The sequence below is a fragment of the Luteolibacter sp. Y139 genome (genome assembly GCF_038066715.1).
GTDB classification, from domain to species: Bacteria; Verrucomicrobiota; Verrucomicrobiia; order Verrucomicrobiales; family Akkermansiaceae; genus Haloferula; species Haloferula soli.
The window spans coordinates 230,687-320,550 of record NZ_JBBUKT010000009.1 but is presented as its reverse complement, the minus strand read 5'-3'; the positions used below and the strand labels follow the sequence as shown (position 1 = coordinate 320,550).

Sequence of the window (89,864 nt, the reverse complement as noted above, 5' to 3'; positions counted from 1 at the left end):
CGCCGTTCGCTTCCGACCAAAGTCGGATGCGGCGCGCGCGGCCCCCGCTTCCGATTGCACCGAAAGTCCCATTCACGGATTCCCATTCGTTGAATAGAAAAAGGACGAAGCAAAGGTTCCTCCCTCATTCATCAAACCCCTCGATCGCCAAGGGTCATGAAATCGAAGCAAAAGAATTTCGCCGGCATCAGCATCGATCACGTGTTGATCGCCCTGCTCGTTGCCCTGCTCATCTCGATGATTGTGCGAGCACATTCACAGGCTAACGCCGAACAAGAAACCGGTCTGCACGTGTTCGACAGCTACGCGAAGGCTGCGCTCTGATAGGGCCCTAAGGAGCGTGGGCGTTCCGTCCACGAATCACAAGGACCGCGGCCTCGTCATCTCGAACAAATCCGCTGTGTGGCAGTACCAGTCCGGCACCGCCATCCGGCCAATGGGATGATACACCTCCTGCCGAATCCGGAGCTTCTCCGCATCGATCAGCTCGTTCCTCACGTGAACCCGATGGACAATTCCAAGCACCAACCGGTTCGAGCCGATCTCCTGAATCGAGTGAACCTTGCACTCCAGTGAAGCCGGAGCCGCAGCAATGCGCGGCACAGCCACTACCGAGGAAGCCACCAGCGTCAGCCCCTCATGCTCCGCTTCACTCACACCGGCAGGATGCGGCGCGGACGTGCGGTTCATCACCTCGGCAAGGCTTTCATCCACCAGGTGCACCACGAACTCCCCCGTCCGCTTCGCATTCCGGGCGCTGTCCTTCGGCGTGCCATCCTCTCGATCACCCGGCGCGAAAATCACCAGCGGCGGATCATCGCCGAAGACGTTGAAGAACGAAAACGGCGCCACATTGACGGTCCCGTTCTCATGCAGCGTCGTAACCCAAGCAATCGGCCGCGGCACCACCAGCCCGGCGAGAATCGGATAAGCGCGGTCTGCGTGGGTGCCTAGCAAGTCTAGTTCCATGGCTTCCGATGTCGTCCATTCGCGGCAGTGTGCAAGCCGATAGTGAGGATCATCCATCGAGCTGCCCACCCGAGGCCAGCAAATCGAGTTCTCTGGAGATGTTTTCGCGCGCTTTTTCCTCGCGAGGAATAAAGTGAGGCGTGCGGTAGATGGGCTTCTCCAAAAAGGACGCCATTACCTTCGCACGTCCGGCGCGAAACGCCTCGTCCGGCACATGCGCGTACTCACGTCGCACGGCCCTACGATAGGCATCGTAGACCACCCAGTCCGCCGAAAGGATGGCGAGGTCGATGTCCGCCATCAGCGCCTCACCTTCATTATCTGAACGCGGCAAACGGAAGTCGGTGGCGGAGATCAATCGGAAAATGGGGCTCCTTTCCTCTGATGCCAGCCACTCCGCAGTGGCCTCGTCGAACCAGACGATACTGGCTTCCTCGTTGTCCGATCGCGTCGGGTCATAGATCACGTCGTGAAACCAAATCGCGCCTTCCAGCGCGGAAGCCCCCTCTTCCGTGGCATCGAGTTCCGCCAGCGACGCGGCGATGTGGGTCAGGTTGTGATAGTGGCGGTGAGGCTCCTGATAGAGCGCTGAAAGAGCCGACCAAAGCTCTTCCGCTTCAGACTCCGATGCACCGCCTTTGCGACACCATCGAATGAAGCGGCCGGCGAGATCAGACTGGTCGAGTTCCATGAAGCCAGACGATGGGAGCGATTGAAATGCGTGTGATCAAGTGGAGATCCTCCACGACCTCAATCCAGCACCACCACCCGGTAGAACTGCTTGGCCCCCGACGCTCCCGTATGGGTCACCTGGAGCATGCCCCCTGTTCCCGGAACATTCGCGCCCACCGCTTGCCACGCACTGAGATCACCGCTCCGTTCCACGCGGTAATTGTGGCCGCTCACGCTTGGGAATGAGACACGGATGTCGCCGCCCACGCGCGTCACGGTCACTGGCAAGGTCACCTCGACCTTCACCGCGTCATAAGCCGGGGTGTGAACGCCATCCTTCGCGCTCAGCATGAGCGTGTAGGTGCCGGGCACGGGAAAGGTCGCTGTCGTGATCGCCTGGCTCGCGTTTCCAAAGGTGACCGTGGCAGGCCCGGAGTAGAGCTTCCACTGCACCGTCGACACCAAGGTGCTGGTGACTACGCCACTAAGGTTGGCATTGCTCCCCGTTGTCACGCTGACGTCGGGACCGGCATTCGCGGTAAGCGTCCCGGCCGAGCGAGGACCTTCGGTGGCACCGGTCGTCTGGATCACCTCGAAGTTGGTGACCAAGAGAGTCTTCAAATGGTTGAAGCAGCCCGAGGGATAGCGATCGTCCGGCGTGATCGAGATCGAAAAGAAACCGCCATTGTCCGCCACAAAGGCACCGTATTTCTTCAGCCCGAGCGCCACTGCTTTCTCTTGGATCGTCCAGCTCGTGGGGATCACGAAGTCCGCCTTCAAACGCAGCCGCTGGCCCATCGCGGGTGTGTTGGCGTCGGTCGTGTCTGGTTTGGAAGCGTGATGGGTCGCAGGATAAATATAGGCACGCCGGGTGTGCGCCACCACGATCCGCATGGCGTGCTCGACCATCCCGCGCTGGCACTCGTCGTAGCGCACCAGCGCCGGAAACATCGGCAAGCCCGCCGCATCACCAGAGGTCCAACCGGCGGGTCGAAGGGCATTCGAATTCAGGGAAAATTTCGCGCCGTTCGCCGCTTCCCATGAAGTCCCGATCCGCTTGGTCATCCACGTCTCCCAGATGAACCCGGAGCCCGGCTTCACGGTGATGGAATGGCGGTCGCTATCATCATCATCCGCCTGCCAATCCTCCAGCGTCATGCTGCCGGTCCCCGTCGGCCAGGTTTCCACCGGCAGGTTCGTGGGAATCGGATAGAGCCCGACCGGAATAGTGCCGCCGTCGAGATCCGACTCATCGTCATACTCGAAAAAGGAAATCGGGATCTTCGGCTGCGACTCGGGAACCAGCACGTAGTTCATCTCCTCGAACAGGCGCAAATTCTGCCGGTCCGAGGCCAACTCGCTGCCGATCTTCGTGATCATCTGCGGACTATTCGAAAGCACCGGCCGAGTGGAGATATCCTCATTCCAAGGATTGTCCCGCGGCATGATCTGCATCGCGGACACCACGGCGTCCGCCTGCGGGGTATTGAAGAGCACGGATTGAGTCACCGTGGGGACGTCGCCAAGGATGCGCCCCTCCTGATTGATCCGCTCCGCGCAGACCAATCCCGGTATCAGCAGCAGTCCCAATACTCGGCGCATGCTGACATTTTGCCCCACGGAAGAATCGGAGGCAAACCCTCGTTCCGGCCCCCTTGTGGCGGCCGTCTGCGACACGAAAAAAGCGCGCTCCCCGCGAGGAGAGCGCGCTTTGATCAAAAACAGGCCGGATTACAGCGCCTTCGCCGCGGCGACGACGTGGTCCTTGGTCATGCCAAGTTCCTTCATCACCGTATTGCCCGGGGCGCTGATGCCGAAGCGGTCGATGCCGAGCACCTTGCCGCCGAGGCCGACATACTTCCACCACAGGTCGGAGACACCGGCTTCGATGGCGATGCGCTTGGTGACCGCGGCGGGAAGCACGCTTTCCTTGTAGTCGGCACCCTGGCGGTCGAAGCGCTCGAAGCACGGGACGGAAACGACGCGGACGCCGTCCCCGAGTTCAGCCGCGGCAGCGATCGCGTGCTGCAGCTCGGAGCCGGAGCCCATGAGGATGAGCTTCAGGTCGCCGGTTTCCTTCTTCGCGATGTAGGCACCCTTGAGCACGCCTTCGCGACGCTCTTCGACGGACAGCTCGTTCATGAGCGGCACCGCTTGGCGGGTCAGGCTGAGCATCGTAGGGCCATCGTTGCGGAGCTGCGAGGCGACGAACGCACCGGCGGTCTCCTCGGCATCGGCCGGGCGGATCACGTCGAGATTCGGGATCACGCGCAGGCCGCTGACGGTTTCCACCGGCTGGTGGGTCGGGCCGTCTTCGCCGACACCCACGGAGTCGTGGGTGAAGATGTAGGTCACCGGCAGCTTCGAAAGCGCGGCAAGGCGGATCGACGGGCGGACGTAGTCGGCGAAGACCATGAAGGTCGCGCCGGACGCACGGAAGAGGCCGTCATAAGCGATGCCATTGCAGATGGCGCCCATCGCGTGCTCGCGGATGCCGAACCAAATATTGCGGCCGCCGGGGTTCTCAGCGGAGAAGTCGCCGCCATCCTTGATGTAGTTCTTGGTCGAGCCGTAAAGGTCAGCCGAACCGGTGATGAACTGCGGCACGGCCTTGGCCAGCGCCTGCACCACCACGCCACCCGCGCCGCGGGTCGCGTCCTTGTAGTCGGCGGCGAAGGCCGGGATCTTCGAGGAAAGATCGCTCGGCACGGAGCCATTCAGCTCGGCGGCGAGTTCCGGGTTCGCGGCAGTCCACGCGTCGAAGGTAGCCTTCCACGCATCGTAACCCTTCTTCGACTCGGCCTTCACGGCGGCGAAGTGGGCGTAGACTTCGTAGGAGACGTAGAAGTGCTGGTCAGCTGGCAGGCCGAGGGTCGCGCGGGCTTCATCGATGAACTTCGCGCCGCCTTCACCGTGCGCCGCGGCAGTGCCGGCGACCTGCGGGATGCCCTTTCCGATCAGGGTCTTGGCGATGATGACCTTCGGGCGGCCGTTCTTGTCGATCTTCGCCTTCTCGATCGCGGCGGCGATGGAGGCGAAGTCGTGGCCGTCGATGGTCACGGCATCCCACTGCTGGGACTTGAAATAAGCCTCCGCATCCTCGCCCTGGGTCTTCACGGCCATGGCGTCGAGGGTGACGTCATTGGAATCGTAAATGAGGATCAGGTTATCGAGGCCCACGTGGCCGGCGAAGGCGATCGCTTCCTTCGCGACGCCTTCCTGAAGGCAGCCGTCGCCGTGCAGGGCGAAGACGTGCTGGTCGAAGATGACGTGGTCGGCGGTGTTGAACTTCGCCGCGGCGCGCTTGCCGGAAAGGGCGAAGCCGACCGCATTGCCGATGCCCTGGCCGAGCGGGCCCGTGGTTGCTTCAACACCGACGGTTTCGAAGGACTCCGGGTGACCCGGGGTGTGGGAGCCGAGCTGGCGGAAGCGCTTCAGCTCATCCAGCGGTAGTGCGTAGCCGGAGAGGTGGAGCCACGTGTAGAGGAACATCGAGCCGTGGCCGGCGGAGAGGATGAAACGGTCGCGGTTGAGCCATTTCGGAGCGTCCGGATTCTGGCGGAGTGCGCCGCTGTAAAGGACGGCACCGATCTCCGCGCAGCCGAGCGGCAGGCCCAGGTGGCCGGAGTTGCAAGCATGGACGGCGTCCATGGCGAGGCCGCGGGCTTGGGTCGCGGCTTGGGAGAGGATGGCGGTATTCATTGGCGTTCTAGGATGTCGGACAGGGGGCGCAGGGTAGGGCGCGAAACCCCTCTGGCAAGCCGCAAGCGGGGCAGTATCCCGTGACAAATTCATGGTAGAAATGCGACACGCGCATTTCTGACCACCTCACGGGACAAACCTGTTCCAGCGGCTTCCAGATAGACCTCCAGACACAAAGAGGCCGGGATCCATCGACCCCGGCCTGAGGATTCAAAGCATTCTCCTGCCTTGGCTCAGAGCTTCTTCAACTTCGTCACCCGGCCACTGACATTCCAATCCTGCACGTAGAGATTGCCGTCCTTGTCGAACGTCAGGCCGTGCGGGGCGCTGAAAATGCCCGGCTTCAGTTGGTCGAACGGGACTTGGTTGGTCGCCCACTGCTTCTTGTCCGGATTGTCACCGAGGAAGGCGACCGGCGTGCCGGTCTTGTCGAGAATGGTCACCCGCGCTTCCAGCTCGGCCACCGCGCAGAAGTCACCGAGGATGGAAACAGTGCACGGCCGTCGCAGGTTCGTCGCGTAGACGCCGATCCATTTCCCATCGAGGTCGAAATGGACAATCCGGCGGTTTTCACGGTCGCAGACCAGCAACCGCGGTTCACCGAAGCGGGTGTCGATCGCCATCCCGTGGCTGCAGCTCGTCTGCCCGTCGCCATTCCCCTTCCCGCCGAAGGTTTTGATGCGCTTCCCCTTGGCATCGAACTTGTGGATGAACTGCGCGCCGTAGCCCATCGAGCAGAAGATATCGCCGTCTGGCGCCACGGTCACCGCGGTCAGACCATTCCAACCGCCCTGCACGTCACCGGCGGTCTCCTTGGAAATCTCGAGCAGGATCTTGCCCTCGGTATCGATCTTGCACACGCGCAGCGGCTTCGGACCGGTAAGCTGGGCACCGTAGATCACGGTCTTGCCACCTTCCTCACGCACCGCCATCGCATGGAAACCCGAGCACTCCGGTGCTATGGTCTTCTCCAGCTTCCCGTCCGGCTGATACACGAGAATGCCGTGCGGGGCATCGGTGGAAACGTAAATGAGCCCGGTCTTCGGATCGATCACTACGCCGCCATGAAGCGGCCCCAGGTTCTTGCCATCCGGCAGCTCGCCCCAATGCGGAATGGCCTCATACGACCACGCGCCATTGCCAGTGTGCACGGGAGCATCGACCTCCTTGCCCGGCTCAGTGCCATGATCAGGATGGGCGAAGGCCAGAGCAGGGAGAAGAAAAAGAAGAGCGACGGGTTTCATCGGATGCGAGTGAAGCGAATGGAGATTTTTTGGCAATGCCGCGATGGGGTGATGGCTTGCACCCATGACAGCGGGATGCATTTTACTCATCGGGATGGAGAATCTTGCGGGCAAAGCGAGGTTTTCGGCTATGGATTTGCATAGGGACTCGACTGACGATGAAAGAAGGTACGAACAACGGATGCAGCATTCAGAAACAGGCGATTGTGAGCGTCTTGATTGTCTGCGTCATCGCGGTATCGGCTATCGTCTTCGTGGCATCAAGGATACCTCGAATCGATCCTACCCTCACCGATCTCCCAGTTCTCGCTCAGGCGATCGAACGCTTCGAAAGCGAATATGGAAGACTCCCCAAGGCCTCCGCGTTGGATTTCGAAATGGAAGGCCCGGAAGCCGTCAAATTGATCACTGTCCTCTTGGGCAAAGAGCAAGGGGCACAGAGTGATATGCAAAACCCGCGCCAGATCGTTTTCCTTACCGGGCGAAATACCAAACACAAGGAGCAAGGGGGGATCGTTTACTCCTCCGGGAACAAAGCCGAGGGAATTTATGATGCCTGGGGCAATCCAGTGCGAGTCATCCTCCGACCACCTGGAAAGACAGCGATCACACTCTCATTTCGCGGGAAGCAGGTGGACTTCGATAGATCGGCCATCGCCTTATCCAGGGGCCCTGACCAGAAATGGGGAACTGAGGACGACTTGATGTCCGACAATGAGGCTCAGTGACGAATTCGCCGAGACAGGCCTGTTCGTTTATTGGGATTTCCCAAGAAGCTTCGACAGAAGCTCCGGCTCTCTGCCGAACTTGCTACGATACTCCTCGTAGGTCGGCAGCAGCCTCACCTTCACTTTCGCCTCATGATTGAGCGCGATGGCCGAGAGCTTGTGTTCCAGGAAGGGATTGCGGAAGCGATCCAGCGTCGCGCGCCCGAAGCCGATCGGATCATCCACCCGCCCCTCCAAAACCGGGACGATCTCTTCCACGAGCAATCGCTCCAACCACGGCCCCACCTCTGGATGCTCCACCGCCTCGCGAACCGTCTCGATGCCCATCGGCATCGCATGGCAGACCAGCGCGGAGTGCAGCCCATTCAGGATGCGGACCTTTCTCAAGTAATACGGCGTGATGTCCGGCGCGGTGACGATCGCCGGGTGCTTCAACGGAAACTCCCCCGCCGTCTCAATCGCCCAGAACGCAAACGGCTCGGCGGACAACAGCAGCGGATCCTTTCCTAACAACGGATGCTCCTTCGGCGCCCCCGGCACGATGCGATCGACGAGATTGTTCACCCACGAGCATCCATCCTTCAACCACGCCACGGCCTCCTGTGACACCTGCCAGCGAGCCGCCTGTTCTAGCACCAGTTCACGCAGCCGGTCGCCATTGTGCTCGATGAGTTCGCACGGCAGCACCATCACCCCGGGCAAACCAGCCGCATGCCGTGAAAGCAATACCGCCAAGAGCTTGGCCGGAAACGACCGCGGCACGCTCTCATTCGCCAAATCCGAATCATCCAGGGCGAAGCCTGCCTCGGTCGTATTGGAGACAATCCAGCGCAACTCCGGATCGCGCGCCGCATCAAGAACATGGTCCCACTGCGTGCCAGCATGGAGCGCCTCGCGGATCGAAATGACCTCCTCGGTCTCATCAATCACCCGGCCGCCAGCGAATCCTTGGATCGCCACGTGATACTTCCCATCCGCGCGATTCAACGCCTCGGCCCGCTCAATGCCGGTGGATTGAACGACGACGATGCGATCAAAGCCCGTCTGCGAAACGAACAGATCGACAAACGCGCGGAGAAAATTGCCGGCACCGAATTGGAGAATCATGGAGGAGAGACAGAAGATCGGGATTTCACAGCGTCACCCCTTGTTTCCAAATGGTGATCTCGCGGAAGCCATTGCGTTCATTCTTCGCCTCCTTGCCGGAAGCGACATCAAGGATGAGCGCCATCAAATCATCGGAAACCTGATCGGCCGAAGCGTCCGGCTCCAACAAACGCCCCGCATCAAAGTCGATCCACCCCGGCTTGCGCTCCGCAAGCGAATGATTCGAAGCAATCTTGAGCGTCGGCACCGGCACCCCCAGCGGCGTCCCCCGGCCAGTCGTGAAGAGAATCGCATGCGCTCCCGCGGCAGCCAAAGCGGTGCAGGAAACACCGTCATTGCCGGGCGCTTCCACGAGACACAACCCACCCAGCCCCTGCTTCGCCGCTTCGCCATAGCCCACCACCTGCTTTACCGGAGCGCGGCCGCCCTTCTGGATGCAACCCAGCGACTTCTCCTCCAGCGTGGTAATACCACCTTCTTTGTTCCCGGGCGAAGGATTCTCATGCACCGCCTCCCCATGCCGGCGGAAGTATTCCTTGAACTCATTCACCATCCCGAGCGCATCGTTGAAGGTCGCCTCGCTATCGCAGCGGCTGAAAAGCGGAGCCTCGGCGCCGAACATCTCCGGCACCTCTGTTAGAATGGCCGTGCCACCCCATGCCGAGATCCTCTCCGAAATCCGCCCTACCAATGGATTCGCCGTGATCCCGCTGAATCCATCGCTACCTCCACACTTCATCCCCAGCACCAGCTCACTCGCGGAAATCGGCTCACGCTTGAACTGCGAGGCGTAAGCAACCAACTCACGCACCGCAGTCAGCCCGTGCTCGATTTCATCCTGCACCTCCTGTGCATTGAAAAACTTCACCCGCTGCGGATCAAGCGTGCCAGCTTCAGCCAGGAAGGACTTCAGCGTGTTGTTCTCACACCCGAGGCCAAGAATCAGCACCGCCGCGGCATTCGGATGTCTCACCAATCCCGCGAGGATCTTGCGTGTGTGGCCCAAGTCGTCGCCGAGCTGCGAACAACCATAGGGATGGGTGAAGGCATGAATCCCATCAATCGCACCTCCGGCCGTCACAAACTCACGCGCGGCCAGATCAGCGATACGCTGGCTCGGCACATTCACGCAAGCCACCGTATTGACGATCCAGATCTCATTGCGCGTGGCAGCCCTGCCATCAGGCCGTCGATACCCCATGAAAGTCGGCACGTTGCCCGCTGAGGAAATCGAACTACTGGAACTCTCGTATCTCAGCTCCGTATCCTCCGCGAGCCCGGTGCGGACGTTGTGGACATGGACATGCTCACCCGCCGCAATCTCCTCGGTCGCCAGACCAATCGGAAACCCATACTTGATCACCGGCTCACCCGCATGAATCGCCCGCAGCGCCGCCTTGTGTCCCGCGGGAATGTCGGCGAACTCAAGCTGGCCATCGCACGTTCCCGCCGCGATCGCTTGTGGTGCCACCGCGACATTGTCGTCCGGATGAATGTGAACCAGAAGTTTCATGGATTCTTAAAGAGCACCGCCCGGCACGGCGAACCGGAAAACCCCGGCAACAACAGCGGCAGCGACATGAAGCTAGCCCCATCGGCAAACTCCTGCCACCCCTCGCGAAAGCACAGCTCCTCGATCACCCACACGCCATTCCCGAGAAGGATCTCATGCGTCGGCGTATTGTACGGCCCGGTGCCACCGATGGAGAAGTGATCGATACCCACCGCCGGAATCCCGCGATCCACAATCCACTGCGCCCCATCCGGCGCAAGGTAAGGCGAACCATGGATCCACTCATCCGTCTTCGCCCGCTTGTGACCCCAGCCGGTATTCAGCAGCAGGATCTTCCCCGCCTCTGCCCCGCGCAAATCATCCGGCCCGATCGGATGCCCGGCTGAAAGATGCGTGAGATCAAGAATGCAGCATTCGCCACAAAACGCCTCCAGCGGAAGCGCATCAATCGACGCTCCACCCGCGATCTTATGCAGCGGCGCATCCAGATGCGTGCCGGTATGCGACGCCATGTGAAACTCCTCCATCCGCCATCCATCAGCCGGATGATCCGCCGTCACGGGCAAGCTCACCGGCGGATGCACATGACAATTCGGGCATCCATCGAAGAGCGGTTGAGAGAGATCGAAGAAGCGCATGGGACTCTTTCCTGAAAACTAGCAAACTTATCCGAGAATCACATCCCGATGCTGCGGCAGCCCGCGGGTCCAATTGAAATTGTGGATCGGCTCAAGGATCTCCATCACCTCCGCCAGCAGCTGCGGATCACGCGGTGCTTCCAGATGCTCGATGTTCGCCCGGATGTTCTCCGGATTCGCAGATCCCACCAGCGTGCACGCGATCCGCTCGTCATCACAAGCGAACTGGATCGCTAGCCGCACAATATCCACGCCCTTCGCCCGGCAATGCTCCATCGCCTTCCGGCAACCTTCTTGGATCGCCGGTGTCGACGGATGCCATGAAGGCGCGCCGCGCTGCGTCAGCAGACCCATGCCCGTCGGCGAGGCATTGATGACCCCCACGCCCTTCTCCTGCAAATACGGAATCAAGTCGCCGAGCGAGGTATCGTTCAGCTCATAGTGACAGAAGGAGAGAATGGTCTCCACCACCCCCGGCTCCACCCGATCGAGGATAGGCGCGAAGATCTTCAGCGGCAGCCCGGTGATCCCGATGTGCCGCACGTATCCCTGCTTCTTCAGCTCCAGCAGCGTCGGTAGCGTCTCGTTCACGATCACATCGTGGTCCGCGAATTCGATGTCGTGGCACTGGATCAAATCCACATAATCCACACCCAGCCGCTTCAGGCTGTGCTCCACACTCCGCTCCGTGCTCGCCTTTGAGAAATCATAGTCACCGCGCGGCTCGGAGTAGCTGCCGATCTTCGTTGCCAGCAGATACGACTCCCTCGGCACCCCTTCCAGCGCCCGGCCCAGCCGCAGCTCCGCCAGAGTCTCGCCATACGACGGCGAGACATCGATGAAATTCATCCCGCCCTCCAGCGCCGCCTGAACCGTGGCCACACAATCAGCCAGCGAGACTTCACGGAAGACAGACCCCAGCGACGACGCGCCGAAGCCGAGGACGGGAACTTGGAGGCCGGTGGAACCGAGCGGACGGGTTTTCATCGATAAAGGGTCAGACGCACAGCATGGGTCCGCCCGCGGCGGCGTGGCCATGGCGGATCTTGATCAATCCATGACGATCCTTGACCCGAAAATCAGGCAAAGCATCTTGAAAATCGTGAATCGGACTGCCGCTGAACCACCATCCTTTGTCTCCCGGCAAGTCACGGAAGCACGCCGCTTCTACCTGAATCTCAATCCGCCCCCCGGGCCGAAGCTCACCGTCGTCTGCGGCGGCTGGGAAGCATGCGCCCCGGATTTCCGCGTCGAGCGCACCGACTTTCCCTTCTTTTGCCTCGAGTTCGTCACCGGTGGCACGGGAACGCTGACACTTGCCGGAAAGCAATGGCCGCTGGCCCGCGGCGCTGTCTTCTCCTACGGCCCCGGCCGCGCCCACCGCATCGAAAGCAATCCCGCCGATCCCCTGCGGAAGTACTTCCTCGACTTCACCGGCCGTGAAGGCATCGGCCTGCTGCGTGCCGCCAGCCTCGCGCCCGGCGCTTGCCGCCTCGCGGGAAATCCCGAGGAGGTCGAACAAGCCTTCGAGTCGCTTCTCGAAACCGGCCGCCGCGCCGGTCCGCAGGCCGCACGCATCGCCGCCCTGCAAGCGGAAGTCCTGCTACTGACTCTGGGCGAATCCGTCGTCACAGACAGTAGCCACGAGCAATCCTTCCAGACCTACCTGAAATGCCGCGCCTGCATTGAAGAACGCTTCCTGGAATTCACCACCGCCGCCCAAGTCGCCGCCGCCTGCCATCTCTCGCCTGCTTACCTCTCCCGACTCTTCGCCCGCCACGGTCACGAATCGCCCTACCACGCCCTGCTCCGCTGCCGCATGCGCCACGCCGCCGCCCTGCTCGATGCCGGACAGATGATCGTCCGCGAAGTCGCCGAAGCCCTCGGCCTCGATCCCTTCCACTTCTCTCGCGTCTTCAAGCGCGTCCACGGCGTGTCGCCTGCGGAGTTTCTGAAGCGGAGAGCATGAATAAAAAAGCACCGGCCCTCGCGGACCGGTGCCCTTTCTCCAGGACGAAAGAACCCACTAAACGTCTTGCTGAAATCAGACCTCAATCCTCCACCGCGCTGACCCGCACGAACTTCCGCGGCCCGGCGATCGGCACCGTGGCTTCCATGCGATCATAGCTGGACGGGACACCGCTTTGATCGCCGGCGACCGCGGGAACGACCCCGCTCACCGTCCATGGATTCACCATCGTGGTGCTCTCCTGCAGCTGATAGACACCGCCGCTTTCCAGCTGGTTCCACCGCACGATGAGATTCGATCCCACCACCGTGCTGTGCACCAACGCGCCATCACCGGTGATCGGCGAGGTGCCGAAGAGATATTCCAGGTCATTGGTAAAACCGTCGCCATCCGGATCATCCGCACGGTCTCGGTCAGCCGGATTCGCAATCTGGCTGGCCCAAGTATCATAAGGATCGGCACCTCCAGGTCCGGTCAGCACATTGAGACGACCCGTCCCCGTGATCCGCGGACTGGTATTCGGTGCTCCGGACCCCACCGAGCCCCACACACCGATGGAAGCGGGCACTCCACCGAGAGTGAGAGCGGCCACCGTGTCCGTCGCACCATGGACCAGATTCAGCGTGGCACCCGCGGCGATGCTCACCCCGGAGCCATCCGGCAAGCTGGCAGCACCGAGCATCAGCTCACCTTCGAGAATCGTAGTACTACCGGTATAGGAGTGGGTGGCATCCAGGAACAGGGTTCCCGCGCCCCTCTTGGTCAAGCCGCCGTCGACCGCAGGCTCGGTAGCCGTGTGCGCCACCGTCGCGGCGGCACCCGTGCCACCGCCACCGCTGAAGACAAGCGTCGGCGCGCTGTTGTAGTTCTGCACGCCGCCCAGGGTCACGCCAGTCACCGCCCCGCCGGAAATCGTGGCGACGGCATTTGCGCCGAAGCCTCCACCACCCACGACCGTGACCGTGGGCGCGGTGGTGTAGCCGGTGCCGCCATTGGTCAAGGTGACCGCGAGCGTTCCATTGGTCGAGTGAACGAGAGGCTGGCCGGAGGTGATGCCGTGGCCATTGGTATCGATGGTGACCCCTCCGCTGCGGATCTCCGCGCGACTGAGGCTTTCGATCCATTGTCCGCTGTCAGCCCCGGCTTTCATCGTGGTGCCATCGAAGCTGAGGATGCTCAGGTTCGCAGCGTTCGCGGTATCTCCCGCGATCCCCCGGCCGGTGGTGGTGATGGTCAAGGTGCCGCCACCCAGGTTGAGGCAGGCAGAGGCTTTGGTCGTGCCGCTGGCACCGCCGCTTGCCATCAGCACCGCGGTGCCATTGTCCGTGCTGGTGATCGTGCTGCTACCCGCATTGCCGATCGTCACGAACCCGTAAGCTTGACCGCTGGTATTTCCCGCATAGCGGGAGATCACCACCGGTGTGCCCGCGCCCTCGATGTCGAGATGATTGGACGAGCTGGTCCCCAGGGTCAGCGTGCCGAACACGGAGGTGGAAGCGCTGCTCGCATTGATGTCGCCCACGATCAGGCTGCTCAGCGCACCGGTGAAAGTTCCCGGCGCGAAGTTTGCGGTGCCGCTCCAGCTGCCACTGCCGCCTGCAACGGGGGTGTTCCCCACCTGCATCGCCGTGCGCCCGCCGTCCGGCCCCGCGAGATCGATGGTGGAACCTGCCCCCGCCGTCAGGAAGCCGCGGCCCTTGCCGTGACCCACTTGGAGCACCGGCGTGCGCACCGTGGCCGTGCCACCCGCACCTGTGGTAATCGTCGAGTTGACGTTATTGAAGGTGTTGTTGCTGTCCGCGATGACAATGTCCGTGTGTGCGAGGATCGAGGAATTCGCCGGCAGCGAGAGGTTTCCTCCAGCAGTGCCAGCACCAATGGTGGTGCCCAAACGCAAGGTGGACACCTCCATCGCGAAACTGTCCGCCGCCGAGGCATCAAACGTGCCGAGCGAATTCGTCGCGCCGGTGCAGACCCCGAGATTCACCGCGCCAAGGCCATTCAAATCGGACAGCGACAGGCTGAAATCCTTGCCCGCGCCGATCACCAGCGTGCCGCCGCTGTTGTTGAGACCCACATCGAGTGAACCTTTCAAGTCCACGTCGTTCCCCAGCGTCAGCTTGTTCGCCCCGCGTTTCGCGAAGGCACCCATCTGCGTCAGCGAACTCGTATAGGTCTGATCCGCGCCGGCATTCGCGGTATCGAGAATGAGCGGATGATAGGTCCCCAGAAACGTGCCATTCGTGCGATACGTCTCAAGCTGGGCCAGCGTAAACTCACCCGCGCCGCCGACATTCATGCCAAGCCCGCCGAACTCACCCACCGAAAGCCGCCCCGGTGTCGCGAAGCCCGGCAGCGACGCCGTCTTGCTGAAGAAAATCGTGCCGCCGAGAACCTTCGTGTTCCCCGTATAGCTATTCGTGGAAGTCAGCGTCAGGATGCCGGGATAGTCCTTCGTCAGGCCACCATCAGTAGCCGCACCGGCAGGATCATGGGTCAGGCCTTGGGGGACGGTGATGTTGGAATTGTTGCCCGTCGCGATGGTTAGCCCGCCATCGGAGATCCGCGCATTCGTGAGGTTCTGGATGAAGCCCGCGCTCGATGCACCTGAGATCAGCGTCGTGCCATTGAACTTCACCGTGCTGCTATTGAGCGGGTTCGGCGAGAGGTCGCCCGAGATCCCGGCGCCGGTGGTATTCAGCGTGAGGCTGCCCGGACCCAGGTTCAGGGTGCCCACTGCCCGCTGCGCGGTGATCGCGGAGCCGACGCTGGTGCCGATCAGGATCGCCGCGCTGTTGTTCGTCGAAGTGATCGAGCTGGAGAAGCCGAGATGACCGATCGTCAACGTGCCGGTGCCCACCCCAGTCGTACCTGCATCATACCGGCCGACTACCAGCGGGCTGCCCGAGGCGCTGAGATTGAAATCATTCTGGTCGCTATTGCCAAAGGTCACCGCACCAGTGGCATTGCCGCTGGAGTTTGCAGCCTTGCGACCGATCGACATCGCGGTGAGGTAGCCGTGGAAAGTGCCGCTGCCGAAGTCCGCCGTGCTGCTCCACGCGCCCGAGCCGGTCTGGTCATTGTGACCCACCCAGAATTCCGCACGCCCTCCGCTGACACCCGCCAGGTCGAAGGTCGAGCCGTTGCCCACCGTGAATGAGGCATTCGCCTTTCCCTGGCCGATGTGCATCAGCGGTGTATTGATCGCGGTGGTGCTGTTCGCAGGGATCGTGGCCGTCGCGATCGGCGTGTTAAAATTCCCCGCGCTGCGACCTACGGCAAACGTCGTAGTTGCCGTGATCGTGTTGCTTGCGGAGAGGTTCAGCGTGCCATCCCCCGAACTCGCGGAGCCGCCGTAGTTCACGCCCACGAAGAACTCGGTCACGTTGGCATTGAAACTCGATGCCGCGGAAAGATCGACCGCACCCACCGCGGTCGGACCGAGAACCGAACTATTGATCGATCCGATTCGGACCGCGCCGGTGCCGGTCCCCACGCTCAGGAAACTCCCTGCCTCGCCGGTGATCTTTCCACCCGCACCACCGCTTCCGGCGCTGCCATTGTTGAAGCCGACCAAAAGCGACTCCAGCGAAGTCGATCCCCCGATCGACATCTGGCTGGCACCCGTCTTCGTCAGCGTTCGGCCCGCGCCATTCACGCCGCCGGAAAACTTGAACGCGGCCGTGCCCGCGCCAGTGAAGGTCGCATCACTAGCCAGCGTGAGGATGGGATTCACCTGATAGGTCAGGCTCGATCCTCCCGAAAGCGCATTGAGATTCACGATCGGCGTCGCAACATCCGTCGCCAGCGTGAGCCCCGTCGCAGATCCCCCGGCATTCACCGTGATCGTGCCACCGCCCGTGGCCGGCCCGGTGCCTTGCAGATCCAGGATGTTCAGCAGGAACTCGCCGGAAACATCATCCGTGTTCGCATTCACCAGCGAATTGCCGAGCACGGTCGTATTGTCGCCGACAAAGGTCAGCCGCGTGGTCGCAGCACTGGCTGGCGCAACATCCCAATGAGTCCCAGCCGACCAAAGGTCAGCGGTTCCAGAAGCAGGCGTGTAAATGGAGGTCGCAGCAAAAGCCGGTGCAATCGTCGCGAACGTGGCAAGAGCCGCAAGCTGGAGAGCAAGACGGCGGGAAGAGCTAGAGCTCGGGTATTGGGTCGGGTACGACATGGGTTTTGGAGGGCTGAGTTGGCTTCTTCGGGAGCGAGCAGCCGGACTTGCGACGGGCACTTCGCAAGAGGGTATCCGGCAGGAAGACGGGCTTACCCGCATCAGTCCCAAGCCAATTCCATCCGCAGGATTTCCACTATCCCTCCCCGGAGGGATTATTCGCCTCGTCTCTTCGTAGGCGCGGTGGTGAGAACGCGAGAAGCAAGGGTAACGTCCGCCTCTCCGGTAGCTTCACGCGGTGTCACCACCGCGCCCACGAAGACATCACCTCCCCTTCTCCACCGTGATAATCCCCATCTCGTACGCCCGCGAAACCGCCTCTGCCTGACCCGCCACACCGAGCTTCTGGAAGATCGCCTTCAGGTGACTCTTCACCGTGTGCTTGCTGATCCCCAGCACCACACCCAGCTCTTCCGCCGAAAGACTCCGCCCCAGCTGCCGCAACACCTCCAGCTCCCGCGCGGACAAGGTCACATCCCCCTCATCCGGCACCGCATCATCTTCGAAATACAAGCCGCCCCGAATCACCGTATCGATCGCCTTCAGCAGCGCATCCCGCTTCGCCGTCTTGCAAATGTACCCGCGCGCTCCGGTCCGCCGCGCCAAATAGATCTCCGGCCCCGTCGCCCCTGCCGATAGAATCAAGACCCGCATCTCCGGCCAACGCGCCAGCACTGTATCCAGCACATTGAAGCCATCAAACCCCGGCATCCGCAGGTCTAACAAAATCAAATGCGGCCGCGACTCCTCCAGCACCTGCATCGTCTCATCCCGCGACGCCGCTGTTAGAATGCTTTCGAAACGCGGGTCCACCGAGAGCATCGCCTCGAGGCCCTCCCTCACCATCGCGTGATCATCCACGATCAGCAGCCGGATCTTTCCGTCCATGCCAAGGCCTGACCTCCCGCGCCCGGGACGTCCATCCCTCCCGCGGGTAGTTTTTCGCTCGTTTTCGTCCCCTGCCATATCGCTCGCCCCCTTCGCTCAAGCTCCCGTTTCCCCCGCCCCAGGATGCCCGCCCTTCCCCGTATTCGTCAGCAGCGCCTCCGCCGCCGTCCGGCTCACCTGGCAAACAATGAGAGTCCCATTCCCCGGATGGCTCGTCACCTTCAGCTGACCGCCCAGCCACTTCATCCTGAGCCGCATCGATTCCAGCCCGTGGTGCCCCTGCCGCGTCCCCGGTGCCTGCTCCGGATCGAAGCCCCGCCCGTTGTCGCGGATCGCCATCTCGAATCGCTCCGGGAAATAGTGCAGCGTCACCTTCACCGCAGACGCCTTCCCGTGCTTGCACGCATTCCCCACCGCCTCCTGCATCAGCATGAGGAGACTCCCCATCACCTGCCGCGAGAGACTGTAAGGCTCGCCCTCCACCTCCACCGTCACCAGCCCCTTCGGCCAATGCTCCACCGTGCCCGCCGCATGCCTTAGCAAGGCCGCGAAGTCATCCTCCTCCGCATCGTCCACCTGCTTCAGCCCCCAGATGCACTCGCGCAATCCCGATTGCGCCCGCGTCAGCGCCCCGTGCGCCGCCGTCAATTGATCCTTCGCGCTCGCCGGCCCCTCGCCCATCCGCGCCGCCGCCGCTTCCATCCGATACGCCGCACTCACCAGCAGCTGCTGAAGGCCATCGTGCATGTCCGCCGCCAGCCGATGCCGCTCTTCCCGCGCCGCATGAAACTCCAGCTCGGAATCCCGGTGCAGCCGCATCACCTCCTCCAACCGCCGCGTCCTCCGTTTCAAGACACGCCGCAGCGCGATGTTCGACGCCACCGCTAGCGCAAGTACGAGACCCACCGTAATTAAGACCGCCTGCAATCGCCCCGCCGTCCACCACGGCGGCGACTTCAGCACCACCATGTCCTCCGGCGAACGCAGCCACAGCCGGAATCCCGTGATCCCGATCAAATCCAGCTTCGGCGTCTTCTCCGCGAAGGTCAGGTCGCACAAGCCCGTGAAACGCACCTCCGCCCCCGGCACCAGCTTCTCCCGGAGCGCCGTCGGCACCGCCGCGCCGCTCGATGCCAGCACCGCCGCGAACGCCTGCCCGTCCGACTCCGCGATCACCCCCAGCCCGCCCTTTTCATCCAACGCCTCCACCCGCCTCACGTGCGTCACCAGGCTCACCAGCCGCCCATCGTAATCCGCCAACGCCACCCGCCGCGAGGAATCGCGGAACTGCGGCTGCAGGATCCCCGTCGCCTCGATCGTCTCCGGCGGCGGCACCTCCGCCCGGCCCGTCTTCTTCACCACCGCGCCATTCAGCGCCGCCAGCGTCCGCGTCGTATCCACGAAGGCCGCCACCTCCACCACATCCCCCACGGCCACCTCCGCCTCCAGCGAATTCACCCGCACCCCCGTCGCCCCGTCCTGCAGGAAAAAGAACTCCCCCGGCATCGCGAACGTCACCACCCCGCCCGTCACCACCCGGTGATACGGATTCGCATCCGGTGAGAACTTCCGCAGGTTCCCCAGCGGCACCCGCGTCGATTGGAAGGGATCCGCAGGCGCCGGCCGCATCACCTGGAAATCGTCCCGCCCGTTCGTGCTCAGCTTCAGCGCCGTCAATTGCGACCGCAGGTTGAAGAGCGGCGTCAACGCCCCGCGCACCCGCACCCGCGCATCGATCAGCTGCTCGCGATCCAGCTCCGTCCCCCGCTCCACATCCACCCGGCACACATGCCCTCCCGTCACCATCATCGCCGAGGCCACCCCCGCGCCATCCGGCTTCGTCACCTCCTGCACCACCCCCTCCACCTCCACCGGCTGCGCATCCCTGCTCCCCGAAAGCAACTCCTCCACCGGCAATCTCAACGGCTCCGGCAACGGCGCCGTCCCCAATGGCTCCAACGCCTCCGCTACCACCACCGGCGCATACCCGCCCGGCCCCGTCTTCCCCTTCACCCTCACCAAGGTCCCCGGCTCACACACCGGCGGCTCCGGCGCCAAACCCCGCTCCCACAGCGAACTCATCCCCAGCAACGTCACCCAAACCGCCGTCTCCCCATCATGAACGATGATCGCATGATTCCGCCGCGCACTCCGCCAAGTCACCACCCCCTTCAAGTCCACCGCCCGGCCCTCCGCTGCTTTCTCCGAGGGCAAAGAACGAATCGCTGCCGCCCTCGTCAGGACTACGGGTTCAGAGTTAGCACCCGCCGGCTGCGCACCAACATCCTGCGCCACACCCATCCGAGCCGCCGCCAGCAATACCATCGCTGCGAAGAACAAACGCATCGCTATGGTCATTTCACTGCTACCTCTCGGTGCGATCAATCGGCAAATTCAGTTCCCTTTGCAAGGGTCAACCTTTTGCGGCCTCATCTTATCAACGCTCCAATTTAGAAGCATACCTCCAATTAGATTTTCTCGGGGGAAAGACAATCTCCGAAGGGCTAGAAGCCACGATGCCCTGAAGCAAGTTTCAATGACAGCGTGAATCGATTGGCCTCGCTAGCGGCAACGCCCTAAGATAGACGTAGTCCATGGCTTCGTTTTCCCGCCTTACATTAGACGAGATGATTGCTCGGGTGTGTCGTGTCTTACGCGAAAAGAATGCACCGACGACTCCTCCTTACAGTCTCATTCTCGGCGCTGGAGCTAGTGCTGGCGTAGCACCAATGACAAGAGAGCTGGTTAACGAATGTATCCCCGATTGGCTTCTCCACCTAGATGCAGATGATTTACCCGAGCAATTTCATTCTGAACTGTATCCCACCGAGGATAAATCACTGCTGAAAGCTCGCGCGAAGCATTTTTGGAACGATTTTTATTTCAGAAACAAAGATCGCAAAGATTCACTCAAGGAACCGCTCATCAACTTCATATTGAATCAAGAGGGGCTACCCGATGACTGTGGCTCGGCGTACCGAGCGGTGTTTAATCGCGAAGCGCTCGGCGGTTTCGAAGACATCGCTAGAATGCGCCGATTTTTCCGTGAGCTGACAATGGGAACCGATGGAAAAGTAAAACTGAATGGAACGCACTTTTATTTAGCTTCGCTTTTGGCGCTTCAACCTCGGGGCAACACGAATCCCGAACCAACCGCACGCTACAGAGCGAGACGACCATTCGCCCGAACAATTTTAACAACCAATTTCGACCCCTTGCTACAAGTCAGCTTACAACTCGTCAGCATGCTATACTACGCAATCGATCAGCCCGATCTTCTTCAGTTAGATCTCACAGGAGAATCCGATCATACAGCAATTCAACTTGTTCATGTTCATGGCAGCATACATCGGCCCTTTCTCGCAAATACCAAGGCCGAACTTGATTCCATGCGCGAACGACATTCGGCAAGCCTAGCAGGTTATTTAGGTCAGCATGGTGTCATAGTTCTCGGTTCTGGCGGATGGGAGGATTGCCTTACCGACGCTCTAAGACGATGCCAACACTTTCCTCATGGTCTTTATTGGCTCGGGCGCAATGAATCATCGCTCCCACCGGAAATCGCTAACTTTCTTGAGCAGCATGCTGGGGACGCCTTCTTTGTAAAAATAGACGATGCAAGCGATTTCATGGCCCGTCTCTATACAGCACTTGCTCCTAGCCTGCATCTTCCTGAGCTCTTGGTGGAACCTCTGATGCTTTTGAGCCGAGAAATGGAAAAAATAGACCTGAGCAGTGCCCTTCCCTTGCCTAGGCTGAGCGATGAAGTGGACCCACCAAATGCCTTTTCTGGTGCCGAAATCACCCCAGCAGAAGTCTTGCTAAAAAACCTTAATTTACTCAAGGAGGCGCATGAGCGCTATTTCGCTCGCAAAAGCGATCCTGATTTGCGAGCGCAATCTTCGGCTGCAGAGGCCGCAGCGTCTACCGAAGGAGGTGTGGATTCTGAGGCTACAGCCCAACTCCTGCGTCAAGCCGATCTTCGCTATTGGGAAAGCAACTATGCATTAGCATTGGGCGTTTACGATACGCTTATTGAGAACCATGCTCTGCACGGAGCCGACTTAGCCCTCGGTCGTTTTCGCCGAGGAGTCTGTTTTTGGAGAACTGGAAATCCGGAAAAAGCACTTGCCGATTATAGTGCTGTTATCGAGTCAACTTTTTCTCCGCCGGATCTCCGGGCCAAAACCCATTTCAATCGGGCTCTAATATACTCCAGCAAAAATGAAGTAGCGAACTCAATCAACGACTACACTGCCGCAGTTAGTATTCCCGACGCTTCCAATGCAATCCGAGCCAACGCTTTCATTAATCGAGCGCTGTGCCATGCGAAAGCAGGAGAACCAGAGAAGGCAATTGTTGATCACACATCGGCCATCGAAATATCCCAAGACCGACCTGATGCGGTCTCAAAAGCCTACTACAATCGAGCTCAAATCCATCAAAAAAGGAAGAACTACAACAAAGCCATTTCAGATTACACCTCGATCATAAACATGCCCGACGCGCCTAACCAAAGGAAAACAAATGCTCTTTGGGGCCGAGCTTACTGCTATGGAGAAAAACGAAACCGCCAGAAGTCGATAATAGACTATACAACTGTGATTGAAACACCCACGGCTTCAACCGACCGCAGAATATTAGCCTTATTTAACCGTGGCATAATGTTTCAGAATGAAGGCCAACTAGAACTTGCTCACAATGATTTTGCAACTGTAATTGCATCACCAGACGCGAGGAAAGAGATCATTAAAAAATCTCGGATACAGTTGGGTACGACACGTAGACTCAAAGAGTCTTCTCCGAGCCCAGAAAGCGGCACCGAAACCAAGGCGAGTGCCCAAAATGAGCGGAGCTCGAATGATGGAAAGCCTCGAAGAATAGCCAGGAAAAAAAGCTCAAATCCCAACAAAGGCGACGGCCCATGAGCCAATTGCCTTTCTATCTGCTAATGTTGTAGATAGGTGATAGGAATGTAGTATCCCCTCCTTGGCTGTAGCCCAAAAGCACCGATTACTTTAGAAAGCCATGTGCAACCTCACCGCATGCCGGAACGCCCGGCCCACGGGAATCTCCTCCGGATGCCCTTGCAGCTTCAACGTCCACCGCGGTCCCCGGTCGAGCCGCTCGATCCGCGCGCCATTCACCAGGTAGCTCTGGTGCACCCGCAGGAACCGCTCGCGCGGAAGTTGCCCGATCCAGTTCTTCAGGCTCCGCCGCTCGAAGTAGCTGCCGCCATCGGTGAGGTGGACGCGGCTGTAGTCGCCATCGGCCCGGATGAAGAGCACGGCATCGCTGGACAGCGCCTTCATCCCGCTGTGCTCGGTGACGAAGATCGACCGCTGCGGCGGCGGAGGCAGGTCGGCGGGCAGCGCGAGATACAAGTGGCGGTGCAACAGCCGCGCGAGGTAGCTGCCAAGCGCGGGCAGCCGGTCGATGTCCGCCTTGCTCCAGTTCGCCAGTTCCCACACGTGATCGAAGCCGTAGAAGCCGGTCAGCTTCCCCTCCCGCACCAGCGGGAAGGCCACGGTCGAGCGCACGCTTTCCCGGCGCAGCTCCGCCTGCAGGCCGCGGAGTTGGCGGGGCATCCGCTCGACATCGGGAATGATCACCGGCTCATGGCGGAGGAACTTCCGGTGCGCCTCGCCGATGAGATCCACCGGCACGCCTTGGATCTCGTGCATGTGCGAGGCGATGTCGGGCCCGAGCCATTCGCTGCAGCCCCAGAAGTGGGTGAGCGCGTCATTGTAGCGCCCGGCCCAGGCGCGGTCCGCCTTGTAAAACGGCCCCAGCACCGCCAGCGCCCGCTCCAGCGGAGCCTCCGCCCCGGCAGCGATCTGCGCGAGCGACTGCCACAGGTCGGCCTCGGTTAGAGGAGAGGAAGGAGGGCCATCCGGCTGGTCGCGCTTCGCCGGTTTCTTCTCCGGCGGTGAAACTTGCCTGGGCTTCCGTGGTGCGCTTCGGGGGGATGCTTCCTTCATCGATAGGTAAGACGCGTGCAGCTTATCGAACGCTACCGGCGGATTGTCGATTTCTCCTTCCGCCGTGCGTGGACGCTTCACCAGAACATCGTCGATCTGACAGCGCCATGTCCTGCGCCAGCACGGCGGATGCCGGACTGACGCCCCTCACTCCTCGCCGCAGGTGAGGATTTTTCCACCCCAAACAGCGACCCCCTCCCATGAAAAGTTCCGATGCCCCGCGACCCCGGACCCTCTCTAACACCCGTCACCAAGGTTCCGGCCTGTGGATCCTGCTAGGAGCCCTGACGCTTTCGTCACCGACGGCGATGGCCGTGCACGATGCCTTCCTGCTGCGCACCGACGGCGCGACCGCGGAGGACATGAGCGCGGTGACCGGAGCGATCTACGCCCGCTTCGGCGCGAATACCGCCATCCATTTCATTTCCGGCAGCGGCATCCAGAACATCAACAACGCCACCATCCACAATCTCGGCACGGTGACCCTGGACCGCTTCGACACGGCCTCGGCACCCGCGCCGGTGGCCGAGCGGTTCTTCGTCTCCGCGGACCAATTCACGCTGACCGCGAACCAGAGCATCTGGTCCGCCGGCTCGCACCTGGTGGTGCTGGAATTCGGCGGCGATGTCACCTTCGAGTCCGGCTCCTACGTCGGCGTCTCGGCGATCGGCGCGCTGGGCATGGCCGGTGGCGGTGATGGCGGCGTGCCCACCCCGCGGCCGATCGAGACGCTGAATTTCCGCGATACCAAGCAGGACCCGCCGGGCTATCTGGTCGGGCAAGGTGGCACCCAGAACGGTGCCGCGACCAAGGGCGAGGACGGCCAGCGGATGGCGATCTACAATGTGCAGGTCGGCTCGGTCCAGATCACGCCGGAGAATACCTACGCCTCCTCCACCGCCGGCGGCTCGGGCGGCGTCGGGCAGGGCGACCAGTGGTTCCTCGGCATCGGGCAGGGCTACTCGGGTCTCGCGACCGGCGGCCCCGTGGTGCTCTTCAATGGAGCGATCCCCGCGGGCGGCACCGGCGGACAGCCGGGCATCCAGGGCAGCTCCACACCCTTCGGCGGCGGCAATGGCGGACCGGGAAACCCCGGCATCATCGGCGCCGACGGCACCACCGGCGTGAACGGCCCGAATGGCCTGATCGATACCCTGGCGGGCACCGGGATTCACCTGCGCGCGGGCTGCGGCGGTGGCGCTGGAGCCACCGGCGGCTTCGGCCTCGGTGCCGGGGTCGGCGGCTGTGGTGGTGGCGGCGGCGCGAATGGTTCGGGCGGTATCGCCGTCCCCGTCGTGGCCGGCGGCAACGGCGGAAAAGGCGGTGCCGGGGGCGCGGGTGGCAAGGGCGGCGTGGGTGGCCGCGGTGGTGCCGGTGGCGGCGGCATCCAGGTGCTGGTACGCGGGGTTTTCTTCAATGCCGCCACTTGGGAGGCCAAGGGCACCGCGGGCGTGGCCGGTGAGGACGGCACCGCTGGGACGAACGGAGTGGCGGGCAGCCCCGGCTCTCCTGGCAATCCCAGCTTGAGCCTGCAATCCGGTGCCGGTGGTCCCGGCGGCCCGGGAGGAAAGGGCGGCACCGGCGGCAAGGGCGGTACCGGCTCGGGTGGCTCCGGCGGCAATATCCAGATCGTCGCCTCGGAGTACTACCCCCAAGGCGCTCAATTCAACGTCTCCGGCGGCGGCAGCGCCCCGGCAGGCCTTGTGCAGATCCACTCCTTCAGCGGGACCTCCCAGAACGCGCCCTTCGGCACCTTCGCCGCGGCGCAGAATCCCTACGTCTCGAACGTTTCCCCGCTCGGCAATCCCTTCCCGCCCCTGCCCAACCTGAAGCCCGGCGTGACCCCGCGCTTCGCCAAGATGATCGGCGGCCCGGCCTCCTATGGCGTCAGCAACCCGCTACCCGATACCTTCACGCAGCTCGCCACCAAGCTCGCGCCGCCTTCGAACTGCGATGCCGTGGTCTTCCGCATGGATCCGCTGGACCTGATCAACTTCTACCCGAACCACGACCTGCTGGCCTTCGTCAACGTCCGCTCTGGCACCACGCTCCCCTCGCCGAAGATCGCCGCAGTCGATCCCGCCGATAGCGCCCAACAAGGCACCAACGGCAATGTGGCCTACCTGCCGACACCCCAGCCGCTGATGATGAACGCGGGCTATCTCTATGATCCCGCGATCACCGCCGGTGGCACCGGCCCGGTGCAGACAAACAATCCCCAGGGCAAGCTGTGGCTGACCACAATGGACAAGAGCAAGCCCTTCGAGGTGAGCGCACAGTGGTCACCCTACGGAGCCGTCCGCACCATCAAGGGCACGCCGGTCCGCGGCACGCTCTACAACGGCGCGGCTCCGCAGGGTGTCCTTTACCTGAATGACAACGGGAACCCGTCCCTGGTGCTGGAGGAGACGACCTCCGAGTATCCGGTGAATACTCCCGAGTACCTGATGGAGACGCCCGCCGACCGGAACATCGTCCGCTACTATCGCCAGGGCAGCTCGCCGACCTTCTCCTTCAAGGTCTCCAACCAGTACGGCAATCCGCATTCGAAGGGCAGCGGCCTCGCGATCTCCAGTGGCTACTTGCCTAACAACGGTTTCCTCCCCGGCGAATCGAAGAGCTACAGCAACCGCGCCAAAACGGACGCTCCCGTCTCCGTCTCGGTCTCCGTGCCGACAAAGGACCAGCCCTATAAATCGGAAGTGCTGCTCGCCTCTGGCAACTTCCTGCCTGCCATTGATTCCATCCCGCGGCCCAGCAACGTGTATGTCTACGGCCGCATTGTGGGACCCAATCCCTTCGTCTTCGGCCTGACGGGAGGCACCCTCACCAGCCCGGTGACGAATCCCGGCCAAACCTCGCAAGCGAGCTTCGACATTCTCAATGGCGACTCGCTGCCGATCGAATGGGACCTGGCCGTTTACGACCAACCGAAGCTGGCTCGCTTGAGCGTGCTCAGTGCGCAGATCTTGAACGATACCGCAGGGGCCTTCTCACTGGCCACGGCACTACCATCGACGATCGATCTCGGCTGGTCCAAGAGCTACACGGTGAATTTCACCCCGCCGACGGCAGGCAAGTTTACCGCCACCCTGCGCCTGAGGACCGACAACCTCGCCCCGCTTGGCCAGAACGGCCAGATCATCGATATCCCGCTGCAAGGCAGCACCGAGGATTTCACCACCTGGGTCTCTTCGTTACCGGAAGGCCAGCGCGGCGCGAATGACGATCCCAATCACAACGGCATCCCCAACCTCATCGAATACGGCCTGAACGGTGGCAGCCAAGGCGACCTGCCAAAGGTGCTTCCCGGTTCGCCCTCTGCCCAAGCCCGCTTCAATCTCCCGCAGACGCTGCGCCCGGACGTGCAGTGGTCGGTGGAAGGCTCGACCAACCTCGGATCGTGGCAACGTGTCGGCAGCCGCAATCCCGCCACCAACACATGGGCCACGGCAGCCCCGCTGGGTTCCATCGTGGAGCAACTGACCGGCGGCGTGCGGCGAACCTCGGTGACGTTGCCGAGTGCCCCGCAGAAGTACTTCATCCGCCTCGTCGGCACACAAGTCGCGAATGATTACAGCAATGACTTCAGCACCGCGACCGGAGCCACCTTGCGAGGCACTGCGGTGATGACGGAAGGGACCATCCAGCTCTCGAATGGCAATCCGGGCCAAGCTGGCTCGGCAGTGCTTGACGGCGTCACCGCATGGACGGGCCAAACCGGTTTCAACGCGACCTTCAATCTCCAGATGCTCACCGGCGTGCTCATCGCCGGCAATGGCATGACCTTCTCCGTCGGCGATCTCGGCACCGGCGTCTGGGGACTGAATGGCCCCGCCACGCCGCATAATCTGACCATCGCCTTTGAGACCTTCTATCCCTTCGCCGATCCTCCGCTGCCGAATGGCTATCGCGTGATGGTGAATGGCACCATGGTCGCCTCGCTGCCGGTGTATGCCTTCAATTCGGAATCTCCCGTTCCGATCAACATCAGCTACACCCCTGCCACGGGCCTGTCGCTCATCTCTAACGGAAACACCATCTTCACGAACGTCCCCGTCCCCGGCTTCAGTCTCCAAGCCGGCGATCAATTCGGCTTCGGCACCTATGGCGGCAATCCTCCACCCGCGACACGCGTCGACAACGTGGTGATCTTGCCGCGGTGAAGATCACGTCCAGGCCATCGTCACTCACACGCCTCGCGGGAACCACGACATGTTATAGAACAAGGGCTCGGCCTTTTTCGCCAAGGGGTAAGCCTTCATGGTCCACTTGGAGTTATTGCCACTGCTATTCGACTCGCGAGTGTCCACCAGCAGCATCGGCTTTCCCTTGCGGGTCTCATCGACATGCACGGTGATCCGCTGGCCGCTGTAGATCCAGCCACCGTAGAGCTTACCCTTGTGACCCAGGCGGATCAGGCGCGGAAAGGGTTGGTCGTTGTAGATGGTAATGTCGCCTGCGCTGGCGGCCCCTGCCAGCAGGGCCGTGGCGACCAATGGGAGGCACGTTTTCATGGGAGGTTCCGCCACCTTACCTCATCGCCCGTTAAAGTGCCCGGAAAATTAGAGAACGAAGGAGCTCTCAGCTCTCCCCAAATCCACACACGATCCACTCATTGCGAGTCGAGTTCAGCGGCGAGCCGCAGTACTGACAGTTGACGTCGATGGAGTCGCCGACGCGCCCGCCGCAGTTGGCGCACTGGTGCTGATACAGCGATCCCTTCTCCGGCACCGCGTGGATGTCCCGCTCCATGGACAGGACGAAATTGGTGCGCTGCTCCTCGGAATCGACCAAGGCAAGACGTCCTCCGGACAGAAGCTCCACGCGCTGCATGCTGGCGGACAGGCCGACGGCGAGCCGATGCTTTGATTCCCCCTCATCGCGCGTCACGTCGAGCAGCACGGATTCGTTCAGGTAGATCCGGTTGAAGATGATGGTGCGGTCCGGGGAAATATTCGCCGAGATGCTGCCGAAGAGCTCATCGGTCACGAAGCGGCGGACGGATGCCGGCTTCTTCGTAGCATAGGCGGTCATGATCTGCATGAACGCATTGCTGGCCTTGTCCTCGGCGAGCTGCTGCGAGAAGTCCGGTGCCTCCGGAGCCACCGCAGCGATGGCATCCGGCAACTCCGGGGAAACGCGCGAGCCCATGCGCGAGTATCGACCGTAGTCGCCCTCCTGGGTGATCTCCGCGAGTACCCAATCGAACTCGCCGCTATTCACCAGCACCTGGCAGTGCGAGCAACGGCACAGCTCGCCCATGTCCCGCGGAAGCTCCGCACCACACGAGGGACAGTTCTGGGCCGCGAAGAGATTGAAGCCGGAGTCCGCCGCCCCGCGCTTGCGGATGAAGGACCAGTATTCGACGAAGGGATCGCCACCCTGCGAATTCATCGAAGGGTCCAGCTCGCAGGTGAAGGAGTCGGTCATGTCGGCGCCCACCCACACGTCGATCGCATCGAACGCGCCATCGGTACGGAAGAAGACCGGGTGCACGCCGAAGATCCGGACGTTCTCGATGACGTTGCGTTGTTTCAGCAGCCCCATCATACGGAACTGCGTGGCGAAGCGCTGGTACATGCCATCCGAGATGAAGGGGCGGATCTGCGAGATGTCCTGCGCCGCCCACGCCTCCTGGATCTTCAGGAACGCGCTGCGGACCTTGCCCTTGAACAACGCCGGATCGAAATCCGGATTCGCCGCCAGGAAAGCCTCCTCGCCAACCGGTGCAGGCGGACTCGGCAGCAGGGGCATCTCCTCCTCGTTGGCCTCCATCGCACGGCGGATGATGATCACCAGGACCACCACACCCACTCCCAGGAACAGCCACTTGAACCAACCGGCATCGGAACCCGAGACCCGATAAAACCCACCACCGCCACTGCTGCGATAGCTACCACCGCTACTGCGCGAACTGCCACCACTGCTGCGGCTGCTGCTCCTGCTGCCGGAACTACGCCCCCCCGCTCCCCCGGCCCGCGCGCCCGCCTCCTCGCAAACCCCGAGCCCCAGCCACATCAGCGTGCCGAGAACCACACTGAGGCGAAGGAAAGCAGGCCGGATATTCATAAGGGCGGGCGAACACTAATGGAATCAGGCCCCGCACGGCAATTCCGATGCCTGCCGCCAAATATACCCGCTGAATGCCGTCCCCCTTGGACCTACGGAGCCGTCACCTCATGCCGCCAGAACATCCGCCGCTCGCCGGGCGCGATTTGATAGACCCGCACCCCATCGGCTCCCGGCGCCGAGCTATCGGAAATGAGACTGACACCGCAGCCCGGCGTGCCGGCATTGACCCATGTCCCGAGCGTGCGGCTGGTCTTGAGCACATCGGTGAAGCCGGCGGCACGTGCCAAGCCCGAGAGCGGCACCTGGATCTGGTTTCCCTGGATCAAGGGCAACACGGTGCGCGAACGCGGATCGCCACGCAGCAGGAACTCGACCGCATTCACCACTCCATCCCGATCGTCGTCCGCCTGTGGATCGGCAGTGACGCCATGATGAAGTGACCAGGCGAGGAAGGCATTGCCACCCTCCTTCAGGCGGAGGTCATCGTAGAGAATGCTACCGCCCTGATCGTTGATCGTGGAGCGGATTTCCAGCGTGAGACTACCACTGGCCGAGGCGAGCACCGGGACCTCCGCGAGCCCGTAGCCATCGTCCCACCCTTGATTGATCGTGCGGACCAGCGAGGCGACCTTGCGACCGTTCGCCCATACCTCACCGGTCATCGGCGCGGTGCCCCAGTAGATGTGCCGCGCATGGAGCAGGGAAAACGTGTAGACCGCACCGGGCGACAAGCCGGTGATGGTCTGCGCGATGCCGCCGGGGCCGTGGCCATTCGTATCGAGTGCATTCGCACCGTCGGGCGCCAGCGCATTGTCGTATTGAATGACATCCACATTCCCCCGCGTCACCCGCCAGCCGGGCAAGGCGAGGCCGCTCAAGTGATCATTGCCCGCCGGGCCGCAATTGTCCGGACTCGAAGCCGGACTGACGATGGCGCTCTCAAAGCTGCCATTCACCAGCCGCCGACCGCCCCGCGAATCCGCCACCGTCGTCAGGCTCGACCACGCGGCAGCAGGCGGAGCCGGAGCGGGTCCGGCATCGATGCGCACCGCATCGATCATGAGCCCTGCACTGCCGGATTGCAGCGAGCGGATCCGCAGCGTCACGCTTGCCTTCGCCGGGATGAACTCGAACGCATTCGCGGAGAGATACTCATTCACCTCCCCCGAACTCGCGCGACCGAGATGAAGGCCGGCGATCACCACCCCATCGATGAGGATCTCCGCGTGGTGAAGCTCGCCATTCGGCGCCTGCGACAGGCACGCCAGCCGCAGCGTGTGCGTCGCTCCGGGAGTCAGTCCGGTGAAGGTCTGCTCGATGTAGCCATTCCGCAAATCGGCGTAGTGCGTTCCTTCATAACAAGGCCCGCTCTCTATTCCCGCGAGCTGGAAAGTCCAGCCCGTGTTACCATTCTCAAACCCGAGATTGCTGCCCGCGGGAACAGCAGCAAAGCACCAGACGCTCGCCAAAACAAAGACAGCAAGAATGGATGAGAACCGAAGCATGGGGGAAATCAGTCGGAACCCTTCCCCCTCTCACTGGCCCGTCAAACGACGATTGGCATCTATTGCATCAAACATGACGGCAACGCATCGTTGCCAACCACTTTGATGAGGGACAAAAGTGTCCCCTGCCCTCATCAGTCACTCCGCCGCGACATCCGCCTTCAAGCGCAGGAACATCCTCGTCTCCGCACCCAGCGGCAGGTTCACCCGCACTTTCACTCGCTCCAGCGTCCCATCACCCACCGGCACCGGCGAGCCGACCTGCGTGATTGTGCGCGCAGTCCACGGCGTCGAGTTGAGCGTGGTGGAAGACTCCGCTGAAATCACCAGGCCCCGCGTCGCAGCATCCGCACGGCGAAGGAAAGTGAACTCGGCGAAGCGATTCCCACTGTCATTCACCAGCGCCATGCGTGGCGTACGGCTCTCGCCACCGGGGCCGGTGAGATCGGAAGATTTCGGATTTCCGCCGGTGACGTACTCCCAGAAATTCGGGAGCCCGTCGCCATCGGTATCGCGGTTCGCATCGCGATCAATGCCGGTCAAAGCAGACGTGTCCATCCACTCGGTCCAGAACTCCTGCGGCGTGACCGGACTGATCGCCCCGGATTCGCCCGTGACCCAGATGTTCCGGAACTGCACCGGACCACTGGCGCTATTGGCAAGCGCCTCTAACAGCAGCGGCTGGAAGCCCGGCGCTTCGGCAGCTCCACCCGTGCCCTGTGAAAGCACCACGTCATCGTGGACCAGCACATCATTCCAATAAACACGCACCCGGGCATTCGCGGTCTTTACATTCCCCGACCACTTCGCGGCGGTGAACTCGACATCGTAAGTTTGCCACTGCCCCGCACCCACGCTCGCGTTCGTATCCGGCGACTTCTGCTGGAAGATCGCACCGGCACCATCGTTGGCCGCTGCCTGGCCCGCCGCCGTATTCAGGATCTGGATCTCATACGCGCGCTGGAGCTTCACGCCCGAGTTCCCCGCATCCTGGCCCGAGCCTCCCGGCGGCGAGAGCCACTCGAGATGAAGCTGGAAATCCTTGAACCCGACCTTGGTCGAAAGGTCATTCCTCGATGGCGAGGCGACCACACCCATCGCTCCCTGCGCCACCGTCCAATTCGGCGCGCTGTGATCTTCATCGCGCTGCCAATTCTGCGTGAGTGAGGCTTGCGTGCCATCGAACAACACCAGCGCACCGCTCGGTGCCGAGCGCGGCGGACCGCTGACGTAGAGGTAGTCCACGTTCGGCCCATTAGTGATCGTGGACGTGAGCCGGATGGTATTGGTCCCGACGGTTAGAGGAACCTTCACACCGTTCGTGAAGATCCAGCTCGTCCATGCTCCACTCGGACCGAAGGGCAACTGCTGGATCGCATTGCCATTCACCGTGAGATTCAGCGGGCGCGTGGTGGTCACCCCATTCGCATAGCGGAAGGAGATCCAATGATCGCCCGTCTTCTCCGCTTCCACATTCCAAGTGATTGTCTCACCAACGTTCGTGCCATAGTCCGCGAAACCCGTGCCGCTGAATCCGGCATTCCCCGAGGCGGTCAATGGCCCGGCCATGGTCGCGAGCTCGGCTTCATAAACCGTGGTCGGCTTCGGCAGCACCCACACATTGCGGAAGCGAACCGGACCACTGGCCGTGCTCGTGGCCGCCTGCAATAGGATCGGCTGAAGACCCGGTGCCTCCGCAAGCGAGCCATCCGTGACCGCCGTCAGCGCGACATTGTCCTGCACCAGCACTCCATTCCAACGAACGGTCACGCGTGCATCGGCGGTCTTCACGCTGCCATTCCACCGCGGCGCGGTGAAATCGATGTCGTAGCTCTGCCAATGCCCCGCCCCCAGGCTCGCATTCGCGGCAGCCGCCTTCTTTCCAAGAATCGCCGCCGCGGTAGTCGGCCACGAAGTCTGTCCACGCGGCGTGTTGAGGATCTGGATCTCATAGCGACCTTGCAGCTTCACCCCGGAGTTCGCCGCGTCCTGGCCAAGTCCCCCCGGCGGCGCGAGCCACTCGAGATGCAGCTTGTAGTCGCGATACGCATTCACCGTGGAGATGTCGTTTCGAGCAGGCGTCGGCACCACGCTCATCGCACCATTGGAAACGGTCCACGTCGGCGCGGTGCTGTTTTCATCGCGCTTCCAATTCGCCGTCAGCGATGACGCCGTGCCATCGAAAAGCATCGTCGCCCCCGGCGGCGCACTCTTCGGAGCCGCGCACAAATACAGCAGGTCCACATTCGGTGCGGAGTTCTGGTTCGGCGTGAGCGCGATTGTATTCGAGCCGGCATTCAGCGTGACCAGCACGCCGGGGCTATACCACCACGAGGTCCACGCACCGGTCGGCGCGAAGGGAAGATCCTGATTGACCACGCCATTCACCCTCATCTTCACCGGACGATTCACCGTGCCGCCATTGCCATAGCGGAAGGAAACCCAATGCTGGCCCGCCTTCTCCGCCGTCACCGTGAAGGTGATCGTTTCGCCCAGGCTATTGATGTAATCCGCGTAGCCCGTGCCGCGGAAACCGGAGACCGCCGTCGCGACTACCACGCCTCCCTGCAGCGACGCATTCTCCGCCTGATAGATCGAGGCGGCCGCCGGACCTGCTAGACCGGTGATGTCGGACGGATCCGTCGATGGCACCACTTGCATGGCGGTGACCGAGCCATAGCAACCAAACCCATACAGCAAGTCCGCCGGCGTGGCCGCACGCCAGTTCGCCCACGAAAGATTGTCTGCCACCCGGCGGATATTCCACGCAGTGTCGGCATTCACCTTCAGCCACGGGTAGAACTCATCCCACAGCCCTTGGTCCCGCACCATCCGGGTGATCCACCGGATGCCGATGCCATTGAAACCGCCGCCATCACCCGAGGTCCCGTGGTTCGGGAAAATCCCCGCCGCATTGCACATGCTGTCCCGGGTGTAGCGCGCGGCCTTGATGGCATTGTCCAGGTAGGGAAGCTCCCCGGTGATCCGGTAGAGCGCGCTGCAGGCTCCGACGTAGGTGCCTTGATTATAGGTAAAGTGCCAATCCGTGATCGTTCCGGTGCTGCCGATGTTATCGTCGATCGCTCCGGTGGTCCGGACCAACGTGCTGTCCATCCAGGCGATGATGCTCATCGCCTTGTCGAGGTAGGCCGTGTTGCCCGTAATATCGTAGAGCATGGTGGCCACGATCGCGGCCGGCGAATTCACGCACGCATTCCTCGATCCGCCGGTGCCTTTCCAATACAGCCCACCCCCAGCGCTCGTCGCCCACGCGCGATTCCACACCACATCGAAGTTCGCCGTCGCGCGACTGAGATACTGCGTGTCACCCGTGGCGAGGTAGGTCTTCGTGAAGACGATGCACGCCCACATGATGTCGTCGTTGTACTCATTCCACGACCAACTCGTGCCGTGGTAGTCCATGAAGCCCTTGCAAAGCGCCGCCAGCCGGTCCCGCTTCTCTTGCGATGGCGCGCGATCATACGCATCCGCCACCATCTCCATCATGTTCGCCTGACCCCAGAACCACGCATGCCCGCCATCGGTGGTCTCCTTGTAGTAGGCGCGGCCATTCGTCTGCGTCTGATAGAAGGCCGTGTTGTAGGCATCGTAGGCCAGGTCGGCATCCGCATCGGTGAATGCGCTCAACGACGACGCCGGGAGCAGCACCATCAAAGCGATCACGGCAAACCACCGGAGGAAATGAAGCTTTGGCATCTCGGGTAAGTTGTATGACAACGATTCAAGCGCCGGGCCTTGTCCATGCGAAACTTGCCCCGTTAGGCAGCATTCCACGGTTAATTTTCGAGGATCGGTCCCACCTTCGCCAAGGACGGAAGCTTGAACCCGTTTCCCGCCCTGATACGCTAAAGCAAACTTAAAGGTTCCTTTCCCACCCCATGAGAATCCCGACCCTGCTCGCTGTCCTCGCCACCACGCTTCTGACCACCCTTTCGCCCGCGATGGATCGCCCGGCGGCCCATACCAAGGGCATCCCCGTCAACAAGCCGGTGGGCGAACTGCAGCCCGGCGAGTACTGGTGGAATCCCGCGCTCTCTCCGAACGGCCCGCTGATGATCCTGGTCAGCGTTCCGAAGCAAGTGATGCACGTGTATCGCAATGGCATCCTCATCGGCCGCTCGACCGTCAGCACCGGCGCGAAAGGCCACTCCACTCCCGGCGGCGTCTTCACCATCCTCGAGAAGAAAGCGACCCATCGCTCGAAGACCTACAACAATGCGCCGATGCCAAACATGCAGCGCCTCACGTGGAGCGGCATTGCGATGCACTCGGGAAATCTCCCCGGCTTCCCTGCCAGCCACGGTTGCGTTCGCCTGCCGTATGATTTCTCGAAGCTCCTTTTCGCCGCGACCGAGAAAGGCGGCACTGTGGTCATCGGCGACGGCAAGGTGCCCACGCCTTATCTCGCCGACAATCCCGGCCAGCTTCTCGCGCCGAAGGACTTCACCCCCAAGATGCTCGCCCAACTCGGCACCGGCCAATACGAGTGGCAGCCCGAGCGCAGCGCGGCCGGCCCCATCACCATCGTGGTCAGCTCCGCCGACAAGATGATCTACGTCTATCGCGGAGGAAACCCGATCGGCCGCGCCGTAGTGGAAGTCACCGGCTGGACCGCCCTCGGCGAGCACGTCTTCACCATGCTCGATGGCGCCCTCGATCAACCCAGCAAGCTTGCCCCGGGACACAAGGCCCGCCGCTGGCTGAGCGTGAAAACCGGCGACGCCATGTTCGCCGACGCCGATTCCGTCGCCAGCCGCCTGCGCTTCAACCCGGAATTCGCCGCCAAGGTCGATGACGTGCTCACACCGGGAACCACCGTGATCGTGACCGAACGCGAGGTGGTGCGGAAGCTGAGCAACGAGTCGTTCTTCGAGAATTGATCCGCGAGATTGCGCCGGGCGGATTCCGGTGAGATTGTTAGGATCAACCTCTCGCCCGCCGCCTACCCGTGAAGAACATCCTGCTGCTCATCCTCCTGTTCGGCGCCGCCGCTCTTCTCTGGAAGTTCGGCAAGTGGGGGTCGCAGATCTTCCTCACGCCCCCGGAAATGCTCGGCGGCCCGGTGCGGGTCATCGATGAAAAGGGCGACCGCCTCTACTACCTGACCAGCCAGTGGGAAAAGCGGATCAGCTACGTGGGCGGCTCGCGCTCAGGTTCCAACCGCAAGACCATTGGGTGGCTGAATGTCGACCTTTGGGCGCTCGACGCCGCGACCGCGCAACCGGTCTTTCGCAAACGGCTGAAGAGAGACAGGGTCAATGGTGACTACGTCGCGATGGGCCAGGAACAGGGAATCCTGTGGGCACGTATTCCCGAACTCGTCGGCATCCGCCTCTCCGACGGCGCGACCATCGCCGATAGCGCGAAGATCGAGGCGCGCAATCCCTCGCTGAAAGGCCTGATACCGAAACCACCGGGCACCGGCATGTTTCTAACGGAATCAATGCAGCCGCTGAAATTCGACGCCAGCGTCGGGATGATCGTGAGGCTGGATGATGCACGGCAGGTGCGGATTGATCCGCTGACCCTGGAAGCAACTCCCTATGTTGCACCCAAAAAGGAAAACGACGGGAAGACACCCGGCCGCACCAAGGTCGAGCGGTTGAGCAATGGCATGGAGTGGCGCGCCATGGTGCGCGGCGTGAACATCCAGCGGCCGGATGCCGATCAGGACTGGCTGGGTCTCATCGCCGACTCCGAATTGGAAGAGGCAACCACGCGCAAGACGATCGGCAATCAGGTGAACTTCAGCGAGCCGATGCGCCACAAGCTGTATCGCGCACGCTTGAAGAAGATCGACGAGTTCCTTGGCCCGCGCTGGCAATTTCTCGAGCCCATCCCATTGCCCGAAAGCCCTGAGTTCTTGATGGGCGGGCTTCTCACGCAGGAATCTCCCACGTGGGACCAGCAAACGGCCATGTGGCGGAAGGACCCACCGAGCGTCTTCGTGCTCTCGCGCGATCGGCTTGGCGAAACCGGGCGCATGCAGATCGCCCGCATCACCGGTCCCGCAGGTCGCCCGGCATGGAGCAAGGCGCTGCCACTTTCCGCGGTGAGTGCCTGGCTCCCCGGCGAGCGCCACGCGCTGATGTTAGGCCCGGACCCATCTGTCGAGCACTCGCCGATGACAGAAGAGGGCGAGAACCAGGCGATGCAGATCATCTCGATTGATCTCGAGACCGGGGAATGGAAATCCTTCAACCCCGACCTGCATCGCGACTGGCCGGCGGAAGATCTCACCCAGCAAAAGCCATGAGCGCGTCTCCCCTTCTCCGTCTCACATGTGCATGGATCACCGGCGCAGCCCTGATCCTCGTCTCCTGCAAACCCGCCGAGAAACCCAAAGGTGCCGAAGCCGCAGCTGCGCCCAAGGAGCCGGCGAAAACGGAAGAACCCGCAGCCGCCCCGGCGTCCGATGCCTTCCTCCTCCTGCCCGGCGACTACGCGGAAGCCACCACCGTGGCGGATCTCGAAGCACGTTTCGGCAAGGCCAACGTGCGCAAGGAAACCACCCCTGAGCCACGGCTCGTGCTTTTTCCCGATGACCCAACTCGTCGCGCCTACGTCACCTTCCACGAAAAGGAAAAGTTCGAGATCCTGGCCAGCATCCTCGTGACCGATCCCGGCTCACGCTGGCGCGGCAAGCATGGCGTCCAGATCGGCATGACCATCGCCAAGCTCCAGTCCCTGAATCGGAAGCCCTTCTCCTTGTTCGTCAACGATGCGGAGCAGCACAGCAACGTCCACGACAGCTGGAGCCCGGCTCTCGACGAGAACGACGGTACTCTCGGCACCCTCGATGTCGAAGAAGGCGAGCATCTCTACTTCGAGGTCACCCTCGGCCCCACCGATCTCGCGGCGGTCAAGGTGATCCCCGATCTTCCCAAGGAAGATCTGATCTCGAGCGACGACAAGCGCTACCGCGAGTTACAACAGGTCATCGTCGTCACCGGCATCGGCGCAAGCAGCAGCCTGGATGACGAGTGGTAAGAACGGGATAAGAATTCTGCGTCGCCGGTCGACGCCCATCTAACAAGGCCTACCGTCATTCAGCGCTAGCCTCTCCAACTTCAAAGATCTTCCCGAACTTCTGCTCGAACTTCGGCAACGACGACCCGCTGCTGGACTCCCAGACTTTACCATCCCTCGGGCTTCGGAGCTCGTAACTCACCCACACTTCCTTTCCCTCTTCCGCCGGCTGGACCACCTCAAGCTCCAGATCCAACCTGCACAGCCGCGCGCTAAGTTCGCCGTGAGTGAAGGCCTTCATTAGCCGCCGCGAACGGTCCTGCCCGACGACCGATCCAAGGGCGAGCGTCAATTCATCAAACGGCGCCTGCCCCCGGTCTCGTCGGGCGCGAGCGTAGTAGCCTTGGTGAAGACGGCCATCTTCAGAATGCTTTGCCGTCGGCTTCAGGCGCTGCGCCAAATCCGTCTCTGCCTCCGTCCGGAATTGATGCATCACCTCATTCGCGGCTGTGGCCTCCGCTTGGGTGAGGCCCAAGCGCTTGATCGCCTCCTCCGACAAGCCTCCATCGGGACGGAACGCGCTCATCCCGGCGATGAGTTCGTTCTCTTCGTCTTCTTCGAAGCCTTCATCGCTCGATTTCTCCGGGCGCTCTCCATGAGGTTTTGTTGGTCCGATAGGCTCGGCTCCTCCAGATGCCACCAGATGCGGGCGTGCTTTCTCACGCAACCCGGACACTTCACGGTGCTTCTGAAACACCGCTACCCCTAGAACGAGAAGGATGCAGCAAAGGAGAATGTTCCAACGTTTCATGATCATCATTTCGAAAAAGTGTCCCTAACAGACCACAGGAACTCAGCGAGCCGGAACCTTGAGAGACGGACTGCCGCCGTCATCCGGAAACTCGAAGACCTTTCCGAAGTCCTCCTCGAAGCTCTCTTGATCACATTGCCTGCTCAGCACGTCCTCTGTGGTGCCCGGTTTCCGATACCAGGCCTTTACCCTGATTTCTCGCTCGGGAGTCCGGCAAAAATCGAACTCCAGATCGTATTTCCCCATGCCGCCGAGAAAATCGTAGTCAGTCATGGCATCAGTGAGCTTCCGGCCGCGGCTCTCGCCGAGGACATCAGCAAATGCCTTTGCGAACGCATCGAAGAAGATCTTCCCTTCATCAGTCCGGGCCGGAGCTTGGTAGAGATAATGATCGCCATCGTCCTTGTTTCCGGAGCTCGTTAATTTCACCCGCTTCACGAAATCCCCGGTGGCATCGTCACGGATGCGGCGGATAGCGGTTTCCAACGCCGCGACCTCTTCATCAGTTAGCTCCAGCGTTTCGACCATGTCGGTGGTCGGGCGGCCCTTCTTATCGAGTGCGACCGGCTCTGGCCCGGGTCCTGGGCCGGACCACTCGCCATCGAGCATCGCCCCTGCCACTACCGAAAATCCACCGCCCCCTCCATTCGCGGTGTCTTCGTTCCCGGAGCTTGCCTCCCCAATGCCGACACCAATCCCCACGGAGTTTCCGGTCTCGCTAGGATCCGCACCGACTCTGGCAAAACCCACACTAGAGGGGGGAAGATTCGCCGCCTGCACCTGCATGGCAGGAGCGATTTCGGCACGCAGGCGCTCGGCCTCACGATTCTGGACCAGCCAAGTCCCGGCGAGTGCCACGACGGCGGTAGGAAGAAGCATCTTCGAGAGTGTGGTCATGAGAATACTGGTGGTTGTGGTATTAGCTATTGAGCCGGCGATCACCCCGGCGGTGATGGCGGCAGTCAGGCCGGCAGGAGCCGCTTGGACGGCATTGCTGCCGATCACCCCGGTGAGACCCGCTCCACTTCCCGCAACCCCGCGCCGTGCGAAGGATTCACGCAGGCGCTCGATTGCCCGGTTCACCCGCTTCTGGGCGGCCTCGGCAGTGATTCCCAGAATGCAGCCGATCTCCTTCGCCGAGCGCTTTTCAAAGAAGCGGAGAATGACGGCATCACGGTCGGACTCGCTGAGTTCGCCGAGCACGGCGTCGAGATGCGAGGCGATGTCCGCCCACACGGGCTCGGGCTCGCTGTCGGAAGCGGCTTGGGCATTCATGGCGATGGCCTGCTGCTCGCGCACCCGGCGACGGGCGTCGGCGCGGATGACATTGGTGGAAAGATGGCGCGTGGTTTTGTGCAGCCAACCGGCGAGCACGGGATGGGAGGAAACTTTCCGCGCATCCTTCGAAAGCGCTGTGAAGACGGCCTGCGTCACGTCCTGCGCCGTGTGCGAATCCCGCACCAGCCGTCGCGCCGCGGAATGGACGAGATCGATGTGCCGCCGCACCAATTCCCGGAAGGCGGAATCAGAACGGCTCGCGGCGTATTCGCGCAGGAGTTCCTGGTCGGTCAATGCGTTCACTCATTCCATAGTAACCACCGGAAAAGAAATCGGACAGGTCGGCGTGTTTTTCTTTCGGAAGATGCCGCGCAGGGGGACTCGACACCGCGTGGCGATGCCTCCTTGAATCGGCTCGATGCATCTCCGCCCCCTCTTTCTCAAAGGCCTCGTGCTCTGCGGCCTCGCATGGCTACCCGCGCGGGCGGAGATTTCCCCTCTCGACCTCCATTTCACGCGCCAGGCGACCCAGCGGATGATCTTCGATGACGATCAGGCACTGCCGCTTTTGTCCCTGGACCCGGCCAAAGTGGCGGGCCTCGAGCTGATGCATCCCATCCGGCGCACCACGGGGAAAGCCGAAGTGAGCGTGCCGCAAGGGCGGCTCATGGTTCGCGGCGAAGGTGCCACGGACACCTCGGTGTGGTTCAGCGGCTTCAATCCCTTCGCCACCTATCAGCTTGAAATCGCCGACTGCGGCGAAGGTAGCAGCATCGGCCTGGAATTCATCCACCCGGACGGCGAAGTGCTGCGGGTGGAAACCGTCTGCGGCAAGCAAAGCATCAAGGGCGTCCGCTGGAACCTGAAGCGCAAGGACCAGACGCTCGTAGAAGGCGAAGCAGAAGAGTTCCGGCCACGCTCACTCGATAAGCCCGTCACGCTCATCGTCCAGATGGCCGCGGTGGGTTTCAACGTGTATCTCAAGCAACACGACCAGGTCGAATTGGTGGGACGAACCGATATCGTGGCGCACCTCGATCTCCGGAAGACGGAGGTCTTCCGAAACATGTCCACGTGGTTGCGCGTCGCAGGAGAAGACGGAGCCTATGCCGCCATTCCGAAAGCCACCGCGTCCCTGACCTCGGGCATGGGCCAGGCGGACATCCGCGCGATCACCGACGAGGAAGGCACGCCTTTGTTAGACGGAGGGCGGCTGTGGTTCACCGCCACCACCCGTGGCGGCGGCTTGCCGAATCCGGCGCAGGGTGTCTTCAGCCTGGACCCGGGGATCTTCGATCTGAAGTTCGAGGGCGTGATCGCCTTCGATCGCGGCGATGGCCTGCTGCGAAACGAACTCGCTTCCCATCTCTTCCTCGATCGCCCGAGCGGCGAATGGCGCGGCTGGACCGTGGCGTTCTCGGCCTACGGTGATCCCGCGAAGAAAGAGAAGAAAGAGATCCTGGCCGTGCGTTCAAAGAAAGACCCGCGACATGGATTCTCCGTGATGACTTCCAAGCCGATGGAACTGGTCGGCGACTACGAGGACCCGCACGGCGTCTTCGACAAGACTGCCAACAAATGGCGCATGCTCCTTTGCCGGAACGTGAATGGCTACAAGGCCGCCGTGTTCGAGTCCGCACGCTGGGACGGTGACTTCCAGCGCATCGCCGGACCGGTGGCAAACGACAGCACCGGCACCACCATCCAGAAAGTGGATGGCGTCCGCTATGCCTTCTTCGGTAGCTCGGACCGCTGCTTCCACGTGTGCTCGTTCCCGGACTTGCAACCGCTGGGCAAGCTGGACCTCGACCTGCCTCCATGGGAGGAAAACGGCAATGGCCGTGTCTGGCCGAATCTGGTCCCTCTCCCGGAAGGAAGTCCCGCTCCGTATCTGCTACTGACCTTCGATCGCACGAATTTCCCCGGCATGAAAGGGCCGAACTGGACTTACGGCGCGATGCACCTCTACTACGGTTACCCGAAGGGCAAATGAATCGCAGGGGCTAGGTATCCTCCTTCTTGCACTCGCCACCCATCTCGTTCCAACGCCGCTGCATTTCCTCCGGCGAAACTTCTTCAATCAGCGCTTGGATCAGCCACTCGTGGCCGAACGGATCGACCACACTTCCAGTACGATAGCCATAGAACATGTCCGTCATGGGCATCTGCGAGGTCGCTCCGGCAGCGATGGCCTGGTCGAACAGCGCATCCGCATCATCCACCATCAGGCAGAACTTCACCGGCGTACCGCCGAGCGTCTTCGGGGACTTGCCGGACTTCGGGCCCTCTTCGCCAACCATGAACATGCTGCCATTCACATCCAATTCGGCATGGCCGATGGCGCCATTGCTTGGGTCGGTCAGATGATAGCGCTCGGTCGCACCGAAGGCGCGCTGGTAGAAATCAATCGCCGCCTTCGCATCCTTGACGATGAGCGAGGCGGACAGCGGTGGGTAGCTGAGCTGGGACATGGGTCTGGGTGGTTTGGGGTTCAATCGTCTTCTTCCTCCTCTTCGACCGCCATGAGGGCTGTGTCAGGCCGGTCGTAGGTGTCCTCGTTATCCTCCAGATCGGCCGGCCCCGCCTCGTCATTGAGACGAGCATTCGCCTCATAGTCGTCGGCCGCCGTTTCGCGCTCTTCGCGGGTCGCGACCTCGGCACCTTGATCGATCGAAGCCGTCGTCGCTTCCTCTGCCGAGGTCGCCGCTTCACGAGGTTCTGGCCGTGTGGATTTTTTCGGAGTGGCTTTCATAGGCCGTTCTCTTTCGCAAAGCCTGTGCCACGACAAAAAAGTGCCCAAGGAATTCCGTGCCCGAGTGTCGGGACTCAGGTATGAAGCCATCATTCCTCTCCCGCTTCGGGCTCGTCTTGATCACTGGCGTTCTCACATGGGCACCCTCGCTGGCCACCGCACTCAGCTTGCTCCTCTCTGATCCGGAAATTCGCTTCCCGGAAAACTACGACGCCGACCGCGCCGCCAAAATCAACGTTGCCTTGCGAAACCCGCAGGATTGCAAATACCTCGGAGGCCTCACCAGCCACTGGGAGCCGGAATGGGCCACGAGGCTGGTCTATGAGGGAGATGAGGCGGCCTTGGAGCACCTGCTCACGGAGCTCCATCGGATCGATGGCCTGCCCATACGACTGACCGCTTCCCCCGATCTCTCGAATGAAACCGGCTCCGCCCTGCAAGCGGGCAGCTGGTGGGTCACCTACTCGCACACCGCTCCCGATACCCTGACCGTGCGCGTGAATCTCGCGGCCACCTCGTGGGGAGAAGACGGCTTCCAACTTCAATTGCCGAAGCCGGAGCCAAGTGAAGAAGCTGCCTCGCCAATACAAAAGTGAGCCGGGCGAATTTCCGGCGCTATCAGGATCACCGCTTGGGTTTACTGACTCTGCCGCATCGGAATCGTCCGGCTCTACATCACTAGTCGCATCGAACGCCTGAGACGCAAATGGAATTATTGAGGGAGCAAGATCACGACGACTTCCGCTTCTTCAGCGCCTCCGGTTTGTGAGCAGCAAGCTCGCCGCTCTTTTCGCTCTCCACCAGATACTCCGGATTCTCCCGGCTCGCCGCCACCTTGTGGCCCTTGATCATCCGCGGCGCGGTGAGCTTTCGCACGATTTTGCCGTGCGTCTTGCCCTGCGAGGTCTGCCATTCGACTTCGTCGCCCTTGCGAAGGGATTTCGATTTCATCGCATTCTCCTTTCTCCGTTCAGTGGTCGCTGATCAGCGGTGCATCGAGACGCTTCTCCTCGATGTCATAGACGTCGAACCAATGGTAAACCACACGTCCTGGCAGGCATTCCTCGACGTATTCCTCGAGGTAGATCTGCACTTTCGTATCGAGCTCGCTGATGCGCTTGTCACGCATCGCGTTGTTCCAGTGGACCACTTCTCCCTTGCTGCCATTGGTCGCATGCTCGCGGATCCAGCGGTCCATCTCCTCATCACTGCGGCCATCGGCTACCGCCTGCTTGAAAGCCTCCGGACTGATTCCCGCGAAATCGAGGAACATGCGATCGAGAGGACAGGCATAGTGATACTCGCCCTGCGTGCCCGAGAGTTCCGCGCGGCATTTGTCCAGGCACCGGGCGGCGAGGACATAGCCGGCCAGCTTCGTCCGCGGGCTGCGCGGATAGCCGGTGGTGAGATCCTTGGCGAGGCTCCTGACGTTTTCTGGAATGGTGGTGCTTGCACTCATGGCACCTCCGCTTTCGCAAATGGCGGGCCAATCCGGAGCACTCACTCCTTCACCTTCTCCGCCTCGAGGAAATCCTTCACCTTCAGGATCAGGCCGACGTCGCCCTTGGTGCTGCCATAGGCCACGAGCATGATGGAGCAGCGCTCCAGCTCTGCTGGAACCGCAGAAAACGAAACCGAAACGACATCCTTCGGCTGCTCGTGGTTCACCGGATGCGGGTCGAGGCGGGCGGAGGCAAGATGGTTTCCTTTGGCGTCGGAGATCTGGAACTCACAGTAGGTGAGCTTTTCGAAAAAGCCCTCCTTCTTGAATTCCAGCCACACCATCTCCCCGGCATCACCGTTGGGACGGTGTTTCAGGACAACGCCGAGTTCCTTTGCCTCCTTTGGCGTCAGGACGCCCACGTCGATCATCGAGGAGCACGGCAATGTGACCGCCAGCAACATCGCCAGCAGACCCGAGAATTTGGAAAACGATTTCATGGCAGGAGTACGACACACCCGCGGCGAAATCCTTGGAAACTTACTTCACCGGCGAATCCGGCGCGGGCTTCGCAGGAAGATCGAAGACCACCCGAAACCCCTGATTCGGCAACGAAGCCCCCTTCGCCATGCTGCCGATATCGAGCAGGTTGTAGAAGTGGCAGGAATTCTCCGAACACCACCACGAGCCACCGCGTCCGCAGATGCGCGTCTCGGTGATATTGCTCTCCATCCACGGCGCGTGGCCTTCGCAGTATTCGAAGACATTGCCGATCACATCGTGCAGCCCCCACGCATTCGGCGGAAAGCTGCGCACCGGTGCGGTCAGCACGAAGCCATCCTCGCGCGTGTTCTTGAGGTGCGTCTCCCCGTTCCAGACATTGCAGGCCTTTGCGGAAAACTCCGCGCCCCACGGGTAAGGCGTGCCCGCACCCGCCCGGGCGGCAGTCTCCCATTCATCGATCGTCGGCAATCGACCACCCACCCAACGGCAATACGCCCGCGCATCTTCACCCGAGATCTGCGTCACCGGATGATCCGGAAGCTTTTCCGCAGCAGGACCATCCGGACCGAAAGGCAGCCGCCAATTCGCGCCATCCACACGCTTCCATTCCCATTCCGCACTGCCCTCACCACCGGAGAGACTCCAGCCGGTCTTCTCGGCAGTGGTGACATAGCTGGTCGCTTTGACGAAGGCAGCGAACTCCGCATTCGTCGTCTCCGCATCGGAGATCAGAAAGCCATCCGTTTTGAAACGATGCGGCTTGTTGAAGCGATGCTCGGCGGAACCCAGCGCGTATTCGCCCGCCGGCACCCGCACCAGACGGTGATCATTCTTCCCCTGCTCCAGCTTGGTATCCGCCGCACTCGCGAACGCGGCAAAGCCAAGCATCGTCAGCAGCAGCACCCGCCTCATCTCACTCGCTCTTCTCCTTGATCCACTTCTCGGCCGCCGCGCGGACTTCATCGCGAGAGGCACGCGTGTAGGGAACATCCACCGAGGGGTAAGAGGTCACGGGAACCTTCGACACCGGATCGAGCGTGATGTGCCACTCCTTCTTGTCCTCCGGCAGCGGCTGGCCTGGCTTATAGTCGGCGATGCCATCCTCCTGCGCCGCCTTTTTGATGCCCTTCACGTAGGCCTTTTCGAGCGATGATGTCGTCAGGTAGGGCGCATACTTCTTCTCGCGCAGCAGCCGGCCCATCAGAATCACAAGATCACGCTGGGCCACCCGCGATTGGAAAAGCTGGATGCGACGGTCGCGCTTCGCCTCGGGCTCGTTCTCATCATACTGGTCCCTCTCCTCCGACACAAACCAGCCTTGAACCGCCGGTGGGGTCACCTTGGCATCATCCTTCGCCTTGGCGATGCCATCCACGAGCTTCGCCTCCAGCACCAGCAACTCCGGCAGCGCCTCGGTCGCTTCCAGTTCCAGGATAACATCCAACAACAGCGGATTGAGCACCTTCGGATCGCACCCCACCGTCTCGCCATCGAAGTTTTCTTCCGGCTTGGGATCCTGCTTCGGCTCCGCGGGCTTCCGCTTCAGATCGATCTCCGGCAAGCGCGCACGGATCGCTTTCACCAGCGCCTCGCGGTTTGCCTTTATCGCCGCAACGTTCGCCTTCGAGAAAGACGCGCCGGCAAAGCCCGACAACTGGTAAGCGCGATACGGCAGGTCCGACGGCGCGGTCATCACATCGCAAACCTGGGAATACGAGCCGGGAAATTGGATCACCTTGTCGAGCAAGGCAGCGCCTTCGTCCGCGCCTCGCGAGAAAGACGCGAGAGGGAAAACCAGTGCAGCAACCACGGAGAGAATTGGGGGCTTCATGGTTCGGACCGTAGATCAGTGATGTTTCGCTGGCGACTCTGAAAAGCGAACCGGCGACTTCGAGTTCGACTGTTTCTACCGATTCGGAGATAAGGCGTATGACCACTCCTTCGCCACCATGAAAAACCCAGCATTCCGCCATCTTCTTGCCGCCGCTTTGCTCAGTGCCACCGCCTCCGCGGTCACCCTGCCCGCGAGCGAGGACAGCTCCAGCACCAACGGCACTCTGACCGCCGCCGGGCACAAGGCGACCACGCTGGCGGTGAGTTCCTCGCGCCGCGCCTTTGTTTTCTTCGATACGTCCCAGCTGCCGGCCAATGCCAGCATTCGCTACGCCCGGTTGCGGATCTTCGTGCCGAAACTGACCGCGACCGGCAATGGCCTGCAGGTTCATCAAGTGACCGGCGCCTGGAGCGAGTCGGCAGTCTCCGCCGAGCCCGCCTTCAATCCGGCCCCGCTCGGCACGATCCCCGCGAACCAGCTCCCGGCGAAAGGATTCGCCTCCGTGGACGTGACCAGCGCGGTGACTGCATGGCTCACCACACCGGCTAGCAACGAGGGCCTGGCCATCGCCGCCGTGCCAGGAGCATCGACGGCAAACCTCACGCTCGGCTCCAAGGAAGGCAGTAGCACCGGCTACCCTGCCGAACTGGAGGTGGAGCTGGATTCCGGCAAGGTGGTCATCCAAGGCAACGGAGGCACGACCTACCAGATGGCTCCTTCGGCAGACAACTTGTTGCTTCAAAAGATCACCGGCGGAGGAAGCAATCCGGTGCTCACCGTCGACGGAGCAACCAATGACGTCCGGATCGGCATCGGTGGCAAACTCTTCGCGCTCGGAGACAACTCGGTGAGGATCGATGGTGCCTTGAGCCTCGAGGCCACCACTTTCAACACGAACTTCAACGCCAACGACTCGACCTGCGTGTTTTTCTGCAACACCGCATCGAACAATCTCACCATCACCCTGCCCGCCGCGAGCGGCCGGGCGGGACGGTTCTATTTCTTCAAGAAGATCAGTTCGAGCAATGCTCTGACGATCGCTACGTCCGGCGGCAATTCGATCGACAGCGCAGCATCGATCGTCCTGACAACGAACAATTCCTGCCGCATGGTGATGAGCAACGGATCGAACTGGTTCGTGATGTCCTCCCTCTAGGCGATCACATCTGCGCCGAGATATTCCAGGGCACGAACTCACAGTCACCGAAGCCCAGCGCCTCGGACTTGCTCTGGCCCCCGCTGGCGACGCGCAGGATCTCCTGATAGATGCGATCCGCGACCTGTTCGTGCGTTTCCTCGCCGTCCGCAATCGTCCCGGCGTTGATGTCCATGTCTTCCTCCATGTGGCGGAACATCGGAGTATTCGTCGCGATCTTGATGGACGGCGTCGGCTTGTAGCCGAAGACCGAGCCACGACCGGTCGTGAAGCACAGCAGATTCGAGCCACCCGCGACCTGTCCGGTCACGCCCATCGGATCGTAGCCGGGAGTATCCATCATCGACATGCCACGCTCCTTTACCGGCTCGGCATAGCGGAGCACCGAGACCAGATTCGTGGACCCCGCCTTGCACACGGCGCCGAGGGACTTCTCGAGGATCGTGGTAAGCCCGCCGGCCTTGTTGCCCGGCGTCGGGTTATTGTTGATCTCGCCATCCAGCTTCGCAGCGTAGTCTTCCCACCAGCGGATACGCTCGATGAGTGCCTCACCGACTTCCGGACGCACGGCACGACGCGTGAGCAAATGCTCCGCCCCATAAACCTCCGGCGTTTCGGCAAGCACCGCCGAGCCGCCCTGCGCCACCAGCCGGTCTACCGCGAGACCCAGCGCGGGATTCGCCGTGATCCCTGACAAGCCATCCGAGCCACCGCACTGCAGCGCCACGATGAGTTCGCTCGCTGGCACTTCTTCACGTCGTGCCTGGTTCGCAGCGGGCAAGACGTCAGAAAGGAGCTTTTCAATACACGCCTCGATGGTCTTCCGCGTGCCGCCCATCTGTTGGATGGTCATGTAGTGCATGCTGCCTGAAGGCGGCTTACCGAAGGCCTCCACCATCGCCGGGATCTGGTTCGTCTCGCAACCGAGACCGACCATCATCACCGCGCCGAAGTTCGGGTGGCGCACGTGACCCCAGATCGTGCGCTGGAGCATCGCGAAGGCCTCGTTGCGATTGGAGATGCAGCAGCCGAGGCCATGGGTGATCGCGATCACGGCATCGACGTTGGGGAAATTTTCTAACAGCCCGCGCTTCTCGACCTCGCGCACCACGTGGTGCGCCACGGTGGCCGAGCAGTTCACCGAGGAAATGATGCCGACGTAGTTGCGCGTGCCGGTCTTCCCGTCGCCACGGCGATAGCCCATGAAGGTATCGCGCTGGTCCTCCGGCACGTAGGCTGTCGGCTTCGCCAGGCTTCCGTGGGCATAGTCGTCGGTGTGGTCCGACATGCCGAGATTGTGGCTGTGGACGTGCTCACCCGCGGCGATGGCCCGCGTCGCATGGCCGATCACCTGGCCGTATTTGAAAACCGCACCCCCTTCCGCGATGTCGCGCAGCGCCACCTTGTGCCCGCGCGGCACGCTGCCACGGACGGCCGCGCCACCGGGCAAGGCCTCGCCCTCAGGCAAATCGGCAAGGGCGACGGCGACAGGGTCCTCGGGATGAAGCAGGAAGATGCGGTTCATGGCGGATCTCCCGTCTGACTGCCGCAAGCGCGGCTGAACAGAACGGAAGCTCCGCGAATAAACGGACTTGGATTCCGGATACCCAGCGCGAGGGCCGGACTACCTCAATTCGCCGGGAACACGTACTCCTCGGGCTTCTTTGTTTCGTCACCCGGCTGGATCCCGTCCCCGATGTCCTTGCTGGTGACGAAGATCATCACGCTGAAGAGCAGCATCGCGAAGCCGATCTGCACGTATTCCAGAAGCTTCGCACGCACCGGGCGGCCCTTCAGCTGCTCAAGCAATGCAAGCGTGATGTGCCCGCCATCCAGCACCGGGAAGGGCAGCATGTTCAGGATCGCGAGATTGATATTGAGCAGCACCATGAAACCGAGGATGCGCTGCACCGGGTGATCCATCCGCAGCATCCGGTACTGCAGCTTGAAGATTCCGACCGGGCCGCTGAGGTGGCCCACCCCCAGGCTCGACTTCGGCGAAATCACCCGGGTGATGGTCAGCCACATCTGCTTCAGGGTATCGGAGATCTGCTCTCCGGCGCTCGGCTTGAAGATGTGGTTCTCGTAGACGATGCCCGGCTGGAAGCTCAGCCCGAGCATGGCATTCTTGCCCTCCGGTTTGAGCGGGACGCGCGGACGGATGGTCATCTCGACCAGCTGTTCCTTGCGCTCGAAGACGAACTTGATCGGCGTCTCACCCTTCGAGCGGATGTAGGTCACGACCTCATCTGGATTGGTGAATTCCTTCCCGTCCATGGAGACGAGCCGGTCGCCGTCTTCCACGCCGGCGGCTTCCGCAGGCGAGCCCTTGAGCGCGTTACCGGCATAGACCCAGCCGGTTTCCGGCTGGATGCCCACTTGCCGCAGCGCCTTCCGCTGCCACCAGCGGGTCGGCGGAATTTCGAAATGAGAAGTCAGCTGCAGCGGCTTGGCCTCGCCGGGACGCTCCACGGTGAAGTTGATGTCATCACCCTCACTGGTGACGATCTGCGTGAAGATGCTGTCCAGGCGGCCGTCCCAGCCATTGACGGGGCTGCCATTGATGTGGGTGATCCGGTCGCCCGCCTTCAGGCCGGCCTTTTCACCTGGGCTACCTTCCATCACCTCGGCGATCGTTTGCGTCGGCGCGAAATCCTTCGGCTTGCCAACAATGGAAACGCCGATCGCCGCAGTCAGCGCCAGCAGGAACGAAAACAGCGGACCGGCAAAGGCGACGATGATCTTGTCGATCGGCTTGATCGCCGGCAGCGGCTCGCGATCCAGGTTGCCGCCCTCGATCGTTTCCATCGGGGCCATCTGCGGTAGCGCGACGAAACCACCGGCCGGAATCCAGCCGAGACCCCATTGCACGCCATTGATGGTCTTGCTCCAGATCGGCTTGCCAAACCAGATTTGGAAGCGGTCGATCTTCAGACCGCGCCACTTTGCCGCCCAGTAGTGGCCGAGTTCGTGAACGAAAATGATCAAATTGAAGACCACGAGGATCACCAGAATCAGGAGGGCGATCTGCGGAATGGTGCTGAGGGATGCCATGTGATTGCAGGCATAGCGTAGCCGCGACCGTCAATGCTTCAAGAAGTTAAACCCAGCCGACACTCTAGCAGGGTTGACGCGGCCCCCGGCTTCCCCGGAGACTGTGGTCCGTGGCTTGCAGAATCGACCAGGCCGTGGTGCGCGGCGAGATCGACAACACGGTCGAGGGGAAAACCGCCGGCTGGGTCTGGCTGGCGGGTCGCGAGCAGCCGGTGACGCTGGAATTGAGCGGCGATTGCTGGCGCGACCTCGCCGGCGCGCGCCTGACTTTCCGCAATCCCCAGCCGCACGTGCAGGATGGCCTCGCGCTGGAGGCCGTGCAGCGCGGGGTGGTCGGCGACATGACGGCTTCGCGGAAAACCAAGGCACTGCTCGTTTCAGACGAGGAAGCCCATGCCCTGCGGGCGAACGGCCAGGATCCGCCCTTCAGCTGGAAAAACGCATTGTATCTCGAATGGTTCAGCGAGGCGAACGGCCGGATCCTCATTGAGAGCAATGGCTTCGAGCTGCATATCTCCGACCGCGCCTGGAAAATGGACGAGGACGCCGAGGAGGCCCAGAAACTCGCCAATCTCCACGCCATGCGCGATTGCATGGCCCAGCTGATCCGGCGCGTGGACCCCATGGCCGGCGACGACGAATTTGTCTGGGAGGAGCGGCTGAAGGAGTCCGAGCGCCTCACCGAGGCCTTCGTGGAAGTCCGCGAAAAATACGGCGACGATCCGGACGCCCAGCGCAAGGAGGCCTTCGCCATGGGCTGGGATGGGCTGCTCGATGCGCTCGCCCGCGAGGGCGAACAACAGGGCGACGGCGAAGGAGACGACGGGGATTCGTGGCTGGAGGACCCCGAGTTCGAGGAGCAGGAAGAGACCTGGGACCCGGATGCGCTCTTCATCCAGCACCCGCTGCAGGAAAAGGCGCAGGAGATCGTGCTCCGCGGCATCGACCTGACCCGGGCCGGTGGCCAGCATCCCGCGGCTGACGTTTTGAACCGCACCCTCATGCAGGTGGCCGGCAAGATGGCCGGCGCGCTGAATGGCGGCGACTATGCCCGCGAGACCGGCTTCGTCCTGGCCCTCCTGAAGCGCTGCCTGAATTGGCAAAACGAGGCGCTCGCTGCCTGCATGGAGCTAATCGATATCGCTGACGACCCCGATCACCAGCGGGCCATGGAAGCCCTGCGCGATTCCATTTTCGAACTTCGGGAGGACATCGTGAACCTCCGAAAAGAGCTTAAGGAAAATTAAGCGATTGCATCGCTACAAATACGAGTTACCACGTTCGCCCCATGATGAAGCTGTATGCATTCGCCGCGCTTGCCGTTGTCGTCACCCTGAGCTCCTGCAATACCGCGATCGGCTTCGGCCGTGACATGCGCCTGCTGGGCACGGGCATCGAGAACAAGTCCCACGGCCGCACTTGGAACGGTCAGGAACAGCAGCAGGAAAACCTGCCGACCTACTGACCCTCAGGGATTTCTTCTTCATCGGGGCCGGGCTGTGGATTGGCCGCCAGCCAAGCGCGTGCCGCATCCCCGGTCGCGAATTGCTCCCCCGTGATGTTTTCCAGTTCGAGCTTGGCCGTGTCGCGGATCTCTTCGTCGGGGTTTTCCATGGCAGCGGCGTAGATCTGGATCCGGAGGTTTTCGTCCGGTGAGGCGTCGCTGGTCACGAGCATGTAGTTGGCGATGTCCGGCCGACCTTCCTTGGCCGCTTGCTTGATGAGAAGAGGTCCGATTTCCCGCCAGTATTCAGGATCCTTCATTGCCGAAACCCGGTCGAGCTCCACCACCAGCTCCTGGCTCAGGCCACGCGCCCACAACAGCTCAAGCTCCTTGGCCGCCAAGGCCTTCCGGTCGACGATCTCGGGCCGAGGCGTCTTCTTCGGTGGGGCGGGCTGGGCCGCGGAGCCGGAGAAATTGGCCTTGGAGCCACCTTTGCCACCGCCGGCAACGCTGTCTTGATCCGGCGTCGAACGATTGAAAATGACGCAGGCAAGCACCACGGCTGCCACGGCGAGGGCCAGTCCGATAAGGGTGGTTCGGGAAAGTTTCATGGGACAAAAATCCCGCCAAGCCGGTGGGCTTGGCGGGAAGAATCACGTGTGAACCAAGCGGTTCCGAAGGAATCGGTCAGGGTGCCGTGGTGATCACGCACTCGACCGTGGTGATCGTCTGCACCGGGGCGGCGCTAGTTGCGATCATGCGGTAGGTGCCGGGACCATTCGCGGCCGCATCGTTGCCGTTGACGGTGAAGGTGGCACTCGTGCCGCCACTACCCGCGGGAATATCCACGAAGGTCGTGGAACCGGGCGCTGCCTTCGACCACTGGCGCGAGGCAACAGCCGGGTTGGCTGCTGCGTTGACGACCGGCGACAGGACGAGAGTTCCGGAGAATGCTACGGAATTCGTGCGCGGCAGGTTGGTGGTGAAGCAGAAGGTCGTTCCTGCCACGGCGGTGGTCACGTTGCAGACCGTGCTGGAGATGGTCCCTGCCGAGGTGGTCACGTCGAGACGGTAGAAGCCCGCGCCGGTGTTGGTTTCACCCGGAATGACCGTCAGCCTGCGGACGTTGCTCGTCGGAGGTGACGCAACCGGGTTGAATGGACCCGCGGCAGCAGTGGCCTTGAACCACTGGAAAGTCGGCGGCGTCACCGGAGTCGGGTTCAGCGTGGGGACGAAGGTAAACGAATTCGCGCCATTGAGCGTCAATGTCGCCGGAATATCCGCCAGGAAGGCGGTGACGACCGGGGTCACCACCAGGGTATTGCTGGTGTCCGAGCCGACGGCATTGGTGACCACGACCTTGTAGCTGCCGGCACCGGTGGTCGCTTGGGCACCGGTGATAACCAGGGAAGCCGTGGTGGCTCCGGCAATCGCGACGTTGTTCTTGTACCACTGGAAGGTGGGAGCGGCAAAGGTGTCGCCCGAACCTGGGAACACGTCCGGATCCAGTGCGACGGTGTAGGTTTTCGAAACCCCATCCTGAATGGTGTCAGTCAAGGGAAGATCGGTCGTGATCTCGGGAGCTTCACCTGCGATGCGAACGTAGTTCTGAAGCTTCAGGCGGGCGATCAGTTCAGCCTGCACACCGGCCAGGGTGTCGGCGCGTACCGCCACTGGAGCTCCGCTGCCGCTCACCACCGAGCGCAGGGTTGAGGAACCGGCCGTAAGGACCCGCGGGCCGGCCAAGGCATCGCTGCCACCGGTCTGGAAGGCCGTCTGGTCAAAGCTCAGGCGATTCGGGAAGTTCGTGCCAAGCGCGGTGCCGGAGAAAGGAATCTGCGGGTTGGGCGTAGCGGCCACCAGCACGGGAGCCAGCATGTGACCGTAAAGGCGGAGGCCGCCAGTCTCGCCGGAGATGAGGTCCGCGCGGAATTCGGTGAAATCGGTGTCGATGGTGTAGTACTTGGTCACATCGCCGCCATCGCGAATCGCCCCATATTCGATGTAGGTCGCCTTGTTCGGCGTTGCGGTCGACACCGTGCTATCCAGGATCAGATAGCCGCGGGTGGTGCCCACCGTTCCCGGATTCGAGATGATGGTGCCAGCCGGGGCGTTCACGCCGCGCTCTTTGAAGGAGACACCCGTGACGTTGATGGCGCCATGGGTGGTTGCTACCAGGGAGGTAGCTGCAAGGGTTTTGAGGAGAGTCGATTTCATCTTCAACCGGCTATTATCTGTACAAAAATCGCCCGGCAACTGGGAATTTCCGCATCTATCCGAAATATCCCTGCGCGGTGCCGACAACGCTCGTGAAGACCCGTAGATCTTCGAAAAAGGTCAGCCACGCCTAACAAAATCGCGCGAAATGCGACTCACCGGCGGCTCACCCGATAGCCTTGGATGAACTCGTCGCGCACCGCCCGGGGAACGACATTCGCATGCCGCGCCGGGTCTGCCGTTTGGCCGGCGAGCTGGTCACGCCGGCCGTATTCCTGCCCGAGCTGATAGGCCCGCTGCCGGCTCCACGGATTGTCGTTCGGGTAGCGATAGCCGTCCTGGTATCCTAACAGATAGTCCGCCCCTTCCCCCGTCTTCGGCGCGGACGCACGCCCCGCGCGCTTGTCCCCGCTGCCATCCTTGTGGCCCTGTCGATAGGCCCCGGACTCGTTCCCGCGCCACGGCAGGGTATTGGCCTCGCTGGCAGGCACGGCGGTCGCGGGCGCACACGAAGGAATCGGCATCAGCAGCGCGAGCAGCAAAAGCATCGGCCATTTCCCCACCCTTCGCTGCAAGTTCGGCACGTGACCCGCGATTCGCTGGAGACGGTGAAGGGGGAGCGATGATCTCATCGTTTTGCTAGCCATATTCCGGCCATGAAATTCCGTCCAGCCCTCCTTGCCACCTGCCTCCTCATCACGGTGGCGCACGCCGACCACGGCAATCTCGCCGACTTCAATGAGCTCACCGGCCGCTGGTACGGCGTGGCCAAGACCAAAGTCCTCAACGAATCCATCGATGTCCGTTGGGCTCCCGACGACTCGGCCGTCTTCTATCAGCTGGAGACGGCGGACGGGAAACACGCGATGAAATTGAACCCGGCCACCGGCAAGGCGGACGCCGCCACCGACAAGGACCCGGTGCCCGAAGCCCGCCCGGAGGAGCGCCGCGGAAACCGCCGCCGCGATCGCCCCGGCCCGCGCGGCTCATGGAAGTCCCCGGACGCTCGCTGGGAAGTCTCGCTGCGCAATGGCGAGCTCATCCTGCGCGATACCAAGGAAAACTCCGAGCGCTCCCTCGCGAAGGCCGATGCCGCGGGTGCCTTCGCCGGCGAACCGCTGTGGGCCCCGGATTCGTCCCGCTTCGCGATGTGGAAGGAAAAGGACGTCGAGGAACGGGTGGTCCACTACATCGAGTCCTCACCGAAGGACCAGCTCCAGCCGAAGCACTTCACCAACTCCTACCCCAAGCCGGGCGACGTGATCGACACCCGCGCGCCGTGGGTCTTCTTCACCGGCAAGGACGAACCCATCGCCGCCGATCCAAAGCTGATCGAGAACCCTTTCGAGTGCGACAATCTCGCGTGGCGCGGCGACTCGAAGCGCCTGACCTTCGAGTTCACCGAGCGCGGCTTCGGCAAGCACAACGTCATCGAGATCGACAGCGCCACCCGCCAGCAGCGCGTGCTCGTCCGCGAGGAAAGCGACACCTTCGTCTTCGTGTCCGGCAACTCCTTCCGCCGCGACCTCAACGATGGCGAGGAGATTCTCTGGATGTCCGAGCGCGATGGCTGGAAGCACCTCTACCTGCTCGATGGCCGCGACGGCTCCACCAAGCGCCAGCTTACCAAGGGCGAATGGATCGTCCGCGAGGTCGTGAACGTGGATGAGGAAAACCGCGAGGTGCTCCTGAAAATCTCCGGCTGCTACAAGGATCAGGACCCCTACTACATCCACTACGCCCGCGTCTCGATCGACACCGGCAAGCTGATCCCGCTTACCCAGGCAAACGGCACGCACGATCGCTTCGAGCGTTCGCCCGGTGGGAAATACTACACTTGCCGTTGGTCGCGGGTGAACAAGTCACCCGTCACCGAACTCCGGAGCTGGGCCGACGGCAAACTCATCGCCACCCTCGCCGAAGCGGACGACTCGAAACTCCGCGCCACCGGCTGGCCGCTGGCCGAGCCCTTCGCCTCCAAGGATCGCGACGGCAAGTTCGACATTTATGGCGTCGTTTGCCTGCCGCCTGACTTCGACCCCGCGAAGAAATACCCGGTCATCGAGCACATCTACGCCGGTCCTCAGGACTCTTTCGTCCCGAAAGCTTGGAACCCATGGATGATCCCGAAGCACGAGGTTGCGGTCCACGGATTCATCGTGGTGCAGATCGATGGCAAGGGCACCGCCAACCGCTGCGCGGAATTCCATCACTTCTGCTACAAGAATCTCAAGGACGCCGGCTTCCCCGACCGCATTGCATGGCTGAAAGAGGCCGCGAAAAAATGGCCGCAGATGGACCTCGACCGCGTCGGCATCTTCGGCGGCTCGGCCGGCGGCCAGAATGCCCTCGGCGCCCTCCTCTTTCACGGCGACTTCTACAAGGCCGCCGCCGCCGACTGCGGCTGCCATGACAACCGCATGGATAAGATCTGGTGGAACGAGCAGTGGATGGATTGGCCCGTCGGCCCGGAATACGCCGACAACTCGAACGTCACCCACGCCAAGAACCTCAAAGGCGCCTTGCTCCTCACCGTCGGCGAGGTCGACACCAACGTGGACCCCTCCTCCACCTATCAGGTCATCAATGCCCTGATCGCCGCCGACAAGGACTTCGAGTTCCTCCCCATGACCGGCAAGAACCACGGCTCCGGCGAGGAACGCTACGGCCAACGCCGCCGCGTTGATTTCTTCCGCGCCCACCTCGGTGGCCCGCGCTGAGGACATCCACGCTCCCCCATTCACGGGAGAGGGCAGGCTTTTGCTCGCCCGCGGCCCCTCGAAAGGGTTAATCATGGCAAACCCATGGACCGCCGGGAAATCCTCAAAGTCATGGCGCTCACCTTCGGCGGCTCACTTGCCCTGCCGGAGAGCGCCTTCGCCAAGCTCGCCGAACCATTCGATCCGTCGAAGCTAACCTTTTTCACCAAGCCCCAGCGCGAACTCGTCGCGGTCCTTGCGGAGACGATCATCCCGAAAACCGACACTCCGGGAGCGATCGATGCCGGCGTTCCCGCGCTGATCGAACTGATCGCCCAGGATTGCCTGCCCGAAAGCGATCAGAAGGTGATCCTCGAAGGTCTCGGCACCGTGGAAACCCACGCCGCGGATCAGTCCAAGAAGCCCTTTGCCCAGCTCGCGACCGCGGAGCGCATCACCCTGCTAACCGCCATGGAGAACGAGGCGAAGCAAGCCGGGAACACCAAGGCCTTCATCCGCCAGTTCAAGGACCTCACCAAGTTCTGCTTCGTGAACTCCGAGATCGGTGCGACCCAGGCCTTCGAGTTCACCCTCGTCCCCGGACGTTGGGATGCCGCCATGGACCTCAAGCCCGGCCAGAAGGCCTACTCGATCTGAAGCCATGGCCACCAACCTCAATCTCAAGGGCAAGGCGGAGCATACCTACGACGCCATCGTCGTCGGCTCCGGGATCTCCGGCGGCTGGGCTGCCAAGGAGCTGTGCGAAAAAGGACTCAAGACGCTGGTGCTCGAGCGCGGCCGCGACGTGAAGCACATCGAGGGCTACGACACCACGATGAGCGCGCCGTGGCAGCTCTCCCACCTCAACCGGCCCACCCGCCAGATGCTGGAGGACCAAAAGGTCCAGAACCGCACCGGCTACACCGTGACGCCCGCCCACGGGCAGTACTTCGTCAACGACAAGGAGAACCCCTACATCGAGGAAAAGCGCTTCGACTGGATGCGCGGCTACCACAAGGGCGGCCGCTCGCTCCTGTGGGGCAAGCAGAGCTACCGGCTCTCGCCCATGGACTTCGAAGCGAATGCCAAGGACGGCATCGCCATCCCGTGGCCGATCAATTACGCCGACCTCGCCCCGTGGTATGACCACGCCGAGAAGTTCGCCGGCATCAGCGGCTCGCTCGAAGGCCTCGACCAACTCCCCGACGGCATCTTCCAGCCGCCGATGGCACTCACTCCCGCCGAGCTCGATTTCAAGAAGGCCGTCGAAGCGAAGTGGCCGGGCCGCAAGGTCATCCCCGGCCGCGTGGCGCATCTCACCGCACCGACCCCCGAGCAGCTCGCCCTCGGCCGTTCCTCCTGCATGTACCGGAATCTCTGCATGCGCGGCTGTCCCTACGGCGCGTATTTCAGTAGTCAGGCCGCCACGCTGAAGGCCGCGGAGAACACGGGGAACATGACCCTGCGCCCGCACTCGATCGTCCACTCGGTAATCTTCGACGATGAGACGGACAAGGCCATCGGCGTCCGCTTGATCGACGAGCTCACCAAGGAAACCACCGAGTTCTTCGCCAAGATCATCTTCCTCAATGCCTCGACCGTCGCCTCCACCGCGATCCTGATGCATTCGAAATCCAAGCGCTTCCCCGAAGGCATGGACGAGAGCGGCTCGCTCGGCCGCAACCTGATGGACCACCACCTCGGCGTCGGTGCCACCGGCGTCTTCGAGGAACACCTCGACAAGATCACCTACGGCCGCCGTCCGAACGGCATCTATATTCCGCGTTACCGCAATCACACCGAGAAGCCCACCCGCAGTTACCTCCGCGGCTACGGCTATCAGGGCGGCGGCCTTCGCCAAGGATGGACACGGCAGATCGACGGCTTCGGCGAGGAATTCAAAAAGCAGCTCACTTCATTTGGCCCGTGGGGCGTGGGCATCGGAGGTTTTGGCGAATGCCTGCCCTACGCCGACAACCGCATCTGGCTCCATCCCGACAAGACCGACCAGTGGGGCCTGCCACTCGTTGTCGCCAACGCGGCGTTCCGCGAGAACGAGATCAACATGCGCCTCGATATGCGCGACGACGCCGTCGCGATGCTGGAGGCGATGGGCGCCAAGGACATCCAGTCCTACAACAACGAGCCCGCCATCGGCCTCGGCATTCACGAGATGGGCACCGCCCGCATGGGTGACTCGCCGAAGAATTCGGTGCTCAACAAGTGGAACCAAGTCTGGGGCGCGCCGAACGTCTTTTGCACCGACGGTTCCGCGATGACCTCCGCCGGTTGCCAAAACCCCTCCCTCACCTACATGGCGCTGACAGCCAGGGCCGTGGACCACGCGGTCAGCGAGGCGAAGAAGGGCAATATCTGAGCGCCCCTTCCGGCCATCCGGTCGATTTCGTGCCGAAAAAACCGCCCGAATTTCAGGCACCAAATCAACACATCGTCGATTTCGTGCCCGAAAATTACCACCAATCTCCGGCACCAAATTGACAAAACGTCGATTTCGTGCCAGAAATTCTCTGCCACTTTCCGGCACCAAATCGACATGGACGGCTACATCGGCAGGCAGGCGGAGCGCCGTGAATTCACCGAACTCCTGAAAAAAAGAACCGCCTCTCTGGTGACCTGCCAAGGTCGCCGGAGGGTCGGCAAGAGCCGTTTCATCGAAGAGTGTGCCGCAGCAGCCAATCATTTCCTCTCCTTCATCGGCCTGCCGCCGCGCGAAGGAATCACCAAACAGGAACAGCTCGATTCCTTCTCCGGCCATCTAACAAAACAGACCGCGGCTCCGCGCGTGGTGCTGCCGGATTGGCCCACTGCCTTCCAACTCCTCGCCAGCCAACTTCCTACAAAAGGCTCGGTGGTTGTGCTGCTCGATGAGATTTCCTGGATGGCCATCGGTGACCAGGACTTCGCCGGTCATTTGAAAACCGCGTGGGACCAGCTTTTCTCCAAAATCCCTGGCCTAACCCTCGTCCTGTGCGGCTCGGTATCCTCATGGATCGAGGAAAACATCCTCAATAGCACCGGCTTTGTCGGACGCTGTTCGTGGCAATTCCATCTCAAGCCGCTGCCGCTCGCCGAATGCGTCGCCTTCTGGGGAAAGCGCGCTTCCCGGGTGGCCGCCGCCGACAAATGGCGCGTCCTCGCCGTCACCGGCGGCGTGCCCAGCTATCTCGAGCAGATCGTGCCCACCCGCAGTGCCGAGGAAAATATCGAGCGCCTCTGCTTTCATCAGGGCGGCATGCTCTTCCACGAATTCGAGCGCATCTTCCATGATATCTTCACCCGCCGCGCCGCGACCTGCCGGGACATCGTCAGCACGCTGGTGAGCGGACCGAAATCCCTTCAGCAAATCAGCGAGGCACTCGAACGCGAACGCGGCGGCAGCCTCGGCGACGCGCTCACCGATCTGGAACTCGCCGGCTTCCTCCGCAAGGACCGCTTCTTCGACCCCGCCACCGGCAAGACCCGCCCTCGCGATCACCGCTACCGCATCGCTGACAACTACCTCCGCTTTTACCTGAAGTACATCGAACCGGCCAAGGAACGCATCCTCAAGGGACTCTATCAGCGCCAGCCCATCGAGACGCTGGAAGCCTGGGACGCCATCATGGGCCATCAGTTCGAGACGCTCGTGCTCGATAGCCTCGACGAGGTCTTCGAGCGCCTCGGCTTAAAAAACCGCGCCGTCCTCAATGCCGGTCCCTATGCCCAAGGCAAAACCCTGCGCCTGCAGGCCTGTCAGGTCGACCTCATGATCCGGACCCGCCAGGCGGTCTACGTCTGCGAGCTGAAATTCCGCCGTCACATCGGCCCGGGCGTAATCGACGAAGTCCGCGAAAAGGTCGCCCGCCTGAAGCTGCCGAAAACCCAGACCGTCCGCACCATTCTGATCCATTCCGGCGAACTGGACCCATCCATTGAGGCATCGGATTATTTCGACCACCTTCTCAATGCCGATGAGTGGGTGATGGGATAAGATGATCGCTGCCACGGAAATCCCGTGGATTTGACCAGTCGAACGCGTATGGAATTCCCATGGCGTTAATCCGCATCCTGCTGCCACTGCTTTTCCTGGGAACCCTTTTGCTCGGCGCCGAGCAAAAGGCCAAGGAGCCGCGGGCGATCGAAGTCCTGTTTTTCGGCGACGACGAACACCACCGCCCGCTCGACCAATACGCCATCTTCAAGGAAGCCGTCGGCAACAAGGGCATCCACCTGACCTATGAAAAGCGGATGGACGCCCTCACACCGGAGAACCTGGCGAAATACGACGCCCTGCTGATCTTCGCGAACCATCAGGAAATCACCCCGCAGCAATTGGCGGCGGTAAAGGGCTTCGTCGACAATGGCGGCGGCTTCGTCCCGGTCCACTGCGGCTCGGCCTGCTTCAAGAAGAATGACGAGTACGTCGCCCTCGTCGGCGGCCAGATCGAGGGACACGACACCGGCACCTTCACCGCCGACGTCGTGGCTCCGGATCACCCCATCATGAAGGGCTACAAGCCCTTCGAAACCTGGGACGAAACCTACCGCCATCACAAGCTCTCCAATGACATCACCGTCCTCCAGAAGCGCGGCGACGAGCCGTGGACTTGGGTCCGCCAGCAGGGCAAAGGCCGCGTCTTCTACACCGCCCACGGCCACGACGAGCGTTGCTGGAAACAAGAGGGCTTCCACGATCTACTGGTGCGCGGCATCCGCTGGGCGGTCGGTGATAACGTGTCGCTGATCGACCTGCCGGAGCTGAAATACGAGGTGCCGATGCTCCCGGCGCGCTACGAGACCAAGCTGCCCGTGCCGAAGATCCAATCGCCGCTTTCCCCTGTGGAGTCGATGAAGTGCGCGCAGGTCCCGGCCGGCTTCCAGCTCTCCCTCTTCGCCTCGGAGCCGGATATCGTGAACCCCATCGCCATCGCGTGGGATCATCGTGACCGCCTGTGGGTGGTCGAAGCGCTCGATTATCCAAACGACATGCAGTCTCCGGGCAATGACCGCCTGAAGATCTGCGAGGACACCGATCACGATGGGAAGGCCGACAAGTTCACCGTCTTCGCCGAACACCTCTCGATCTCCACCTCCGCCGTCTGCGTGACCGATGGAGCCATCGTCACCAGCGGCTCGCAGATCCTCCTGCTCAAGGACACCAACGGCGACGACAAGGCCGACCAGCGCACCGTGCTGCTCGATGGCTTCAAAACCCACGACACCCACGCGGGTGTCTCGAACCTTCGCCAAGGCTTCGACGGCTGGATCTACGGGACCGATGGCTACGCGGGCTTCGATGGCACCGTTGGCGGAAAGCCGGTGAAGTTCGATACCGGCGTCTTCCGCTTCCTGCCCGATGGTTCGCGCCTGGAGTTCCTCGGCAAGACCACCAACAACACCTGGGGCCTCGCCTTCACCGAAAACTTCGACGTGCTCGGCTCCACCGCCAACCGCCAGCCGAGCTGGCAGGTCATCGGCGACAACGGCCCGGTGCACAAGGCCGACAAGGGCACCCGCATCTTCCCCACCACGCTCGATGTGCAGGGCTCGGACGGCTGGGACCCGCCCGTCGAGCTGCTCGGCGAAGGCCGCATCCGCGCCAAGGCCCGCCATTACACCGCCGCCGCAGGCCACGGTATCTACACCGGCAAGCGCTTCCCTTCCGAATGGCAGAACAAGGCCGCCTTCGTCTGCGAACCGACCGGCCACCTCGTTTCCATTGGCTGGCTCCGAACCGAGAACGCCGACTTCTTCGCCGACTTCGATGGCAACAACCTCTACGCCAGCTCCGACGCTTGGTCCGCCCCCGTCGCCGCCGAGACCGGACCGGATGGCGCGGTCTGGATCGCGGATTGGTACAAGATCATCGTCCAACACAACCGTCCCGGCGCCCCCTTCGAGCAAACCAAGGTCGAGCGTGGCAAGGGTGGCGCCTACGTGACGCCGCTCCGCGACAAGCGCATGGGCCGGATCTATCGGGTGCTCCCGAAGGACGACAAAGAGCCGGAGCTGAAGCCACTCGACCCGGCCAAGCCCGAATCACTGCTCGAAGGCCTCTCCGACGCGTCCCTGGTCCGCCGCCTTCACGCCGAGCGGTTGATCGTGGAAAAGGCCGATGCCGACCTCGTTCCCCAGCTCTTGGAACGCGCAAAGGACAACATCCACGCCCTCTACGCCCTCGGCGGCCTGGGATACGTCTCGGAGAGGCCCTTCGAGCGGGTGACCCTGCTTAAGGACATCGTGAAAACCTCTTCGTCGTCGGGTTGCAGAAGGGCTGCGATGACCTTTTGGCCCACCGTTGAGCCGCCCCCTGTCCTCGATCCCAGTCACGAGACGGACCCCTTCTTCATTCGCGAATGGCTGCTGCAGGTAGCCCGGGCCAATCCCAGCGAGGGCCTCGGCAGCGAACTCCGCGATTGGCACCGCAGCCAACAGCAACTTCGCCGCGGCGAAGTGTTGGATCGCTGTTTCGCCGCCGCCGCCGCGCGTCACTACGTCGGCTTCCTGCTCGCCTCGCTCAAGAACCCGCCTGATCCGTCCGTGTTGAAGGAGCGCATCTATCCCGCTGCGATCCGCGCTTTCGCTGAAAGCCGTCCTTCGCAAATCATCGAGCGTTTGGAAAACGATGACTCACCCTTGGCCAAGGCGCTCAAGGAAGCCCTCGTCGCAAAAGCCGCCACCAAGAAATACAATCCGCCCGCCGACCAACTCACCCGCGGTGAAGCCGTCTATGCCCGCACCTGTGCCGCCTGCCACCAGAGCACCGGCACCGGCGTCGATAGCGCCTTCCCGCCGCTCGATGGCTCGCAGACCGCCATCGGCGACCCGGCCAATCCCATCCGCATCGTCATCCACGGCCTGACCGGCCCGGTCGAAATCCCCGGCAAGCCCGCCGTGAATTCGCTGATGCCACCGGTGGGCTTGATGAACGACGCCGACATCGCCGACGTGCTCAGCTACGTCCGGCACTCATGGTCGAACGACGCCGCTCCCGTTTCCGCAGAGGACGTGACCAAGGTCCGCGAGGCCACCAAGGACCGGCAATCAGCGTGGACACTCAAGGAACTCCATTAGGTCCCTCGGACCCTCTAACAGAATCGTCATTTCTTCCGGCATTTATCCCGCTTTCCCGCCAAGTCTGGCACACGAACGATGCTTATCATTCTCGCGGTTGCCGTATATTTAATGAATCAATAACATATCCTTGAGAAAAGCGCCGGGATGCCTTGAAATGGGGCAAATGGACGGCGCGACGCTTAATCCCTATGCCACCCCGGTTACGGAGGTCGAGTCAGGCGAACAAGCGCGGAAGTGGATCGTCCAAGGCTCCGTCGTGTGGGTCCAGGACCATGCGGTGCTGCCTCCGGTCGATTTGGAAGGCGGCCGCACCAGCGGCCCGCTCACCCCGGTCATGATCAAGCTGCCGGGCATTCACCAGCCCGGCGGCGGCCAAGCCGCGCGCCCCAGGGCAGCACGCGGCTATGCGGCAGTCCCCGCCTTGCGGACCAGAACCCGGCGCAAGCGCTTGCGCTCGCTCCTCTTCTGGATCTTCGCCGCGTGGTGCTGGCTTCCTATCATCTTTCCTCCCGGTGGCGAGATTCAGATCGGCTCGCGCGTCCTGATGGCGGAAATCAGGATGCTGGGATCGATGTTCGCCGTCCCTGCGATTCTCGGGATTTGGCTGTGGGGCGCGCTCGACCGCGGAGTGCGAAGCGGGCGGCTGAACAACGGGTGGTACCCCGTGCGCGGCATCCATCCCGCCGCCCTGATGGAACTTGCCCGGCGCGGACACGAACCGGCACCGCCGCTGCGCCGTTACAAGGTCTACCGGGTCTACAGCCATCGCTTGCCGCTGCGGGCGCTGATCCCGCCGAGTTATCGCTGGAATCCTGTCATGTGGGTACTCATGGCGGTTTTCAAAGCGCGCCGCTCCCCGATGCTGGCACAACGCCATTTCCATTGGTCGGAGCGTGTCATCGAGCATGCATCCCAGGTCGACCCCGAGATGAAAGAATCCTGGCGGAAAAAGACCGCCGGCACCGGGCTCGAATCGTGGACCGCACGATGGTCCGGTTTCAGGGATTCTCTGCTACCCAGCATCCGGTCGCTCACCTCGGTGATGGCGTCGCCAGACGGTCGTTCCTTTGCGGTGGTCTGCCGCGTGAGAGCCTCACTGGCGGAATCTCTCACCGAGCATGAGGACGTTCAGTTCTTCAGTTGGACGGCAGACGGTCGGGTGCTGGAAACTTCGTCAACGCCGTCTCTGGGGCCACGGCCTGAGACCCACGACTTCCGGGAGATCAGGGGTTCATTCAGGACCATCTGGACCGCCCATCAGCGACGGGCTGGCGAGGTCGCCATTCCTCTCCGCGGCGATCAGGATCTTCACGACAGGCTCAATGCCGTGGATACCGAATCCTGCGCCCTGCTACAGGCCGCGGGAATCCTCAGCCCGGTAGAGGAAGTCGAGCTCCCATGGGGAAACGAATCGCTCTCCGGACCGCCGCCGATGCCGAAAGCCTGAAGTCAGGAATTCCTTTTTTCCCGTTTCCTATACATCCCGGAAAGGAGGAAAATGCCCCTTCTGCGAAACGCTCACCGATCGGCTTGAGGCAGCCTCTTGTGACTCCCGTCGCAATGCGGCGGATTGGCCGTATGCTTGCACTGGCACCACCGCACGGTGGTCGGCTCCGCGCACTCGAATCTCACCGGCTGCAGGCCGGTGCCCTTGTGGCTGCCATCGCAGAAGGGCTGGTGCGAGGAAAGCCCGCACGAGCACCAGAAATGCACGCCGGCCTCAACCTCCAGAGACAACGGCTTGGTGTCGCAAATGCGCGGTGCTTCCGCCATGCGATCACCGTGGAAAATGTCCCGCCCGCTGGCGAGCGATCACTCGAAAATCGCGACCGGCTTCTCGGCCTTGGCGGTCTCGAGCGACTTGTCGGACTGCGGCTTGGCGGCCTTGGCCGATACCGGCACCGAGCCCTTGCCATACTGCGGGTAGCGCTCGACCGGCACATCGGTCATGAAGGTGGCAGCAAGCCAGACCGCCAGCAGCGCGGCGGTTCCCGTTACGAAAAATCGGACGTTCATCAAGGAGGTCAAAGGTGCAGCGCTGGGGGGCCGCCAGATGGGTATGTGGGACGCGCGTCTTATGCGTTAGATCCTTTAGGAAAGTAAAGGAATTTCAGTGTCTTGCAGTGCGATGCGCGGCGGGTTTCCAGCACTTCCGATGCCGGGGAGCAAGGGCAAATCGCGGAACTCCGACCAAAGTCTTACGCACGGGAATCTAACGGCTTTCAGAGCCCGTTTATTCACCATCGTCTCGCAGAAGGATTTGCCCCTTCAGGCGATCAGCGAGCCAGCACCGTCGGCGCGCTCACATTGCCGAAACGATCCACTGCACTGACCGCCACCGCGTCCGGCTGGCCGGCGACATTGATGCTGCTCGATCCCCCGGAAGCGACCTTGGCCATCCGCCATTGGTTGCCGAAGCGGGCCTGCACCGCATAGCGGGCCGTGGCACGGTCGCCGCTCTGGACGCTGATGGTCACTCCTGAGCCATTGCCGCTGGCGCTTGCGGAGGGACTGCCCGGCGTCTTCTGGCTCAGCCATGGCATCGGCGGGACCAGCGCGGGCTGGGAGTAGGCCCCTTTGGCCAGCATGTCGGAAATGCCGCCCTGGTTCTTCGTCAGGCCCTTCACGCTCCAGTGGAGGTGGCCGGACCAGTTCTTCCCGATGCGGCGGGAAAGCTCGACCTGCTTGGTGATCTCCGACGCCGGACGGCCATCTTCCGATCCGCCGATGCGCGTCGTGGCGATCCCCGGCCACACCGGTCGGCTGCCCTGCTGGCGCCACCACGAAAGCAGCGCCGAGAAGCTTTGCTTCTGCGGCTGATCCTTCCAGTAGAGCTGCGGCGCGAGGTAATCCACCCAGCCATTCGCCAGCCACTTCCGGGCGTCGCAGCCGAGTTGTTCGTAGGAGTCGATCCCCGCTTCGATGCCCGACGGCACGCCCGGCCGCCAGATGCCGAACGGTGAAATCCCGACCCGCACCCACGGCTTGGTCCGCTTCACGTCCCCGTAGAGCTTCTGCACGAAGTCATCCACGATCTTCCGGTGAACCGCCGGCGAGCGCCCGTCCGGGAACGGCCGGCCACCTTCGGGATAGGGATAGAAATAGTCGTCGAGGTGAACGCCATCGACATCGTAGCGCTGGACCACATCGAGGATGGCCCCGAAAGCCCGCGCACGCGTCTCGGTCTCCGCAGGATCGCACCACAGGAGGTTCCCGTAGCGCTTCGTGATATTGGGAGAAGCCTTGGCGACATGGCTCGCGCAGCACGCTTGGCTGGCGCTGGAAAGCGCGCGGAAAGGATTGAACCACGCATGGACCTCGATCCCCCGCGCGTGCGCCTGCTTAATCGCGAAGTCGAGCGGGTCATAGCCCGGCGACTGGCCCATGGTTCCGGTCAACCAAGGGCTCCACGGCTCCTTCGAGGACTGGTACACCGCATCGGAATGCGGGCGCACCTGCAGGATCAGGGCGTTCATGTTCAGCGCTGCCATCTTATCCAGGATGTTCCGCATCTCCGCCTGCTGCGCCCCGGCAGAAAGGCCCGACTTGCTTGGCCAGTCGATATTATGGACCACCGCGGCCCAGGCACCCCGGAACTCACGGGCAGGCATCGGTGCCTTTTCGCCGGAGGGGCGGTAGGCTTGTGCGGAGGCGAGTGATGAGAGCAAGCAAATCAGGGCGGCGATCCGGGCGAGCATGGCGCTTTAGATGCCCTGAATATCTAGCAGGTGCAAGTAGCGATGCCGCCCGGCCACCTAACCGTTATGGGCGCTCCAGGATCTCGACTTCGTAGCCATCCGGATCGGTCACGAAGGCCATCTTGCGCTCACCGGAGGAGAACTTCTCGCGCCAGCCGCCGGGCCAGATCTCGATGCCGGCTTTCTCCACGCCGTCGCAGTATTCGATGATGTCCGGCACGCCGAGGGCGGTGTGCATCAGGTCCTCGGGGCACTTGGAGGTGTAGTCCGGCGAGTAGCAGAGCTCCAGGAAAACGTCGTTGCCCGGCAGTTCGAGGAAGGCGAGCTTGTTCCCTTGCGGCGAGTCCTGGCGGCGGGAGTCGGTGTAGCCCAGCTTCTTGTAGAAATCGACCGAGGCTTCGATGTCGGCGACGCGGATGCGGGTGTGGAGGAACTTGATCATGGCGGCGCGAACCATGAACGTGGACCGGCGCGCTGTCATCCGCGGATCGCGCGTGGATTCTCAAAGTCGGCGCGTGATCCACCCTTCGTTGGCATTTCCCCGAATCCCGTGCTAACAGGTCACGTAGCCATGAAAACCATCGTTGCCGCCGTCGATTTCTCGAACTCCACCGCCGGAGTGCTGGAGGCCGCCGTAAAAATCGCGCGGGCCTTCGATTCCTCGCTCCACCTGCTCCATGTCGTGGAACCGGAGCCAAGCTACACCGCCTATGGCTTCACGCCGGACGAATTTCCCGCCATCCACCTGTTCCAGGAAGAGGCCCGCAAACGCGCCACCGCACGGCTGCAGGAGGCCCTTGGCAAGGTCACCGGCGACGTTCCCGGCGCTACCGTTCACCTCGCCGAGGGCAGCCCAATGCACGCCATCGTGGACTATGTCCACAAGATCGGCGCAGACCTGGTGATCGTCGGCTCGCACGGCCACGGTGCCGTCGCTTCCCTGCTCCTCGGCAGCGTGGCGGAAGGCATGGTCCGCAAGGCCGTGGTGCCCACGCTGGTGATCCCGGCGCCAGCCGCGAAGTAAGCTACCGGTCACCCTGGTCTCGCCAGCCTGCCGGGAACCTTGCCCCCCGGCACCGGATCTGCTGATGTTAGACCGATGGGGAAATTGACCACGCATGTGCTCGATACCGCCCGCGGCCAACCTGCCGCGGGGATGAAGATCGAGCTGCTGAAAGAGGGCGCGCTGTTGCGCATGATCACGACCAATGCCGACGGTCGCGGCGATGGTCCTCTGCTCGAAGGCGACGCCGTGGTCGAAGGCAGCTACGAGCTGCGCTTCCACGTGGCTGACTACTTCCGCTTTCAAGGCGTCGACAGCCCCTTCCTTGATGTCGTCCCCGTATGCTTCCGCATGGAAGCGGGCGGCTCGTATCACGTCCCGTTGGTCTGCTCGCCATGGGCCTACTCCACCTATCGCGGGAGCTGACGATGGACGGCTTCGAACCAGCACTGGAGCGGCTGCTCGCACGGATCGAGGAACTCGGAGCGATCACCGATACGCCCGGCTCGCTGACCCGCACCTTTCTCTCCCCCGCCAATCTTCAGGCCGCGCGCCAAGTGACGGCGTGGATGGAAGCCGCGGGATTGAAAACCGAGCATGCCGCCGGCGGCACCATCCGCGGCATTCTCCCGGGCAAAGACCCATCGCTTCCTCCGCTTCTACTCGGCTCCCACCTCGATACGGTGATCGACGCCGGTAAATACGACGGCGCGCTCGGTGTGCTCATCGCACTCGCCGCGCTGGAAGCCGCCGGTCCTCTCGACTTTCCCGTCCACGTGCTCGGCTTCTCCGATGAAGAAGGCGTGCGCTTTCACGCCACCTACCTCGGCAGCCGCGCCTGCGTTGGTCAGCTCACGGATGAAATGCTCGCGATCCGTGATGCCAATGGCATCTCGCTGGGCGAAGCTTTGGAACGCGAGGGCTGGCATGAAGGCGCCTCCTCGTTTTCCTACGAGAACTCCAGTAGCAAGGGCTACGTCGAAGTCCACATCGAGCAAGGGCGGGTGCTGGATGAGCTCAAGGAAGCCGTTTGCGGCGTCTCCGCAATCTGCGGCCAGAGCCGTCTATCCATCAAGCTGCTCGGCCAAGCCGACCACGCTGGCACCACCCCGATGCCGCTCCGTTACGACGCTCTCACCGGAGCCGCCGAGTGCATCCTAGAAGCGGAAAGTCTGGCCGTCTACAATGAGGGGCTGGTCGCCACCGTCGGAAAGCTTGATGTGAAGCCGGGAGCCTCGAACGCGATCCCCGGCGAAGTTAAATTCACCCTCGATTTCCGCCATCCCGACGATGCCAAACGCGAACGCCTGCTCGCCAACTTGCTCGAACGCTTCGGAGTCATCACCAAGCGCCGCAAGCTCCAGCTTTCCTGGGATCTCGTTCAGTCGAATGCAGCGGTGCCTTGTAGCGAGGCGCTGACCGGCTCGCTGCTGGACGCGCTTGAAAAGCACGTCCGGGCCCGCTTCACGATCCCCAGCGGCGCGGGCCACGATGCCGTGATGATGTCCACCGTCATGCCGGTCGCGATGCTCTTTGTCCGCTGTCGCGCTGGCCTCAGTCATCATCCGGAAGAATATGCGGGACCGCGCGATATTGCCGTGGCACTGAGAGTGCTCGTGGACTTTCTTCAATCCGTCCGATGAGCCAGTTCGACACCATCCTGCGCCACGCCTCCGTCGTCACTCCCGGTGGCTTGCGCACGCTCGATGTTGGAATCTCCGGCGAACTCTTCGCCGACATCGCCGAGAATCTGGCCGGCTCAGCCCAGGTGGAAATCGATGCCACCGGCAAGATCCTCTTCCCCGGCCTCGTCGACGCGCACGTCCATTTCAACGAGCCCGGCCGCAGCGAGTGGGAAGGCTTTGCCACCGGCTCCGCCGCGCTCGCCGCGGGTGGCGGCACCTGCTTCATCGACATGCCGCTGAACTCGACGCCACCGGTGCTCGATCTCGCCAGCTTCGCCGCCAAGCGCCGTGCCGGGGAAATGCACAGCCGCCTCGACTTCGCGCTGTGGGGTGGCCTCACGCCGGACTCGCTGCCGCACCTCGCCAATCTCGCCCGCGCAGGCGTCGCCGGCTTCAAGGCCTTCATGTGCCCCAGCGGCCTCGATGAATTCCAAGCCGCGAACGAAGCGACCCTGCGCAAGGGCATGCACGTGGCCGCAGAGTTCCATCTTCCCGTCGCCGTCCACGCCGAAAGCCCGGCGGTGATCGCCGCGCACCAGAAGGAATTCCCGCTGCCGCATCCCGGCACCATGGCCGATTGGCTGGCCTCTCGTCCCGTCGCTGCGGAGATCGCCGCCATCGAGATGGCGGTGTCCTGCGCCCGCGACACTGGCTGCGCATTGCACATCGTTCACGTCAGTGCGCCTGAGGGAATCGATCTCATCCGCGCCGCCAAGCGCGAAGGCATCAACGTCACCGCGGAGACCTGTCCGCATTACCTGCTGCTCGACCGCGATGCTGCGGAACGGATCGGCCCCGCCGCAAAATGTGCGCCACCCCTTCGCTGCACCGGCACGCTGGATCGCCTCTGGCAAGTGCTCGCCGCCGGCGACATCGACACCATCGGCTCCGATCACTCGCCGTCACCGCCCGAGCTGAAGGAGGGCAATGACTACTTCTCCATGTGGGGCGGCATCGCCGGCTGCCAACACGGGTTTCCACTCTTGATCGAGCGCGCGCTCCGCGAATCGACGTGGCAACAACTCGCCGCGCTGACGTCCATCAACCCCGCCAAGCGCTTCCGCATCGACAGCCGCAAGGGCGGCATCGCCCCCGGCCTCCACGCCGACTTCTGCCTGCTCGCGCCCGGGGAATTCACCATCGAGGCCAGGGACCTTCTCACCCGCCACCACATCTCGCCCTACATCGGCATGCGCCCCGCGTGGCAGGTGAATGCCACCTGGCTCCGCGGCCACCCCGTCTCTCCCGCCACCCACGGGCGCTTCCTCCAGCCCGATGACCATTGACGGCTGACCGATCTCCACTGCTGACTCTCGCCCATGACTCCCCTTTTCGGCCACACCCGCACCCGCGTCTCCATGCGCCATGCGCTGATCGCTCCCGATGGCCACGTGCCCAGCACCTATCCCGGCTGGGATGGTGCCACGGCCTACGTGATCCTTTCTCCGGCGATGGGAGCAGACCTTTCGCAGATCCTTGTCGTCTATGAATCCGGCGGCGGCACCGCGTGGTTCCCCGCGGATGAAAACGAGCACGTCCTTTACGTCGAGAGCGGCAACTGCCGCGCCGTGTGGGACGATGGCGATGTCACGCTGACCGCCGGCGGCTTCCTCTTCGTGCCCTCGGAAAATGTCCTCGCCCTGCACGGCGACGAAGGCACGCGGCTGACGATCTTCCGCAAGCTCTTCGAGCCCGTCGAAAGCCTCGAAGCCCCGCCCGCCGTCCACGGGAACATCGCCGACATCCCCGGCGAACCCTTTCTCGGCAATGAGAAGGCGCGCCTGCAAACGCTGCTCCCCATCGACGCCCGCTATGACCTGGCGATGAACGTCTTCACCTACCAGCCCGGTGCCACGCTGCCCTTCGTGGAGACCCACATCATGGAGCACGGCCTGCTCATGCTCTCCGGCCAAGGCGTCTACCGGCTGGACGAGAATTACTATCCCGTCACCGCTGGCGACGCGATCTGGATGGCCCCGTATTGCCCGCAGTGGTTCGTCGCGATGGGTGATGAACCCGCGAGCTACCTTTACTACAAGGACGTGCACCGGCTGCCGTGAAAGGAGCTACTCCCTGGCGTCACCAACTTCTCCACGCGGACCCGTCACGATCACCACGCCCTCTGGATTCTCCCCGCCGGAACTGAGCAGCACGCAGGCGCCTTCAGAAACCCTGGTGATGCATTCGATGGAATTGGCTCCCGAGACCACCCTTATATGAAGTCTCGTCCCCTCGGGAACGCCAAACGAGTCACCCGAGATGGTCATCGAGCCGACCTTCAAGTCGAAGGCGTCTTCCGAAGTGTCGACTGCTCCCCGAACTGAGGTTTCCGCCGGTTCCAGCAACGACAGCAAATAATTGCGATTCAAGATGCCGACCATCTTCGGACCTGCTTGATCGGCACCGTTTGCTTCGGCCGTAGCATCCGGAGCTTGCTGGATTAGGAGTTGCTTCATGATTTCGGGAGAAACAGAAACCGCGGCAATCTCGCCCTTCCTGACATCGAACAACGACCGCAGTTTCGATCCAGAGTCGATGGCACGCGACGGGCGTCCGGTTTTCCCGTTACCCTCTTCCTTGCTGGCAGTTTCGCGAAGCTCCACGTCAGGAGGATCATCCTTGGCATCCGAAGCATCCGGTTCCTGCCGCATATTCTTCACGGCGATGCCAAGAAGCGCCACGAACAGAACGGCCAAGAGCAGTCCGAGATTCCTTTTCCGGTTCAACCTGAGAACCTGTCTAGGTTTCGGCAGGGATCCGGCCAAGCTGGAACTTGATTCGGCCGGAACATGGCTTCCCTTCCGGCACGCTTCCTGCCCATGCTCTAACCGATGACTGCCATCTCCCGCCTCGACCGCGAGATCGACGAGCTCGCTGCAATTTCCGCCCACCCGGCTCCGGCGGTGACGCGGGTCTTGTTCTCGGCGGAGGACATCGCGGCGCGGCAGTGGCTGATGGCAAAGGCGAAGGAGGCCGGTTTCTTTGTCCGCTCCGATCCCGCCGGCAATCTCCTCATCCGCTGGGAGGGCGACGAGCCCTGCCTGCCCGCCGTGGCCACCGGCTCGCACACCGATGCTATCCCGAACGCCGGCAAGTACGATGGCGTCGTCGGCGTGCTTGGAGGCTTGGAGGCGATGCGCCAGCTCAAGGAAGCAGGTCACGAGCCGAAGCGGAGCATTGAGCTGATCATGTTCACCTCGGAGGAGCCGACGCGCTTTGGCATCGGCTGTCTCGGCAGCCGCCTGATGGCTGGCACCACCTCGCCCGACGATGCCCGGACGCTGCGCGATCCCGATGGTCGTTCGCTCGATGAGCTGCGCGAGGCCGCTGGCTGCCGAGGCGATCTGGGCGCCGTGAAAGTTTCTTCGCTCTCCTACTCGGCCTTTGTAGAGCTGCACATCGAGCAGGGGCCGCTGCTGGAAGCCGCGCAACTCGACATCGGGATCGTTGAGAAAATCGCGGCACCGTCTGCCTTCCGGCTGCTCTTGAAGGGTTCCGGCGGCCATGCCGGCGCGGTGCTGATGAAGGACCGCCGGGATGCCTTCCTCGCCGCCGCCGAGATCGCCCTGCTGGTGGAACGCGCCGCCCTCGAAAGCGGCAGCCCGGACACCGTTGGCACCTGCGGGCTGGTGGAGGTGAAACCCGGTGCGATCAATAGCATCCCCTGCGATGTGAAAATGGAGGTGGATTTCCGCGACACGAATCGCGAGGCCCGCGACAAGGCGCTGGGCAAGATCGGCGACGGCACCCGCGAGATCTGCGGGCGTCGCGGCATCGAAATCGACTGGCAGGTCATCAACCAAGACCCGCCCGCGATCTGCGAGCCGACCCTGGTCGCATTGGCGGAAAGCAAGGCCAAGGCCGCGGGTTTCAGCTGCCAGCGGATGATCAGCCGCGCCTACCACGACTCGCTGTTCATGGCCCGCATCTGCCCCACGACGATGATTTTCATCCCCTGCTACAAGGGCTACAGCCACCGGCCGGACGAATACAGCTCGCCGGAAGCGATCGCGAAGGGAGTCGCGGTCCTGAAGGAGTGCCTCAAGGAGCTGAGCGTGAAATGAGCAAGCGCGGCCCGGTGCAAACTGGCGCGTGATTCTGGCCAAGGGATTGCTAGACTGCCGCCGTGTCCGGAAACCCGTCCATCCTGCGAATCAATGGCCAGGCCCACGATGTCTCGCGGGTTCCGCTTCACGAGACAGTCCTCGATTTCCTCCGCCGGAATGGAATGACCGGCACCAAGTGCGGATGCAATGAAGGCGACTGCGGCGCGTGCTCGGTGCTCTTGTTAGAGCCGGGAGGACAGCCGAGATCGGTGAATGCCTGCCTCGCCTTCGTCCATTCCTTCGCCGGTCGCGAGATCCGCACGGCGGAAGGCATCGGCAAGGACGGCGAACTCCACCCGGTACAAACCGCGATGGTCACCTGCAATGGCTCCCAGTGCGGCTACTGCACGCCCGGCTTCATCGCTTCGATGACCGAGGCCTGGCAGCGCGGGACCACCACGGACGAGGACATTTCCGATCAGCTCTGTGGGAACCTCTGCCGCTGCACCGGCTACCGCCCGATCCGTGAGGCGATGCAGCAGGCATTGTTAGAAAAGGAAAACGGTGAGGCGTGGGAGACATGGATGAAGCCCGGTGAAGTTCCTCCGCCACCATTCGCCAGCCATCCCGACGGCGGCCTCTTCCTCCGGCCGGATCGAATCTCCGACGTCCTCGCCTTCAAGAAGCAGCACCCCGAAGCGACCTTCGTCGCCGGAGCCACCGAAGTTGCGGTGCTGGTGAATAAGCGCCACCTGCGACCCAGCGTCCTCATCTCGCTCGATGGCGTGCGCGAGCTCGCCGTGATCCGCCGCCACGAGCATGAGTGGGAAATCGGCGGCTCGGCACGGCTGACCGATATCCAAGACGCGCTCGGCGGTGAGATCCCGGCGCTCGACGAAATGTTCCGATGGTTTGCCTCCCGGCAGATCCGCCACCGCGCAACCCTCGGCGGCAATCTCGCGACCGCCTCACCGATTGGTGACAGCGCCCCCATCCTGATGGCACTCGATGCGGTGCTCTTGCTCGTCTCGCCCGAAGGCGAACGCGAGGTGCCTATCGCCGATTTCTTCATCGGCTATCGCAAGACGGTGCTGCGCCCGGATGAGCTGATCCGCGCCATCCGTATCCCGCGAAAGCCTTCCGGCCGCGTCGCCTTCTTCAAGGTCTCCAAGCGCCGCGAGATGGACATTTCCATCGTCGCCGCGGGCATCCGCATCGTGACTGATGCCGCAGGTCTCATTACCGAAGCGCGACTCGCCTTCGGCGGTGTTGCGGAAAGGCCCCTGCGCGCCACCGCTGCGGAAGGCGCTCTCATCGGACGGTCACTTGCCGCGCATGAGGACGTCCTCGATCTGTTGGAAAAGACCTTCACTCCGCTGGATGACGTTCGCTCCAGCGCCAGCTATCGCCGCTCCATCGTGAGAGGCTTGTTCGAGAAGTTTGTCGCCGGTGAAGCACCGGAGCCATCGAAACCATCGGCCACATTCTCCGGCGGTCACGGCATCCCGCATGAAAGCGCAGCCGGCCATGTCACGGGTGGCGCCCGATACGTTCACGACACGGCTCTTGGCCGCTCGATGCAGGAAGTCTGGGCCATCCGCTCAAAGGTCGCCCACGGAACGCTCCGCAGCATCGACCTCGCAGCCGTGAAGTCGTCGCCCGGCGTCTCCGTGGTTCTCACGGCGGAAGACATTCCCGGAGCCAACAACAGCGGACCCGTCCGCCATGACGAGCCCTTGCTCGCCGAACATGAGATCCTCTTTCACGGCCAGGTCATCGCGCTGGTCGTCGGCGAATCACTCGAAGCCTGCCGCATCGCCGCGGAGAAGGCTGTCATCGAAGTGGATGAACTGCCGCCATTGCTCGGCATCTCCCAAGCCATCGCCGCCAATTCATTCCACACCGACCCACACGTGCTGGGCCGAGGCGACGTGGAGACCGGACTGAAGGAATCGACACACCTGTTGGAAGGAGAATTTAGCTTCGGCGGACAAGAGCACTTCTATTTGGAGACCCACGCCGCATGGGCGGAAAGCGATGGCGAGGGTGGAGTCCACGTCGCGAGTTCCACCCAGCATCCTTCCGAGATCCAAACGATTGTCGCGGAGGTGCTCGGCCTGGCGCGTCATCACGTGGTGGTCGAGTCACCGCGCATGGGCGGGGGCTTCGGCGGAAAGGAAACGCAGGGCAATGCCATCGCCGCGCTGTGTGCCTTGGCTGCGGTGAAGACTGGCAAGCCAGTCCGCTGGCAACTCGACCGCGACGAGGACATGAGTTCCACCGGCAAGCGTCACCCCTTTCTCGCTCGCTACAAGGTTGGCTATGACGACTCCGGAAAGCTCCACGCACTGGACGCACAGCTCTTCTCCGACGGCGGCTGGTCGCTCGATCTCTCGCAGCCCGTCACCGACCGCGCGATCTTCCACCTCGATAACGCCTACTACATCCCGCACGAGCGCTTCGAGGGCCGCGTCGCCAAGACCCACACCGTCTCGAACACCGCGTTCCGCGGCTTCGGCGGGCCGCAGGGCATGCTGGTCATCGAGGAGATCATCGGCCGCATCGCGCTCAAGCTCGGCCTGCCTGCCGAGGAAATCCGCGCGCGCAACTTCTACCACGGCACCGGCGAGACGAATACCACCCACTACGGCGAGGAAATCGGCGACAACCGCATCCATCGCATCTGGAGCGAACTACTAGAATCCTCGGAGTTTTCCCAACGCCGGAAAGACATCGATGTCTGGAATGCCACCAATCCCCATCGCAAGCGCGGTCTCGCCATCACGCCGGTGAAGTTCGGGATCAGCTTCACCCTCACCCACTACAATCAGGCCGGTGCCCTCGTGTTGATGTACACCGACGGCTCGGTGCAGGTGAACCACGGTGGCACCGAGATGGGCCAAGGCCTGCACACGAAGATCCTCGGCGTGACCATGAGGGAACTCGGGCTGCCCGCGGAGAAGATCCGCCTGATGCACACCCGCACCGACAAGGTGCCGAACACCTCGGCCACCGCCGCCAGCTCCGGCTCGGACCTCAATGGCATGGCCGTCGCCGACGCCTGCCGCCAGCTCCGCGAACGCCTCGCCCCGCTCGCTGCGGAAAAGCTGGAGTGCCAGCCTGAGGAGATCGTCTTTGAAAACGGCGATGCGAAGGGACCGCAGGGAAGCGTGCCCATCGACCAGCTCGCCGGCATCGCCTACACCCGGCGCATCTCCCTCTCGGCTGCGGGCTTTTACGCAACGCCCGACCTGAAGTGGGACTGGAACGTCGGCAAGGGTCGACCCTTCCATTACTTCGCCTGCGGCGCGTCCGTCAGCGAAGTGGAGGTCGATGGCTTCACCGGCATGCACCGCGTGAAGCGGGTGGATATCCTCCACGACGTCGGCGACTCGCTGAACGCCGCAGTGGACCGCGGCCAGATCGAAGGCGGCTTCGTCCAAGGCATGGGCTGGCTGACCTGCGAGGAGCTGAAGTGGAACCCGAAGGGTGTGCTGCTGTCCCACAGCGCCAGCACCTACGCCATCCCCGCCATCAGCGACGCGCCGGAGGATTTCCGCGTCGCACTTCTCAAGGACGCCACCCAAGCCCGGACCATCCACGGCAGCAAGGCCGTCGGCGAGCCCCCCCTGATGCTGGCCATTTCCGTCCGGGAAGCCCTCCGCGATGCCGTGGCGGCGTTTAGAACAAGTGGGGACTTTGACCTGCCGTCCCCCTGCACCGGGGAGGCGGTGAAAATGGCGCTGGAGACCGTTAGATCAGCGAAAGACGAAGCCTGAATTTTGTGACGCTTCTGTCAGACGGCGTTCCAAAAAACGCGTTTGCTAATTCAAACGTTCGTCCGTAGTAGCTGATTCGGCCCCCAGCCAACCCAAAAACCCATGTCCCTTAGCGCCCTCGTCCGGGCAGGTCGGTCCCTGTCTGCGACGTCCCTTGTTTGTGCGACCGCGAGCCTCCTCGTCTTCGGAAATGCGTACGCCCAGCCCGGGCTCGACGCACCCGAGGCGATTGCTCCGTATCTGAACGGGAATTTCCCCACCACGGAGCCCAGCTCCGCGGGCGAGTGGACCGTCCAGGAGACCTACACCGGCATCAATATCAACCTGCCGACGCACCTGACTCCTTATCCGGGGACGAACAAGCTGCTCTGTGTAGCCAAGGAGGGACGGATCCTTTTGTTCGATGACAATCCGGCGGTGGCTACCATGGACACCTTCCTGGACATCCGCTCGCGGACCTTCACTTCCAGCGACTGCGGGATGACTTGGCTGGTCTTCCACCCCAGCTTCGGCGTCGCGGGAAATCCGAACCGCGGCTACGTCTACGTCACCTATAAGTGGGCGCCGTCCACCGGCGGCGACGGCCATCAGGCCTACTGGCGCCTGTCCCGCTTCACGGTGCCGGATGGCACCCAGGCAGCCGACCCGAATACCGAGCTGGTCCTCATCCAGCAGTACGACCGCCAGGAATTCCACGACAGCGGCTGCATGATGTTCGGCCCGGACGGCTACCTCTACGCCGCCATCGGCGATGAAGGCGGCGCGAACGACCAGTACAATGTCGGCCAGAAGATCGATAACCGCCTGTTCTCCGGCATCCTCCGTATCGACGTGGACAACAAGGCCGGCAACCAACCGGTGACCACGCGCCGCCAGCCAGCGCAGCTCACCATGCCCGCCGGTTGGCCGAATAGCGTCACCACCGGCTACTCGATCCCCGCGGACAATCCCTTCATCACCCCGGGCAAGCTCTACCTGGAGGAGTTCTACGCCATCGGCCTGCGCCAGCCTTACCGCTTCTCCTATGACGCCGCCACACAGACGACGTGGATCGGCGAAAGCGGCCAGGACACCAGCGAGGAGCTGAGCATTCTCACCAAGGGCGCAAACTACGGCTGGCCCTTCCGCGAGGGCACCGTCGCCGGCCCCCAAGCCCAGCCCGCGACCATCTATGGCACGCTGAAGGAGCCGGTCTGGGACGTCCTTCACGCCGCCGGGCCGGATGGCTGCCAGGTCGGCGGCTTCGTCTATCGCGGCACCGCCCATCCGGAACTCACCGGGAAATTCATCACGGTGGACAATGTCAGCGGCCGCATCCGCGCATTCAGCCTCAATGCAGGACAAACCGCCGCCACCGCGACCTACCTGACCGACATGCCGAGCGGCAGCGTTTACAGCGGCACCTCCACCATCGGAAAGGACCAGTCAGGCGAGCCGGTCTTCATCAAGATCAATGGCACCGGCACCCGCGGCCGCTTCATGAAGCTCGCGCTGGTTCCTCCTGCGACCACCAATCCGGTGTGGTACCGCTTCGAAGACCAGGCCGCCTCGAATACCTCCGGCTACGTTTCCGAAAATCCCGACAATGCCACCGTCGACGTGATCGACAACGGCATCAAGATGCTCGCATGGGATGACAACACCACTTCCGCCAATACGCGCTACGCGGCATCCAACGGCCTCACGCCGGTCGGCGCGGCGTCCAATACTTCCGGCGTCCATATCGTTGGCTCGGCTGATGGCGATGGCTATCCGGGCAATGCGAATGGCGACCTCTACATGTCCGAGAAGCTGGGCAAGCTGGACAACTTCACCATCGAACTCAGTTTCCATCCGGTGGTCAGCACCTTGGGCGGCGGCTACCAGTGCTTCATGGGCCTCGATGGCACCACCGGCGTCGTCCCCGAAGGCGGCGAAAATGGTCCACCGATCCAGCCCTTCCGCCTGATGCGCTGGGGCCGCAATGACGCCACGGCCAATCCCGGCGTGCCGCTCGATGATGGCGACCTCTTCCTCAATGTCCGCACGCTTAATCCGGCGACCCAGCAGTGGCGCTCGAACGCCATCGAGATCTTCGACGACTCGGTCTTCGAAACCACTGACCGCTGGTATCACCTCGCCATCGTCGGCAATGTTTCCACCGGCACGCTGACCGTCTATTCCTACGAGGGCGGTAGCTACGTCCAGAAGGGCCAAGTCACCGGCTACGTCGGCAATCTCCAGTCCGGGGTGTGGACGCTCGGCCGCGGCATGTACAATGGAAACGCCGCCGACTGGGTCGCTGATTCCACCTTCGACGAGGTTCGCATCGCGAACTCAGCTCTTACCCCGAGCCAGTTCCTCTATGCCACCCAGCCGTGGCAACCGGTGGTAGTCGTGAGCAATCCGCCCGCGCTGCTTTCTGAAACCGGCGCGTTTACCAATCTCGCCACCCTCACCCCGGCTCCGGGAGTGATCCCTTACACGGTGAATGCACCGCTATGGTCTGACGGTGCAGCGAAGCAGCGCTGGATCGCCCTGCCGAATGACGGCACTCACAACACTCCGCAGGAAAAGATCGGCTTCAATCCGGAAGGCCCATGGTCGTTCCCGGCCGGCACGGTGTTCATCAAGCACTTCGAGCTGCCGACCAATGAAGCGAACCCATCCATTCACAAGCGGCTGGAGACGCGCTTCATCGTGATGCCCGCGAGTGGTGAGCCCTATGGAGTCACCTACAAGTGGCGCGCCGATGGTAGTGATGCCGACCTCTTGCCCGCCGGCCTGAGCGAGGACATCACCATCACTGAAGCCGGCGGCGGCACGCATGTCCAGAAGTGGGACTACCCGAGCCGCACCGACTGCCGCATTTGCCACAATTCCAATGCCGGTCACGTGCTCGGCCTCAAGACGTGGCAGCTCAATGGCGACCTCACCTACGCCAAGACCGGCCGCACCTCCAACCAGCTTGAGACCTTGGCGAGCCTTGGCTGGTTCGACTCGAACTACAAACCGGAGTTCCTGCCGTGGTACCTGAAGAGTCGCAATATCAACGACACCACCGCCTCGCTCGAATCACGAGTCCGCTCGTACATCGACTCGAACTGCTCGCAATGCCACCGTCCGAATGGCGTGCGCGCGCTCTTTGACGCACGCCTCACCACGCCGCTTTCCGAGCAAGGCTTGATCCAAGGCCCGCTCGTCGAGCCCGCGGCCGAAAGGGTCATCACTCCCGGCAATCTCAGTCTCTCGATGCTGAAGATCCGCCACGGGACCACCGGTCTGATCAAGATGCCACCGCTGGCGAAAAACGTGGTGGATGATCAGGCGGCGCAGGTCATCTCCAATTGGATTCTCTCCCTGCCATCCGCGCCCGGTGTGGAGCTTGTCGCTCCCGCCAGCGCGGGAGGCCCCTTCACGGTGGACGTGCATTTCACTGAATCCGTCACCGGTCTCACCACCGGCGATTTCTCGATCACCGGTGGGAATGCCACCGGCTTGACCGGCAGCGGTGCGAACTACGTGCTCACCATCACACCGAGCTCGAATCAGATCGTGGTGAGTCTCCCCGCCGACAAAGCGCAGGCCAGCAGTCACGGCAACTACGCCTCGGCCAGCCACACCGTGGTCATCAATGATGTCGGCTTGCTCGCGTGGCTGAAGCTGGATGAAACCACCGGCACGACCGCGGTGGACAGCTCGCCGGCGGAAAATCATGGCACGCTGGTGGACATCGAAGCAGGCGACCACATCGCCGGAAAGTTCGGCAACGCGCTGCACTTCGATAATACCGACGAACGCATCACCATGGCGAACGTCGCACCGAATGACTTCACCGTCAGCTTCTGGATGCGCACCACCCGCGCCTTCCCTGCCACCACCAATCCGCCGAACGGCCTCGCCATCTTCAATGCCGACAGTCCGGGAGCCGCCACCGATTTCCTGATCGCTGGCACTCAGGATGCCGGCATCAACCGCGTCTCCTTCCAGACCGGCCTCGGCTCGGGTGGAGCGAACCAGATTCTCCACGCCACCAGTGCGGTGAACACCGGCAACTGGGTCCACGTCGCCTGCACTCGCGTGAAGACGACCGGCGAAATGAAGATCTACATCAATGGCGCGCTGGAAGCGACGCGCACCGGCAGCCTCGCCACCCTGAGTGCCAATCCCGTCCTCTGCATCGGCGCCACGCCGGGCAATGCCGCTGCCAGCTACGAGGGCGATCTCGATCAGATCCGCATCTATAACCGCGCGCTGTCCGCTGCGGAAGTCACCGGCCTGTCCCAGGAAAGCGATGCCCTGCCGCCCTACGACCAATGGCTCGCCACCTACCTGCCGGGCCTGTCGTATCTTCACGGGCCCGACCTCGATCCGGAACACGATGGCACCACCAACTTCGGCGAGTTCGCCTTCGGTGGCGATCCCTTGAAGTCGAATGTCTTCCCGGTTCCATTCACCCGCGCGGCGAATGGCAGCGTGACGCTCAGCTACAAGGCCCGCCAGGCTCCTGCCGGTGCCACCTATCAGGTGCAGGTCGCCAACAATCTGACCAATTGGACCAATGCCAGTCCGAATATCACCAATGTGATCCACACGCCGATCCCCGGCACGGACTACGAAACGGTGACCGTGACCTATGTCCCGCCAGCCCCGGGAGCGAAGTTGTTCTTCCGCGTCGAAGCTTTGCAGCCGTAGGCCAAAGTGGTCCGCACTCTCCGAGTGCGGACGAAGTCGTTCTGGCGGCCCCATGTTCCAAGGCCCGGCGCAGTGTCATCTCGATAGCTCCATCCGGTAACGCACTTCATGAAGAGTGCAGCCCGGACGCTCCACGGTTTTCCCCGCCCCGTCAGCGCGCATCCCCATGGCTTCGTAGAAGCCGCGGCCACGTGAGTTTTCGGCCAGCACCCACAAGGTCATCGCCGTGAAACCCTGCTGCACCGCGGAAGCAACAGCCGCCGCGAAAAGCAATTTCCCGCATCCGCTTCTCCATCTATCTGGATCGATATAAATGGCCGCGATCTCGGCGACCCCATTCCCGTCTTCATCCCGCGAGGAGATCAGATGGCAAAAGCCCGTCAGCTCCGATCCCGATCGCGCCACCAGCATCACCCCTTTCTTATCCCGGATGAATCGCTCCCACACCGGCACCCGGGATTCCGGATTCAACCCGTCCAGAAAATCATCCGGCAGGATTCTCCGATAGCCCTCCTTCCACCCGGCTATCTGGATCTCGGCGATTCGCTTCCCGTCCGCGAGCGTTGCTTTTCCGACTTCGGTCATGAGGTGGAGATTCTCCAAGTGGAATCCAAACTGTCGAAGACTGCCTAAACCGTCAACGACACGAGTGCCACCTGCCGGCAATGTCCCCGCTTTGGGGACTACGGTATTGGGAAAATTCCACCGATGGTTCTCGTAGGATTAGTCGCCTCTCAGGCCGCCCATTTTTCCCGATCGAACCCACACGATGAAATCCCGCATCCTTTTGCTGTCTTTGGCCTCGGTCACCGCGGCGCACGCGCAGGCCGACAAATTTCCGCCGATGCCTGCGGTCCAAGCGCAGACGCCGCAGCAGGCAGCGAAGAGCTTCGAGCTGCCGCCGGGCTACCGGATGGAGTTGGTCCTCAGCGAACCGGAGATCACCGACCCGGTAGTGACCGCCTTCGATGGAAACGGGAGAATGTTCGTCGCGGAGATGCGGACCTACATGCAGGACATCGATGGCAATAATCAGCGGAAAACCGCCAGCCGGATCTCCCTGCACACCGATACCAACGGCGACGGCACCTACGACAAGCACACCGTCTTCGTCGACAATCTCATGCTGCCCCGCATGATCCTGCCGCTCGGCAAAGGGCAGATCGTGGTCAACGAGACCGACAGCCTGGACCTCTATCTCTACACCGACACCAACGACGACGGCGTCTCGGACAAGAAGGAACTCTGGTGGGCAGGCGGCCCTCGCGGCGGCAATCTCGAACACCAGCCGAGCGGATTGGTCTGGGCGATCGATAACGGGATCTACACCACCTACAACAGCTTCCGCCTGCGCTGGACGCCCAATGGCATCAAGAAGGAGGAAACCAAGGCCAACGATGGGCAGTGGGGACTCAATCAGGATGATCTCGGCAATCTCTACTACGTCAACGCAGGTGGCGAGAAAGGACCGATCAGCTTCCAGGCTCCGGTGGTCTATGGGATGTTCAATCCACAAGACCAGTTCGCCGATGGATTCACGGAACTCTTCCCCGCCGTGGGCGTCCGGGATTTCCAAGGCGGTCTGGGCAAGGTGCGGGAGCCGGAAGGCACACTGAAAAGCTTCAGCTCGGGAGCCGGCATCGAGGTCTTCCGCGGCGACCAGCTTCCTTCGGAGCTTTTAGGCGACGTGTTCTTCGGTGAGCCGGTGGGCCGTCTTGTTCGACGCGCGAAGGTTTCCAACAACGGCGGGCTCAAGGTTCTCAGCAATCCTTACCAGGAGCAGAAATCCGAATTCCTCCGCTCCAAGGACCTCTGCTTCCGCCCGATCAACATGACCACCGCTCCCGATGGCACGCTCTACATCACCGACATGTATCGCGGCATCATCCAGGAGGCTGCATGGGTGAATCCGGGGAGCTACCTCCGCAAGGTGGTGGAGCAGTATCAATTCGACAAGGTCATCGGCCACGGTCGCATCTGGCGGCTGGTGCACACCTCGACCCAGAAGGTGAAGCCACCGCGGATGTTCGACGAACCGACCGCCCAGCTTGCGACCCACCTCGCCAGCCCCAACGGCTGGTGGCGCGATACTGCCCAGCGCTTGCTCATCCTGCGCCAGGACAAGTCGGTGGTGCCGCTGTTAGAGAAAGTGGCAAAGCAGCACAAGAGCCCGCTGACGAGGCTGCATGCGCTCTGGACCTTGCAAGGACTGGACGCTGTGACGCCCGAACTCGTCCGCGCCAAGATGGCGGACACCGACCCTGGAGTCAGGGCCGGTGCCATCCGCGTCAGTGAGACGCTCTTCCGGAAAGGCGATGCCTCATTCCAAAAGGACATCGAGAAACTGGCCAAGGATCCTGATCCAAACGTTGCGCTTCAGGCCTGCATGACCGCGAAGTACTTGGCATGGCCGGATCACATGAAGCTGGTCTCCGATACGGTGCTGAACTCGACTGCCAAGGGCGTCAAGGAAATCGGGGCCACCCTCATGCTTCCGCCGGGACAGAAGCTTACCGAGTATTCGGACAAGGAGCGTGTCGTCTTGAAGAAGGGAGAAGAAATCTACTCCACCCTCTGCGCGAGTTGCCATGGCCAGAATGGACTGGGACTCGAAATCGCCGGCATGAAGGGCCACATGCTCGCCCCGCCTCTGGGAGGATCGAAGACGATCAACATCAACCCGAAGGGCGGCATCTACGTGCTCTTGAAGGGGTTGCAGGGCGACATCGACAACAAGAAGTACGAAGGCCTGATGATTTCGATGGCGAGCAATGACGACGAGTGGATCGCCTCCGTGCTGAGCTACGTCCGCAACAACTTCGGGAACCACGGCACCTTCGTGAGTCCATCCGATGTTGCCCAAGCCCGCAAGGATACCGAGAGCCGCAGCTCACCGTGGACCTATCAGGAACTCCACGCCCAGCTCCCGCAGGTCATCCCGAGCAACAAGCTGAAGGTCACGGCCAGCCACAATGGAGGCGAAGCAAACCGGGCCATCGATGGCAGCGCCGAGTCCCGCTATACGACGAACAAATTCATGGAGCCCGGCATGTGGTTCCAGATCGAGCTTGATGCGGAGACCCCGGTCATCGGACTGGTGCTGGATACCAGCGGCTCCGCCAATGACTACCCGCGGGGTTATGAAGTCACTGTGTCGAAGGATGGACAGGAGTGGAGCCAACCGGTCGCGAAGGGTGACAGCAAGAACGCGATCACCGAGATCTCGCTAGATGGCACTCCCAAGAAATTTATCAGGATCACGCAGCTTGGAAGTGCTCCGGGCAATTTCTGGTCGATCCATGAACTCCGCGTGCTCGCCGATCCGAAGAAATAATTCCATGAGCATCTTTAAATCCATCGTCACCGCGTCCGTTGTCTCGCTCGCTTGCTCCGGCACCGTCTTCGCCGCTGGCAAACACCTCACTGTCCTGATCGTCACCGGGCAGAACAACCATGACTGGGTTCGCAGCACGCCGATCATCGAACGCCTGCTGGAAGAAACCGACCGCTTCGATGTCAGCGTGAGCACCAGTCCGTCCAAGGACTCTCCAGACGACGCTTGGAATGATTGGGCGCCGCAGTTCAAGAACTACGACGTGGTCCTGAGCGACTACAATGGCAAGATGTGGCCTGATCCCGTGAAGCGGGACTTCGTCAGCTATGTGAGCGGCGGCGGGCACGTGGTGCTCGTCCATGCGGCGAACAATGCCTTCGGCGGCTGGTCGGAATTCGAAGAAATGACCGGCCTCCTTTGGCGCGGACCCGACGGAGGCGACCGTCTCTATCTCGACGAGAAAGAGCAACTCGTCCGCCAGCCGAAAGGCGAAGGGCCCGGCGGCGGCCACGGCGCGGGGCACCCCTACGCCATCACCACCCGCGACGATCAGAATCCCATCTTCAAGGATCTCCCGAAGGTCTGGATGCACGTCAGTGACGAACTCTATCACGCCCAGCGCGGCCCGGCCAAAGACGTGCACATCCTGGCGACTGCCTTTTCCTCCAAGGAAAGCGGCGGCACCGGTGTCCATGAGCCGATGGTCTGGTGGATCCCCTACGGCAAGGGAAAGGTCATCACCCTGGTCCCCGGTCATTTGGGAACCAACGACAAATACCCCACCACCTACGACTGCACCGGCTTCCGCACCGTGCTCCAGCGCTCCGTGGAATGGGTCGCCACCGACAAGGTCACAATCCCGCGGCCCAAGAACTTCCCGGACGCCGATAAGACCAGCGTGGTGCCCGAAGCGGTGAAGTAGCGTCAAAAGAGCGCCAAATCGCCGGACGCCGTGCAAATCACCCCAGATTCGGGGAAGTGGAATCATTTCTGAATTTCCCGGTTAGAAATCCGGGCCGCGGCGGTTTTAACTCGTCGCGGGATGCAGACCCTCACGCTCTTTGTCAGTTCCCCCGGCGACGTTCGCGACGAACGCCAAGCCGTGGGGAGAATCGTGGAGCGATTGCAGGCGCGCTACTGGAACTTCATCCGGCTGGAGCCGGTGCTGTGGGAAAAGGAGCCGCTGCGGGCGACCGCGCATTTCAATGAGGAGCTGATCCGCCCGTCGGATTGCGACCTGTTCGTCTGCATCCTGTGGTCCCGCCTCGGCTCGCCTCTGCCCTCGCAATTCAACCGCAAGGACGGCACGCGCTTCGACTCCGGCACCGAGTGGGAGCTGGAGGAAGCCACCGACGCCTTCGAGGAACGCGCGGCGAAAAAGGACGCCAAGGCCAAGCCGGACATCCTGGTCTATCGCCGGATGAGCGAGCCGCCGGGTGGTGGGGACGAGGGCGCGAAGAAGGAGCAGAAGAAGAAGCTGGATGCCTTTTGCGAGCGGTTCTTCTTCAACAAGGACAAGACCATCCGCCGTGCCTTCTCGCCGTATGAGTCGGTGGACGAGTTCATGGCGCTGTTCGAGCAGCACCTGGAGAAGCTGCTGCTGCGCCACATCCGGCTGCAAAGCGGGCTTTCGGAGGATGCGGTGCGGCCGCTGCCTTTGGAGGGCTCGCCGTTCAAGGGACTGGGCACCTTCGACTTTGAAGACGCGCCACTGTTCTTCGGCCGCAATCGTCCGATCGCCGAGGCCTTGGCGAAGCTGAAGGAGAACCACGCCGCGGGCCATGCCTTCCTGCTGATCTATGGCGGCTCGGGCTACGGCAAGTCCTCGCTGATGCGCGCCGGCCTCGCACCACGCCTTACCGCCGATGGCTACTTGCCAGAGGTTGGCGAGTGGTGCGGCACCTGCATGCTGCCTGTGGAAGGCGATTCTCCGCCGCTCGAAACCCTGGCCCGCGCCATCGTCGAGGCCGTGCCGGATCTCGGGAAGCTGCGTGATTCTTCCGGGAAGGGAGCGACTCCTCCGCCCGCCCCTGCTTCAAAGAAGAACCGCCGGGGCAAGCAGCCGCAGCCGGTCGCGAAAGCGGCCGAACCAGTGTGGGACTCGGCGCGGCTGGCGCGCATGTTCGCCAAGCCGGAGGACCTGATCTTCGCCGTTGCCGCCATCGTCGCAGGACTGGATCGCGTTCGGGCGGGCAAGCCGGCCCACCTGCTGATCCTCATCGACCAGCTTGAGGAAATCTTCACCGCCAGCGACGTGACGACGGAGATGCGCGACGCGTATTTCCATGTGCTCGCCGCCCTCGCGATGTCGCGCCGCGTCTGGGTGGTGGCCACGATGCGCAGCGAGTTCTTCCCGCGCGTGCCGGAGCATCGCGACCTGTTCCAGCTCGTGCGCCACGGTGGCGGCTACATCCTCAGCCCGCCTGACCTGCCGGAGCTGCACCAGATCATCCGCTACCCGGCACTCGCCGCGGGATTGCAGTTCGAGCGGCATCCGGAAAACGGCCGCGATCTTTCCGAACAGATCTATCAGGACGCCGCGGATGCCCATGATGCGCTGCCTCTGTTAGAGTTCACCTTGGAGGAGCTCTATCAGCGACGCCGCGAGAATGTACTGGCGTGGGCTGCCTATGATGAACTCGGCGGTCTCGCCGGAGCCATCGCCCGTCGTGCCCAGGAAACCTACGACGCCCTGCCGGCTGAGACCCGCCGCGAAGCTGCCAAGCAGATCTTCGGCGAACTCGTCACGCTTGATGCCGCCAACGAAGGGCCGGCCACTCGCCGCCGCGCCAAGCTCGCGGAACTCCGCGAAGTTCATCCCGGCGCGCCCGCGTTCCTCAATGCCTTCATCGAGGCCAAGCTGCTGGTCACCGGCAGCGAGCACGACACCGCCACGGTCACGCTCGCGCATGAGGCGCTGATCACGCACTGGCCGGTGCTCAAGCAGTGGATCGAGGACCACCGCGACCTCCTGCTCGCCCGCCGGCGGCTGGAAGACGCCACCCGGCTGTGGACCGATGGCAATCGCTCCCCGCGCTTCTTCCTAACAGAAGGCCGCCTCGCCGAAGCCGAGCGCGTCGCCGTCAGCGGCGTCTTCCGCTTGAGTTCGGACGAAAACGAGCTCGTCCGGCTTTCGCGCCTGCGCGCCCGGCGGAAACTGCGGCTCTTCCAAGGAGCCACCGCCGTCTTCGCCGTGCTTGCCGTGGCCGCCGGTGTC

The 89,864-nt window shown here is 62.4% G+C and carries 68 protein-coding genes (1 of these 68 cut by a window edge); 31 read left to right on the top strand and 37 right to left on the bottom strand.

The window, feature by feature from the left end:
• Positions 1 to 156: 156 nt before the first annotated feature.
• Positions 157 to 324: a hypothetical protein gene (locus WKV53_RS21295; RefSeq protein WP_341406826.1), complete on the top strand. Its 168-nt coding sequence runs from the start codon at positions 157 to 159 to the stop codon at positions 322 to 324.
• 36 nt (positions 325 to 360) lie between these two features.
• Here WKV53_RS21295 and WKV53_RS21290 read toward each other — a convergent pair whose 3' ends face one another.
• The 5 genes from WKV53_RS21290 to WKV53_RS21270 form a co-directional block, all read right to left on the bottom strand.
• Positions 361 to 969: a flavin reductase family protein gene (locus tag WKV53_RS21290; protein WP_341406825.1), complete on the bottom strand. Its 609-nt coding sequence runs from the start codon at positions 967 to 969 to the stop codon at positions 361 to 363.
• A gap of 49 nt (positions 970 to 1,018) precedes the next feature.
• The gene (locus WKV53_RS21285; protein WP_341406824.1) at positions 1,019 to 1,660 is read right to left on the bottom strand and encodes an HD domain-containing protein; all 642 of its coding nucleotides are present in this window, start codon (positions 1,658 to 1,660) and stop codon (positions 1,019 to 1,021) included.
• Positions 1,661 to 1,719: 59 nt separating this feature from the next.
• Entirely contained in the window at positions 1,720 to 3,243 is a 1,524-nt protein-coding gene (locus WKV53_RS21280) for a PKD domain-containing protein (RefSeq protein WP_341406823.1), read from the bottom strand.
• A gap of 129 nt (positions 3,244 to 3,372) precedes the next feature.
• Positions 3,373 to 5,343 (bottom strand): transketolase, encoded by a 1,971-nt coding sequence (gene tkt / locus WKV53_RS21275; protein ID WP_341406822.1) that lies wholly within the window; start codon positions 5,341 to 5,343, stop codon positions 3,373 to 3,375.
• Between the two features lie 233 nt (positions 5,344 to 5,576).
• The gene (locus tag WKV53_RS21270; protein WP_341406821.1) at positions 5,577 to 6,587 is read right to left on the bottom strand and encodes an NHL repeat-containing protein; all 1,011 of its coding nucleotides are present in this window, start codon (positions 6,585 to 6,587) and stop codon (positions 5,577 to 5,579) included.
• A gap of 158 nt (positions 6,588 to 6,745) precedes the next feature.
• On the opposite strand from WKV53_RS21270, the gene WKV53_RS21265 reads away from it, so the two are divergent.
• Positions 6,746 to 7,315, top strand: coding sequence for a hypothetical protein (locus tag WKV53_RS21265; protein ID WP_341406820.1), 570 nt, complete (start codon positions 6,746 to 6,748; stop codon positions 7,313 to 7,315).
• Positions 7,316 to 7,342: 27 nt separating this feature from the next.
• Here the strand turns inward: WKV53_RS21265 and WKV53_RS21260 are convergent, their stop codons facing one another.
• The 4 genes from WKV53_RS21260 to WKV53_RS21245 are packed head-to-tail and all read right to left on the bottom strand — an operon-like array spanning position 7,343 to position 11,560.
• Positions 7,343 to 8,422, bottom strand: coding sequence for a mannitol dehydrogenase family protein (locus tag WKV53_RS21260; protein WP_341406819.1), 1,080 nt, complete (start codon positions 8,420 to 8,422; stop codon positions 7,343 to 7,345).
• 25 nt (positions 8,423 to 8,447) lie between these two features.
• The gene (locus WKV53_RS21255) at positions 8,448 to 9,935 is read right to left on the bottom strand and encodes a UxaA family hydrolase (RefSeq protein WP_341406818.1); all 1,488 of its coding nucleotides are present in this window, start codon (positions 9,933 to 9,935) and stop codon (positions 8,448 to 8,450) included.
• Positions 9,932 to 10,573: a cyclase family protein gene (locus WKV53_RS21250; protein WP_341406817.1), complete on the bottom strand. Its 642-nt coding sequence runs from the start codon at positions 10,571 to 10,573 to the stop codon at positions 9,932 to 9,934. The genes WKV53_RS21255 and WKV53_RS21250 overlap by 4 nt, the downstream gene beginning before the upstream one ends.
• Before the next feature lie 27 nt (positions 10,574 to 10,600).
• Positions 10,601 to 11,560: an aldo/keto reductase gene (locus tag WKV53_RS21245; RefSeq protein ID WP_341406816.1), complete on the bottom strand. Its 960-nt coding sequence runs from the start codon at positions 11,558 to 11,560 to the stop codon at positions 10,601 to 10,603.
• Between the two features lie 115 nt (positions 11,561 to 11,675).
• On the opposite strand from WKV53_RS21245, the gene WKV53_RS21240 reads away from it, so the two are divergent.
• Entirely contained in the window at positions 11,676 to 12,542 is an 867-nt protein-coding gene (locus WKV53_RS21240; RefSeq protein ID WP_341406815.1) for an AraC family transcriptional regulator, read from the top strand.
• Between the two features lie 82 nt (positions 12,543 to 12,624).
• Here the strand turns inward: WKV53_RS21240 and WKV53_RS21235 are convergent, their stop codons facing one another.
• The 3 genes from WKV53_RS21235 to WKV53_RS21225 all read right to left on the bottom strand — a co-directional run bounded on the left by WKV53_RS21235 (position 12,625) and on the right by WKV53_RS21225 (position 19,956).
• Positions 12,625 to 16,722 (bottom strand): beta strand repeat-containing protein, encoded by a 4,098-nt coding sequence (locus WKV53_RS21235; RefSeq protein WP_341406814.1) that lies wholly within the window; start codon positions 16,720 to 16,722, stop codon positions 12,625 to 12,627.
• A gap of 264 nt (positions 16,723 to 16,986) precedes the next feature.
• The gene (locus WKV53_RS21230) at positions 16,987 to 17,610 is read right to left on the bottom strand and encodes a response regulator (RefSeq protein ID WP_341406813.1); all 624 of its coding nucleotides are present in this window, start codon (positions 17,608 to 17,610) and stop codon (positions 16,987 to 16,989) included.
• Positions 17,611 to 17,706: 96 nt separating this feature from the next.
• Positions 17,707 to 19,956, bottom strand: a complete 2,250-nt coding sequence (locus tag WKV53_RS21225; RefSeq protein WP_341406812.1) for a sensor histidine kinase — start codon at positions 19,954 to 19,956, stop codon at positions 17,707 to 17,709.
• A 248-nt stretch (positions 19,957 to 20,204) separates the two neighbouring features.
• Here WKV53_RS21225 and WKV53_RS21220 point away from each other — a divergent pair, with 248 nt between their 5' ends.
• Positions 20,205 to 22,538 carry a hypothetical protein gene (locus WKV53_RS21220; RefSeq protein WP_341406811.1) on the top strand — a complete coding sequence of 778 codons (2,334 nt, stop codon included), beginning with the start codon at positions 20,205 to 20,207 and terminating at the stop codon, positions 22,536 to 22,538.
• 90 nt (positions 22,539 to 22,628) lie between these two features.
• Here WKV53_RS21220 and WKV53_RS21215 read toward each other — a convergent pair whose 3' ends face one another.
• On the bottom strand, positions 22,629 to 23,591 hold the full coding sequence (locus tag WKV53_RS21215) for a LytTR family transcriptional regulator DNA-binding domain-containing protein (protein WP_341406810.1): 963 nt from the start codon (positions 23,589 to 23,591) through the stop codon (positions 22,629 to 22,631).
• A 15-nt stretch (positions 23,592 to 23,606) separates the two neighbouring features.
• Here WKV53_RS21215 and WKV53_RS21210 point away from each other — a divergent pair, with 15 nt between their 5' ends.
• Both WKV53_RS21210 and WKV53_RS21205 read left to right on the top strand, forming a co-directional pair.
• On the top strand, positions 23,607 to 23,732 hold the full coding sequence (locus tag WKV53_RS21210; protein ID WP_341406809.1) for a hypothetical protein: 126 nt from the start codon (positions 23,607 to 23,609) through the stop codon (positions 23,730 to 23,732).
• A gap of 59 nt (positions 23,733 to 23,791) precedes the next feature.
• Positions 23,792 to 27,757, top strand: a complete 3,966-nt coding sequence (locus tag WKV53_RS21205; RefSeq protein WP_341406808.1) for an L-type lectin family protein — start codon at positions 23,792 to 23,794, stop codon at positions 27,755 to 27,757.
• Positions 27,758 to 27,781: 24 nt separating this feature from the next.
• On the opposite strand, the gene WKV53_RS21200 is transcribed toward WKV53_RS21205, so the two are convergent.
• The 4 genes from WKV53_RS21200 to WKV53_RS21185 all read right to left on the bottom strand — a co-directional run bounded on the left by WKV53_RS21200 (position 27,782) and on the right by WKV53_RS21185 (position 34,888).
• A complete protein-coding gene (locus WKV53_RS21200) occupies positions 27,782 to 28,108 on the bottom strand; it encodes a hypothetical protein (protein ID WP_341406807.1) in 327 nt (108 codons plus the stop codon).
• A 67-nt stretch (positions 28,109 to 28,175) separates the two neighbouring features.
• Positions 28,176 to 29,663: a TIM44-like domain-containing protein gene (locus tag WKV53_RS21195; protein WP_341406806.1), complete on the bottom strand. Its 1,488-nt coding sequence runs from the start codon at positions 29,661 to 29,663 to the stop codon at positions 28,176 to 28,178.
• Between the two features lie 92 nt (positions 29,664 to 29,755).
• Entirely contained in the window at positions 29,756 to 31,171 is a 1,416-nt protein-coding gene (locus WKV53_RS21190; protein WP_341406805.1) for a carbohydrate binding domain-containing protein, read from the bottom strand.
• Between the two features lie 138 nt (positions 31,172 to 31,309).
• Positions 31,310 to 34,888 carry a 3-keto-alpha-glucoside-1,2-lyase-like domain-containing protein gene (locus tag WKV53_RS21185; protein WP_341406804.1) on the bottom strand — a complete coding sequence of 1,193 codons (3,579 nt, stop codon included), beginning with the start codon at positions 34,886 to 34,888 and terminating at the stop codon, positions 31,310 to 31,312.
• Positions 34,889 to 35,070: 182 nt separating this feature from the next.
• Between WKV53_RS21185 and WKV53_RS21180 the strand changes: the two genes are divergently transcribed.
• The 3 genes from WKV53_RS21180 (at position 35,071) to WKV53_RS21170 (ending at position 38,182) form a co-directional block, all read left to right on the top strand.
• Entirely contained in the window at positions 35,071 to 36,072 is a 1,002-nt protein-coding gene (locus WKV53_RS21180; RefSeq protein ID WP_341406803.1) for a L,D-transpeptidase family protein, read from the top strand.
• Between the two features lie 68 nt (positions 36,073 to 36,140).
• Positions 36,141 to 37,448, top strand: a complete 1,308-nt coding sequence (locus WKV53_RS21175) for a PA2928 family protein (RefSeq protein WP_341406802.1) — start codon at positions 36,141 to 36,143, stop codon at positions 37,446 to 37,448.
• Positions 37,445 to 38,182 carry a hypothetical protein gene (locus WKV53_RS21170; protein WP_341406800.1) on the top strand — a complete coding sequence of 246 codons (738 nt, stop codon included), beginning with the start codon at positions 37,445 to 37,447 and terminating at the stop codon, positions 38,180 to 38,182. Before WKV53_RS21175 ends, WKV53_RS21170 begins: the two co-directional genes overlap by 4 nt.
• Before the next feature lie 55 nt (positions 38,183 to 38,237).
• Here the strand turns inward: WKV53_RS21170 and WKV53_RS21165 are convergent, their stop codons facing one another.
• Both WKV53_RS21165 and WKV53_RS21160 read right to left on the bottom strand, forming a co-directional pair.
• Positions 38,238 to 38,972 (bottom strand): hypothetical protein, encoded by a 735-nt coding sequence (locus WKV53_RS21165; protein ID WP_341406799.1) that lies wholly within the window; start codon positions 38,970 to 38,972, stop codon positions 38,238 to 38,240.
• Between the two features lie 42 nt (positions 38,973 to 39,014).
• Positions 39,015 to 40,553 carry an RNA polymerase sigma factor gene (locus WKV53_RS21160; RefSeq protein ID WP_341406798.1) on the bottom strand — a complete coding sequence of 513 codons (1,539 nt, stop codon included), beginning with the start codon at positions 40,551 to 40,553 and terminating at the stop codon, positions 39,015 to 39,017.
• Positions 40,554 to 40,668: 115 nt separating this feature from the next.
• Between WKV53_RS21160 and WKV53_RS21155 the strand changes: the two genes are divergently transcribed.
• Positions 40,669 to 42,243 (top strand): hypothetical protein, encoded by a 1,575-nt coding sequence (locus tag WKV53_RS21155; protein ID WP_341406797.1) that lies wholly within the window; start codon positions 40,669 to 40,671, stop codon positions 42,241 to 42,243.
• A 10-nt stretch (positions 42,244 to 42,253) separates the two neighbouring features.
• Here WKV53_RS21155 and WKV53_RS21150 read toward each other — a convergent pair whose 3' ends face one another.
• Together WKV53_RS21150 and WKV53_RS21145 are read right to left on the bottom strand one after the other, a co-directional pair.
• Positions 42,254 to 42,721, bottom strand: coding sequence for a VOC family protein (locus tag WKV53_RS21150; RefSeq protein ID WP_341406796.1), 468 nt, complete (start codon positions 42,719 to 42,721; stop codon positions 42,254 to 42,256).
• A 20-nt stretch (positions 42,722 to 42,741) separates the two neighbouring features.
• Positions 42,742 to 43,002: a hypothetical protein gene (locus WKV53_RS21145; RefSeq protein WP_341406795.1), complete on the bottom strand. Its 261-nt coding sequence runs from the start codon at positions 43,000 to 43,002 to the stop codon at positions 42,742 to 42,744.
• Between the two features lie 80 nt (positions 43,003 to 43,082).
• On the opposite strand from WKV53_RS21145, the gene WKV53_RS21140 reads away from it, so the two are divergent.
• Positions 43,083 to 43,598 carry a hypothetical protein gene (locus tag WKV53_RS21140; protein ID WP_341406794.1) on the top strand — a complete coding sequence of 172 codons (516 nt, stop codon included), beginning with the start codon at positions 43,083 to 43,085 and terminating at the stop codon, positions 43,596 to 43,598.
• Positions 43,599 to 43,731: 133 nt separating this feature from the next.
• On the opposite strand, the gene WKV53_RS21135 is transcribed toward WKV53_RS21140, so the two are convergent.
• The 5 genes from WKV53_RS21135 to WKV53_RS21115 are packed head-to-tail and all read right to left on the bottom strand — an operon-like array spanning position 43,732 to position 46,778.
• Positions 43,732 to 43,953, bottom strand: a complete 222-nt coding sequence (locus WKV53_RS21135) for a hypervirulence associated TUDOR domain-containing protein (protein WP_341406793.1) — start codon at positions 43,951 to 43,953, stop codon at positions 43,732 to 43,734.
• 19 nt (positions 43,954 to 43,972) lie between these two features.
• On the bottom strand, positions 43,973 to 44,461 hold the full coding sequence (locus WKV53_RS21130) for a DUF5069 domain-containing protein (RefSeq protein WP_341406792.1): 489 nt from the start codon (positions 44,459 to 44,461) through the stop codon (positions 43,973 to 43,975).
• A gap of 41 nt (positions 44,462 to 44,502) precedes the next feature.
• Positions 44,503 to 44,943, bottom strand: coding sequence for a hypothetical protein (locus WKV53_RS21125; protein WP_341406791.1), 441 nt, complete (start codon positions 44,941 to 44,943; stop codon positions 44,503 to 44,505).
• Between the two features lie 40 nt (positions 44,944 to 44,983).
• On the bottom strand, positions 44,984 to 45,859 hold the full coding sequence (locus WKV53_RS21120) for a formylglycine-generating enzyme family protein (RefSeq protein ID WP_341406790.1): 876 nt from the start codon (positions 45,857 to 45,859) through the stop codon (positions 44,984 to 44,986).
• A 1-nt stretch (position 45,860) separates the two neighbouring features.
• Positions 45,861 to 46,778 carry a hypothetical protein gene (locus WKV53_RS21115; RefSeq protein ID WP_341406789.1) on the bottom strand — a complete coding sequence of 306 codons (918 nt, stop codon included), beginning with the start codon at positions 46,776 to 46,778 and terminating at the stop codon, positions 45,861 to 45,863.
• A gap of 118 nt (positions 46,779 to 46,896) precedes the next feature.
• Here WKV53_RS21115 and WKV53_RS21110 point away from each other — a divergent pair, with 118 nt between their 5' ends.
• A complete protein-coding gene (locus WKV53_RS21110) occupies positions 46,897 to 47,937 on the top strand; it encodes a DNRLRE domain-containing protein (protein WP_341406788.1) in 1,041 nt (346 codons plus the stop codon).
• A 4-nt stretch (positions 47,938 to 47,941) separates the two neighbouring features.
• Here WKV53_RS21110 and WKV53_RS21105 read toward each other — a convergent pair whose 3' ends face one another.
• Positions 47,942 to 49,462, bottom strand: a complete 1,521-nt coding sequence (locus WKV53_RS21105) for a UxaA family hydrolase (protein WP_341406787.1) — start codon at positions 49,460 to 49,462, stop codon at positions 47,942 to 47,944.
• A gap of 104 nt (positions 49,463 to 49,566) precedes the next feature.
• Positions 49,567 to 50,991 (bottom strand): RIP metalloprotease RseP, encoded by a 1,425-nt coding sequence (gene rseP, locus WKV53_RS21100; protein ID WP_341406786.1) that lies wholly within the window; start codon positions 50,989 to 50,991, stop codon positions 49,567 to 49,569.
• A gap of 110 nt (positions 50,992 to 51,101) precedes the next feature.
• Here rseP and WKV53_RS21095 point away from each other — a divergent pair, with 110 nt between their 5' ends.
• Both WKV53_RS21095 and WKV53_RS21090 read left to right on the top strand, forming a co-directional pair.
• Positions 51,102 to 52,238, top strand: coding sequence for a hypothetical protein (locus tag WKV53_RS21095; protein WP_341406784.1), 1,137 nt, complete (start codon positions 51,102 to 51,104; stop codon positions 52,236 to 52,238).
• Between the two features lie 41 nt (positions 52,239 to 52,279).
• On the top strand, positions 52,280 to 52,456 hold the full coding sequence (locus WKV53_RS21090) for a hypothetical protein (protein ID WP_341406783.1): 177 nt from the start codon (positions 52,280 to 52,282) through the stop codon (positions 52,454 to 52,456).
• Here the strand turns inward: WKV53_RS21090 and WKV53_RS21085 are convergent.
• The 3 genes from WKV53_RS21085 to WKV53_RS21075 form a co-directional block, all read right to left on the bottom strand.
• A complete protein-coding gene (locus tag WKV53_RS21085; RefSeq protein ID WP_341406782.1) occupies positions 52,450 to 53,046 on the bottom strand; it encodes a hypothetical protein in 597 nt (198 codons plus the stop codon). The genes WKV53_RS21090 and WKV53_RS21085 overlap by 7 nt on opposite strands.
• Positions 53,047 to 53,122: 76 nt before the next feature.
• On the bottom strand, positions 53,123 to 54,652 hold the full coding sequence (locus tag WKV53_RS21080) for an immunoglobulin domain-containing protein (RefSeq protein WP_341406781.1): 1,530 nt from the start codon (positions 54,650 to 54,652) through the stop codon (positions 53,123 to 53,125).
• Between the two features lie 155 nt (positions 54,653 to 54,807).
• Positions 54,808 to 55,200: a hypothetical protein gene (locus WKV53_RS21075; protein ID WP_341406780.1), complete on the bottom strand. Its 393-nt coding sequence runs from the start codon at positions 55,198 to 55,200 to the stop codon at positions 54,808 to 54,810.
• A 108-nt stretch (positions 55,201 to 55,308) separates the two neighbouring features.
• On the opposite strand from WKV53_RS21075, the gene WKV53_RS21070 reads away from it, so the two are divergent.
• The 6 genes from WKV53_RS21070 to WKV53_RS21045 all read left to right on the top strand — a co-directional run bounded on the left by WKV53_RS21070 (position 55,309) and on the right by WKV53_RS21045 (position 65,875).
• Entirely contained in the window at positions 55,309 to 57,372 is a 2,064-nt protein-coding gene (locus tag WKV53_RS21070; protein ID WP_341406779.1) for a S9 family peptidase, read from the top strand.
• Positions 57,373 to 57,456: 84 nt separating this feature from the next.
• Positions 57,457 to 58,008, top strand: coding sequence for a gluconate 2-dehydrogenase subunit 3 family protein (locus tag WKV53_RS21065; protein WP_341406778.1), 552 nt, complete (start codon positions 57,457 to 57,459; stop codon positions 58,006 to 58,008).
• 4 nt (positions 58,009 to 58,012) lie between these two features.
• Positions 58,013 to 59,728, top strand: a complete 1,716-nt coding sequence (locus WKV53_RS21060; protein WP_341406777.1) for a GMC oxidoreductase — start codon at positions 58,013 to 58,015, stop codon at positions 59,726 to 59,728.
• Between the two features lie 177 nt (positions 59,729 to 59,905).
• Positions 59,906 to 61,342, top strand: coding sequence for an AAA family ATPase (locus tag WKV53_RS21055; protein ID WP_341406776.1), 1,437 nt, complete (start codon positions 59,906 to 59,908; stop codon positions 61,340 to 61,342).
• Between the two features lie 59 nt (positions 61,343 to 61,401).
• Positions 61,402 to 64,425, top strand: a complete 3,024-nt coding sequence (locus WKV53_RS21050; protein ID WP_341406775.1) for a PVC-type heme-binding CxxCH protein — start codon at positions 61,402 to 61,404, stop codon at positions 64,423 to 64,425.
• A gap of 166 nt (positions 64,426 to 64,591) precedes the next feature.
• Complete coding sequence (locus WKV53_RS21045; protein ID WP_341406774.1) at positions 64,592 to 65,875, top strand: hypothetical protein; 1,284 nt, start codon at positions 64,592 to 64,594, stop codon at positions 65,873 to 65,875.
• Between the two features lie 71 nt (positions 65,876 to 65,946).
• Here the strand turns inward: WKV53_RS21045 and WKV53_RS21040 are convergent, their stop codons facing one another.
• The 4 genes from WKV53_RS21040 to WKV53_RS21025 all read right to left on the bottom strand — a co-directional run bounded on the left by WKV53_RS21040 (position 65,947) and on the right by WKV53_RS21025 (position 68,568).
• A complete protein-coding gene (locus WKV53_RS21040) occupies positions 65,947 to 66,201 on the bottom strand; it encodes a CDGSH iron-sulfur domain-containing protein (protein WP_341406773.1) in 255 nt (84 codons plus the stop codon).
• 39 nt (positions 66,202 to 66,240) lie between these two features.
• On the bottom strand, positions 66,241 to 66,444 hold the full coding sequence (locus WKV53_RS21035) for a hypothetical protein (protein ID WP_341406772.1): 204 nt from the start codon (positions 66,442 to 66,444) through the stop codon (positions 66,241 to 66,243).
• 260 nt (positions 66,445 to 66,704) lie between these two features.
• Positions 66,705 to 68,126 carry a glycoside hydrolase family 10-like protein gene (locus tag WKV53_RS21030; protein WP_341406771.1) on the bottom strand — a complete coding sequence of 474 codons (1,422 nt, stop codon included), beginning with the start codon at positions 68,124 to 68,126 and terminating at the stop codon, positions 66,705 to 66,707.
• A 64-nt stretch (positions 68,127 to 68,190) separates the two neighbouring features.
• Positions 68,191 to 68,568, bottom strand: a complete 378-nt coding sequence (locus WKV53_RS21025; protein WP_341406770.1) for a VOC family protein — start codon at positions 68,566 to 68,568, stop codon at positions 68,191 to 68,193.
• Positions 68,569 to 68,697: 129 nt separating this feature from the next.
• On the opposite strand from WKV53_RS21025, the gene WKV53_RS21020 reads away from it, so the two are divergent.
• The 5 genes from WKV53_RS21020 (at position 68,698) to allE (ending at position 72,874) form a co-directional block, all read left to right on the top strand.
• Positions 68,698 to 69,150 carry a universal stress protein gene (locus WKV53_RS21020; RefSeq protein ID WP_341406769.1) on the top strand — a complete coding sequence of 151 codons (453 nt, stop codon included), beginning with the start codon at positions 68,698 to 68,700 and terminating at the stop codon, positions 69,148 to 69,150.
• 75 nt (positions 69,151 to 69,225) lie between these two features.
• The gene (gene uraH, locus WKV53_RS21015) at positions 69,226 to 69,555 is read left to right on the top strand and encodes a hydroxyisourate hydrolase (RefSeq protein ID WP_341406768.1); all 330 of its coding nucleotides are present in this window, start codon (positions 69,226 to 69,228) and stop codon (positions 69,553 to 69,555) included.
• On the top strand, positions 69,525 to 70,772 hold the full coding sequence (locus WKV53_RS21010) for a M20 family metallo-hydrolase (protein ID WP_341406767.1): 1,248 nt from the start codon (positions 69,525 to 69,527) through the stop codon (positions 70,770 to 70,772). The genes uraH and WKV53_RS21010 overlap by 31 nt, the downstream gene beginning before the upstream one ends.
• A complete protein-coding gene (gene allB / locus WKV53_RS21005) occupies positions 70,769 to 72,100 on the top strand; it encodes an allantoinase AllB (protein ID WP_341406766.1) in 1,332 nt (443 codons plus the stop codon). Before WKV53_RS21010 ends, allB begins: the two co-directional genes overlap by 4 nt.
• A 33-nt stretch (positions 72,101 to 72,133) precedes the next feature.
• Positions 72,134 to 72,874, top strand: coding sequence for a (S)-ureidoglycine aminohydrolase (gene allE, locus WKV53_RS21000; RefSeq protein WP_341406765.1), 741 nt, complete (start codon positions 72,134 to 72,136; stop codon positions 72,872 to 72,874).
• Positions 72,875 to 72,880: 6 nt separating this feature from the next.
• Here the strand turns inward: allE and WKV53_RS20995 are convergent, their stop codons facing one another.
• Positions 72,881 to 73,510: a hypothetical protein gene (locus WKV53_RS20995; protein ID WP_341406764.1), complete on the bottom strand. Its 630-nt coding sequence runs from the start codon at positions 73,508 to 73,510 to the stop codon at positions 72,881 to 72,883.
• A gap of 135 nt (positions 73,511 to 73,645) precedes the next feature.
• Here WKV53_RS20995 and WKV53_RS20990 point away from each other — a divergent pair, with 135 nt between their 5' ends.
• The 3 genes from WKV53_RS20990 (at position 73,646) to WKV53_RS20980 (ending at position 83,313) form a co-directional block, all read left to right on the top strand.
• Positions 73,646 to 74,878 carry a M20 family metallo-hydrolase gene (locus WKV53_RS20990; protein ID WP_341406763.1) on the top strand — a complete coding sequence of 411 codons (1,233 nt, stop codon included), beginning with the start codon at positions 73,646 to 73,648 and terminating at the stop codon, positions 74,876 to 74,878.
• Between the two features lie 62 nt (positions 74,879 to 74,940).
• Positions 74,941 to 78,639, top strand: coding sequence for a xanthine dehydrogenase molybdopterin binding subunit (gene xdhB, locus WKV53_RS20985; protein ID WP_341406762.1), 3,699 nt, complete (start codon positions 74,941 to 74,943; stop codon positions 78,637 to 78,639).
• Positions 78,640 to 78,741: 102 nt separating this feature from the next.
• Complete coding sequence (locus WKV53_RS20980; protein ID WP_341406761.1) at positions 78,742 to 83,313, top strand: LamG-like jellyroll fold domain-containing protein; 4,572 nt, start codon at positions 78,742 to 78,744, stop codon at positions 83,311 to 83,313.
• 75 nt (positions 83,314 to 83,388) lie between these two features.
• Here the strand turns inward: WKV53_RS20980 and WKV53_RS20975 are convergent, their stop codons facing one another.
• Entirely contained in the window at positions 83,389 to 83,898 is a 510-nt protein-coding gene (locus WKV53_RS20975; protein WP_341406760.1) for a GNAT family N-acetyltransferase, read from the bottom strand.
• 184 nt (positions 83,899 to 84,082) lie between these two features.
• On the opposite strand from WKV53_RS20975, the gene WKV53_RS20970 reads away from it, so the two are divergent.
• The 3 genes from WKV53_RS20970 to WKV53_RS20960 form a co-directional block, all read left to right on the top strand.
• Positions 84,083 to 86,647, top strand: a complete 2,565-nt coding sequence (locus tag WKV53_RS20970) for a DUF7133 domain-containing protein (RefSeq protein WP_341406759.1) — start codon at positions 84,083 to 84,085, stop codon at positions 86,645 to 86,647.
• Positions 86,648 to 86,651: 4 nt separating this feature from the next.
• Complete coding sequence (locus WKV53_RS20965) at positions 86,652 to 87,569, top strand: ThuA domain-containing protein (protein ID WP_341406758.1); 918 nt, start codon at positions 86,652 to 86,654, stop codon at positions 87,567 to 87,569.
• A gap of 120 nt (positions 87,570 to 87,689) precedes the next feature.
• Positions 87,690 to 89,864, top strand: the 5' end (the start) of a protein-coding gene (locus tag WKV53_RS20960) for an nSTAND1 domain-containing NTPase (protein WP_341406757.1). 4,248 nt of this gene lie beyond the right edge of the window; 2,175 of the gene's 6,423 nt are visible here — the first part of the coding sequence; it begins with the start codon at positions 87,690 to 87,692; the stop codon falls past the right edge of the window.

What these genes read in the sequence shown, in the direction of transcription:
- WKV53_RS20970 (WP_341406759.1), top strand. Translation starts at nt 84,083, where the DNA reads ATGAAATCCCGCATCCTTTTGCTGTCTTTGGCCTCGGTCACCGCGGCG.
- WKV53_RS21070 (WP_341406779.1), top strand. Translation starts at nt 55,309, where the DNA reads ATGAAATTCCGTCCAGCCCTCCTTGCCACCTGCCTCCTCATCACGGTG.
- WKV53_RS21125 (WP_341406791.1), bottom strand. Translation starts at nt 44,943, where the DNA reads ATGAAATCGTTTTCCAAATTCTCGGGTCTGCTGGCGATGTTGCTGGCG.
- WKV53_RS21225 (WP_341406812.1), bottom strand. Translation starts at nt 19,956, where the DNA reads ATGCGTTTGTTCTTCGCAGCGATGGTATTGCTGGCGGCGGCTCGGATG.
- tkt (WP_341406822.1), bottom strand. Translation starts at nt 5,343, where the DNA reads ATGAATACCGCCATCCTCTCCCAAGCCGCGACCCAAGCCCGCGGCCTC.
- WKV53_RS20965 (WP_341406758.1), top strand. Translation starts at nt 86,652, where the DNA reads ATGAGCATCTTTAAATCCATCGTCACCGCGTCCGTTGTCTCGCTCGCT.
- WKV53_RS21020 (WP_341406769.1), top strand. Translation starts at nt 68,698, where the DNA reads ATGAAAACCATCGTTGCCGCCGTCGATTTCTCGAACTCCACCGCCGGA.
- WKV53_RS21075 (WP_341406780.1), bottom strand. Translation starts at nt 55,200, where the DNA reads ATGCTTTTGCTGCTCGCGCTGCTGATGCCGATTCCTTCGTGTGCGCCC.
- WKV53_RS21250 (WP_341406817.1), bottom strand. Translation starts at nt 10,573, where the DNA reads ATGCGCTTCTTCGATCTCTCTCAACCGCTCTTCGATGGATGCCCGAAT.
- WKV53_RS21235 (WP_341406814.1), bottom strand. Translation starts at nt 16,722, where the DNA reads ATGTCGTACCCGACCCAATACCCGAGCTCTAGCTCTTCCCGCCGTCTT.
- WKV53_RS21065 (WP_341406778.1), top strand. Translation starts at nt 57,457, where the DNA reads ATGGACCGCCGGGAAATCCTCAAAGTCATGGCGCTCACCTTCGGCGGC.
- allE (WP_341406765.1), top strand. Translation starts at nt 72,134, where the DNA reads ATGACTCCCCTTTTCGGCCACACCCGCACCCGCGTCTCCATGCGCCAT.
- WKV53_RS21110 (WP_341406788.1), top strand. Translation starts at nt 46,897, where the DNA reads ATGAAAAACCCAGCATTCCGCCATCTTCTTGCCGCCGCTTTGCTCAGT.
- WKV53_RS21230 (WP_341406813.1), bottom strand. Translation starts at nt 17,610, where the DNA reads ATGGACGGAAAGATCCGGCTGCTGATCGTGGATGATCACGCGATGGTG.
- WKV53_RS21200 (WP_341406807.1), bottom strand. Translation starts at nt 28,108, where the DNA reads ATGAAAACGTGCCTCCCATTGGTCGCCACGGCCCTGCTGGCAGGGGCC.
- WKV53_RS20980 (WP_341406761.1), top strand. Translation starts at nt 78,742, where the DNA reads ATGTCCCTTAGCGCCCTCGTCCGGGCAGGTCGGTCCCTGTCTGCGACG.
- WKV53_RS21090 (WP_341406783.1), top strand. Translation starts at nt 52,280, where the DNA reads ATGATGAAGCTGTATGCATTCGCCGCGCTTGCCGTTGTCGTCACCCTG.
- uraH (WP_341406768.1), top strand. Translation starts at nt 69,226, where the DNA reads ATGGGGAAATTGACCACGCATGTGCTCGATACCGCCCGCGGCCAACCT.
- WKV53_RS21260 (WP_341406819.1), bottom strand. Translation starts at nt 8,422, where the DNA reads ATGATTCTCCAATTCGGTGCCGGCAATTTTCTCCGCGCGTTTGTCGAT.
- WKV53_RS21040 (WP_341406773.1), bottom strand. Translation starts at nt 66,201, where the DNA reads ATGGCGGAAGCACCGCGCATTTGCGACACCAAGCCGTTGTCTCTGGAG.
- WKV53_RS21165 (WP_341406799.1), bottom strand. Translation starts at nt 38,972, where the DNA reads ATGAAACGTTGGAACATTCTCCTTTGCTGCATCCTTCTCGTTCTAGGG.
- WKV53_RS21185 (WP_341406804.1), bottom strand. Translation starts at nt 34,888, where the DNA reads ATGCCAAAGCTTCATTTCCTCCGGTGGTTTGCCGTGATCGCTTTGATG.
- WKV53_RS21285 (WP_341406824.1), bottom strand. Translation starts at nt 1,660, where the DNA reads ATGGAACTCGACCAGTCTGATCTCGCCGGCCGCTTCATTCGATGGTGT.
- WKV53_RS21290 (WP_341406825.1), bottom strand. Translation starts at nt 969, where the DNA reads ATGGAACTAGACTTGCTAGGCACCCACGCAGACCGCGCTTATCCGATT.
- rseP (WP_341406786.1), bottom strand. Translation starts at nt 50,991, where the DNA reads ATGGCATCCCTCAGCACCATTCCGCAGATCGCCCTCCTGATTCTGGTG.
- WKV53_RS21035 (WP_341406772.1), bottom strand. Translation starts at nt 66,444, where the DNA reads ATGAACGTCCGATTTTTCGTAACGGGAACCGCCGCGCTGCTGGCGGTC.
- WKV53_RS21205 (WP_341406808.1), top strand. Translation starts at nt 23,792, where the DNA reads ATGAAAAGTTCCGATGCCCCGCGACCCCGGACCCTCTCTAACACCCGT.
- allB (WP_341406766.1), top strand. Translation starts at nt 70,769, where the DNA reads ATGAGCCAGTTCGACACCATCCTGCGCCACGCCTCCGTCGTCACTCCC.
- WKV53_RS21295 (WP_341406826.1), top strand. Translation starts at nt 157, where the DNA reads ATGAAATCGAAGCAAAAGAATTTCGCCGGCATCAGCATCGATCACGTG.
- WKV53_RS21215 (WP_341406810.1), bottom strand. Translation starts at nt 23,591, where the DNA reads ATGAAGGAAGCATCCCCCCGAAGCGCACCACGGAAGCCCAGGCAAGTT.
- WKV53_RS21045 (WP_341406774.1), top strand. Translation starts at nt 64,592, where the DNA reads ATGGACGGCGCGACGCTTAATCCCTATGCCACCCCGGTTACGGAGGTC.
- WKV53_RS21150 (WP_341406796.1), bottom strand. Translation starts at nt 42,721, where the DNA reads ATGTCCCAGCTCAGCTACCCACCGCTGTCCGCCTCGCTCATCGTCAAG.
- WKV53_RS21060 (WP_341406777.1), top strand. Translation starts at nt 58,013, where the DNA reads ATGGCCACCAACCTCAATCTCAAGGGCAAGGCGGAGCATACCTACGAC.
- WKV53_RS21010 (WP_341406767.1), top strand. Translation starts at nt 69,525, where the DNA reads ATGGGCCTACTCCACCTATCGCGGGAGCTGACGATGGACGGCTTCGAA.
- WKV53_RS21145 (WP_341406795.1), bottom strand. Translation starts at nt 43,002, where the DNA reads ATGAAAGCCACTCCGAAAAAATCCACACGGCCAGAACCTCGTGAAGCG.
- WKV53_RS21050 (WP_341406775.1), top strand. Translation starts at nt 61,402, where the DNA reads ATGGCGTTAATCCGCATCCTGCTGCCACTGCTTTTCCTGGGAACCCTT.
- WKV53_RS21270 (WP_341406821.1), bottom strand. Translation starts at nt 6,587, where the DNA reads ATGAAACCCGTCGCTCTTCTTTTTCTTCTCCCTGCTCTGGCCTTCGCC.
- WKV53_RS21170 (WP_341406800.1), top strand. Translation starts at nt 37,445, where the DNA reads ATGAGCGCGTCTCCCCTTCTCCGTCTCACATGTGCATGGATCACCGGC.
- WKV53_RS21220 (WP_341406811.1), top strand. Translation starts at nt 20,205, where the DNA reads ATGGCTTCGTTTTCCCGCCTTACATTAGACGAGATGATTGCTCGGGTG.
- WKV53_RS21105 (WP_341406787.1), bottom strand. Translation starts at nt 49,462, where the DNA reads ATGAACCGCATCTTCCTGCTTCATCCCGAGGACCCTGTCGCCGTCGCC.
- WKV53_RS20990 (WP_341406763.1), top strand. Translation starts at nt 73,646, where the DNA reads ATGACTGCCATCTCCCGCCTCGACCGCGAGATCGACGAGCTCGCTGCA.
- WKV53_RS21155 (WP_341406797.1), top strand. Translation starts at nt 40,669, where the DNA reads ATGCATCTCCGCCCCCTCTTTCTCAAAGGCCTCGTGCTCTGCGGCCTC.
- WKV53_RS21135 (WP_341406793.1), bottom strand. Translation starts at nt 43,953, where the DNA reads ATGAAATCGAAATCCCTTCGCAAGGGCGACGAAGTCGAATGGCAGACC.
- WKV53_RS21245 (WP_341406816.1), bottom strand. Translation starts at nt 11,560, where the DNA reads ATGAAAACCCGTCCGCTCGGTTCCACCGGCCTCCAAGTTCCCGTCCTC.
- WKV53_RS21195 (WP_341406806.1), bottom strand. Translation starts at nt 29,663, where the DNA reads ATGAATATCCGGCCTGCTTTCCTTCGCCTCAGTGTGGTTCTCGGCACG.
- WKV53_RS21115 (WP_341406789.1), bottom strand. Translation starts at nt 46,778, where the DNA reads ATGAAGCCCCCAATTCTCTCCGTGGTTGCTGCACTGGTTTTCCCTCTC.
- WKV53_RS21255 (WP_341406818.1), bottom strand. Translation starts at nt 9,935, where the DNA reads ATGAAACTTCTGGTTCACATTCATCCGGACGACAATGTCGCGGTGGCA.
- WKV53_RS21085 (WP_341406782.1), bottom strand. Translation starts at nt 53,046, where the DNA reads ATGAAACTTTCCCGAACCACCCTTATCGGACTGGCCCTCGCCGTGGCA.
- WKV53_RS21190 (WP_341406805.1), bottom strand. Translation starts at nt 31,171, where the DNA reads ATGCTTCGGTTCTCATCCATTCTTGCTGTCTTTGTTTTGGCGAGCGTC.
- WKV53_RS21140 (WP_341406794.1), top strand. Translation starts at nt 43,083, where the DNA reads ATGAAGCCATCATTCCTCTCCCGCTTCGGGCTCGTCTTGATCACTGGC.
- WKV53_RS21130 (WP_341406792.1), bottom strand. Translation starts at nt 44,461, where the DNA reads ATGAGTGCAAGCACCACCATTCCAGAAAACGTCAGGAGCCTCGCCAAG.
- WKV53_RS21120 (WP_341406790.1), bottom strand. Translation starts at nt 45,859, where the DNA reads ATGAGGCGGGTGCTGCTGCTGACGATGCTTGGCTTTGCCGCGTTCGCG.
- WKV53_RS21080 (WP_341406781.1), bottom strand. Translation starts at nt 54,652, where the DNA reads ATGAAATCGACTCTCCTCAAAACCCTTGCAGCTACCTCCCTGGTAGCA.
- WKV53_RS20975 (WP_341406760.1), bottom strand. Translation starts at nt 83,898, where the DNA reads ATGACCGAAGTCGGAAAAGCAACGCTCGCGGACGGGAAGCGAATCGCC.
- WKV53_RS21180 (WP_341406803.1), top strand. Translation starts at nt 35,071, where the DNA reads ATGAGAATCCCGACCCTGCTCGCTGTCCTCGCCACCACGCTTCTGACC.
- WKV53_RS21030 (WP_341406771.1), bottom strand. Translation starts at nt 68,126, where the DNA reads ATGCTCGCCCGGATCGCCGCCCTGATTTGCTTGCTCTCATCACTCGCC.
- WKV53_RS21265 (WP_341406820.1), top strand. Translation starts at nt 6,746, where the DNA reads ATGAAAGAAGGTACGAACAACGGATGCAGCATTCAGAAACAGGCGATT.
- WKV53_RS21055 (WP_341406776.1), top strand. Translation starts at nt 59,906, where the DNA reads ATGGACGGCTACATCGGCAGGCAGGCGGAGCGCCGTGAATTCACCGAA.
- WKV53_RS21280 (WP_341406823.1), bottom strand. Translation starts at nt 3,243, where the DNA reads ATGCGCCGAGTATTGGGACTGCTGCTGATACCGGGATTGGTCTGCGCG.
- WKV53_RS21025 (WP_341406770.1), bottom strand. Translation starts at nt 68,568, where the DNA reads ATGATCAAGTTCCTCCACACCCGCATCCGCGTCGCCGACATCGAAGCC.